Source organism: Chloroflexus aurantiacus J-10-fl (genome assembly GCF_000018865.1).
Lineage (GTDB): Bacteria > Chloroflexota > Chloroflexia > Chloroflexales > Chloroflexaceae > Chloroflexus > Chloroflexus aurantiacus.
In genome coordinates this window covers 4959326-5074668 of record NC_010175.1, presented here as the reverse complement: position 1 = coordinate 5074668, position 115343 = coordinate 4959326, and the positions used below count along the sequence as shown (strand labels likewise).

Annotated in this window: 77 protein-coding genes and 1 tRNA gene (1 of these 78 cut by a window edge); 19 read left to right on the top strand and 59 right to left on the bottom strand. The window is 57.9% G+C overall.

Translation table 11 applies throughout. The features are described 5' to 3' along the window. The 4 genes from CAUR_RS19950 to CAUR_RS19935 all read right to left on the bottom strand — a co-directional run. Nucleotides 1-1008: the 5' portion of a tyrosine-type recombinase/integrase gene (locus CAUR_RS19950; RefSeq protein ID WP_012259635.1), read on the bottom strand. The gene continues 144 nt to the left of window position 1, outside the view; only the first 1008 of its 1152 coding nucleotides appear in the window; the start codon lies at nt 1006-1008; its stop codon lies off the left edge, out of view. Between the two features lie 24 nt (nt 1009-1032). Beyond that, entirely contained in the window at nt 1033-1962 is a 930-nt protein-coding gene (locus CAUR_RS19945; RefSeq protein WP_012259634.1) for an undecaprenyl-diphosphate phosphatase, read from the bottom strand. Nucleotides 1963-2035: 73 nt separating this feature from the next. Further along, a complete protein-coding gene (locus CAUR_RS19940; RefSeq protein WP_012259633.1) occupies nt 2036-3367 on the bottom strand; it encodes an aspartate aminotransferase family protein in 1332 nt (443 codons plus the stop codon). A gap of 1 nt (nt 3368) precedes the next feature. After that, nucleotides 3369-4103, bottom strand: coding sequence for a metallophosphoesterase family protein (locus CAUR_RS19935; RefSeq protein ID WP_012259632.1), 735 nt, complete (start codon nt 4101-4103; stop codon nt 3369-3371). Between the two features lie 77 nt (nt 4104-4180). On the opposite strand from CAUR_RS19935, the gene CAUR_RS19930 reads away from it, so the two are divergent. Next, the gene (locus tag CAUR_RS19930) at nt 4181-5056 is read left to right on the top strand and encodes a hypothetical protein (RefSeq protein WP_012259631.1); all 876 of its coding nucleotides are present in this window, start codon (nt 4181-4183) and stop codon (nt 5054-5056) included. Nucleotides 5057-5284: 228 nt separating this feature from the next. On the opposite strand, the gene CAUR_RS19925 is transcribed toward CAUR_RS19930, so the two are convergent. Genes CAUR_RS19925 through CAUR_RS19910 form a run of 4 tightly spaced genes read right to left on the bottom strand, consistent with a single transcriptional unit; the run spans nt 5285 to nt 12651 of the window. Further along, nucleotides 5285-6457 carry a CpaE/TadZ family protein gene (locus tag CAUR_RS19925; protein ID WP_012259630.1) on the bottom strand — a complete coding sequence of 391 codons (1173 nt, stop codon included), beginning with the start codon at nt 6455-6457 and terminating at the stop codon, nt 5285-5287. Continuing rightward, the gene (locus tag CAUR_RS19920) at nt 6458-8626 is read right to left on the bottom strand and encodes a diguanylate cyclase (protein ID WP_012259629.1); all 2169 of its coding nucleotides are present in this window, start codon (nt 8624-8626) and stop codon (nt 6458-6460) included. Further along, entirely contained in the window at nt 8607-9005 is a 399-nt protein-coding gene (locus CAUR_RS19915) for a response regulator (protein WP_015909502.1), read from the bottom strand. Before CAUR_RS19915 ends, CAUR_RS19920 begins: the two co-directional genes overlap by 20 nt. Before the next feature lie 16 nt (nt 9006-9021). Further along, entirely contained in the window at nt 9022-12651 is a 3630-nt protein-coding gene (locus CAUR_RS19910) for a PAS domain S-box protein (RefSeq protein ID WP_012259627.1), read from the bottom strand. Between the two features lie 422 nt (nt 12652-13073). On the opposite strand from CAUR_RS19910, the gene CAUR_RS19905 reads away from it, so the two are divergent. The 3 genes from CAUR_RS19905 to CAUR_RS19895 all read left to right on the top strand — a co-directional run bounded on the left by CAUR_RS19905 (nt 13074) and on the right by CAUR_RS19895 (nt 16777). Next, nucleotides 13074-14708: a hypothetical protein gene (locus CAUR_RS19905; RefSeq protein WP_012259626.1), complete on the top strand. Its 1635-nt coding sequence runs from the start codon at nt 13074-13076 to the stop codon at nt 14706-14708. A 12-nt stretch (nt 14709-14720) separates the two neighbouring features. Beyond that, a complete protein-coding gene (locus tag CAUR_RS19900) occupies nt 14721-15143 on the top strand; it encodes a hypothetical protein (protein WP_012259625.1) in 423 nt (140 codons plus the stop codon). Nucleotides 15144-15211: 68 nt separating this feature from the next. After that, complete coding sequence (locus tag CAUR_RS19895) at nt 15212-16777, top strand: ATP-dependent acyl-CoA ligase (RefSeq protein ID WP_012259624.1); 1566 nt, start codon at nt 15212-15214, stop codon at nt 16775-16777. Between the two features lie 390 nt (nt 16778-17167). Here CAUR_RS19895 and CAUR_RS19890 read toward each other — a convergent pair whose 3' ends face one another. The 25 genes from CAUR_RS19890 to CAUR_RS19770 form a co-directional block, all read right to left on the bottom strand. Next, nucleotides 17168-18202 (bottom strand): Gfo/Idh/MocA family protein, encoded by a 1035-nt coding sequence (locus tag CAUR_RS19890; RefSeq protein WP_012259623.1) that lies wholly within the window; start codon nt 18200-18202, stop codon nt 17168-17170. A gap of 31 nt (nt 18203-18233) precedes the next feature. Beyond that, complete coding sequence (locus CAUR_RS19885; RefSeq protein ID WP_012259622.1) at nt 18234-19706, bottom strand: sugar transferase; 1473 nt, start codon at nt 19704-19706, stop codon at nt 18234-18236. A gap of 7 nt (nt 19707-19713) precedes the next feature. Next, nucleotides 19714-21057, bottom strand: a complete 1344-nt coding sequence (locus CAUR_RS19880) for an NAD(P)/FAD-dependent oxidoreductase (protein WP_012259621.1) — start codon at nt 21055-21057, stop codon at nt 19714-19716. Between the two features lie 33 nt (nt 21058-21090). Continuing rightward, nucleotides 21091-22188, bottom strand: coding sequence for a DegT/DnrJ/EryC1/StrS family aminotransferase (locus tag CAUR_RS19875; protein WP_012259620.1), 1098 nt, complete (start codon nt 22186-22188; stop codon nt 21091-21093). Then, the gene (locus CAUR_RS19870; RefSeq protein WP_012259619.1) at nt 22185-22793 is read right to left on the bottom strand and encodes an SIS domain-containing protein; all 609 of its coding nucleotides are present in this window, start codon (nt 22791-22793) and stop codon (nt 22185-22187) included. Before CAUR_RS19870 ends, CAUR_RS19875 begins: the two co-directional genes overlap by 4 nt. 28 nt (nt 22794-22821) lie before the next feature. Then, nucleotides 22822-23280: an EamA family transporter gene (locus tag CAUR_RS19865; RefSeq protein WP_012259618.1), complete on the bottom strand. Its 459-nt coding sequence runs from the start codon at nt 23278-23280 to the stop codon at nt 22822-22824. 27 nt (nt 23281-23307) lie between these two features. Then, the gene (locus CAUR_RS19860; protein WP_012259617.1) at nt 23308-24063 is read right to left on the bottom strand and encodes a glycosyltransferase family 2 protein; all 756 of its coding nucleotides are present in this window, start codon (nt 24061-24063) and stop codon (nt 23308-23310) included. A gap of 142 nt (nt 24064-24205) precedes the next feature. Continuing rightward, entirely contained in the window at nt 24206-25420 is a 1215-nt protein-coding gene (locus tag CAUR_RS19855; RefSeq protein ID WP_012259616.1) for a glycosyltransferase, read from the bottom strand. After that, nucleotides 25417-26652: a glycosyltransferase family 4 protein gene (locus CAUR_RS19850; RefSeq protein WP_012259615.1), complete on the bottom strand. Its 1236-nt coding sequence runs from the start codon at nt 26650-26652 to the stop codon at nt 25417-25419. The genes CAUR_RS19855 and CAUR_RS19850 overlap by 4 nt, the downstream gene beginning before the upstream one ends. Before the next feature lie 4 nt (nt 26653-26656). Continuing rightward, on the bottom strand, nt 26657-28153 hold the full coding sequence (locus CAUR_RS19845) for a hypothetical protein (protein ID WP_012259614.1): 1497 nt from the start codon (nt 28151-28153) through the stop codon (nt 26657-26659). A gap of 17 nt (nt 28154-28170) precedes the next feature. Further along, on the bottom strand, nt 28171-29694 hold the full coding sequence (locus CAUR_RS19840) for an ArnT family glycosyltransferase (RefSeq protein WP_012259613.1): 1524 nt from the start codon (nt 29692-29694) through the stop codon (nt 28171-28173). Nucleotides 29695-29784: 90 nt separating this feature from the next. Continuing rightward, on the bottom strand, nt 29785-31536 hold the full coding sequence (locus CAUR_RS19835; protein ID WP_012259612.1) for a B12-binding domain-containing radical SAM protein: 1752 nt from the start codon (nt 31534-31536) through the stop codon (nt 29785-29787). Next, nucleotides 31487-32017 carry a hypothetical protein gene (locus CAUR_RS19830; protein ID WP_012259611.1) on the bottom strand — a complete coding sequence of 177 codons (531 nt, stop codon included), beginning with the start codon at nt 32015-32017 and terminating at the stop codon, nt 31487-31489. Before CAUR_RS19830 ends, CAUR_RS19835 begins: the two co-directional genes overlap by 50 nt. A 13-nt stretch (nt 32018-32030) precedes the next feature. Next, the gene (locus CAUR_RS19825) at nt 32031-33266 is read right to left on the bottom strand and encodes a glycosyltransferase family 2 protein (protein WP_012259610.1); all 1236 of its coding nucleotides are present in this window, start codon (nt 33264-33266) and stop codon (nt 32031-32033) included. Between the two features lie 52 nt (nt 33267-33318). Beyond that, the gene (locus CAUR_RS19820) at nt 33319-34050 is read right to left on the bottom strand and encodes a DapH/DapD/GlmU-related protein (protein WP_012259609.1); all 732 of its coding nucleotides are present in this window, start codon (nt 34048-34050) and stop codon (nt 33319-33321) included. 96 nt (nt 34051-34146) lie between these two features. Continuing rightward, nucleotides 34147-35232: a non-hydrolyzing UDP-N-acetylglucosamine 2-epimerase gene (gene wecB / locus CAUR_RS19815; RefSeq protein ID WP_012259608.1), complete on the bottom strand. Its 1086-nt coding sequence runs from the start codon at nt 35230-35232 to the stop codon at nt 34147-34149. 3 nt (nt 35233-35235) lie between these two features. Then, nucleotides 35236-36231, bottom strand: a complete 996-nt coding sequence (locus CAUR_RS19810) for an acyltransferase (RefSeq protein ID WP_242604994.1) — start codon at nt 36229-36231, stop codon at nt 35236-35238. After that, on the bottom strand, nt 36228-37697 hold the full coding sequence (locus tag CAUR_RS19805; protein ID WP_012259606.1) for a polysaccharide deacetylase family protein: 1470 nt from the start codon (nt 37695-37697) through the stop codon (nt 36228-36230). The genes CAUR_RS19810 and CAUR_RS19805 overlap by 4 nt, the downstream gene beginning before the upstream one ends. 26 nt (nt 37698-37723) lie before the next feature. Further along, on the bottom strand, nt 37724-39070 hold the full coding sequence (locus tag CAUR_RS19800; RefSeq protein ID WP_012259605.1) for an ANL family adenylate-forming protein: 1347 nt from the start codon (nt 39068-39070) through the stop codon (nt 37724-37726). A gap of 25 nt (nt 39071-39095) precedes the next feature. Further along, complete coding sequence (locus CAUR_RS19795) at nt 39096-39800, bottom strand: SDR family NAD(P)-dependent oxidoreductase (RefSeq protein ID WP_015909498.1); 705 nt, start codon at nt 39798-39800, stop codon at nt 39096-39098. Then, nucleotides 39793-40116 carry a hypothetical protein gene (locus CAUR_RS19790; protein WP_012259603.1) on the bottom strand — a complete coding sequence of 108 codons (324 nt, stop codon included), beginning with the start codon at nt 40114-40116 and terminating at the stop codon, nt 39793-39795. The genes CAUR_RS19795 and CAUR_RS19790 overlap by 8 nt, the downstream gene beginning before the upstream one ends. An 11-nt stretch (nt 40117-40127) precedes the next feature. Beyond that, nucleotides 40128-41441 carry a LamG domain-containing protein gene (locus CAUR_RS19785; protein WP_012259602.1) on the bottom strand — a complete coding sequence of 438 codons (1314 nt, stop codon included), beginning with the start codon at nt 41439-41441 and terminating at the stop codon, nt 40128-40130. A 12-nt stretch (nt 41442-41453) separates the two neighbouring features. Further along, on the bottom strand, nt 41454-46151 hold the full coding sequence (locus tag CAUR_RS19780; protein ID WP_012259601.1) for a LamG-like jellyroll fold domain-containing protein: 4698 nt from the start codon (nt 46149-46151) through the stop codon (nt 41454-41456). Between the two features lie 392 nt (nt 46152-46543). Then, a complete protein-coding gene (locus CAUR_RS19775; protein ID WP_012259600.1) occupies nt 46544-51181 on the bottom strand; it encodes a glycoside hydrolase family protein in 4638 nt (1545 codons plus the stop codon). A 978-nt stretch (nt 51182-52159) separates the two neighbouring features. Then, the gene (locus CAUR_RS19770) at nt 52160-52981 is read right to left on the bottom strand and encodes an alpha/beta hydrolase (protein WP_012259599.1); all 822 of its coding nucleotides are present in this window, start codon (nt 52979-52981) and stop codon (nt 52160-52162) included. A 356-nt stretch (nt 52982-53337) separates the two neighbouring features. Here CAUR_RS19770 and CAUR_RS19765 point away from each other — a divergent pair, with 356 nt between their 5' ends. Next, nucleotides 53338-54837, top strand: a complete 1500-nt coding sequence (locus CAUR_RS19765; protein ID WP_012259598.1) for an ArnT family glycosyltransferase — start codon at nt 53338-53340, stop codon at nt 54835-54837. A 13-nt stretch (nt 54838-54850) separates the two neighbouring features. Here the strand turns inward: CAUR_RS19765 and CAUR_RS19760 are convergent, their stop codons facing one another. From CAUR_RS19760 to gmhB, 16 genes are all read right to left on the bottom strand, one after another. Next, nucleotides 54851-56518 (bottom strand): hypothetical protein, encoded by a 1668-nt coding sequence (locus tag CAUR_RS19760; RefSeq protein ID WP_012259597.1) that lies wholly within the window; start codon nt 56516-56518, stop codon nt 54851-54853. Between the two features lie 26 nt (nt 56519-56544). Continuing rightward, complete coding sequence (locus CAUR_RS19755; protein WP_012259596.1) at nt 56545-58200, bottom strand: sialidase family protein; 1656 nt, start codon at nt 58198-58200, stop codon at nt 56545-56547. Further along, a complete protein-coding gene (locus tag CAUR_RS19750) occupies nt 58197-59609 on the bottom strand; it encodes an O-antigen ligase family protein (protein ID WP_012259595.1) in 1413 nt (470 codons plus the stop codon). The genes CAUR_RS19755 and CAUR_RS19750 overlap by 4 nt, the downstream gene beginning before the upstream one ends. 9 nt (nt 59610-59618) lie before the next feature. Next, nucleotides 59619-60560, bottom strand: coding sequence for a glycosyltransferase family 2 protein (locus CAUR_RS19745; RefSeq protein WP_012259594.1), 942 nt, complete (start codon nt 60558-60560; stop codon nt 59619-59621). Beyond that, entirely contained in the window at nt 60541-61758 is a 1218-nt protein-coding gene (locus tag CAUR_RS19740) for a glycosyltransferase family 4 protein (RefSeq protein WP_012259593.1), read from the bottom strand. Before CAUR_RS19740 ends, CAUR_RS19745 begins: the two co-directional genes overlap by 20 nt. A gap of 19 nt (nt 61759-61777) precedes the next feature. Then, on the bottom strand, nt 61778-62947 hold the full coding sequence (locus tag CAUR_RS19735; RefSeq protein WP_012259592.1) for a glycosyltransferase family 4 protein: 1170 nt from the start codon (nt 62945-62947) through the stop codon (nt 61778-61780). 27 nt (nt 62948-62974) lie between these two features. Then, nucleotides 62975-63886, bottom strand: a complete 912-nt coding sequence (locus CAUR_RS19730; RefSeq protein WP_012259591.1) for a glycosyltransferase family 2 protein — start codon at nt 63884-63886, stop codon at nt 62975-62977. 11 nt (nt 63887-63897) lie between these two features. Then, nucleotides 63898-65208: a glycosyltransferase family 4 protein gene (locus CAUR_RS19725; protein WP_012259590.1), complete on the bottom strand. Its 1311-nt coding sequence runs from the start codon at nt 65206-65208 to the stop codon at nt 63898-63900. A gap of 14 nt (nt 65209-65222) precedes the next feature. Continuing rightward, entirely contained in the window at nt 65223-66668 is a 1446-nt protein-coding gene (locus tag CAUR_RS19720; protein WP_012259589.1) for a flippase, read from the bottom strand. Further along, on the bottom strand, nt 66665-67747 hold the full coding sequence (locus tag CAUR_RS19715) for a glycosyltransferase family 4 protein (protein WP_242604993.1): 1083 nt from the start codon (nt 67745-67747) through the stop codon (nt 66665-66667). Before CAUR_RS19715 ends, CAUR_RS19720 begins: the two co-directional genes overlap by 4 nt. A gap of 441 nt (nt 67748-68188) precedes the next feature. Further along, nucleotides 68189-69352 carry an acetyltransferase domain-containing protein gene (locus CAUR_RS19710; RefSeq protein WP_012259587.1) on the bottom strand — a complete coding sequence of 388 codons (1164 nt, stop codon included), beginning with the start codon at nt 69350-69352 and terminating at the stop codon, nt 68189-68191. Between the two features lie 31 nt (nt 69353-69383). Next, a complete protein-coding gene (locus CAUR_RS19705; RefSeq protein WP_012259586.1) occupies nt 69384-71861 on the bottom strand; it encodes a polyamine aminopropyltransferase in 2478 nt (825 codons plus the stop codon). Nucleotides 71862-71891: 30 nt separating this feature from the next. Next, nucleotides 71892-73841, bottom strand: coding sequence for a hypothetical protein (locus tag CAUR_RS19700; RefSeq protein WP_012259585.1), 1950 nt, complete (start codon nt 73839-73841; stop codon nt 71892-71894). Nucleotides 73842-73852: 11 nt separating this feature from the next. Beyond that, nucleotides 73853-75832 (bottom strand): LPS biosynthesis protein, encoded by a 1980-nt coding sequence (locus tag CAUR_RS19695; RefSeq protein ID WP_012259584.1) that lies wholly within the window; start codon nt 75830-75832, stop codon nt 73853-73855. Nucleotides 75833-75847: 15 nt separating this feature from the next. Next, the gene (locus CAUR_RS19690) at nt 75848-77419 is read right to left on the bottom strand and encodes an efflux RND transporter periplasmic adaptor subunit (protein WP_012259583.1); all 1572 of its coding nucleotides are present in this window, start codon (nt 77417-77419) and stop codon (nt 75848-75850) included. 13 nt (nt 77420-77432) lie between these two features. Continuing rightward, nucleotides 77433-78038 (bottom strand): D-glycero-beta-D-manno-heptose 1,7-bisphosphate 7-phosphatase, encoded by a 606-nt coding sequence (gmhB, locus tag CAUR_RS19685; protein WP_012259582.1) that lies wholly within the window; start codon nt 78036-78038, stop codon nt 77433-77435. A 194-nt stretch (nt 78039-78232) separates the two neighbouring features. Here gmhB and CAUR_RS19680 point away from each other — a divergent pair, with 194 nt between their 5' ends. Next, entirely contained in the window at nt 78233-79219 is a 987-nt protein-coding gene (locus tag CAUR_RS19680) for a GHMP family kinase ATP-binding protein (RefSeq protein WP_012259581.1), read from the top strand. A gap of 244 nt (nt 79220-79463) precedes the next feature. Next, nucleotides 79464-80897, top strand: a complete 1434-nt coding sequence (locus CAUR_RS19675) for a DNRLRE domain-containing protein (RefSeq protein WP_012259580.1) — start codon at nt 79464-79466, stop codon at nt 80895-80897. A gap of 1085 nt (nt 80898-81982) precedes the next feature. On the opposite strand, the gene CAUR_RS19670 is transcribed toward CAUR_RS19675, so the two are convergent. The 3 genes from CAUR_RS19670 to CAUR_RS19660 form a co-directional block, all read right to left on the bottom strand. Continuing rightward, nucleotides 81983-84397: a penicillin acylase family protein gene (locus tag CAUR_RS19670; protein WP_012259579.1), complete on the bottom strand. Its 2415-nt coding sequence runs from the start codon at nt 84395-84397 to the stop codon at nt 81983-81985. Nucleotides 84398-85073: 676 nt separating this feature from the next. Next, nucleotides 85074-87818: a heavy metal translocating P-type ATPase gene (locus CAUR_RS19665; RefSeq protein ID WP_012259578.1), complete on the bottom strand. Its 2745-nt coding sequence runs from the start codon at nt 87816-87818 to the stop codon at nt 85074-85076. Nucleotides 87819-87893: 75 nt separating this feature from the next. Then, on the bottom strand, nt 87894-88784 hold the full coding sequence (locus CAUR_RS19660; protein WP_015909491.1) for a dienelactone hydrolase family protein: 891 nt from the start codon (nt 88782-88784) through the stop codon (nt 87894-87896). 56 nt (nt 88785-88840) lie between these two features. Between CAUR_RS19660 and CAUR_RS19655 the strand changes: the two genes are divergently transcribed. Both CAUR_RS19655 and CAUR_RS19650 read left to right on the top strand, forming a co-directional pair. Continuing rightward, nucleotides 88841-88917, top strand: a tRNA-Arg gene (locus CAUR_RS19655). 2224 nt (nt 88918-91141) lie between these two features. Next, the gene (locus CAUR_RS19650) at nt 91142-92539 is read left to right on the top strand and encodes a transposase (RefSeq protein WP_242604992.1); all 1398 of its coding nucleotides are present in this window, start codon (nt 91142-91144) and stop codon (nt 92537-92539) included. A gap of 369 nt (nt 92540-92908) precedes the next feature. Here CAUR_RS19650 and CAUR_RS19645 read toward each other — a convergent pair whose 3' ends face one another. After that, entirely contained in the window at nt 92909-93793 is an 885-nt protein-coding gene (locus tag CAUR_RS19645; protein ID WP_012259575.1) for an anti-sigma factor domain-containing protein, read from the bottom strand. 12 nt (nt 93794-93805) lie between these two features. After that, entirely contained in the window at nt 93806-94405 is a 600-nt protein-coding gene (locus CAUR_RS19640) for an RNA polymerase sigma factor (protein WP_012259574.1), read from the bottom strand. Nucleotides 94406-94855: 450 nt separating this feature from the next. Here CAUR_RS19640 and CAUR_RS19635 point away from each other — a divergent pair, with 450 nt between their 5' ends. After that, on the top strand, nt 94856-95941 hold the full coding sequence (locus tag CAUR_RS19635) for a polyprenyl synthetase family protein (protein ID WP_012259573.1): 1086 nt from the start codon (nt 94856-94858) through the stop codon (nt 95939-95941). Between the two features lie 249 nt (nt 95942-96190). Here CAUR_RS19635 and CAUR_RS19630 read toward each other — a convergent pair whose 3' ends face one another. Together CAUR_RS19630 and CAUR_RS19625 are read right to left on the bottom strand one after the other, a co-directional pair. Further along, on the bottom strand, nt 96191-96739 hold the full coding sequence (locus tag CAUR_RS19630; protein WP_015909489.1) for an RNA 2'-phosphotransferase: 549 nt from the start codon (nt 96737-96739) through the stop codon (nt 96191-96193). A gap of 467 nt (nt 96740-97206) precedes the next feature. Further along, nucleotides 97207-97428, bottom strand: coding sequence for a YgaP family membrane protein (locus tag CAUR_RS19625; protein ID WP_015909488.1), 222 nt, complete (start codon nt 97426-97428; stop codon nt 97207-97209). 192 nt (nt 97429-97620) lie between these two features. Between CAUR_RS19625 and accB the strand changes: the two genes are divergently transcribed. The 8 genes from accB (at nt 97621) to tgt (ending at nt 105723) form a co-directional block, all read left to right on the top strand. Beyond that, nucleotides 97621-98145 carry an acetyl-CoA carboxylase biotin carboxyl carrier protein gene (accB, locus tag CAUR_RS19620; RefSeq protein ID WP_242604991.1) on the top strand — a complete coding sequence of 175 codons (525 nt, stop codon included), beginning with the start codon at nt 97621-97623 and terminating at the stop codon, nt 98143-98145. Then, nucleotides 98145-99338 carry an exodeoxyribonuclease VII large subunit gene (gene xseA / locus CAUR_RS19615; protein WP_012259569.1) on the top strand — a complete coding sequence of 398 codons (1194 nt, stop codon included), beginning with the start codon at nt 98145-98147 and terminating at the stop codon, nt 99336-99338. The genes accB and xseA overlap by 1 nt, the downstream gene beginning before the upstream one ends. Next, nucleotides 99331-99528, top strand: a complete 198-nt coding sequence (xseB, locus tag CAUR_RS19610) for an exodeoxyribonuclease VII small subunit (RefSeq protein ID WP_012259568.1) — start codon at nt 99331-99333, stop codon at nt 99526-99528. The genes xseA and xseB overlap by 8 nt, the downstream gene beginning before the upstream one ends. Before the next feature lie 17 nt (nt 99529-99545). After that, nucleotides 99546-101504, top strand: a complete 1959-nt coding sequence (locus tag CAUR_RS19605) for a hypothetical protein (RefSeq protein WP_012259567.1) — start codon at nt 99546-99548, stop codon at nt 101502-101504. Nucleotides 101505-101520: 16 nt separating this feature from the next. Next, nucleotides 101521-101901, top strand: a complete 381-nt coding sequence (locus CAUR_RS19600) for a RidA family protein (RefSeq protein ID WP_012259566.1) — start codon at nt 101521-101523, stop codon at nt 101899-101901. A 75-nt stretch (nt 101902-101976) separates the two neighbouring features. Beyond that, on the top strand, nt 101977-102762 hold the full coding sequence (locus CAUR_RS19595) for a ComEC/Rec2 family competence protein (protein ID WP_012259565.1): 786 nt from the start codon (nt 101977-101979) through the stop codon (nt 102760-102762). Then, a complete protein-coding gene (locus tag CAUR_RS19590) occupies nt 102759-104390 on the top strand; it encodes a flippase (protein ID WP_012259564.1) in 1632 nt (543 codons plus the stop codon). Before CAUR_RS19595 ends, CAUR_RS19590 begins: the two co-directional genes overlap by 4 nt. 115 nt (nt 104391-104505) lie before the next feature. Beyond that, nucleotides 104506-105723: a tRNA guanosine(34) transglycosylase Tgt gene (tgt, locus tag CAUR_RS19585; protein WP_012259563.1), complete on the top strand. Its 1218-nt coding sequence runs from the start codon at nt 104506-104508 to the stop codon at nt 105721-105723. Between the two features lie 460 nt (nt 105724-106183). On the opposite strand, the gene CAUR_RS19580 is transcribed toward tgt, so the two are convergent. Further along, the gene (locus tag CAUR_RS19580) at nt 106184-106831 is read right to left on the bottom strand and encodes a hypothetical protein (protein WP_012259562.1); all 648 of its coding nucleotides are present in this window, start codon (nt 106829-106831) and stop codon (nt 106184-106186) included. Between the two features lie 721 nt (nt 106832-107552). Next, nucleotides 107553-108167: a CvpA family protein gene (locus tag CAUR_RS19575; RefSeq protein WP_012259561.1), complete on the bottom strand. Its 615-nt coding sequence runs from the start codon at nt 108165-108167 to the stop codon at nt 107553-107555. Between the two features lie 1540 nt (nt 108168-109707). Here CAUR_RS19575 and gap point away from each other — a divergent pair. Next, a complete protein-coding gene (gene gap / locus CAUR_RS19570; protein WP_012259560.1) occupies nt 109708-110733 on the top strand; it encodes a type I glyceraldehyde-3-phosphate dehydrogenase in 1026 nt (341 codons plus the stop codon). 353 nt (nt 110734-111086) lie between these two features. Here the strand turns inward: gap and CAUR_RS19565 are convergent, their stop codons facing one another. After that, the gene (locus CAUR_RS19565; protein ID WP_012259559.1) at nt 111087-114752 is read right to left on the bottom strand and encodes an SCO7613 C-terminal domain-containing membrane protein; all 3666 of its coding nucleotides are present in this window, start codon (nt 114750-114752) and stop codon (nt 111087-111089) included. Nucleotides 114753-115343: the final 591 nt, after the last annotated feature.

The following is a 115343-nucleotide window of genomic DNA, read 5'->3' as shown; positions in this document are numbered from 1 at the left end:
TTCGTTCAGCAGGTGATACCCGACAAAATGGCGAAAGGTGTGGGGTGTAACTTGACGTAATAGTTCAGCTTCGTCAGCCTTTCCTTCCCAGACCAGGCGGTCGGCGAGAGCGTTGGCTGCCCCGGTGACGATTCGCCAGCCGCTGATACGCGACAGGCGTCCGCCACCCGTGCGGGGGTCGAAGGCGATGAAGAGCGGTTCACGGGCCGGCGGCCAGTTACGGGCGGACAGGTAGCGTTGTAGCGCCTGTTCGGCGTGGCGCCGGATGAAGAGGGTTCCCTCGCGGCGGCCTTTGCCGCGAACGATCACCCGCGGCAAGATGCGCCGGTCGCGGGCGACATCACCGACATCGAGACCCAATGCTTCCGAGATACGGGCACCACTCGAAAAGAGCAGGTGCAAGAGAGCCGCGTTGCGTAAGCGGGTCAGCATTTGGCGTTCACGCTCTTCGCCCTGCGGCTTATCGTAAAAGCGTACCAGTCGGCGCAGATCAGGTGGGGTTGGTGCGACCGGATCGGGCAGCCGGGGCAGTACTCGACTGACTTCGGGGCGGGCGGCGGCAACTCGAAACGAGATGGCACCCTGCGAGTCGGCAAGGGCCAGAAAGCCGAACAGCGGGCGCACGTAGGCGTGAACAGTTCGCTCAGAGAGTCGTTCGCGCCGATTGTCAGCCTGAGCCGCAGCCCGCTGTGAGAGGTCGTAGCTGCGTTTGCGCAGAGCACGAGCGTAGGCGACCAGATCGGCTACCTGCAAATCGCCCAGACACTCGCGTCCGTTCCGTTCGGCCCAGCGCACAAAGATGCGCAGCGCAGTTTCGTAACTGGCAATCGTTGGCCGGGCGTGGTGGCGTTGACGTTCACGAGTGCGCTCGTCGAGTTCGTCGTCATCGTCGTCATCGAGGCCGGCACTGGCCAGCCGTGCCAGCCAGATCGCTCCGGCCTCACGGATTGACGTGGTCGGGGTCAGTGGTTGATCGCTGAGGTTGAACGTCGCCTGCTCCTCATCCATCGGTCTATTCCTCATTGCAGTCGTCTACAGGATGCCCAGCGCTACTGCGCCGATAATCAGCACACCGGCAATGATGCGATAGTAGCCGAAGAGCGTGAAGTTGTGCGTTGCAATATAACGTAAGAGCCAGCCAATGCAGCCATAGCCGACGATCATCGCCACCGTTGCGCCGAGTAGCAGCCGGCCCCAATCGCCACTTTGAATCTGATCGAGGCTGCCGATCAAATCGACCAGTGTCGCCAGGCCGAGGGTTGGAATGGCCAGGTAAAACGAAAAAGCGGTGGCAGTCGCTCGATCAAAACCGGCCAGCAGACCACCGACAATTGAGGCGCCGGAGCGTGACACCCCCGGAATCAGGGCGAAGGTTTGGGCGATACCAACAATCAGTGCGCGGCGGTAGGAGACGTTGCTAAAATCGACGGTGGCAGTCGTTTGGGTTTGCCGCGTACCGTTCCATTCAATCCAGAGGAAGATAAAGCCGCCAATGATCAGGGTCGTTGCCATCAGCAGTGGCGACTCGAACAACACGGCTTTGATGAAGTCGCGGGCTAACAGCCCAACCGCGGCTGCCGGCACAAACGCAATGATGATACCCAACCAGAGTGTACGAGCCGTGGTAACGGTCAGCGTATCACCGCGCCCGATCACAGCGTTAGCCTGCGTAAGCAGATCACGCCAGTAGAAGATCAAGACCGAGCAGACTGTACCGAACTGGATGGCGATTTCAAATGTACCACCGATGCTGCCCTGGTAGTTGAGCAATTCGCTGATCAGCAGCAGATGGGCAGTTGATGAGATCGGCAGCCATTCGGTAATGCCCTGAACAATCCCCAACACAACAATTTGCCACCAGTCAGGATTAGCCGGTACGGTAATGAGCAGGGAGAAGGCCAGTAAGACACTGAAGCCGATGAATAGCCCTGAACGAGGTAGCGTGATCGATTGGACTCGCATTGCAGGTACAAACTCCTTACATGTTGCAGTAGGTGACGTTGCAGAGAGGTGTATCACCTGCTATTTCTGGATTTCAAGCGGGTTCGGCCATCACCAGTTCGATAGCAGCGGCAACCGCAGCCACCGTAGCCCGAATGTCCTCTTCGCTATGAACAGCCGACACAAAACCACTGCGCCCCCGCATCAAATCGACACCATTCAGGTGTAACGCCATCCGCAGCCGGCGCAGGATTTGCGGATCACCCCCGCGTTTAAGCGTGGCAAGTGGCAGATTGCGCGGAATCTCACCGGGGATCAGGTCGGTTGCCGGATCGACAAACAGGTGAAAGATCGATCCATCACCGAAGGCTGTCCAGCCACGCAAACGATACGAAGCAAACAGTTCGTTGAGCATTTGGATGAGCATTGTGCCACGTGCGGCGGCGATAGCACCAGGTTCGCCGGTAGCGACGGCACGTAGCATAGCAATGCCGGCAGCAGCAGAGAGAGGATTGGCGTTGAATGTTCCCTGTTGGCGGATGCGTCCACGGGGGCCATTCTCGTCATGGGCCAGCAGGTCGAGGAGGTCAGCCCGTCCGACTAGCGCCCCGCCGGGCAATCCACCGGCGACAATTTTGGCCAGACAGACCAGATCAGGGCGTACTCCGGCACGTGCGCAGGCACCACCGGGCGCAACCCGAAAGCCGGTAACGACTTCGTCGGCAATAAGGAGCACACCGTATTGCTGAGTAAGCTCACGTAAGCCGATCAGAAACGTATCCGGGAGCGGGATCGAACCGTAGGAAGCACCCGTAGGTTCGAGAATAACCGCGGCAATGTCGGTATGCGTAGCCAGCGTCGCAGCCACCTGATCAAGATCGGTCGGCAAGATCAGCAAACTTGAGAGGGTTGCCGGCAATACTCCGCGGTGGGGATCATCGGGATCGGCACCGGGTGCAAGCGCGTCGTGCCAGCCGTGAAAATGGCCCGCGAAGCGGATGATCGTCGTCTTGCCGGTAGCTGCGCGGGCAATGCGCAGAGCGAGGGTTGTTGCTTCACTTCCCGACGCGGTGAAGCGAATGCGCTCAGCCGCCGGAATGAGATCGGCGATCAGATCGGCCCATTCCAGTTCAAGGCGATGATTGGCGCCGAGATGGGTGGCGATGGGGGCTTGCTGCTGAATAGCGTTGACAATGGTTGGATGGCCGTGACCGAGCAGTAAGGCTCCGTGTCCGCACCAGTAATCGATCATCCGATTGTCATCAACATCCCACTTATACGGCCCGCTGGCTCGTTCCATGAAGAGAGGAAAGGGATCGGCGTAACGACCGTCGTGGGTTGCACCACCGGGGAAGCGGACACGTGCCTTCTCGGCGAGCGTCGCTGAACCGGCAAATCGCCGACGATATTGCTCTTCGAGTGTCATATCACATTCCTACACTCAGGCGATAGATAAGGGCGGGTGGTAACCCGTAATCGCGCATCTGTTGTTGAACTTGTTTAATATCGTAGGCAACCCGTTTGAAGGTAACAGTTTGACGGTCGGTATCGAGAATGACGTAGGCTGCTCGTGGATCGTGGTCACGCGGTTGCCCGACACTACCGGGATTGATGAAGTAGCGTGCATCAGCGGTGAGCGCCAGTTGACTATCTACTTCTGGCATAATCCGTTCACAATGGCTATCGTTACGTGGACAGCGGAAAGCAAACTGGACGTGGGAATGACCAATAAAGCAGACCGGTTCGCTAAACCATTCGAGATTCGCGATGGCTTGCGATGGCATCAACAGGTATTCCCAAATCGGTTCGCGTGGGCTGCCGTGGGCCAGGTAGTAGTGGTCATCGGCGCTACGGGCCGGCGGCAGCGGAAGCAGCCATTCGCGATTAGCCGCAGTGAGTTGGGAGCCATTCCAGAGGTTTGCCCGCCGGGCATCGGGGTTAAAATCGTTAAGACTAATCTTGCCCAGACAGGCCAGGTCGTGGTTGCCGGTGAGCGTTATCGCAGCGTGGTGCCGGATCAGCTCAACGCATTCATTAGGGGCCGGGCCATACCCTATCGTATCACCCAGGCACCACAGTGCGTCGAAGGAGCCGGCATCGGCCAGGACAGTCTCAAGAGCGACAATATTCGAGTGTACATCAGAAAGAATAACGATTCGCATATTACACAATATTTTGACGATGCTCGCAGCCAGATCGTATAATTGGCAGCGACCCGGTTTTGAGGAGCGTCGCCGCTATGCTTGAACCTTCAGGACACTGCCCATACCTCGGTTTGAAACAGAATCAGGCGATCCGCTTTGCGTCACCAACGCCAGAGCATCGCTGTTATGCTTCCGGTCAGGCACAAGAGATCCCTCGCGTTGAGCCAGATTATCAGGTTCGCTATTGTCTATCGACCGATCATGTACGCTGCCCATTATACATGGGGATGCCGTTACCTACAACGTCAGCCCCAGAAGTTGTACCGGCAGGGGTACCTTCGATCATGGTCAGTTCACCGCCATCGCCATCACCCGGTCTGCGGGCATGGCTCTCTGACCTGACCCCGCGTGATCGGCTGATCTATACGGTTTTGCTTTCAGTACTGGTGATAGCGCTGATCGGATATGCTCTGGGTGGGGTAGCGTTCGTTAGCGCCCTCTTTACTCCTGCAGCATCACCGTCGGAGGTCGTGCCCGCATCAGCAACACCGACAGCGCCGCTAATCTCACCGACAATTGCAGCCAGCGGCGATAGCACTGCTACCCCATCGCCAACCCTGACTGCTTCACCAACGTTGACACCATCACCGACGGCGACTCCCTATGAGCTGATACCGGTGACCAATACGCCAACGGTGCCGATCTTTATTCCGCTGCCACCGCCGCCACCGCCGCCAACTCCGACGGAAACACCGTTGCCAGAGGTGCCGGGTGAGCTACCAACTGAGGTGCCGCCAGAGACGCCGACCGAGGTGCCGCCAGCGTCCACTGAAACACCGCCGGAGACACCCACCGAGGTACCGCCGACGCCTACCGAGGCACCACCGGAGGTGCCGACCGAGATACCCACGCCTGAAGTTGTGATCGAGGCGTCACCGACGCCCGAACCACAACGCACGGCGACGCCGTAGGAGTGAATAGAAGCACACCGATAGGTACCGGTCTTGTGTCTGTCACCTGTTGATGCCAAAACCGGTAGGGGCTAGCTTTACACCTGCCCCTACCGGTTTTGAGGTTGATGAGGTGGGGTGAGAGTCTGCTATCGGTTTCGGTGCCGTATCAACGTCGCTTATGCACCTCATGATCATAGGTGCGCCAGTGTCAATCAGTGAGAGTCTGCTATCGGTTTCGGTGTGGTATCACCGGGTTACTGTATCTGTCTGCACGTTTTGATTAGTGTCAAGCTGTTTCATCATCTGATCGGCCAGATAGAGAATCTGTTGAACGAAGGGATGTTTGGGTTGTTCGAGAATTAGTGGTGTGCCACGATTAACCGCTGTGACGACTGGCTGACCGCCACTCATCACGTGATAGTTGATCTTACGGCGTAATACGCGCTCGATTTCATTAACACCAATGCCAACGCCGGAGTTAGATCGGTTCAGGACAATACTGATCGCCCGCGGATCGATGCCTAACTGGTTAGCCAGGCTCAGGAATAAACTGGTATTCTTCAGTGGGCCAATTTCCGGCGTAATGACCAGCAAGACGTGATCGGTGCGATCAAAGACGGATAGTGTGCGATCATCGTAGCTGGTCTGGCAATCAACCACCACGTAATCGGCATTCACAGCCAGTAAATCAAGAATGCGAGTCATATGTTCAGCGCTTACCAGCTCTGCCTCTTCAGGCCGTGGCGGAGCGAGTAAGGCTTGCAGTCCTGATGGATGGGAAAGCAGAACCTGTTTTACCATCTCCTGCTCGATCTCGTCGCCGCTGCGGACGATGTCGATGATGCTGCGCGTGGGTGCAATGTTGAGATGGACGGCAACATCACCGAAGGTGAGATCGGCGTCAACAATTACGACCCGTCGGCGTGAACGCAGGCGTAGCGCCAGCGCCACCGATACCGCAATCGTTGTTTTGCCGACACCACCCTTTGCCCCGAAGACGGTAATCACCTTTCCGCGTTGTACCGGTGTTGTCGGGGTCTCGATTGTCGTGCGCGCCAGGATGTTCTTAACCCGGTAGACCAGCTCTTGCGGTTCAAATGGTTTGGCCAGGTAATCGTTGGCACCGGCTTCAAAGCCGGCAATCTTGGCACTAATATCGCCTTGGGCGGTAAGCATCAGAATCGGGAGTGTTTTGGTTAGCGGATGCTGCCGCACACGCTTACACAGGGTGTAGCCATCAATGCCGGGTAACAACACATCGCAGATCAGGGCATCGGGTAGATTCTTGTAAATCTGCTGTAATGCCTCTTCACCACTGGCAGCACGCCGCACTTCGTAACCGGCACCACGCAGCACCAGTTCGAGCATCTCGGCAACGGTATCGTCATCATCAACGATCAGCAGTGTATGGGGTTTCATCTACGTGCTCCTCTCTGATGCACTCAGGCGATCGAGCAAGGCTGATAACGCGCCGGCAGCCAGTGGAATGAGGAGATAATCATCGACACCGAAAGCAACTGTAGCCGCGGCACGTGGTTCGGCGGTTGCCGGGGCGATGGTGACAATACGTCCCTTTGCAAAGTGTTCGCGCAACAGAATGATATTCGCAGTGCGTGCCCCTTCAATCTGCGTCATATCGACCAGAATGAGGTTGGGTGGGATTGGCGCTTCATACTGTAAGGCACGTTCAACATCATCGATCATATCGTACATCAAACCCTGGGCAGTCAGCGCCTGGCGCAGCATGCGACGTTGAATGCCATTAGCACTGATGATCAAAGCCCGCCAGGAGGGTGCCTCGGTGCGGATGGTTGCTTCGTCTTTTGCGGCTGGTAGCAGGAGCGGCGGTGTATCGCCAGCGGTTGTGTCAACAACGATGCGGTTGCGACCGGCGTGTTTGGCCTGGTAGAGGGCTGCATCGGCAGCCTGCATCACACCAAGCTGGCTACGGTGGTGTGGATAGCCGGCAATCCCCGCGCTGAAGGTAACCGTGAATTCGCCGGCAGGCCCATAGTGACGGAGTGCAGCAAAACTGGTGCGAATCGTGTCAATCAAGGTACGGGCTTCTACCAGTGAGGTATTTGGGAGGGCAACCAGAAACTCTTCGCCACCGTGGCGCCCGATAAGGTCACTTTTGCGCAGCCGCTGTTGCAGGAGGCGGGCAAAGCTGCGTAAGACCTGATCGCCGATCAGATGCCCATACGAGTCGTTAACGCGCTTGAAGTGATCGATATCAATAATGGCGATACTCAACGGTTGTTGCAGGCGCTCGGCACGGGCGAACTCGTGACTCAATTCCTCTTCAACCGCCTGATGATTCAGCAATCCGGTCAGACTATCACGAATGAGAAAGCGCTGGAGATAGCGTGCGCGCATCGCTCGTGCCGAGATTGCTGCTACCAGATCGGCAGGTGAGATTGGTTTGGCAAGAAAGTCGTCGGCCCCCAATGAGAGTACCGATTGTTGCTGTAACCGATTGGTCTCAGCCGAGAGAAAGACGATAGGCATGCCGACGTAGCGATCTTGCTGGCGAATGATGCTGGCCAGTTCTTTACCACTGCAAATCGGCATATACATATCGAGGACGATGAGATCGGGTTGAAATACCTGCAACTGGTTCAGGGTCTCGCGCGGATCGGTAATCGCCCGCGCATGGATGCCGGCTATTTCCAGGCTGTGCACACAGTTGTGCCCAAACTCCTGATCGTCATCCACAATCAATACGCGCAGGGGGGTATTTTCTTCGACACCGGTCAGCCGGTCGAGGGCATTGATCAACTGCCCGGCATCGACCGGTTTGGCGAAATAGGCATGACCGCCACTGCGTACTGCTGCCAGACGGGCAGTAAAGTCGTCGCGTTGCGAGATATAGATGACCGGTATTGGTTCGGTGCGTTCGCGTTGCAGGTTGGCAATGGTCTCGGTACCGGCCAGATCACCCTCTGGGAAGACGATGTCCATAATGATGGCTGCCGGATTGATAGCACGGATCAGGGTTGGCAGTCCTTCCAGATCGTTCACCAGATGGACATCATAGTTGAAGAGGCGCAACTGACCGACCAGTTTCGCAGCGAACTCGCGATCATCTTCGACCAAAACAATGGTTTGCGGACGACCGTTTGGCTCGCGTGGCGTTGCTGGGGGTTGCGGTTGCGGGATAGGCGGTGCAGGCTCCGTGTTTGCTGGGGGTACTGGTGGTGGCTCTGATGGCGCTGTTGATGGTGTGGGTTGATTCGTTTCCGGTACCGCTGTGGAAGTGCGGTATTCGCCTACCGCATGTTGTAGCAATGCAATCTGTTGGGCCAGATGTTGACGGGCAAGAGTGTCCAGGGACTGGTCGTGTTCAAGCCACTCTTTCAGCCTGAGATCGATGTCATGCGCTACAGCACCGAGGTTAGCGAATCCAAACATCGCTGCTGAACCGGCCAGTTTGTGCGCAAGCTGGCGTAGCTCTACGCCAGCCGTCTTATCCCAGTCGCTCTGGACAAGCTGGTTCCAGGCAGCATGAATAGCCGCCACACGTTCACCAATTTGCGCGGCATACCGTTTGCGCAGTGCTTCAAACTGTTCAGCGGGATCGGGTTTCATTAGCTTTCAACCAGATTGCTGCAACTTGTTCTGATAAGGTCATTGGATCAAAGGGTTTGGAGATAACATCAACTGCCCCTAGTGCCAGATACTGTTCGACTTCGTGGCGCTGGACGCGGGCCGTCATGAAGATAACCGGCGTGTTAGCCAGTGCAGGGCGTTTCCGTAGCTCTTTCAGCGTGGTTGGCCCGTCCATTCCCGGCATCATCACATCGAGCAAAATCAGATCGGGGGCAAACTGCTCGGCGGTGGCGAGTGCTTCTGCACCTGAACTACAGATTTGCACTGCATAGCCACCAACCGCCTCAAGCGCCAGTTGGGCTACCATCTGAATATCGGGATCATCCTCGATGAAGAGGATTTTCTGTAGTGATGTCACAACGTTAGCTCCTTTCCTAACGAGCTTCATTTGGGGTAACCGGTGACGAAATTGGCTGATCAAGCAAACGACTGACCGTTGTTAACAACTCGGTGTTGGTGGTGCGCGATTTAACCATCGTTACCCCCACTCGATTGACAATCTCCGGCTCCAGATCATGCACTGAGAAGAAAATAACCGGTACCGGTGGTTGCAGGCGCTCGATCAGCGGTAAGAGATCAACGCCATTGCCATCGGGCAGGTGTTGATCGAGAATGACCAGATCAAAGGCTTGTGCTTGCAGCAATGCCTGCGCTTCACTGATAGTAGTCGCCGCTTTCACATCGGCAATCTCAGCCAGGAGCAGGCTTACCACTGCTATAACATCGCTATCGTCCTCTACGTGGAGAATGAGCGGTCGCCCGGCACCGGTGCGGCGGGCGGCCCGCCGTAGGGCGGCGAGCAGGCGTTGCTGGTCGATAGGCTTTGGCAACCAGTCTACCACATCCAGGTCGTGACCGTTTGTCAATTGCTCTTCGCCGGCACGGGCCGACACAACCACAACCGGCAAGGTGCGGGTGTGGGGTTGTGTGCGTAATTCGCGCAGGAAGACGACCCCATCTTCGTGAGGCCACAGCAGATCGAAGGTGATGGCTCGATACTCACGCTGAGCCAGTAAGTCACGCGCTTCGGTCAGTGAATAGGCAATGTCGGTTGCGTAGCCTGCCTGTTGCAGCATCAACGAGAGTAAGGCGGCAATGTCGTGATCATCTTCGCAGATCAGAATTCGTGGCCTGTCGGATTGAGGTGGCAATGATACGGTGGTGTTTGTATTGGGGCGATACTCGGCCAGATCGACGTAGAAGGTTGTGCCTACCCCGCTGGCAGTGACAAAGCCGATCTGACCGCCATGCCGTTCAACAATCGCTCGACTGATGCTTAAGCCCAAACCGGTACCACCCTGTCGGCGAGTATTGGACGAATCGGCCTGGGCAAATTTTTGGAAGATGCGATCACGGAATTCAACCGGGATACCCGGCCCATGGTCGGTAACCGTGATGCGTATCCGTCCACGTGGTTCACGTCCGATGGCGACTTCGACTTTACCTCCCGGCGGAGAGAACTTGATCGCGTTCGAGATCAGGTTCGTAATGACCTGGGCTATGCGATCAGGATCGACATATACCTGAACGCCGGGTAAGGTCGCAGTAAGCTCAATAGCCACGTCATACTGTTGCCCGAAGCCACGGTTTGCCTCAATCGTCTGGCGTACCAGTTCGTCGAGGACGACCGGTTGGAATTTAAAGACCATCTTGCCCGACTCGATCTTCTCGATGTCGAGGATATCGTTAATGAGACGGATCAATCGTTCACTATTCTTCAGGGCAATGTCGATCATGGATGCTGCCCGTGGTGGTAATTCGCCGACTACCCCACCGGCCAGCAAACCGAGCGAGCCACGAATGGAGGTGAGCGGTGTGCGCAGCTCGTGCGACACAACGGCCACGAACTCGTTTTTCATTCGTTCGATGGCACGTCGTTCGGTTACATCGCGGAAAAACCAGACCCGTCCGTAGTATTCACCTTCGGCACTGATAACCGGGGCGCTATAGCGCTCGAACGTGCGACCATCTTTCAGCTCGATCTCGGCCTTGCCGCTCAGACTGGGGTTGGCATACAACTCTTCAATCTCATTCCGTACTCGTTCGGGATCGCAGACCTGGGCCAGCAACGATTCCATGCACGTACACATGACGTGATCGACTTCCCTGTCTGACAGATTCCACATTTCACGGAACCGCCGATTCGAGTAGAGGCAGCGACGTTCGGGCGAGACAACCAGCACGCCATCGGGAGAGGCTTCAGTCTGACACTCAAGCAGGGTCTTCTGGAAGCGCAATTCCTGTTCGGCCAGTCGGCGCGCAGTAATATCGTGGAAACTGGCAACAGCGGCGTAGACGTTGCCCTGTTCATCACAGAGTGGTTGGGAGTTAATCGAGAGCCAGGTCAGCTCGCCAGAGGGTTTACGAATGCCCATAATCACGTCATTAAGGGCCCGGCCAGTGGTTAGCGAGACCATAATCGGGTGCTCTTCACCCGGAAATGGGCTGCCGTCTTCGTGGATCGCCTGCCAGCGCGGATCGAAACTGGTGCGTCCGATCAATTGATCGCGACTCAGACCAAGAATACGTTCGGCGCTGGCGTTGCAGGTTTCAATCTCACCTGCACGATTCATCACCACGATTCCCTCGCTCATTGCCGTAATCACCGAGCGATAACGAGTCTCGCTGGCCCGCAACTGCTCTTCACTCTGCTTGCGAGCGGTGATGTCGAAGCGGACAGCAAGGTAGCGTTCGGGTTTGCCATCATCACCGATAAACGGTACGATGGTTGTATCCACCCAGAAAAGCCGACCATCTTTAGCACGGTTGCAAATCTCGTTCCGCCAGATGCGCCCGGCTTTAATGGTTTGCCACAGGTCGGCGAAAAACTCTGGTGGATGAATGCCGGATTTGAACATGCGATGGTCTTTACCGATCAATTCATCGGCGCGATAGCCGGTGATCGCGCAGAAACGTTCATTCACTTCCAGGATACGCCCTTCGGGGTCAGCAATTGAGAGAATAGTTGACTCGTCGAGGGCATTCATCACATCCCGGCTCTCTTTGAGCGCTGCCCGTAGCATGCGCTCCATCTCTTTTTGCTGCGTGATGTCTGACTCAATGGCGATAAAGCGGATCAAATTATGCTGATCGTCGTAGACAGGTGAAATATTGAGTGCCAGCCAGTATGGTCGTCCTTGTTTTGTGTAATTGACGATTTCGGCCTTTACCGACTCGCCATTATCGAGTGCCTGCCTGATCCGGGCTACAGTTGCCGGATCGGTCTCTGGTCCTTGCAAAAACTCGCCGGGCTTCCGACCGCGTACTTCGTCGAGCGTATAGCCGGAAATGCGGGTAAACCCTTCATTCACCCACTCGATCCGACCGTCGCGGTCGGTGATAATCACCGCGTTGTCGGTATGGCGGGCAACCAGCGAGAGCATGCGCAGTTGTTCGGCTTCGCGACGGGCGCGGCGCGTATATGGGCGCAGCACAAACAAACCACTGGCCATAACCAGCAGAAAAATCGTTGCCAAGATACTGAACTGCGAAAGCGCAATCTGATTGCGTAGCTCCTGGCTCTGGGATAGCAGCAGGTCGCCTGATGTGCGGAGATCACTCTGCAAGACAGCAACAATACTCTGGATTGCACGCAGATTGGGATTGTCGCGATTGAGTTGATCGGTAGGAGCTTCGACTAACCTGTTCACGTGTAACAGAAAGCGGTCGAGGTCAGTCGTCATTTGGGCAATTGAGGGTGCGGAAGTAGAGACCAGCATCCGTTGATGCGTTTGCTGGATTTCGGCGCTCAGGGTACGTAATTCAGCGCGTAATGATGCGGCTTGTGCGGCATTGGCAAACAGAGCCAGCTCATTGGCAAAGAGGGCTGCCTGCTGAATGCGGATTTGTTGCTGATACGTTGCTTCCAGCATGGTGTCATTTTGTGACAGACGTGACGTATTGGCTGTCAGCAACCAGTAGCCGCCAACAATCAGCATTCCTATCACCACAAAGCTCACAATGTAGGTTTGGGTCAGGCGCCGGGTTGGTGATGGATGGGCCATACGTTCACCCTTTCTGATTGGGTTGCCATGAGGTGTTGCGCGGTGGCATTGACGAACGCTTTTGCCGTCGCCGCACTTGCTATACATTATACGCTGCGACCCTTTCCAGACTATTGCCAGTTGTTAACGAAACGTACACGTCGGGTGTCGCCTGATACTTCGTTTCCACAGCGCTCCGAATCAACGGCGAACTAAAGTACAGGTGTCCGGTTCCAGGTTCTTGTTACGGCGGGTAGTTCAGATGTCTCCTTACCTGCGTACAGGCTCATACGGCGATACAACCAGTTGCATCAGCGAATGATTGAGGTTGGGGACATGTCTGGCAGGCGGTGGTACAATAGCGTTACACAACCATCATGTTGTCAACCCTTTACGTTACCGGCAACGGCCATTGTTTGTTGGCTATCGGTAAGGAATGAACAATGCTTGAACGCTGTATTACCGATGTAAAGCTCAGCAAGGAAGAGTACACGCAACTGGCTCCGGGGTTGCAGGCGCGGCTCTTTGATCTCGAACAAATGCTGCTGGAAGCGCGCATTCCGACCATCTTTGTATTTGAAGGCTGGGCCGGCACCGCCAAAGCCCGCACAATTGCAACCCTGACCCGGCGCCTTGATCCGCGTGGCTTTCGGGTGCATTCGATTACCCCACCGCGTACCTATGAGCAACAATATCCCTGGTTGTACCGTTTCTGGCTCAAGATACCCAGCTACGGTCAGATGAGCTTCTTTGATCGCTCGTGGTACCGTGAGTTGCTGGCGGCCTATACTACCGGTGGCAGCCGTGATGAATGGCGCACGCATTGCGAAGATGCCGTCATTTTCGAGCGGCAACTGGCCGATGATGGTGCGCTCATTCTCAAGTTCTGGTTACATATCACGAAAAAGCAGCAGGCACGGCGCTTTGCGAAATTACTGGCCGATCCGCTGAATGCCTGGCGGGTGACCGAGGAAGATCTCTGGCAGCACCGTCATTACAAAAAGGTCTATCTGGCCGTCGAAGAGATGCTCTCGCGCACCGACACCGCATTTGCACCCTGGCACATTATTCCGGCTGCCGACAAGCGTTACGCCCGGCTCACCGTCTTGCAAATTATTGTCGGGGCGCTGGAGAGTCGATTGGGAATTACCGCCAGTGATCGTGAGGCCAGTCTTGATGATAGTGGTCTGGCGTTGCGGCGCTACTATCTCGATTTGCGCACGCCGGTTGTCGCTACACCGCGTGCAGCACCGGTAGATGCAGGCAATTCCTCTACCATGACTCTGCAACAGGCTGAACCAATCACGACCCCGGTGGTCGTGACGCCGGTCGCGCCACTGTTACGGGCAGCCAGCCCCTTACAGCGCGTTGATTTGAGTTTGCGTCTTGATGATGATACCTACCACCGGGAATTGAAACGGTTGCAGGCCAGGATGTATCTGCTCGGCCTGCAGGTGTACCATCAGAAGCGACCGGTCGTGTTTGTGTTTGAAGGCTGGGATGCAGCGGGTAAGGGGGGCGCCATTCAGCGCCTGACGGCGGAGCTTGATCCGCGTGCCTATACCGTGCACGCGATTGCCGCCCCCGCCGGCGATGATAAAGCTCGCCACTACCTGTACCGCTTCTGGCGGCGGTTGCCGCCGCGTGGTCAGTTTGCGATCTTCGACCGCTCGTGGTACGGTCGCGTGTTAGTTGAACGGGTGGAAGGGTTTGCCCGCCCCGACGAATGGCGTCGTGCCTACGCCGAGATTAATCAGTTTGAACGCCAGTTGGTTGATTTTGGCGCGATTATTGCCAAATTCTGGCTGCACATCAGCCCCGAAGAGCAATTGCGCCGTTTTGAAGAACGGCAGCATGTGCCGTACAAAGCCTGGAAATTGACCGATGAAGACTGGCGCAATCGCGAAAAGTGGCCGGCATATCTTGAAGCAGCCGATGAGATGCTGCTTCGCACCAGTACGCCCTATGCGCCGTGGACGATTGTCGAGGCAGAAGATAAAAAGTATGCCCGGATTAAGATTTTGCGCACTGCGGTTGAGGTGTTGGAAGCGGAATTGGGGCCGGTGAAGTTGGATTAAGATGAGATCGTTATGAATGGTCGATGGTTACACTGGTTGATCTGGATCGCCAGCGCACTCCTGGTGGCAGGTGGGTTGGAGCTGGTACTTGGGGCTGGGGGTGGCGGGATTGGCGTTGCGCTCAGTGTTATTGGCGGTGGGCTGATCCAGTATTGGCGAGAACGTCCTGCCCTGTCGTGTGGGATACGTGGGCCACGTCTGCACCCCTTGCAAGTAAGTGCACTTGGGCTGATGGGGTTAGGTGTGCTGTGGTACCACGGGCAAGGTGGTGGTGCCATCGCGACGCTGAGTGCATTCTGGCCTGCGTTGGGAAGTAGCTGGATACCACTCGTGCTGGTGGTGGCGGGAGTAGGCTGGTTGGGTCTCCTCAGCATCCAGAGCAGTTGCCGCGATGAGCAGTTGCTGACGATGATGGGAGAGCACGACCGGCGCTGAATCGGGTGCACAGTGCTCTGGAAGCTGTTCGCCGGTGAACAGCGTGATTCATTGCAGTGACAAAGCCTATGAAGACGATCTGGCATCTTCTTGACACGCAAGCAGAGCAGTACCCTGATCGCGTGCTGCTCAGGTTTGCCGATCAGCAATGGCGGTATGCGGAGGCGGTGGCTCTGGCGCGGCGGGCTGCCGGCGTACTCTACGATCTCGGGGTACGTCCAGGGGATCGCGTTGGTTTGATGATCGGGAACAATCCCGATTATCTCTGGGCGTGGTTCGGCTGTGCCTGCCTTGGCGCGGTCACGGTACCGATCAATCTGCATCTGAAAGGTGACGTACTGCATTACATTCTCGATCATGCCGGGGCAACTGTTTTGCTCATCGAAGCGCATCTGTACGAGCGGATTGCGGCGTTGCGTGCCCAATTACCGACGTTGCGACATCTGGTAGTGCGAGGAAGTGATACGGCGCCGCCAGATGCCGTCCACTGGCACACCGCCCTCAGTGGGGCGCGACCGGTCGATCCCTCACCGGGGAGTGCGACCGACCTGCACAGTATTCTCTACACCTCTGGCACGACCGGCCCACCTAAAGGTGTGATGCTCAGTCACCACGCCTATCTCCACTCGGCGGCCCTCTTCGCTGACGTGATGATTGGCGCGACAGCCGATGATGTGTTTGGCACCAGCCTGCCGCTCTTTCATATCAATGCGCAGGCGCATACGGTATTACCGGCCATCTATCGCGGCACGACGATTGCCTTGATCGAGCAGTTTAGTGCCTCGCGCTACTGGCGCCAGCTCGCCGATCTTGGGGCCACTATCTGCAATTTGCTGGCAGCGATGATCCCGATACTGATGAAGCAGGCGCCTTCCGCCGATGATCGGGCGCATCGCGTGCGCATTGCAGCCTGTGCGGCGACGCCGCCTGATTTGTGGCGCGCCTTTGAAGAGCGGTTTGGGTTGACGATTATCGAAGGGTATGGTCTGACCGAGACCACCGGTTTTTGTGTGGCTAATCCACGCGATGCCGTGCGGGTTGGTACCTTTGGCAAGGCGATGCCGGGGTTCGAGCTGGCAGTTGTGGACGCCAGCGATCAGCCACTGCCGGCGGGCGTGCCCGGCGAGATAGTGATTCGTCCGCAGCGTGACCATCTGATGATGATGGGTTACTATCGCCAGCCAGAACAGACGGCGACGGCAATGCGTGGTGGGTGGTTTCACACCGGCGATCTGGGGCAGCTTGATGAAGCCGGCTATGCGATTTTTATTGATCGGCTCAAGCAATCGATTCGGCGACGTGGCGAGAACATCTCATCGTGGGAGGTTGAGCGGGCGGTCAATGCCCATCCTGCCGTGTTAGAGAGCGCAGCGGTTGGTGTGCCCAGCGAACTCGGTGAGGAAGAGGTGAAGGTGGTCGTAGTGTTGCGCCCCGGTGCGACTCTCGATCCGATTGATCTGATACGCTGGTGTGAAGAGCGGCTGGCTTACTTTGCCGTACCACGCTACGTTGAGTTTCGCCAGAGTTTGCCGAAGACGGCGACCGAGCGGGTCGAGAAGTATAAGCTCAAAGCCGAGGGTGTGGGAAACGCCTGGGATCGCGAGGCTGCCGGTTATCGGGTGAAGCGTTCGTGAGTGCAGGGGCTGGAGAGGGGAATGGATGGGGCTTGTGCAATGGTGGTGCTGCGGCCAGCAGGGTGCTGCGACACGACCCCACCCTTGCCCGCCTCCAGCGGGGGCGGGAACTATCAGTGCCGGCAGTGCCGGATGGCTCCCGCTATCGCACACTGGTGCTGCGTATACAGTGCAAACGCTGTTCTCCGTCTCCGCGCTCAGGTTGCCGCGTCCCGCGCCTAATCAGTGTGTGAGGTGGGTGCGGAAGCCTCGCTTCCGCACGCCAGACTGAAACCCGACCTGGAAACCGTATTCACTTCGTCTGCAATGACCTGCCAGCAGCTCGTGGTGATGCTTCAGTACGGACCCGGAATGAGGCACATCCTTGAGCAAGAGCTGGTATCACCTCTATTAGCCGCCAACGGCCAGTGCCCGTTCGATCAGGCGGGCGGCGGGTTGTTCGCGCAACCCGGTATCGACGATCTGATTGGCAATTTCAAGCGCAGCAACACCTGCTTCACCGCTGACCGGTGGTGCAGTCTCGTGGCGCACGGCTTCGCAGAAGCTGCGTAGTTCTTCGTAGAGTGGTTCTCGTCGTGGTACTTTCAACCGGATGCTACGCCCCTCGCTCACCCCAAGGAGCGCCAGCTCCGGCCAGGCTTTGCCCTGACACGAGTCGTTTTCGTAAAAGGTCAGGTCTTGGGTCAGGTAGTTCGCAACGAACATCCCTCGCTCACCGATAATGCTCAGCTCGCGGATCTTGGTTGGCGTCAGCCAGTTGATGTCGAGAATACCGATCATGCCATTTTCAAACCGGAGTAACGCCGAGAGCATGTCTTCGTGGCTCTGGTGGATGTGACGATGAAGTTCGACGTGCATACGCACAATCGGCGAGCCGATCAGATAATTGAGAATGTCAATCTCGTGGGTGGCCAGGTCGATGACGACACCGACATCGGCGATGCGACCCGGAAATGGCCCCACGCGCCGTGATGTGATCTGAAACAGGTTGCCCAATTCGTGGTTGTCGAGTTGTTCTTTCAGGGCAATGATGGCCGGATTGAAGCGTTCGATATGTCCGACCGTAAGAATGACACCGTGGCGACGGGCAGCTTCGATCAACAACCAGCCCTGCTCAACCGTTGCGGCAATCGGTTTTTCGACCAGAACGTGCACACCACGGGCAATCGCAGCGCTGGCAACGGCAAAGTGGTGTTTTGTCGGTACAACGACCGAAACCAGATCAAGCTCCTCGTTGGCGAGCATGGCATGATAATCAGTATAGATCCGGCAGCGGTAGATGTTTGCCAGGCTGCTGGCGGCTGCATAGTTGGTATCACAGACGGCAACCAGCTCGACATCTGGCATGGTGGCGTAGACGCGGGCGTGGTTGCGTCCCATGCTCCCGACACCGATAACAGCAGCGCGCAGTGTGTGTTGTTTCATGGTGCCCTCCCCCCTGGTGAACGAGGTAGTCTCAGTATGCGCCTTCGCCCTTCAACAGGGCCGGAATTGTACGATAGATGATCAGCAGGTCAAGCCAGATCGAGTAATTGCGGATGTAATGCATGTCAAGGCGCACCCGATCAGCGTAACCCAGGTTGCTACGTCCGCTAATCTGCCACAAGCCGGTGAGACCGGGGCGTACCATCAGCAGGTTGTGTTGCCAGCGCCCAAAATGGTGCATCTCGGCAGCGGTGATCATGCGTGGCCCAACCAGACTCATCTGGCCAAGCAGAACATTAATCAATTGAGGTAACTCGTCGATGCTGGTGCGGCGCAGAAATTTACCGACGCGGGTAATACGGGGATCGTCCTTGAGCTTGCCCTTCTGCGCCAGTTCTTCACGTTGGGCAGGGGTCAAGCGCCGGTCACCATCTTCGTACATTGTGCGAAACTTAAACGCATCGAACTGGCGATATCCAACACCCATAACGCGACGGCGGTGAAAGATTTTACCCGGACTATCAAGCCGAATCGCGATTGCGACGACCAGGAAGAGTGGTGCGAGCAGGATAAGGCCGATCAAGGCGCCAATGCGGTCAATCAGCAATTTGCCGATAGCGTGGATGCCGGTAATACGGGTTTTATTGAGGCTTAGCAAGGGAACTGCACCCTGCTCGTGTACCTGAACTCCAATTGTCAACAGATCGAATAGACCGGGTGCCAGGCGGACTTCGAGACGATTCAACAAATCCATTGCCCCATCGAGCACGATCAGTCGTTCGCGAATGAGATTGGTATCAGCAATAATAATCGTCTCGATGTTAAGATCATTTACTAACCGGATGAAGTCACCGGTAGTTCCCAGGACACGGCCTGTGCCGACCTCACTACCAACCGGTAGACGGTCGTCGATAAAACCGACAATATTGGCGCCGGCCCGGTGCTCGGCGGATAACTGTTCGGCAATTGCCCTTCCCTCATCGGTGGCGCCGATGATCAGTATGCGTTCGGTTAGATGTCCTTTTGCCCGTAAGTGGTAGACAACCCGGCGGAAGCTGAAGCGCCACGCAATTGTCAGCGTCACGGTAAGAATCCAGCTCATCACCAGCCAGCCACGGGCAATGACAATGTCGGGGATCAGAAAGGTTAAGATAACCACGAAGAGCATCCCTTTGCTGGTGGCGTTGAAGACTTGATTGTACTCGTGGGTGCCATTGAACAATGCCGTGCGCTGGTAGAGACCGTGCATAGCGAAGATGCCAATCCAGCACGGCACCAGCATCGCGATCAAGATGCTGTAAAACTCTGGCTGCATCGCACCTTCGACAAAGACCGGCAGGTTGGTAAAGAAGCGCACGATGTACGCGAGCACAAAGCTGGCCGTGACAACCAGCGCATCACCGAGGATCAGGGCACCGATGAGAGCTATTTTCTGATAATCGATTGCCCGGTGATCAGACCGGCCATAGGCTGTCGTCGTCAATTCAACGCTGGATATGCTCATAGGAACCTCAGATAAGTGATAACGCTGCTGACGATGGACGGGTGACAAGCGGCTGAATCTGAGTTGCCACTGAGCGGGCAAAGGCACAGACCGACTCGCCATTTGTAAGCTGTGGATAAATCTGACCAGTGTTGGCCAAAAAGAGACCGTCAATGTCGGTGGTGACGGGTGGAATCAGGTCGGTTGCACCAACGGGATGGATTGGCTCGACGTACCGTTCACGTCCAATGCGGATGGCGGCAATGTCCTCTTGCTGTAGGTCGGGAAACATTTGCTGCAAATAGCTGAGAAAGACCTGGCGTAATTCGTCATCGGGCATCCGGGCAAAGGGGCTTTCAGCCGAGACGTATTTGGGTAAATAGACCAGGTGGTATCCGCCAACATACTGCGGATCGATCAGGTTCGTGGTTTCGATCACGCCGGTAAACGGAATGCGTTCATCGGTGATGTTCAGCGTGTAGTAAGGTGTCAGCCGTCGACGCATCACCACCAGCATACACACAATACCCAGAAACCCATCGAGCTGCCCCCAGCGGGCTGCTACCGATGCTGCTGCGGGAGGCAACAGCCGCCGCGCAATCGGGGTTTGGGTGGTAATCACCACATTGTCCGCCGGGAGTTCGTGACCGTTGACCACCAGACCACTCACCCGTCCGTCAGTAACCTGCAACGTTTCGATGGTGGCATTCACCTCAATCTGACCACCACGTTGCCGGATCGCCGCGGCCAGGGCATCGATCAGCTCCTGGTAGCCATTGGGCAGGTAACACATGACCTCACGGCTACCGCCTTTGGTACGGGTATCGGTGGTGCGTACCAGGCGCGACCAGATGTAGGTGGCAGGGACGTGACTGAAATCGCCATCGAATTTGGCGCGCAGGAGTGGTGCCCAGACGTGGCGCACCGTGCGCTCGCCGCTGAGGCGAGTGAGCCACTCGGCCACCGGTATCTGTTCGAGGCTCCGCCAGTCTTTGATCCGACGACAGGCGAGAATGGTGTAGGCGAGGCGGAGGCGATCAATCAGGCGCAGTGGCGGAAAGCGGAGAAATTCGAGTGGGGTTGACATAGGGTAGATGCGGCCATCGTGGTAGAAGCCCATCTTTGTGATGGTGTAGCGCAGGCGGCTACGCAGCCCCAGTTCGTCAAACAGGCTCATGAGGGTGTGATCGCTGCTGAGGATAGCATGGTAATAGCGATCACACTCCATTCCATCGAGTTCGGGAAAGCGTGCGCGTCCCATCAGGCCACCGAGTGAGGCTGATCGCTCCCACACTCGTACCGGGATGTGCCGTTTAAGCAATTCGTAAGCCAGGCTGAGGCCGAGGATGCCTCCGCCGATAATATCTACCATTGTCCCCCCCTGTTACGTTGACCCTCCACGTTGTCAGGCAACCAATACCGGCTCGTGTACGGTTAAGGCATTAACCGCAGCAGCGATCTGCTGCAATTCCTCAAGGCTGAGCGCCGGATGCACCGGTAAGGCGATGATCTCACGGGCAATCCGGTCGGCGACCGGCGTTTCGGCTTCGATACCCAGCTTGCGGTACAGCGGTTGTTGCGGGATTGGTAGTGGGTAGAAGATGGCCGTACCGACACCGGCGGCGTTCAACTGTTTGATAGCCGCATCGCGGTTCCCGATCACGCGGATCGTGTACTGATGAAAGACATGACGTACATCCGGGCGTACATACGGCGTGATGACCGCCGGATGGCGAATGTGTTCGCTTAGAAATGCGGCATTTGCGATCCGCTGCGCCGTGAAACGCTCACACTTGGCCAGTTGGGCCCGACCAATTGCAGCTTGCAGATCGGTCATCCGGAAGTTGTAGCCGAGGATTTCGTGATAATAGCGCACCCGGCTGCCGTGGTTACGCAACAAGCGTAAACGGTCAGCGATAGCCGGATCGTTGGTGGTGATCATCCCGCCCTCACCACTGGTCACGTTTTTGGTGGCGTAGAGCGAAAAGCAGCCGACGCCGAAACTGCCCACCGGTTGGTCGCGGTAGGTCGCCCCTATTGCCTGAGCAGCATCTTCGATGATTGCCAGGTTATACCGGCGGGCAATTTCGATAATCGGTGCCATATCTGCCGGTTGACCGTAGAGATGAACCGGCATAATCGCCCGTGTTCGTGAGGTAATGGCGGCAGGGATCAGATCGGGATTCAGGTTGTACGTTCGTGGATCGATATCAACAAACACCGGTGTCGCCCCGGTCATTAAGATGCTGTTAGCCGTGGCGATGAAGCTGAAGGGCGTGGTGATCACCTCGTCCCCAGGGCCAATGTTATGGGCCAGCAGGGCAAGGTAGAGCGCGATGGTGCCGTTCATCACGGCCACAGCGTGGCGTGTCCCACACAGAGCGGCAAATTCCGCTTCAAAGCGTTCAACTTCTGGCCCCTGCGCAATCATGCCCGAACGTAACACAGCCAGCACCGCCTCTTCCTCTTCGGGGCCGATCAGTGGTCGGGAGATGGGGATCATTGCTGACCTCCTACCGCCTTTGCCTGCAAAATTACCGGTTGGAGCGAGGCTTCGATTTGCCGACCTAAATTGACCGCCAGAGCATGGCAGACAATGCTATGGATGTCTTCAATCAAAGGCATAAAGTTGTTTTTGACGTGCAGGCCAATTTTGGCAATCCGATACAGGCGGCCACCATCACGTCCGGTAATGCCGATGGTGACGGCACCAACGCGATTGCCCCATTCGATGGCCCGTACCACATTGGCCGAGTTGCCACTCCCGGAAATCGCAATGATGATGTCGCCATCGCGGTAGAGCGCCTGCAACTGCTCGACAAACACATCGGCATACTCTTGATCGTTTGACCAGGCAGTAATCAGTGGAACGTTGTCGGTGAGCGCAATAGCGCGCACCCGGCGAGCCTGGGGATTGATCGTCCATTTCGAGAGATCGCAGGCGAAGTGCGAGGCGGTTGCCGCACTACCCCCATTGCCACAGACAAAGATGGTTGCATCGCGCTGGTAGGCTTCCCAGATGGCGTCAGCTACTCGTTGGAGTTCCCAGAGTGGCAACTGCTCAAGCGTTTGGCATGTCTGGACAACATACGATGTCAGATTGTTCATGACCCCCTCCCAGTGGTTTCTGATGTATTTACGAGCGCGCAACCATTAACATGCCGGCACAAATCACAATCACACCGGCTGCGCGCAGTGGATTGACCTGTTCGTGCAAGACCAGCCATGCCAGCAGGAAGATGATGATATGGTTCAGGCTAACGAAGGGATACGCTACACTAAGATCAATCCGCGAGAGGGTGACCAGCCAGAAAAAGGTGCCGATACCGTACACCAGTAGACCGCCGATCACCATCGGTGAGGTGACAATGCGCCAGACAATCCCCGGTGCCGTCTCCAGGGTCAGCGCGAGTGGCCCCATGGCACCCATCCCCTGCTTCAACATCATCTGACCAATCACGCCCAGCGTCGTAGCAATCAAAATCAGCATAATGGTGCTCATCGCCAGTGAACCCTTTCGTGGCGTTGGCTGCTCGATCTCGGTGGAGACAGCCGGCGGTGTCTGCCTGATAACTTGCTCGTCAATCTGTTGCATTGATCCCCCCATAGACTGGCAGTCGGGCTATCGACTGCGCGAGATTGCTTTGGTCTGCGGTCGGGCAAAGAAGCGGCGCTGGAGAATGCTGCTCATATAGCGAATGTGGGTTTTCGTGATTTGCCAGACCCGCGCCTTTGATTGTCCATACTGGCGCACGCGCAGCGTGGTTGGATACTCGGCGACGCGGTAACCACTCAGCAGTGCTTCAACCAGCCACTCCGTCACCATCAGAAAGCCGTCGGCGTGGGTGGTAATGTGTTCGATCACGTGACGCCGGCAGGCACGGAAGAGCGCGGTGTAGGTGTGAATCCGTGCATCGACCAGGATGCGGTAGCAGAGTGAAGCCGATTTGCTAATGAAGACCCGGTAGGCCGGTACGTTTTCAATCCCACCGCCAGCGTGATAGGGTGAAGCGGTCACCAGATCAACGTCGGGGGTGAGCCGGTCGAGTAAGGCCGGTATTTCGCTGAAGGGATAGGTGCCATCACTATCACAGGTGACGATGATTTCACCGGTGGCGTTGGCAAAGCCGGTACGCAACGCTGCCCCCAGGCCACGGTTTGTCGGATGGTGAACGATGACGGTATCGGGCCAGGCACCAAATGTCTGTTCGAGGAGATCACCCGTTCCGTCGCGACTGCCATCATTGACCAGCACGAGCTGGGTTCGTCCGCGTTCGCGTAGCATATCCAGGGCCTGAATAAGCCGGTTATGCATTGCCGGCAAACCTTCAGCTTCGTTATAACAGGGAATCACAATTGAAAAATCGTAGTACGCCACGGTCTACTCCTGCAAAAAGAGCGATCAAGGTGAGGATTGCTGGCATGATTGCTCGGAAGCTGGCTGAAATACTGGATAAATTATCTAACCTCGATCTAACGTTCCTCTAAATATTTGCGGTTAGTAAATGAGGATTTATTCATCAATGCGTATACACCGGTGTCGTAACCGCACGGTAGACCGATTCCAGGCAAGTTACACTCTGTTGCCAGTGATGGTGGCGTTCGACATACATACGCCCGGCCTGCCCAAGCCTGTCCCGTCGTTCAGGATCGGCCAGCAAGTTCAAGATCGCCTGCGCAAACTCAGCGGCGTCATCGGCTACGATCAGATCGTGACCGGGTTGTACACTCAGGGCGACTGTTGCCTGACGGGCTGTGATCACCGGGGTCGCGGTTGCCATCGCTTCCAGCACTTTGTTTTGCACGCCAACACCGTAGCGAATAGGGGCGACCGCGATGGTGGCCTGGGTCAGGTAGGGGCGCAGATCAGGTACTGCACCGGTAACGGTAATACGCGGATCGTGGGCGTATGCCCGGATATGGGCGCCTGGTTCGGCACCGGCCAGAGTGACGGTTACTTCAGGGCGCACTGCCCATACCCGTGGCATAATTGCCTCGACCAGGTAGCGAGCCGCGGCCTCGTTGGCGTGGTAGCTCATTTTGCCGGTGAAGACCAGGCTGGCAGGGTGTCGCGGGCCGGTGTGTGGTTGAAAGTATTCCAGGTCAACACCGTTGGGAGCAACAACCAGCGGATTGTGGCCGGGGTGGCTCAGGGTTTGATTGAGGGTCATTAATGCCCAGCGGTCTTCGGGAGACGTGACCACAACGGCAGCAAAGCGATGGGGGTAGGTAGCTTCGTAGTGGCGAGTGCGGGCCAGATCGATCAGCGCGCGCAAGCGCCCGCTCAGGCTACTGCTCCGCCGAAATGTGCGCTCAAACAGGAGGCTGATGCTATCGACCGCGTCGAGAACGACTGGCAGTCCGCCACCACTCTGGTGTAGCGCTGCTAACCCAATTTCCGCGGCACGTAAATGCTCGATATGGATCACGTCATGATCGCCGCTTTGGATCTCTCGCGTTACTGCCGTAATCATCGCAGGAGTCAGGCAGTGGGCAGCCTGGAGCGGTAACCGGGTAGGAAGGGCACGAATATAGGCCAGCACATGATCACCGGTTCGTGTTGGTACGGCAACCACCCGTCGGCAGATGGTACGCAGTTCGGCCAAGGCCGCCTCATTGTCGGCGACACAAACCAGGGTGATGGTATGACCGCGCCGGGCCAGATGACGGATAAACTGATACGGTCGCACCCGGATCGGCGAGGGTGTGTATGGCGCTACAAACAGAATGTTCATCCGCGTTTCCCTTCTGCGAGTGGGTGAACCTTTTGTAAAGCTGTTTCGTACAGGCGATCAATCGCCGGACAAACGACGCGCCAGTCGTAGCGCTCTTCGGCCAGCCGTCGCCCCTGCACAGCCAGTCGTCTGCCCAATGCGGGATCGTTCAGCAGTCGGATCAAGGCGTCGGCAAATGAAGCCGGATCATCGCCAACCAGCAGGTGTTCACCGGGTGTGACGTCGATCCCTTCGTAGCCAATCGTGGTTGAGACAATGGGTAGGCCACGGGCCAGGGCTTCGAGGATTTTGACCCGCATCCCTCCGCCGGCATGCACCGGTACGATGAGGGCCGCTGTGCGTTCGAGGTACGGACGCGGATCGGCAACGTATCCCGGCACCTCAATGGCCGGATCGACCGTTAGGCGGCGAACGGTGGCCGGTGGGCGGGCACCGACCAGCGCTACTCTGGCGTGCGGAACCGCTTGTTTGACGCGCGGCCATACCTCGTGGGCAAACCAGAGGACGCCGTCAACGTTCGGCGGCCAGAACATGGTGGCCATGCTCAGGATCGTGTCGGGGTGAGGCTGGCGATGGACAATCGCTTCGCGCTGCGTGTCGATGGCGATGGGAATGATCGCGGTTGGTGGGAGTGTCACGCCGGCTTCGCTGGCAGCCAGCTTAAGAAATGTGTAATCCGGTTCGCTCACCGCCAGCATACCGTCGAAACGGGCGCACAATTGCGCTTCAGTGCGTCGCAAGCGGCGGGTTTCGATCTGCAAACCGATCCGCTGAATCAGGTGCGAGCGAGCCGCCATGCGGGCTACGATTGTCCAGACGGCATTGTGCTGGTCGATGATCCGTGCCCCAGCCGGCAGATCGACGGAAAAGGGTGCCATGTTGAGTTGATCGGCGTGGATAATATCAAAGTGCTCCCGTGCGGTCAGATTGGCGAGCAGGCGCTGTAGTTCTGGAGAGGCATCGCGACTCAGAATGAAGGACGTTCCGGTCAGCGCGCTTTTGAGCAGGAAACGGGCATCTTTCCAGCGGGAGCGCTGAAACGGAACGGTGTAGACCTCGCGGCAGATACGTCGTAACGACTCGGCGTGCGCCTTTTCCTGGGGGGTGCGTACCAGCGATACCAGCGTGACCTCGTGCTTCTCACAGAGGTATTGCAGCACGTTATAGGTTTTGATTTTTGGCCCGCTATCAGGCGGATAGGGAGCAATGAGTGTGAGCATCAAAATGCGCATGGAATCACCTCTGTGGGGGCGGCGCGATGGGCATAACCGAACGCATATCCGGTTTGGTGATCGCTGGCGAACGTTCAGCCGGTTCCAACGGGCGTAAGAGGAGTACCAGACCGGCGACGATGACAATCAGCAACGGTAGCAGGCTGATCGGCCCGTCCAGTTGCAAGACCATGCCGAGGTTGCGGGCAATGTCGCCGCGTGCCCAGGCCGGAATGACATACTCTGTCCAGGTGGCGCGAATAGCATCGCTGGGGAAGAGCTGGGTTGCCGTGGCTTCCGTCCAGACCAGACCGAACGAGATGGTGATTAACGTGAGGATAGCGGTGCGCCAGATCGGGTGAGACCACACAGCAGCGCAGAGCAGGATGGCCAGCAATGCCAGGAACGGGATCATCGGCACGATGTATCGTGGCCCGGCGGCAAAGCCTCCCCACCACATAATCGAGGAGCCGTAGAAGAGCAAGAAGCTCAGGGGCACCAGCAACACAACCCACCATTCGGCCCGGTGTTGTCGTTGGCGCCAGCCAATCCAGTAAGCGGGGATCGCCAGCAGCAACCATGGTGCCCGGAAGAAGAGACCACGAAAATCACCGAACGTTAGTCCCCAGATGGCATCCCACTGCGGGCCGACCAGGCTCATAAAACCGGTGTGGTGCTGCTCTTGCCAGAGTGCCGAGTGGGCATAGCCGATTGGCAGGGGGGTGCCAAAGGCTGCCAGATCGTAGATCACCAGCAACGTCAGTGGGATTGCACCACCTACCAGCAATGTCTGCAACCATCTCCATCCACGCCGATACAGTGTGTACAGGCCGATAATGGCCGCAGCCGGTGCTGCCGGGTATTCACTGATCACCACCCAGCCTAATGCCAGACCGACAACAGCGGCGCTGATGGCAGGCGGCCAGGTTGATGGTGGTGCCCAGGCCAGGGCAAAGGCGGTGAAGAGCAACACGGCAACCAGTTGATGGGAGTAGAAGTTGCCGGCGTAGGGCGCGGCGCTGGTCGCCAGACCATAAGCGAGGGTGCCGATACTGGCCGGGATTGGGGGTACGCCGAGTCGTTGCAGAATGAGCAAGAAGAGGCCACCGAACAGGGCTGCCGGCAAGGCAACGACAACCAGCGTCAAAAGATATTGCACCAGCGCAAACCGAATCTTGTCCGGTTGTAAGCCGCTGCCATCTGGATTGAGAGTCGCGGCGAAACGACCACTCAGCCGCTCGAATTGAGCCTGGACGAGTGGGGTGTTGAGGAGTGGCCGGAGGGCAGCGTAGACTGGTACGCCTAAAAATGACAATCCCGGTGGCTTGTCGGTATACGCATGACCCTCAAAGATGGCATAGTCGCCGGTGTTCTCGACATAGCGGTCGATGCGTGGCGTGCCATCATCAACCAGGGCCAGCACCAGATTCAACCGCGAGTTCTGGTTCCAGTCCGACCAGCGTGGCAGGATGTAGGCATAACTACAGAAGAGCAGGAACACGATGAGCCAGAAGCGCCGCATAAGGCTACCTTTTCTGCTTAGGGTGTATGCCGCTGCCATATCGTGTAGGGGCCGGCACTGTAAACCGGTGCGTAATCGCGTTGTAAACGTTCGTGGTCGTAGATGCCGGTATACGCACTGAATGGGCCGGTGAGCACGTATGGCGGGTTGGCGTCCAAACCATCGTAAGCAACCGGTGATCCGCCGAGCCAGGCGTGGCGAACAGCGCCATCAAGGAGTTCGGTCGGAACGTAGTGATAGGTGTGATCGGTGAAAATAGCCAGCTCTGGTTCCCACGTCTCGATGATGGCGTCGGTTGGGATAGCCTGATTGAGAAATGCAGCCATGCGTTGTGCAGAGTCATCAGGGCGAAGCACCACGCCGACCGTCAGGCTAAGTGAGAAGCCGGTGATTAGAGCCAGACCGGCACCAACTGCACCGGCCAGAACCGGTTGACGACGCTGCCAGAGCCAGGCAAGCAGATCGCCGATCATTCGGGCAACTGCCGGTGCGCCGAGGGCAACGGCGGGGAAGGCGTAGCGCGGCCAGCCGAGCGATACCAGATACCAGCCGATCCAGAGTATTGCCGGCACGGTGAGGGTCAGCTCGGCAAAGGCCATGGCATTGCGCTGCCGGCAGCGCCAGAGGCTGTACAGCAGGGCCGGAATGAGCAAGCCACCGTACACCTGTACCAGATAACGGATAGCGCGAAGACTGGCTTCGCCGTCGAAGACGAAGATCGCGCCACCGGCTGCCTGGCGGGTTTTCGCCAGATTGGCACTGAAATCAGCCGGGCCGAGAAATGCCAGCATGATCAGCAGCCAGCCGGCAAACATACTCCCGGCAATGAGTGGTGGGGCAAGTCGCAACCACCAGTCACCTACGCGCATGAAGCGCCAATCGAGAAGGACCAGAATGAGGAGGGAGGGCGCCACAATCAGGGCAAACTGATTCTTGGTAATCAGCGCCATCCCAAAGCCAATCCCGGCGAGGATGGCACTGCGCCGGCGGTGCGCTGGCTGTAGTATTGATTTGACATAAAACAACAACCCCATCCCAAGCCAGGCCAATCCAGGCACCTCACCCAATACCTGGCGGCCATATTCGATCATCCCTTCAAAGCCACGGGTGCGTGACGCGATGAGAAGCAGGACTGTCAACAGGGCCAGATAGCGTCCGTGCAGGTGTCGTGCCAGCAGGTAGAAGAGCCAGAGGGTGGCGAAGAGATAGGCCACGATGACGAGGCGTGCTGCCAGCAGATCAACCCCAACCAGGCGAAAGACGAGCGCTACCGGTAGCATCACCGTCGGCCCAACACCGATAGTTGGGCCGAAATAGCGAAAGCCCTCGCTGCTGATGTCGGCGTAGACACCGTAGCGGATAAGCGTTTCCGGGACGTGCAGATGCGATCCCTCGTCGAACCAGGTGCGCGGTGCATAGGGCAGATTCACCAGGGCGAGCAGCCCGATGATGACGACGAGGAGCAGTGTTGCTGCTCGTTCACCGAAACGCACCAGGTCTGACGTTGGTCGTAGAAGATCGGTCGTGAGCTGTTTGTGCATGGTTCCCTCGATGCCAACAACGACCCGGTGGCGCGGCGGGCATTCCCGCCGGCCACTGTCAGGTCAGGCATACAATACGGATCGTGGTGTCTACATACTGCTACCGCTCAGCCGGCGCAGTCCTTCATTCCGTAAGCTGCCGCCGATCCACTTGAGATGGTTCACGCCGATTTGCCAGAGCTGACCCCAGGTTTCAGGGTTAGCCGCACCCTTGAGGAAGGTCATGATTGGTCGTGGCCTTAGTGACCACTCGCGAGCTGCACGTTTGGCCCAGTACTCCAGATCAGCCGAGCTGAGGTGTGGGTAGTTGAGCACCGTGTGCGAATACATGTCGTAGTCTTCCCACTGGTTCATGCGAATCCAGCCATTGGCGACGGCTTCGTAGTAGAAGGGTGTGCCAGGGTAGGGGGTGGCAATATGGAACAGGGCAATATCGAGGGGAAGCCGTTTCGAGAGTGCAATGGTCTGTTGGATGGTTTCGACCGTTTCGCCCGGCAGACCGATGATGAAATAGCCCCAGTTCATGATACCGGCGCGATGGCTGGCGGCAATCGTCTCTTCGATCCGTTTGACGGTGGTACCCTTGCGGGCGCGCTTCAACACCTCTTCGCTCCCGCTCTCCAGCCCCCAGGCGATCATGAAGCAGCCGGCCTTACGCATCAGGCGCAGTTCATCTTCGTCCACAAAATCGACGCGACTGTTGCAGCTCCACCGCAGTTTTAAGCCCTCTTTGATAATCGTGTGGCAGAGATCGTAGACAAATTCCTTCTTGACCGTAAACAGGTCGGCCTCGAAGTGGATGTGATGCATGCCCATTTCTTTCAGCATCACCATCTCTTGCAGGACGTGGTGGGGGCTGCGATGGCGAACGCTCGACTGGTAGGTGACGTGCTTGATGCAGTAGCGGCAGCCAGCCGGGCAGCCGCGACTGGTCAGGACGAAGGTGTAGGGGCCACCCACGATTGGCACTTTGTAGCGTTGCCAGGGTAACTGATCGTGGAGGGGAATGGGTAGTGTGTCGAGGTCTTCAATGAACGGGCGGTCAGGGTTGATGCGGACTTCGCCGTGCTCGTCGCGGTAGCCAACACCGAGGGTTTCGCGCAGAGCTTTAGCAATAATTTTGGGATGCACGCCTAAGAAGCGGCCACGGGTTGTCAGATATGACGCATCGGGAAACGGTAGCTTGCGCCAGGGCGGCGTCAGGTCGGGGTTGCCGACGGGGACCGTATCAGCCGCACGCTCTTCTTCGACTACCCGGTCAATCGTGCGAATGACATCAACAATGGTCAGTTCCGGTTCACCGCGCACCACAATATCGAGCGTTGGGTAGGATTCGAGCGTTTCGCGAGTCATCGGCGTAACGTGCGTGCCGATGGCCATAGTGATTGTGCCCACCGCCTTGCCGATGAAGGTCGTGCGCATGTCGTTCGTCAGGGTTGGAGCCGTGGCGTGGATGATCATGTAGCGCGGCTTCTTTTCCCACATATACTTCTCGAACGACTTCCAGTCCATCATCAGGCCAATTGCATCGATCACTTCAACGCTATAGCCGGCCTCTTTGACCACGGCGGCAATTTGGGCCAATGCGGTTTGCGGCCAGATAATCCCGTCGCGCGTTCGCCGTCCAACGCGAGCAATGTCGCGCAAGAAGAGATCGCCGTCGGGCGATGGCGGATTGAGCACCAGCACATCGAGGCGAGGTGTCTTCTCGCGTGGCATTTCCACAAAGCGAATTTCGCCGGCCCGCTCGTTGGGGCGGGCGGGAGCAACCAGCTTGATGCCGGTTGGTTTGTCACCGGGTGCTTGCTTGCGCTGAACCGGAGTCATTTCCTGCTCGCTCATGTTCATCCCCTTCTAATCGTGCATCAGATGATGCTGTAGCGCCGCCTGTGCGATGGTCAATGCGGGCAGGAGTGAAGCGGCGGAATTGCTTGATAACCGTTGATCCGAATGATAATTGCAAACCATGCAGTACCATGGTCAGCGTCAATATGACGAAAGCAGTATTGAAGACCGACCCGACCAGCATGTGCAGCGGTCGATTCCAGCCGGCCAGCTCCAGCCCAAACAACATGTCAATCGCGTGATGGAACTCGCCGTCAACGTGCTTTTCGTATTCGTACCCTAACCCGAAGAGCAATGCGCTAAACAGCCAGACGGCATTGGCACGGTTTGGTTGCCGGTAGAGCCGAATACTCATAAACAGAGCGGCCACCAGGGCCACGATGATCGGCCAGTTGTGACTGATTAGAACAATCAGGTAGCCGATAACGTAGTGGCCTTGACCAAGATTCTGTTCGCTCCACTGGTAAAATGCTTCCACCGGTGTCCTCGTTTCAGGCGGTTTGTGGCGCAGTCTCGACTGGTGTTGTGAGTGGAACGTATGTCCAGTTCAGGTCAGCTTCCTGCTCGCTCTCGCGGCGGCTTAGTTCGGCGAGCACCCGCGCCAGCCCCCACGCACTGACCAACTGTACTCCCATCAGAACAAGCATGGCACTCACGACCGGCGCAAACCACGAATGAGGCAGGGCGGGATTGGTCAGATCGAAGGCAACAGCCGCGACGTAGGTCATGACACCCCCAATCATCGCCAGCAATCCCAGCCACCAGTAATGGCGTTCAATCCGTCGTCCGTTTCCGCGACGACCAAACAGACCCTGGCGGATGGCGCGTTTGTGGAACAGTGCAACCAGATAACTGAACGACGTGCCGGTGGTGTAGAGGGTCACACCGGCGACGGCCAGCACCAGGGCGCCGAAGAGTTGCGGGAACGACCAGCCAAGCAGCATGCCGAGCGCGATGCCAATGCTCTGCCCCAGAATGAGCAGGCCGGCCAGGAGGAGCAAGAGGAGTCCTAATCCGCCAAAGATACGAACCGGATTATAGGTCAGGGCCGTCCAGACAATCGATTTGGTAAAGCGGAGGCCATCGCGGATCACGTGGAGCTTGCTGCGCCCAGAGCGCTCTTTGTAGGGAATGGGAATCTCTACCATGCGCAGCCCTTCGTGAAGGGCACGGGTGCTCATTGCCGGCGTAAAATCGAGGGTGTTCGGTAATGGGTAGATGATCGGAAGAATTGAGCGCCGTAGGACGCGCTGGCCACTTGCGCTATCGCTAATGCGTACACCGGCGACCAGCGAGAGCATGGTGGCGAAGATGGTGTTACCGATCCGGCGTACCAGCGGCATCTCGCTATGGGCACCGGCCATACGACTCCCGATCACAATATCGGCGCCGGCCAGCACCTCCCGGCACATCGCCGGAAAGTATTCTGGCGGATAGGTGCTGTCGGCATCAAGGAAGCCGATCAGTTCGCCACGGGCCTGACTAAAACCGGTCTTCAACGCGCCGCCATAGCCACGATTCTGTTGCCGGATCAGGCGTACTTGATCACCAAATCCCTGCACGATAGCCGCGGTACGATCTTTCGAGCCATCATCAACAACGATGCACTCCAGATCATCTACGCCCACCTCTTTGAGCGCCGGTCGAATTGCCAGCACGCGCTCAACAATGGCCGCAATGCCATCCTCTTCGTTGTACGCCGGAATCACAACTGAAAGTGTCGCCATGCGTTCCCCTCCCCATGGTTGCTGACGTGCCAGATAAGGTGTCGCGTTTGTGTCAGTAGACCGGTACAGTCAGGCGTTCGTGTGGTAACGGATCGGCACGAAGATCGCGTACAACACGAGCTGGATTTCCGACAGCGACGCAGTAATCGGGAATATCTTTCGTCACCACAGCACCGGCACCCACGACGACGTTGCGCCCGATCCGCACGCCGTCGAGAATAATCGCGCCACTGCCAATCCAGGAACCATCACCGATGGTGATGCCCTGCGCCGTGATACCTTGCGCACTGATCGGGCGGGTTGTGTCGTGAAAGACGTGATTGACGGCCAACACCTGTACCAGCGTGCCCAGATAGACATCGTCGCCAATCGTGATACCGCCTTGTCCGCGCAAGATGCAGCTTTCGCCAATGAGCGAGCGTTGCCCGATAGTGATATGGCTGTGGGGGAGATTGCGAAAATTGTAGACGTGAAGGATTGCGTTCTTCATCACCATACTTTCGGCGCCGATGCTAATGCCGCCGGGACAGGCATGCAGGTAGACACCGTGATCGAGGTAGACGCCACGCCCCAGGCGCACATTGTCGGCAAAGCGGATACGTACACCGTCTTCGATGGCGACGATACCCTCTATCTGCATCAATGCCCGATAGGCCAGTGCCCGTAAGCCGATGCCGACCAGACCAGGTACCCAGCCGCATACGCTTTGCAGCACCTGTTCGGCCAGGTATCGTGGTAATGAGCTTGCCTGTCGGCTCAGATAGAGTCGCAATCGATCCGTCATATGACCCCTGAACGCTTCTGCTGCTGGACGCTTGTAGGATAGTTACCAGGTCTGAATATTGACTAACTATTGATAGGTGTATATGTGACAAAATAATTATGTATTGACGGCAGCTTCCATAATTGCCACCGCGCGTTCGGCGGCACCACTGACAATTGGTGAGCGGGCATTGCGGAGACGGCTTAAACCGGTTGGACTGAGCCACGTTGCAGCACCGGCGAGAATGTCTTCGTAAGAGTTCCCGATCAATACCGCAACACCGGCATCGACCAGGTAGCGCCATTCGGTTTCATTACGTACCAGCAGAATGGGCGTACCCAACACGGCGGCCTCTTCTTGCAGGCCACCAGAGTCGGTGAGCAGAGCCTGGGCCGACTGCACCAGGCAGAGGGTGTCGAGGTAGCCGAGCGGGCGGATCGCCAGGATGTGTGGCGAAAGTTGTAATCCCTGGCGCTCAAGCGCAGCCGCAGTGCGTGGATGTACCGGGAAGACGATTCGGTAGCTCTCGGCCAGTTCGTTTAGCGCCCGCACAATGCCCGGTAGGGTCGTCGGTTCCGTGTTTTCGGCGCGGTGTAGCGTCAGCGCCAGATAGCTCCCCGGTGTCAGTTCCAGTTGTTGCAGGATGGTACTGGTGGCGGCACGCTCGCGATGGCGCAAGGCAGCGTCGATGGCGGTAGAACCGATCACGTGAATCCGTTCGTCTGGCAGCCCCTCTGCGCGCAGGTTGGCCGCGGCAATTTCATCGGCGGCTAGCAGTATTTCGGCAATATGATCGACAATAATGCGGTTGAGTTCTTCGGGCATAGCGCGGTTGAACGACCGCCCACCCGCTTCCAGATGCACTACCGGAAAGCCGAGTTTGGCGGCGCAGAGCGCACCGGCCATTGTGGTGTTGGTGTCACCCTGCACCAGCACGAGATCGGGGCGCTCTTGCAGCAAGATTGGCTCAAGCCGGGCCAGAATGCGGGCCGTCTGCTCGCCGTGCTGCGCCGAACCTACGCCGAGGGTGTAGCGGGGCGATGGCAGACTCAGTTCCTCAAAAAAGATAGCGTCAACCTCATACGAATAGTGCTGACCAGAATGCACCAGGATATGATCAAAGCGTTCTTCGAGCAGTGGAATCACCGGTGAGAGTTTAATAATCTCTGGTCGGGTGCCGAGGACGGTGAGGACGCGCGCCATAAGTTACCTCTCTTCATATTCGAGTTGAATACCGTAGTAGCGCTGTAAAAATGTGCACAGTGCATCAAGAATGACTGCGCGCGCAGGGCTGCGCCGATAGGTGATCAGGTTGAGCCAGAGCTGCGTCGGTGCCGGTTGCCAGTCGGGCCGACAGATAAGCCAGACGGTCGGTTGGTCAGGGGCAGCGACTGGTGTTTCACCGTGGGCCGGTACCAGCACTATCCGATAGGTGTGCCGCCCAACCTGAACCAGCGGGTGGGGCGTATCGCTCAGTAACCTTAGTTCGCCGTGATTCGTGGCAATTGCCAGAAAATGACGTAGCATCTGGCCGGCGATTGCATCAAGCCGTCGCGGGGTGATCGTGCGCTGCATACGGTTCATCGTGTTGACCACCTGGGCCGGATGTCCTTCGACGATTGCATTCGCCGGAATGTCACCACTGACCACCGAGCGCGAGTTCACAAAACTGTTATCGCCGATAGTCGTGCCGGGGTGGAGAAAGACGCCGGCAGCACACCAGACCCGATTGCCGATCACCACCGGTGCGAAGCGTACCCAATAGCCCTCGGTGTAGGGCAGAAATGAACCGTGGGTGTACACCATGCAACGGGCGCCGAGCGCACTCCAGTCGCCGATCCGCACCTCTTCCTCGGTGTTGATGAGCGATTGCGGGCCGATGTAGCTGTGATGACCGATCCGCAAACCGGCAGCACCGTACACCAGGATGAAGCTGCTGATGATGCTGTAACGACCAATGCTGAGGTCACCGCCACAGTTGATGATGGTCAAGGCACGGATCGCGCTGTGATCGCCGATGCTGATGTGGCGCCCCATCACGGTACTGAACCAGCCAATCGAGACGCCTCGGCCAATCTGAGCACCGCAACAGATGCGTAAGATAGCCGGTTTACAGGCTGGTGGCACGATGAAGAGCAGGATAAAGATGGCGGTACGGAAGAGATTCATGTTCGCTGCCCAGGTATTACCGGATTTCTTCACATCTGTTCATCTTCGCCGAGGCCATGGCTGTTTTCCGCGATACTGCTGGCCCGCGCCGACCAGTGTCTGGCGATGGCTGCCGGGGTTGCGAACCAGACCCGGCCACGTGCTGCCAGGTCTTCCCACAGGGAACGGTAGATCGCTGCCCATCCCGGAAAGAGCGTGTCGTCATAGACATAATCATGCACATCGACCAGTAGTAAACCACCCTGGCGAGAGACGGTCTCACGCAGATCGCCAAGCAGGGTATCACGTTCACCGGGGTTAAACTGCTTCTGCCCAAACAGGTGATCGTCCATCCAGCCGGTTGGCAGTTGCAAGGTGCGAATTGCCCGGCGCAACCTGCGGTGCCAGGGGAAGAAGGGCCAGGTACTACTCCGACGCCAGCCCAGATACCGGTTGTGGGTCAGGGATGCATCGTAGTGAAACCCAACCTGCTCGTGGATGAGCAGCGTTTGTTCGGGCTGTTGCGGATGGAGGTGCCAGTAGTGATGGCGATTCCCTTCAATCGGTTGGCCGCTGGCGACCGCCAGCCGTTCGCGTTCGGCAGCGAAGATGCGACGGTCGGTGTAGGCCAGGTAGCTGGCGTGCAGACCGATCTCCCAGCCGGCAGCACTCAATTCGCGGAAGAGCGCACGGAAGTGCGGCGCCTGCACATCGTAGAAGGGATCGGGACGTCCGGTTGCATATTCCAGCAACGACCCTTTGCGGGCAACGAAGTAAAACGCTGAGCGAGCACCGATCTGCTCTTCAAGAGCGATCCACGAGTGGAAGTGCCAGTGGTGGCGACGACCGGTGATCACATCACGGGCTGCCCGCAGTCCGCGCATCCCCTGTCGCCGCACAATCCGCAGCGGCTCCAGCCAGCGCACAACTTCTGGATAATCGACATCGTGACCACAGGTGGCGGCCAGGACTGCACCGTTGGGCCAGCGCGGGATGCCGGGGGGCAAACCGCACTGTTGCAGTATCTCGGCCAGCCAGCAGCCAATTGCCGATGCCATCCCACGCCGGAGTAGTCCCTGCGTCAGCATCGGTGAGCCGGTGAGATCGCGATAGCCGTGTTTGAGCGTCGGGTACTGCTCCTCTTCATAGCCGCTGAGGAGCCAGAAGGCGGCGAAGATCGGGTCGTGACCAATGTGCAGGCTGCCATGCACCACGACCGGTTGGACGTGCTCGTGGTCGCCTTCCAGCAGCGGCAGGGTATAGCCGCGCTGGATAGTGTGACCTCGTAAACGGGCCAGGGCAGGGTTTGCCCAACGTTCGGCACAGGCGTGGATAACAATCTGTGCTGGTGGCGCCTGAGCCGGATCGGTGGTATAGGCAATGGTGACCGGTGCAGCCTGCCACTGCTCTTCGTACCAGCTATAGCCCATACCGGTCAGCAATGTGCGCCAGGTATAGGTAATCTCAGCGCGCCGGGCCGCCAGTGCCGGATCGATAGCAATGCGAACTGTCGGTATCATAGGCTTCGTTTTTCGCTGCAAAGCTGCTACGACGATTTACGCATCTTCTTGAACCGGGCGCTGTGTTGTTCGCTGTCGGTAATGATAATCTTGACCGGTATCTTGTAAGGTGCCAGGCGGTCACGACAGAATGCACGTACCCGCCGCTTAAACTCATTCGGGTCTTCAGGCTCGAACAGATTGAAGCGTGCAGTCACAATATGGCCGGTGATGGGATTAGGCTCACCAACCACCGCAACATCTTTGACGTTCGGCATCTGGAGTAACACGCTCTCCACCTCTGCCGGGTAGACCTTCTGCCCACCGACGTTGATGATGTCGCTCCGTCGCCCCAAAATGCGAATATACTCTCCGTCAACCTCAACCACATCCTGCGTATTCATCCACCCCTCTTCGTCGAAGGGGCTGGGTGCATTGAGATACCCCAGCATCGCCGATTTAGCCCGTACCCACAACACCCCATCGACGATCTTCGTCTCGAACCCTTCGCCGCCGACTTTGACCCATAGTGAATTGGAGTCGCGGGACTTGGAACGCAGGATGCCCAGTTCAGAGAGGCCATACGTCTGCAAGAGCTGCACGTTGGGGAAGAGCGCGTGAATCCGGTGTAAGGTACTTTCCGGCATCACCTCTGTGCCGTAAGTAATCAGCTCAAGTGACGAGAGATCATAGCGCCGGTAGGCTTCAGAGATCAACAGGAGATTCAGAAACGTCGGCGACGTGGGCAACGTCTGCACCCGGTGGGTTTCAATAGCCCGACAGACTACGTCGGGATCGCGTGACGGTACCGATACCACAGTGCCGCCATTTGCCAGGGTGTAGAAGAGGGTATTGATACCGCCGATATGATCGAGCAGCAGGAAGGTGAGTGTCACCCGTCGGTGGCGGGGAACTTTGAACTTTTCGAGCAGCGGAATAAAATCGTGTAAGGCAGCTTTGCTCTTCCCGGTAGAACCCGACGAGAAGAGGACTAATCCCGGATGCTGACGGTCGATCAACTGACGGGTCAGCGGATTGGTTACCTGCACCGGTCGGCGCTCGATATGCCAGCGGTCATCGTCGGTGAAACTGACAACGACCTGCACTTCGGCGATCCCCAGAAACTCTTCACGCTGCGCTGCAACACTGTGCGTCAACGGAACAACAATCGTATTGCGTTCGATCAGGGTCAGGAGCAGGCTAACGGCATTGGGTGAATAATCTCCTTCAATCGTTACGACCTCGCCGGGACCGACGTCGTGCTGGTTGAGAGCGGTGTGCCAGGCTTGTATGCGCGTTAACAAGTCCTGGTATGGATACGGATGGTCATGCCAGACGATAGCCGGGTGGCTTGCCCATTGCTCCATCCGTTCGCGTAGCCATGCAATGCTCATAGCGGCCTCCATGCGGTGATCGATGCTACCCACCACCACCAAGGTAAAGTACCTGCCCGGTGACATAATCACTGGCCGGGTTGACGAAGAAATCAATCACATGCGCAACATCGCGAAAGGTGCCAAACCGCCGAATCGCGAGTGCATCGATGATGTGCTGGAGCTTTTCCTGCGGAACGCCCCGGATAAGATCGGTCTCGATTGGCGTCGGGCCAATCGCGTTCACGGTAATCCCGAAGGGTGCAAATTCACGGGCGAGGATACGGGTCATGGTCTCGACCGCGCTCTTGGATGCGGCGTACAGCGCTTCACCCTCAAGCCGTAACGGCACAGCAATGGTACTGAAATTAACGATGCGGCCATAGTTGCGCCGACGCATCAGTTTGGCTGCTTCCCGACAGACCAGAAAACTGCCCAGGACGTTAATGTTGAGAATGCGACCGGCCGTTTCGCTCGGTGTAAGGAGCGCGTGATTCATCGCCGCAATGCCGGCGTTGTTGATAGCAATATCGAGGCGACCATGCCGGCGTTGGATCGAACTGATCATCGCCTTGACCTGTCCCTCGTTGGCGACATCAACCTGGTGGTGGGTGTAGCCGGGTAGTTCCCAGTCGACAGGATTGCGGGCGCAACCTTCGACCAGTGCTCCCCGTGCCAGAAAGTGTTCGACCAGGAAGCGACCAATGCCCCGGCTGCTCCCGGTAATAAGCACGACTTCGCGCTCAGTCACGGCCCGTCTCCTCATCGATCAACTGCATCAGGTAATCGACCAGGGCACCGATGCTGCGAAATGGACTGTTTCGTTGCGACATCGCTCGATCATCGGCCAGGGTCAGGGTGATACCGAAGGTTTCTTCAAGCCGTTGTTCAAGATCAACCACCATTGTCACCAGGGCCAGCGAGTCGAGCAGTGCCCCTTTGCCAAACAGCAAGGTGCTCTCATCGATGCGATCTGGCGCTGGACGGCCACTCTGATCGAGAATGTCGCGCAAACTTTCAATCACAAGATGGCTGAGGTCGGTGCGAGTAATGGGCAGACTTGTCATACGTTGATCTCCTATCTTTGTGCAGACGATGTGACGTGCGAACGAGTAATCAATGGAATATACGCCCGAACCCGTGGCGTCGGCGTTGTAGGAGCACTGTTAACCGACGGGGTCGTCGATGGCGTTGGAAGAGCAGTGCGCGTGCCGGTTGGCGTAGCGGTGCGCGTGCCGGTCGGTGTGGTGGTGCGCGTGCCGGTTGGCGTAGCGGTGCGCGTGCCGGTCGGTGTGGTGGTGCGCGTGCCGGTTGGCGTAGCGGTGCGCGTGCCGGTTGGCGTAGCGGTGCGCGTGCTGGTTGGTGTGGTGGTGCGCGTGCCGGTTGGCGTAGCGGTGCTGGTTGATGTAGCGGTAGCTGTGCTACCCGGTGTCGAACTCGCCGTCATAGCCGGTGTTATGCTTGCTGTTGCAGTTGAGGTAGGACTTGATCCACCACTAAACGGCGTATCAGTTGACCAGTGTTGAGCTGCGCCACCAGGACGCGGCTTGAGTTCGCCGCTGCTTATCCCGCCAGGGGCACTGTCACCAATGAACGTCCCTGCCCCCTCGTCGAACCGATAGAGCGCAATCGTATCAGGGTCAAGCGGATGGGGGGTTGATGGTCGCGTGAAATTGTCGGTGTAACGCACACTCTGCGACACGCGCAGATCATCAATCCAGCCGGTGTAGTAACGACTACCGGGAACATCGTGTTTCTCGGCTCCCAATACCAGGTACGGATCACTGGTGGGATAGGCAGTGATACGATTGAGGCGGTAGTCAATCCGCCCACTGGCACCGCTCAGGGTGCCATCAAGCTGACCATCAACGAAGAGACGGATATGTCCGCTCGCCGAGCGGGTGATCGCGATATGGTGCCAGACGCCGTCGGTCACCACCGTACTGCCGATGAGCAACCGGTCGTCGGTGCCAACACTCACGCCGACGACCAACCGCTGATTGCAGATGGCCACCCCGTAATCACCATAATCACCGGCACCGAACACATCACGGTCAAGAATGATATTGCCAGTGTACCAGCCTCCCGGACAGGCCGGGGCATTGTTCTCGGCTGCGGTTGCCTTCATCCAGAACTCAATGGTAAAGGTGTCGCCAACGTTGATCGGATAGGAAGCGGTGATGCGTCCATTTGTATCGATAGGGCCTAATGGTATTTTCACCCGGTCAAGGTCGTTGGTACCGCTGCCGTAAAACCGCAAGGAATAGCCACCCTGGGCCTGGGTCGGGGATGACGCGCGGAATGTACTGAATGCGATGAACGTGACGAGCAAGCCCGATAGGGTGAGCTTTGCTACCGTCTGATACCATTGCTGGCTAGTGCAGCACTCCATACATCGTCTCCGTTACGAAGTCGGCGCATCTGATGTCACCCAGAGCGGATCGGCTGCATCAGGGGTGGCCGTGGTGCCCAGGGTCAGGGTGAGATTCGCACCGGTACGGTCGGTGGTGGTCTGCCCGCTGCCTTCGTTGAAGCTGAACAGCGCAGACGTGGCGGAGTCAACCGCGAAGGCTGCGGTGGGCGGGGTGAAGGCCGCGGTGTAGCGAATGGTCGTCGAGATGCGGAGTTCATCAATCTGACCGACGATGAAGCCGTAGCCGGGCACGCCGCCGAGCACGAGGTCAGGACCGGCGGTAATCGCGCCGACCGTGCCGGCGGTACCGGGGGTACCGTTGACGAACAGGCGGGCGGTGCCGGTTGTGGCGTCGTAGGTCAGGGCAAGATGGTGCCAGGTGTTGGCGGCAAGGGTGGTGGGATGACTGACCGAGACCCACTGGCCGTTGGTGCGCAGTACCCACCAGACCACGCGATTGTTGGTGAGTTCGAGTGACCAGCCGGTATTGCCGGCTGCATCACTGGCGGCGATTACCGCTGTCTGACCGGTGGCGCCAGGGCGGAACCAGAGTTCGAGAGTATGCGAGGCATTCATCCCCGTCACCGCCGGGCCACGCACGCTATCGCTGCTGACAAAACTGAGCGCGAAGTTGCTACCGGGCACAGCGGTCGCGGTTGCCGTTGGGGTCGGGCTAGGCGGTACCGTTGCTGTCGGAGTGGCAGTTGCGGTCGCAGTTGGCGATGGGCCGGCAGTGGCGGTCGCGGTTGGGGTGGCCGTGGGTGTGGGGCTACTACCCGGTGCCCCACCGGTTGGCGCATCTGATGTCACCCAGAGCGGATCGGCTGCATCAGGGGTGGCTGTGGTGCCCAGGGTCAGGGTGAGATTCGCACCGGTGCGGTCGGTGGTGGTCTGCCCGCTGCCTTCGTTGAAGCTGAACAGCGCGGTTGTGGCGGAGTCCACCGCAAAGGCTGCGGTGGGCGGGGTGAAGGCCGCGGTGTAGCGAATGGTTGTCGAGATGCGGAGTTCATCAATCTGACCGACGATGAAGCCGTAGCCGGGCACGCCGCCGAGCACGAGGTCAGGACCGGCGGTAATCGCGCCGACCGTGCCGGCGGTACCGGGGGTACCGTTGACGAACAGGCGGGCGGTGCCGGTTGTGGCGTCGTAGGTCAGGGCAAGATGGTGCCAGGTGTTGGCGGCAAGGGTGGTGGGATGACTGACCGAGACCCACTGGCCGTTGGTGCGCAGTACCCACCAGACCACGCGATTGTTGGTGAGTTCGAGTGACCAGCCGGTATTGCCGGCTGCATCACTGGCGGCGATTACCGCTGTCTGACCGGTGGCGTCAGGGCGGAACCAGAGTTCGAGAGTATGCGAGGCATTCATCCCCGTCACCGCCGGGCCACGCACGCTATCGCTGCTGACAAAACTGAGCGCGAAGTTGCTACCGGGCACAGCGGTCGCGGTTGCCGTTGGGGTCGGGCTAGGCGGTACCGTTGCTGTCGGAGTGGCAGTTGCGGTCGCAGTTGGCGATGGGCCGGCAGTGGCGGTCGCGGTTGAGGTATTGGAAACAGGCAATGCAATGGTCGCATACCCGATCACTTCGCGGGCATTGAACACCTGCACCAACGCAGTGATGTCGGTGGTCAGCCCACTGAGGGTGAAGGTGAGGCTCTTGGTTCCAGCCGGAGCTCCAGCGGGTAGGCGAAGCAGCAGGGCGCCACGGGCGACGCCGGCGGCTACCGCATCGGTGACGGCTGCCGGATCGGCTACCAGGGTTGCCCCGCTACCAAAACCACTGATAGCATCCACGGTTACCGCGCTCATCGGCACTTCTGGCGGTAATGTAATCAGCACACTACCACCTGCCGGAATCGGGTCGGTGGTGAAGGTCAGGGTGTAGGTAGTGCCGGTCTGGGTCACACTCACGCTCACGGGGGTGCCCGGGGTCATCGTTGCCAGGGCAAACCGGCGGGCATTGGGCCGGGTGCTGGTCGTGTAGTAGAGCCGGTAGGACGCACCCTCTTTCAGGGCACGCACGGCCCAGACCTCGTCAGGTGTACCGAGGTTGATGGTATCCATTGCTCCCGTCCAGACCGGAGTGTTGGGGGTGGCACGAAGCCAGGTCCGGCCATCCGTCGAGACGAGGTAGCCGGTGGTGTAGCCGGCAGTGTAGCCGTTGGCTTCAAACCACATCCGGTAGATGGCACCGTCTTTGATGACCATCGGCACACCAACGTTGTTGTTATCAAAATCGCCAAAGGGGCCGGGTTGGACGACCGAGCCGTCGCTGTACAGAGGTAGACGGGTCCAGGTAATACCATCAGGAGAGACGGCATAGCCGATGCGGAAGGTGTAGCTGGGGCTGGTGGAGACGCCTTCAAACCACATTCGGTGGCAGACCCCGCTGGTGCGGCCACCTTCACACGGCGCTATCGGCGAGGCGTTGTCTACCAGCACAACCGGTGCGACCACATAACTGGCGTCGAATTGACCGGCTTGCCCCGATGCCCGGATCATCGCTCCTCCAGCAAGTGGGCCGGGTACACGTGTCCAGTTGATACCATCAATAGACTCGGCCATTCCCAAACCATCGATGACACCGGGAACGGCGAATCCGCTATAGTACATCCGAAATCCACTGCCGTATCGGATAACATGCAGTGTCGAGACGCCAAAGTTGTCGAAGGTTCCTGGTACGCCTGAACCCTCGAAGACAGCCCCGCCGGTCAGCGGCCCGGGCACTCGCGTCCAGGTGATGCCGTCGGGTGATACCGCGTATCCAATCCGCCGATTGGCATCCAGGGGGTTATCAACCCCAACATACCACATCCGATAGCAGACACCACTGGTACGGCCATCTTCGCACGGGCGCAAGGTGGACGCCTCGTCACGCACCACGCTGGGCGGGAAGATTTCTTCGCTGTCGAAGCTGGTGCCCCCGCCGCCACAGCCACTATCTACATCGCCAAAGATCGCACCATCGGTACACGGCCCATTGACCATTGTCCACGGTTGATTATTTCCACCTGCAGAAGGTGTTGGTGTTGGTGAACTGGTGTTGGTTGGTGACGGTGTTGGGGAAGCGATAGGGGATGATGTAGATGTAGGGGTTGGTGGTACGGGTGTAGGAGTTGCAGTTGGAGGAATACCACTGCCGTCAATCGTGACACTGGTATATTCAAGCACTTCGCGGCTGTCGAAGGTCTGTACCAGCACGGGGGTGTCGTCGGCGGGAGGTGTGCCGAGCGTGAAGCTGATACTCTTCGGCCCCGGTGCCGCGTCGGCGGTCAATCGCACCAGCAAGGCGCCGCGCGCCTCACCCCCGGCTTCGGCATCGGTCAGCACCCCCTCCTCCACCGTCAACGTGGCACCACTGCCAAAGCCACTCACCCCCACCGGCGTGATGGTGGTGAGCGCTACACTGGCCGGCAGGCTCACCAGCACATACCCATTGGCCGGGATCGTCGCCGCAGTGGTAAAGGTCACCGTGTAGACCGTGCCCACCCCGCTCAGCCCAACTGCACTCAACGGGGTGCCCGGCGTGACCTGGGCTAACCCCACCCGACGCGAGTTTTCCCGGGTGGTGTGGTTGTACCACATCCGGTAGCTCAGCCCTTCTTTGAGCACAAATGGACTCCAGACATTATCCGGGACGAGGGTACCGGGGTCATCACTCCCCCGCCAGACCGGGTCGTTGGGCACGGGGCGCACCCAGGTCAGACCGTCGAGCGAGACCACGTGGCCAATCCGATGCACCCCACTCCCGTCCTGCGCGTTGTACCACATCCGGTAGAGCAGGCCGTCCTTGACAATGGTGGCGACAGCGGCGTTGCGTTCGTCGAAGGTGCCGGTCGGCCCCTCACCGATCACACTACCGTTGGTGCCGGGGCCGGGGACGCGGGTCCAGGTGAGACCATCGGGCGAAAGGGCATAGCCGATGAAGAAGCGGTTGTTGCTATCAATCCCCTGGTACCACATCCGATAGCACAGTCCGGTGGTGCGTCCGCCTTCGCAGGGAGCGGTGGGGGTGGCGGTATCGCGCAGGACGCGGGGGGCGGCGATGATGGTCTGGTCAAAGGTACCGGCGATGCCAGAGGGACGGAGGACGGCGCCACCGGGGAGGGGGCCGGGGATGCGGGTCCAGGTGACGCCGTCGGGGGAGGAGGCGAGGCCGATGGCAAAGGTGGTGCCATCACCGCCGGTATACCACATCAGGTAGCCGGTTGGGGTACGGATCACTGATGGGAAGGAGACATTGGCGCTATCGAAAGTGCCGGTGGGGCCAGGGCCAAGCACACTGCCATTGGGGCCGGGACCAACCACACGGGTCCAGGTGATGCCGTCGGGGGAGAGAGCAAGACCGATGCGACGGACACCGACGTTATCAAAGCCGGAGTACCACATCCGATAACAGAGGCCGGTGGTGCGTCCGGCTTCGCAGGGGGTGGCAGGCGAGGCGGCATCACGGATGAGGGTATGGCCGTAGATTTGGGTGGTATCGAAGGTGGTGCCGGTACCGCCACAAGCATCGCCGGCCAGACCGAAGACCGCCCCTTCGAGGGCTGGTGGACACGTCCCTGGTTGATGTACCCACGTCTGCCGGTTGGGTATGGTGGCACTGGCTTGAGGAACATTCACGAAGATACTCAAAATAATGCTCACCACGAAGAGTCCCGCCAGGGCTATGTGTCGGTATCTGCTCACAACGCTCTCCTTGTTACCTCGTTCAACAGTAGTGAACCGGGGTTGGGGAGATGGTGAGAAACCCGGCACAGTGCTAGCCTATCAGGATTCACTGAATAAGCGCTAAATCGGAGCTGACTTTATGGTGAACAAAGTGTCATAATTGAACTGTTCCTGTTTTTGAGATAGGAGATAGGAAATAGGAGATAGGAGATAGGAGATAGGAGATAGGAGATAGGAAGTAGGAAGTAGGAAGTAGGAAGTAGGAAGTAGGAAGTAGGAAGTAGGAAATAGTTCACGGACGTATAGAGGGGCGAGGATCGTTACTCGCCCCTCTATCAATTGCGCGTTGTCGTTGCCGCGGTCGTCCAGACGTATAGAGGGGCGAGGATCGTTACTCGCCCCTCTTGCTTTTAGATCGGACAAACCGGTGCGGGACAGATGCTGGTGGGGATGGGTGCTGAATTCAAGCGCTCATCAATGACTAGGTAGCGACTGTAGCTACTAAACATCAATGGTATGTAGTAGCGGTACGTTGACGGTGCCGGAACTACTGTCGCATTCGCCGTGGGCGTGCTGGTTGGTGTATTCGTCGCCGTGGGCGTGCTGGTTGGTGTATTCGTCGCCGTCGGCGTGCTGGTAGCCGTGGGCGTGTTGGTGGCCGTGGGCGTGTTGGTCGGCGTGTTGGTAGCCGTGGGCGTGTTGGTCGGCGTGTTGGTAGCCGTGGGCGTGTTGGTAGCCGTGGGCGTGTTGGTAGCCGTGGGCGTGTTGGTCGGCGTGTTGGTCGGCGTGTTGGTTGGCGTGTTGGTGGCCGTGGGCGTGTTGGTCGGCGTGTTGGTCGGCGTGTTGGTCGCCGTGGGCGTGTTGGTCGGCGTGTTGGTCGCCGTGGGCGTGTTGGTCGGCGTGTTGGTAGCCGTGGGTGTGTTGGTCGGCGTGTTGGTCGCCGTGGGTGTGTTGGTCGGCGTGTTGGTCGCCGTGGGCGTGTTGGTCGGCGTGTTGGTCGCCGTGGGTGTGTTGGTCGGTGTATCAGTCGCCGTGGGTGTGTTGGTCGGCGTGTTGGTCGCCGTGGGTGTGTTGGTCGGCGTGTTGGTCGCCGTGGGTGTGTTGGTTGGCGTGTTGGTCGCCGTGGGCGTGTTGGTTGGCGTGTTGGTCGCCGTGGGCGTGTTGGTCGGCGTGTTGGTGGCGGTGGGTGTGTCAGTCGCCGTGGGCGTGCTGGTTGGGGTATTCGTCGCCGTGGGCGTGTTGGTCGGCGTGTTGGTAGCCGTGGGTGTGTTGGTCGGCGTGTTGGTAGCCGTGGGTGTGTTGGTCGGCGTGTTGGTAGCCGTGGGTGTGTTGGTCGGCGTGGGTGTGTTGGTCGGCGTGTTGGTCGCCGTGGGCGTGTTGGTCGGCGTGTTGGTAGCCGTGGGCGTGTTGGTCGGCGTGTTGGTCGCCGTGGGTGTGTTGGTCGGCGTGTTGGTCGCCGTGGGTGTGTTGGTTGGCGTGTTGGTCGCCGTGGGCGTGTTGGTTGGCGTGTTGGTCGCCGTGGGCGTGTTGGTCGGCGTGTTGGTCGCCGTGGGCGTGTTGGTCGGCGTGTTGGTAGCCGTGGGTGTGTTGGTCGGCGTGTTGGTCGCCGTGGGCGTGTTGGTTGGCGTGTTGGTAGCCGTGGGTGTGTTGGTCGGCGTGTTGGTCGCCGTGGGCGTGTTGGTGGCGGTGGGCGTGTTGGTTGGCGTGTTGGTAGCCGTGGGTGTGTTGGTCGGTGTTGGGCTTGGCGGTATGAGTGGCAACACTACTTCGTCAAACCCGATCACTTCGCGGGCATTGAACACCTGCACCAACGCAGTGATGTCGGTGGTCAGCCCACTGAGGGTGAAGGTGAGGCTCTTGGTTCCAGCCGGAGCACCGGCGGGCAGGCGGAGTACAAGCGCTCCACGGGCGACGCCGGCAGCTACCGCATCGGTGACGGCTGCCGGATCGGCTACCAGGGTTGCCCCGCTACCAAAACCACTGATGGCATCCACGGTTACCGCGCTCATCGGCACTTCTGGCGGTAACGTAATCAGCACACTACCACCTGCCGGAATCGGGTCGGTGGTGAAGGTCAGGGTGTAGGTGGTGCCGGTCTGGGTCACACTCACGCTCACGGGGGTGCCCGGGGTCATCGTCGCCAGAGCAAACCGGCGGGCATTGGGCCGGGTGCTGGTCGTGTAGTAGAGCCGGTAGGACGCACCCTCTTTCAGGGCGCGCACGGCCCAAACTTCGTCAGGTGTACCGAGGTTGATGGTATCCATTGCTCCTGTCCAGACCGGGGTGTTGGGCGTGGCACGGAGCCAGGTACGGCCATCCGTCGAAACGAGGTAGCCGGTGGAGTAGCCGGCAGTGTAGCCGTTGGCTTCAAACCACATCCGGTAGATGGCACCATCTTTGATGACCATCGGCACACCGACGTTGTTGTCATCAAAATCGCCAAAGGGGCCGGGTTGGACAACCGAGCCGTCGCTGTAGAGGGGCAGACGGGTCCAGGTAATACCATCAGGAGAGACGGCATAGCCGATGCGGAAGGTGTAGCTGGGGCTGGTGGAGACGCCTTCAAACCACATTCGGTGGCAGACCCCGCTGGTGCGGCCACCTTCACACGGCGCTATCGGCGAGGCGTTGTCGACCAGCACAACCGGTGCGATCACGTAGCTACTATCAAACTGGCCACTTATTCCTGATGGAGCGATCACTGCGCCATTGGGGAATGGCCCATTCACTCGTGTCCAGTTGATACCATCGTTTGACTCGGCCAGGCCAATACTGTCGATGATGCCGCGCTCAGAGAAGCCGGTATAGTACATGCGAAAACCTGTCCCATACCGGATCACATACATTGTCGAGACGCCAAAGTTATCAAAGTTTCCTGACACGCCTGAACCCTCGAAGACAGCCCCGCCGGTTAGCGGACCGGGCACTCTCGTCCAGGTGATGCCGTCGGGTGATACCGCGTACCCAATCCGCCGATTGGCATCCAGGGGGTTATCAACTCCAACGTACCACATCCGATAGCAGACACCACTGGTACGGCCACCTTCACACGGGCGCAGGGTGGACGCCTCGTCACGCACCACGCTGGGCGGGAAGATTTCTTCAGTGTCGAAGCTAGTGCCCCCACCGCCACAACCACTATCGACATCGCCAAAGATCGCACCATCGGTACACGGCCCATTGACCATTGTCCACGGTTGAGTGTTTGGCGCCGGATCGGGCGGCGGTGTGGGCGTTGGTGAAGGTCCAGGTGTGTTAGTTGGTGTGCTGGTCGGTGTATTGGTGGCCGTGGGCGTATTGGTCGGCGTGTTGGTGGCCGTAGGTGTGTTGGTCGGTGTGTTGGTGGCTGTAGGTGTATTGGTCGGTGTATTGGTGGCCGTGGGCGTATTGGTCGGCGTGTTGGTGGCCGTGGGTGTGTTGGTCGGCGTGTTTGTCGGCAGAGGTGTATTCGTCGGAGTTGGTGCAACACCGCCCGCGCCAATCGTGACACTGGCATATTCAAGCACTTCGCGGCTGTCGAAGGTCTGTACCAGCACGGGGGTGTCATCGGCGGGTGGTGTGCTGAGCGCGAAGCTGATGCTCTTGGGACCGGGTGCCGCGTCGGCAGTCAATCGCACCAGTAAGGCGCCACGCGCCTCACCCCCGGCTTCGGCATCGGTCAACACCCCCTCCTCCACCGTCAACGTGGCACCACTGCCAAAGCCACTCACCCCCACCGGCGTGATGGTGGTGAGCGCTACACTGGCCGGCAGGCTCACCAGCACATACCCATTGGCCGGGATCGTCGCCGCAGTGGTAAAGGTCACCGTGTAGACCGTGCCCACCCCGCTCAGCCCAACTGCACTCAACGGGGTGCCCGGCGTGACCTGGGCTAACCCCACCCGACGCGAGTTTTCCCGGGTGGTGTGGTTGTACCACATCCGGTAGCTCAGCCCTTCTTTGAGCACAAATGGACTCCAGACATTATCCGGGACGAGGGTACCGGGGTCATCACTCCCCCGCCAGACCGGGTCGTTGGGCACGGGGCGCACCCAGGTCAGACCGTCGAGCGAGACCACGTGGCCAATCCGATGCACCCCACTCCCGTCCTGCGCGTTGTACCACATCCGGTAGAGCAGGCCGTCCTTGACAATGGTGGCGACAGCGGCGTTGCGTTCGTCAAAGGTGCCGGTCGGCCCTTCACCGATCACACTACCGTTGGTGCCGGGGCCGGGGACGCGGGTCCAGGTGAGACCATCGGGCGAGAGGGCATAGCCGATGAAGAAGCGGTTGTTGCTATCAATCCCCTGGTACCACATCCGATAGCACAGTCCGGTGGTACGTCCGCCTTCGCAGGGAGCGGTGGGGGTGGCGGTATCGCGCAGGACGCGGGGGGCGGCGATGATGGTCTGGTCAAAGGTACCGGCGATGCCGGAGGGGCGGAGGACGGCGCCACCGGGGAGGGGGCCGGGGATGCGGGTCCAGGTGACGCCGTCGGGAGAGGAGGCGAGGCCGATGGCAAAGGTGGTGCCATCACCGCCGGTATACCACATCAGGTAGCCGGTTGGGGTACGGATCACTGATGGGAAGGAGACATTGGCGCTATCGAAAGTGCCGGTGGGGCCAGGGCCAAGCACACTGCCGTTAGGGCCGGGACCAACCACACGGGTCCAGGTGATGCCGTCGGGGGAGAGGGCAAGACCGATGCGGCGGACACCGACGTTATCAAAGCCGGAGTACCACATCCGATAACAGAGGCCGGTGGTGCGTCCGGCTTCACAGGGGGCGGCAGGCGAGGCGGCATCACGGATGAGGGTATGGCCGTAGATTTGGGTGGTATCGAAGGTGGTGCCGGTACCGCCACAAGCATCGCCGGCCAGACCGAAGACCGCCCCTTCGAGGGCCGGTGGACACGTCCCTGGTTGATGCACCCACGTCTGCCGGTTGGGTATGGTGGCCGAAACTGGGGTCACCGGCAACAGACTGCCGATAATGAGCAGTAACAGTAACGTGATTGTCAATGCGCTGGCCAAGCGAAGCCAGATTGCTGATATGTGTGATGGCTTCACGCCTCCCCTCCCCCTATTCGCGATAGCATGAGTGTAAGAACAAAACTTAAACAATGTTTGAATGTTGTGGGAGGGTTAATGAATATTATGTCACTTACCGGGTAGCTGGGAGGGACTGAAGAGAGGGCTAAACCGTATTGGATGAGAGTTGACAATCTCTGAAGGGTATCTGTGAACAGAGTGGAAATTATTTCTCACTTCTGTGGAGAAATCACGCCATGGCCTGGAACTCGTTCACACTCAGCAAGAGGCGATTATGTAGCGCCAAACCGCAGTCCTGGTGGTTTGGCGTGAATGTCGTGGCGTCCCCTGCGGGGCTGTCCTGACAGCTTTTCATTACCCACATGTCACGCTGCGTTAGTCCGGGCTGCAAGCGCTCCCCGTAGCGCAGGTAGCGTGGCGCAGGCTTCCAGCCTGCGTGCAGGCATCCCCACCATCGCCGGCAGGTGCTGGCCGTGGCCGCTGGTGCGCAGGCACGAACCTATTGCAACAACACGTCTACGCGCAGGTATCGCATGCAAGCCTGACCGACTCGATGATCGGCACGAGCACGTTCAGCACTCCCGTGACCATGATGGGGAACGGTATACCACGCGCCGGATCGTGAGCGTAGCTGGTGCGGCAGCCATGCTGCTGCACTCCAAACCACGCGACACGCGCATAACGAGCGGGTACAGCAATCCTTCCAGCACGCGCCGGCACGGCTGGAGCGGCGCTCTGCCACCGGGCCAGTCGCTCAAACCAGCACCCCTAGCGATCATCCCCGCTGATACGCACGTGGTTGACACCAGTTATGGGTAATACATAGGTCCTGACAGCGGGGGGCTTGCATACTGATGCATCATAGCCCCTGAGTGGCTTGCAGGTGGTTAGAGAGGGCTGTAGTCCGCATAAAGCAGGGCTTCCTGACGGCGGGGAAAGGTGTTGTCTGCTGTCCACCTAACACGACTGTCTGTTTTCCATTACCCGGCTGTCGTGTCATCCTGCATCACCACACTGCTGCTCATCCATCCAATCCAGCAGACTCGCCATCGCTCCCCGGTGATAGCGATGTACCCAATCAGGATTGCTCCAATCAATCGGGCCATCACGAATATCGAACAGAGTATGTTCTGCGCCTTCCGCGATGTAAAGGCTGGCCCCATACGGCCAATGCGCATTGTGGGCAGCAACTGCGTCAGGCCCAATCCGTTGGAGTTCTGGTTCACTATCCGCAACGATCACATGCACAGGGGCGGAAATTGCAATTATCTCATCCGGGCCGAGCAAATTCGAGAGCAGTGCCACGCCACAGGGCGGTGAAGCGGCAACGTATGCGTCGAATAGATCTGCGACATAGCGCGTTCCAATGCTCTGAGCAATGATGAAGACACGACCCGGATCGATGCCGGGTTGGTGAACTGCGGTGCGATACGCTGCCAGCGCGTCTTGGGCTTCACAACAGCCATACGTGCCTTCACTGGCACCTGTCCCCCGTTTGTCAAACCGAAAGACGGCGTAACCACGGGCGACCAGCAGTTCAGCCAGGTACCCGTAGGCATCACGGTCAACCGGCCCTGAGTGATGAATGATCACGGCCAGCGCTGGTTGGGAGCGATTGCGTGGGAGCGTTAATTCGCCGGCCAGCTCAATCCCATCGTTGGCCTTGAAGCGAACCTCGTATCGGACGGCACTGATCGGATCGAGGTTCGGTGTCGGTCGAGCCTCTGGTTGGCTGGCCGACGTGCAACCGGTGAGGGCCAGGATCAGGATGAGATATGTCGTTAGCATAGGGTACGACGGACCGGATGGTTTTAACATTCTTATCTCCATTATGTGATGAGATCAATTGGGATTGTTTGAAGTAAAACAAAACATTTGCCAGTAAAAATGGTGATTTTTGTATAAATGCTTGAATCCATATTTTTAAGTTTTGTGTTTTATGACAATAATATATTAAAAATCCTATTGATCAAGTGGGAGTTTTGCGTATATTTTCATGATAACAAATTATTATTCATGATTAATCGTTATTGGAGTTACAAAAATTATTTACTCGTTTTTAACAAGTTTCACATCAGGAGACGATTCTGCCGATTCCCTCGCAATCATGCTGACTTTCTCATACGTGCCTCCACTGGCGAATGTTGAACCTCTGAAGTTCATGAGGAGCGCATATGAGGTGGTTCATCAATGCCCAAAAGATGGTGGTTTTTCTCCTGTTGCTTGGGTCTGGATTTTTAGCCGTCTATAACTTAGATGGTTATCCTGATTTCATGGCATTAGACGAAGGTTTTCGGCTCTATTTTGCGAGAAATGTGACTGAACATGGAAAATGGGCTATTCTGACCCAAGATGGGTATCAGGAATATTGGCGTGATTCAACAGGTTTGCTTGTTCTCGGTTCTGTTATTGCTGCATTTAAGCTGTTTGGCCCCTCGTTATGGCTCGCTCGTTTGCTGGTTAGTGTGTTTTTGATCGCTGGTGTCGTTACTGTTTACCTTGTCGTTCATAACTGGTATGGTCAGCAGGCTGCCATACTCGCTGTTGCGTTATTTCTGTTCTTCGGTCCGCCATGGCTTAATAGTGTGACAATGGGGCGCTGTGTATACGGCGAAGTTCCCGCGTTGGTTCTCTTCATTACAGGATGCTGGCTATGGTCACGTGCCGTAATTCAACCATCACGTTTTTTGCCGGCGGCCAGTCTGACATTTGCGCTCGCCGTGCTGGCTAAGGACCTCTTCGCACCGGTCATTATTGCCGCAATTGTCATCACATCTGTCTATCAGCGTTGGCGTGGGGTGATCGTCCCTCGCTTATGTGTCATATTGCCAATGGTGGCATGCCTGGTTGCATTCACTGGTTGGTCGTTGTTTCAATACATTATGAGCCTATTGAGTGGCTTTGGTCATCAACATAACCTTGTGCATTTGTCGTTGAGCCGGGTTATGATTGTTTCTCCACTGCTTTGGTTTCAAAATGCGAAATTTCTTTATGATAATGGGGTGCTATTTGTTATTCCATCTGTGTTGTATGTGTTATTTATTCGCAAGACTAACATTGATTCAGGTTTTCTGGTTTTGTCTTTCTTCCTGGTAGTCTGGTCAATCTGGTATATCGGTTTCTCAATTGGCTGGCCACGCTATGCGTATCCGATTTGGGCTGTTGGCGGTATCATGCTGGCAATACTGTTAGATGATATTCGGGTTATGATGCACCGGTATATCACGGAGGAGCCAAAGCGTTTATTAGCACAATTGGCCTACCCGATATTTATAGGTTTGTCTTGTGTCATTATTGTCCTGTGGCCAGCCCAGAATACTGTTCGTCGTCTTTTTGCAGAAGCGAATGATGATGCGCAAATGATGGCAATGTATATCGACAGGTATATACCTGCTGATGCTCGTATTGTATCTGGGCAATGGGACATATGGTTCTATAGTTCAAGAACCTATATTCCTATTCCCGCCGAATATTATGAATCAAAGATCGCTAAGCAGGTCGGTAAACATGTTGCTATATCGCATTTTACCGATATGAATGATCTGCGAGCTGAATACATCATTGATGGTCACGAAAATCAGGTTGTTGAAATGGTGCCATTTTCTTCACTCCAGGATGATTATGAATTGGTGTATCAGAATGCCTCATACCGGTTGTATCGATTGAAGCCTTGATGGCGTTGTTTTATCACCTCCCCTTGACTCGATAAATCGATACCGTTGCATTCTCGTACACCGGCTCTAACGTATCAGCGCTTTGCCTGGTCAGCTCAGATCGATTACCGTCACGGTCACGCATCACCACGTATGAGACCTGGAACTCATCGAGCAGTTGCCGACGCTGCGTCGCCGATGTCGCCGGATCGAGCACAATGCGGGAATTGTCGCGCTTGGTGTAGAAATCGAGCGTTCCGGCCCAGTGGGCAATGTACGCACGGGCATCACTCCAGACCGGTACAAACTGGCCGAATTCAATATCGGCCAACACGACATCGTTGCCGGTCGTCCGCTGTTGGAGCCATTGTAAGGCCGCAATTTCATCGTTCGTCAGGTAGTGTGGCTGTTCATAACGGGCCAGATAGACAAAGCGCCAGCCCTGGATGTAGACGCTGGTGATGATGCTAAGGCCAAACACGGTAATCAGGCCAATGGTGAGTGCCCACTTCCCACGCTGGCGAAGCAAAGGTATCAGATGCTCGTCAATGTATTTCGCTGCCAGGAGCATCATCGGAATTTGCAGGCCGAGCAGCATGTGAATCTGAAATTTGAGCGGGAGATACATCAGCCCGAAGTGAACTACAAACCATGAAACCAGAAATATTTCCCGGTCGTCACGACTGAAGAACATCCGCTTGCGCAAGCCGGCAAACGCCAACAGGAGTGGTACACCCAGTAAGATGATGAGCAGTAATGGGTTTGGGGTGAAGACGCCGGCATTGTCAAATTGTTCGAGCTTACGCCCCCACGTGGGTTCGTTCGCCACCAGATAGGCCAGGTAGAGTGCCCCAGGCGCCGAAAAGATTGCCAGGATAACCCCTTGTTTGAAGAGGGCAACCGGAAACCGTCGGTCACGCCACCAGATGAGTAGCCCAAACAGTCCTAATGCGCTGTAGACGATCAGGAGATCGTAGGCGTGCTGAAGTGCCAGTACCGCACCAACGATGCCGGCAGCGACCGCATAGCGTGATTGCTTCGTTCGCCATGCCAGCAGCATCAGGCTGAAGATGGCGATGATCAGGGCCAGGGCCATTGTAAAGTGCGGAAACGCCTGCATGATCATGAGCGTGTTTGGTTCGACGGTGTAGATGCTGATCGGGAAGGGCGCTTCGGGTAAGCCTGCCGCATACTTGACAATGATCCAGATGACTCCCAGGCCACCGCTCGTGCAGATCAGCCAGAACGCAATCTGACGTTGCCGGGGTTGGTCGTTGATCAACGGCAGGAAGATCAGCAGACTGGCGAGGAGCGAGAAGATTGCCACTAGGCGCAGAATCGTGTAGGCGGTGATGTACGATACGCCGGTGATGACGCTGAAGCGTGCCGTTGTCCACCAGAGCAGGTTGAAGAAGGCCGGTTCGTTGGCTTCCGGTGTCAGACGGTTGGCCGCCAGGTCGCTATGCGTGAAGCTGCGTAGCCACGCGAAATACTGGTTGTGATCCGGGACGCCATCAATAACACCCATGAATTGCCGATCAGGTGGGGCGGTGACAAACGCAAAGACGATTGGCGCCCAAATCACCAGCATCAAACCGAGGATGACAACACCGTAAAATCGCCATTCAGCAGTGTTGAGGTTCACTCGTTGAGCTGCACGCTGCTCGATGGCGTTCAGTTCGGTCGTTTGCGTTATTGCCATATCATGCTCCTGCCTGCTGGTTGAGGTTAGTGTCGGCGATTGCGAATAAAGATGATCAATCCGCCAATTGCACCGAGAATGCTGATTGTAAAGGCCAACGCGATACCGATGACCGCCAATCCCCCGCGCTCCCAGTTCATCGGTTCTTGCAACGGCGGGGCATTCCGAATCGTCTCTGGCAGAACGATGGGTGTTGGCGTTGGTTCAACGACAACACCTGCCGCAGCCGTGGGTGTCGGCGGTAGTGGCGTCGGCGTGAAGAGCGGTAATCCTGGACGTGGCGGCAGATTCAGGCGAGCGCTGCTGTACCAGATTTGATGGATCGGTCGATCTTCGGGCCGATCACCTTCAAACAGCCGTGAACGGGTGAACCAGACGGCATGAAGCTGGTTGCCTTCGTAGATCGCCAACCGTGGCAGTTCGGGGTAGAGATCGTTCTGCATAATGATGCGCGGTGGCAGCCAGCGCGTGCCGTCGAAGGTCATATGGATCAAGGCCGGTGGCCTGTCACCGGTTTCCGTGCCCGCCGTAAATCCCACCATCAAGAGATGGACATTACCGGCACCGTCATTTGCCAGACTGTAGTAGTCGAGGTTGTTGTCACCGATATTGCGGGCACGTACATACGGCAGCTCAACCGGAGGTGTCCAGGTGTCACCACCATCGAGTGACCGCTGAAAGTAGAGCCGGTCGTTGCGCACACCGCGAAAGACGACAAACGGATTTCCCGCGGCATCAACGGTCAGTGCCGTCTGCTGTACCGCTTCCAACGGTGGCCCTGGCAGATCATTGGTCGACTGCTGTCGGTTGCCCGGTTGTTGCCGCAACAGTTGGACAACAGTTGTCGGTAAGCGAAATTTGACCGGCGTCGTCCACGTCTCACCGCCATCGTCTGAACGCCGGTAGACACCGTAGTGCGGCTGACCCTGGCCGGCGTACCAGTCGGCACCTTCATCCCAGACGATATGAATGCGATTGAGCGTGTCAACCCGTACCTGGGGCCGGTTCTCCCCCAAATCGCTCTGCGAAAGGTTGACAATTGCCGACCACGTGGCGCCATTGTCGGTTGAACGGCGGTAGAAGATTTCGCCACATTGAAAGCATTGCGGGTTGGTGTTTTCGGCTACCACATCACTCCAGAAGGCGTGCAGTACACCCTTTTGATCGGCAGCCAGGGCAACGTAGTAGCCACTATCGCTGACCAGCCGCCCTTCATCCCAGGTTTGCGGCTGAATAGCCGTATCCCACGGTGCCGAGCTGTACCTGATACTCGTCCCGGCCCGGTAGAGCAGATGGAGCCGCCCATCACGCCCTAGCACGATGCTTGCCCGCACAGTGTAGCCACCCACACCGGGAGCCAGCAGCTCGCGTACCGGTTCCCAACTGCCATCGGCGTTGCGCCGGCGATACATCAACAGATCGATGGTTCCACCTTCCCGTTGGTCGACAATGAGACCTCCGTACCAGACCACATGCACACTACCGTCTGGGCCGAGGGTCATATCTGGTAGCCACGACCAGCCGTATCGCCGCTCAAGCCGCTCTGGTGGCACCTGGCCGTACTGCAATGGCGAGAGTTCGACTGGCGCTGTCCAAAATCCCTGACTGCGTGCGGTTTGCTCACCAGCAATACCGATCAGAAGCACAAACACCATGATGGTGAGGGCAAAGCGCGTCTTCATGTCTCTGCCCTCCGCTCTATCAGTTGGCGCACGCTGATCAGCAGGCCAACGAACACCCAACTGTACATCGTGTATTTGAAGCCGGGTACCCCCTGATTGTAGAGAAACGGTAATATCCAGTCACCGAGCATCATCGAGAACTGTGCGGCAGCCCAGCCTGCGGTCGCGATGATCGCCGTCGTTCGCAAGATGCCCTGCGGGGCAAGCTGGATCGTTTTCCAGCCGTAATAGAGGCTCACGATGGCAAACCAAATCCAGATACCGAAGCCAACCACGCCGAATTGAGCCAGAATATCAAAGTAGTTATTGTGCGTTGAACGTGCATCGTAGCGGAAGTAGGTCATGTTGTAGGGCGCATAGCCGGCCACGCCGGTACCAAACAGCCAGTGGTTTTGCACAACCCATAAATTACGTGCCCAGATTTCTAATCGTCCCAGGCCACCCTCTTCGATATTGTCATGAATGACGCTATCGATGTAACTTCGGCCAGGCCCGAAGGCCAGATTTAACCCGACCAGCAGGATCAAGATGAAGAAGAGTCGTCTTGAGATGAGGAAGGCCATAAGAATCAGAGCGACGAAGGTCGGTAGCCAGCCTGAAATCCAGAGCGAATTACGAACGGCGACCAGCCAGATGTGCAGGATGAGCAAAGCGCCCCCGGCCAGTCGCCATCCCCAGGGTACCTGTGGTTGCAGAAAGATGATACCTGCCAGGGTAACGCCAAACCACAAACCCCATAGCCCGGCATCGGTGAGGATCACGTGATTGATGTTCAGCACCTGAGCGATGGTCATCAATCCGCCGCAGACCACAAACATGCCCAGGTAGGCTTTAATTTGCCACTCGTGCTGAATGAACCGTCCGACCAGGAAAGGAATGCACATCAATCCCAGCAACGAGAGCAATGAGGCAATTTGGGCAAAGCGGAAATTGCCCATAATCCACCAGTCCAGGATCGGATCGGCCCAAAGTGCTCCCCACGGTATCGAAAAGATACAGATCGCCATCATCGCCAGCAGTGGCTTATTCAATGGCGAGGGCACCAGTTGCCACGTGCGACGGGTGATCATGCTGACAATCCAGATTCCACTGAGGGCCAGGGTAAGCAGCATGCTAATCGGTAATTCGCTCCCGTTGCCTGCCGGCAGGCTGAGCGGACGCATTGCCAGCCCGGTGAGGGGGAGGATCAGCACAAACCACTCAAACCGGTAGAGTAAGAGGGTTAACCCGATCAACCCTAATGGAAGCGCTAGCAGTGCAAAGCCGATCAGTTGGCGATTGGTGCCAAACATGAAACCAACCGCCAGACTGTAGACGATCAGGACACCAATCACCCCTCCCAGCACCAACGGACGGGGGAGCCGTTCAATCCAGGGTGGTGTATCTATATGACGCAGGAGCGAATTCATTACCGTTACCTAAAACCGTTCCGGTAGCACCGGTTGTTGCACACGCCGACCGATTGCCGCCCAGAGCAGACCACCATCGCGCACAAAATGTTTCCCAACCGTGTGGCGGCCTCCGCTACAGGCAATCAGCAGACTGCCAATCGTAGCTTTCAAGAAAAAGATCATCTGTAATCCGTGCCCCAACAGGCGGGCAGTCCCCTGTCCATAATGCTTGGCGAAGAAGCGCAATTTGCTGAAGTAGAGTTCGGCCTTCATGCGCGTTGCCGCCTGTTTACTGCTCTGACCGCCGAAGTGAACAATATCGGCAGTGGGAAGGTAGCAGATCGGCCAGCCGGCCCGCTTAATTCGATAGCACCAGTCTACCTCTTCCGTATACATAAAATACGACTCGTCGAGCAAGCCAACCTGTTTCAACACCTCACGCCGTAAAACCATCGCCGCACCGTCAAGCCAGTCGGTCTCGTAAGCCGGCGAGCCATCGACCGTTGGATACCGCCGCCGCCAGCGGATTTTCTTGCCGGTCAGCTCGGTGAGCAGGTTGGGGAAGAGGGCCCACGAAGGTTGCAGCGTACCGTCGGCGTTGAGCAGCCGTGGCCCAACGACGCCAACCTGCGGGTGGGTGTCGAGAAAATGCACCAGACGTTGAATTGAGCCGGGTCGAGCAATCGTATCACTGTTGAGCAACATCACATAGCGGCCACTGCTGGCCCGGATTGCCTGATTGTTAGCCGTCGCAAAGCCGCGATTGTCAGGGTTGGCGATGATGAATACGTCTGGAAAATGCCGGGCTACTGCCGCCACACTGCCATCGCGTGAGCCATTATCAACCACCCAAATCTCTGCCTCAATCCCACATGTTGCTGCCGGGAGGGAAGCCAGACAGTCAAGCAACAGTTGGCGTGTGTTCCAATTGACAATAATGATACTGACATCAGGTACGGGCCAGGTCATAGGAAACAGTCCTTCGTTGAGCAACCTCGCGCAAAAGATCATCTAAGCGGGGAACGATCACTCGCCAATCGTAACGTGCCGCCACTTCTCGTCGCCCGGCTTCACCCAGTCGGCGGGCCAGGGGTGGGTCGCTGAGCAGTCGACTGGTGGCACGAGCAAAGTCCATCGGCGTGTCGGCCAGCAAGATATGCTTACCATCAATGAGTGCCAGCCCTTCGGCCCCTTTGGTTGTACTCACGACCGGTACACCTAACGCCAGCGCTTCCAGAATCTTGAGCCGGGTGCCACCCCCTTCCCGGATCGGGCTGACCTCAACCGCATGGCGGGCTATGAGTGCTCGAATGTCGTTGACGTAGCCGGTAAATTCCACGCCATTGACCCTGGGTAAATGCGCTTGTTGGTCAGCGGTGATCTTTCCGGTGACGCGGAACTTAGCCTGTGGATGGCGGGCACGAATCAGGGGCCAGATTTTTGCGAGAAAGTAATAGACTGCGTCAAAGTTAGCGCTGTACGAGAGGGCGCCGGGGTAGATGAGCGTATCGGCTTCCGGCTGATAAGGGTATGCGGCACAGGCCCGACTATCGACGCCGTTGGGGATAACCGATAGCAGTGGCGTATGCGGGCCGGTGATCTGGTACAGCAAGCTGGCTTCTTTCTCAGAGACTGTAGTAACAGCGGCAAAGCTGGGAATGATCGTCGCAATATAGCGCCGATGCTGGATCGCCGTCAACAGACTGCGGAGTCGACGCAGACCGTAATGATTGCGATGGTCTTCCAGAATTGCTGCCAGTTCCAGCTCTTCGAGTACCAGTGGCACATTCTGAATCAGGCAGGCGTAGGGTGCGACATCGATCTGCATCGCCAGAATCACATCAGGCTGCCAGCGAGCCACGCTTGCCAACACCGCATCGGCAAATGGTTGACTCCAACGTACCCGCACCGAAGCCGGTTTATTGCTGGTCAGGCTGCCTAACCTGTCCCGCAGGGTAAGCAGCCGATCAGGGCGCTCAAAGACCTGCCACGAGCGGCAAAGACGACTGATTTCCTGGGATTGTACTGCCGTTGCCGGCCCCTGACTGAAGGCAATCAGGTGCAGGTGATGGTGTTCGGCCAGGCCGCGTAGAATGGCCATTGCCCGCAATCGTGAACCGTTATCATCCGGTTCAGGCCACCAGGTTGAGAGAACGAGGATGCGCATAGGCCCTGCCACCTTCCAATCAAACAGGCGATGTAATCACACGCGGTTGTGGTCGTGCAACCGCTGCGTAGTACGCGGCCAGTGTCTGCTCTGCCGTCTTCTGCCAGGAGAAGCGCTTCACGCGCTGCCAGCCGGCCTGGCGCAGGCGCTCTGCCACTGCCGGATTGCCAAGCACGGCCAGCAGATGGCGAGCCAGGATCTGTTCGTCTTCCGCATCTCCGATCAGCCCGGCATCACCGACGACTTCCGGGATTGCTCCCCGGTCTGACGCGATGATCGGTGCCCCACAAATCATCGCTTCCAGCAGGGGAATCCCAAACCCTTCAAACCATGATGGAAAGACAAACGCTGCGGCCATACTGTAGAGCGCGATCAAGTCGTTGCGCGATGGCCGCAACAGCAGACGCGCATACCCGGCGTCGACGGCCTTCTGCACTGCCGGCCATGGCTCGCGGCGGGCAAAAAAGACGATCTCGTAGCGCTGTTGCAACTCTTTGGGCAAGATCTGCCAGGCCCGCACAATCACTGCCGGGTTCTTTAGCCCATCGGCCAGAATGAACGGACGGCGCAGATCGTAACGCTGACGAACGCTGGCCAGGGTCTGTGGATCATCGATCCTGACCACATCGGGCGGTGCGCCGTGTGGTATAACGACAATCGCATTACTGTCGTAACGACAGTAGCGCAGAATATCGCGTTTTGCATGCTGCGAGACGGTGAGAAGACGTTGTGATCGACCGACTGCTCGCCGACTCATCAGGTGCAGGTAACTCATCATCGCTATCGAGCGCAGGTCTTTGTTGTGGCCGGCGATAATCTTATGCCACGGCATCACGTTAATCGCGTCGTGGAGCGTAATGACCGTTGCTGCTTTCCTCGGCCCAAAGCCATAATTTGCCGGAAAGTGGGCAACGTCGATCTGATCGGCAGCCATCGCCCGCCGGAGCCCCACAAGGTCATTGGCAATACTCGAAAGCGGATTGCGGTAGGGTAATCTACGCAGCACGACATTAGCCGGAAGGTGCTCTAGCTCAAACGGTGCCTTGGTGTCGGCGTAGAGAAAAAACTGCTCGTTGCTCCCGACTGCAAACAGAGCCGGCAGCAGGTGGCGGAGGTAGGTGTGAATACCACCGACCAGGCCGTGCGAGAGGTAGCGTACATCAATACCGATTCGGAGCGAGCGTTGCATCAGTCTATCCCCCTTGCCCTGTACCGGCTACCCTTCCAACACCGGCGCCGGCCCAAACCGTCCACGCCAGAAATCGATCCAGGCCAGCCGCATGCCAATCCGACCTTTGCGTGTCCGCCATTTCGGGCGCAGACAGAGACTGAGGTAGGTGCGTAAGTCTTGCACGATCAACGCATCAATCCAGGTGCGCCAGCCAGCTTTGGTTGCCCGCAGGAACAGTAAGCGATTGCGTGTCATGTAATACGCCAGGTATTCGCGATCAAAGCGCGCATTGAGCGGTATCTTATGCCAGACCTTTGCTGCCGGCGTAAAATAGCAGACATAACCGGCGCGACTGGCCCGCACACACCATTCGGTCTCTTCAAAGTACATGAAGAAGCGTTCATCGAGCAGGCCAATGCGCGGCAACGCTGCGACCCTGATGAGCATGGCGCAACCGGTGACAAAATCAACGATGCGAGCCGGATATTGCCCGCAATCCTCTTCTTCACCCCGCATCCGGCAAATTCCCCGTTGCCAGTCGATGCTGCCACCCGCCGACCAGATGCGGTTGGGGGCAGCGTGGTAGTAGATGATTGGCCCCACTGCGGCAATCCGTTGATCGGTTTCTGCCGCCTCTACCAGACGATCAAGGAGATCGGGCGCAACTTCGGTGTCGTTGTTGAGTAAGAGGGCGTAGTCGTAGCCGTGCGTCTGAGCGTAGCGTAACCCAACATTGTTGCCGGCGGCAAAGCCGAGATTGGCCTTATTTTCGATGACAATCGTGTTCGGAAACGCTGCCCGTACCTGCGCCGGTGTGCCGTCGGTAGATGCGTTGTCAACGACGACCACGTCGTAACATGCGCCTGGATACACCATCTGGGCCAGCGATTGCAGGCAGGCAAGTGTATCGGCAATACCGTTGTAGGTCAGGACGATAACGGCTACCCGTGGTTTCATGCACCAATCCCTCACACTGTGGTACGTCGTTTGCTGAGTGTCGTATAGTGCTGCAACATCTCCTTTAACTCATCTGCAAATGTTCGTGGTGGTTGGATACCGTCACGCAACCGTTCCAGCAGTCCCGGTTCGGTACGCAAACGCTGCAACTGGCGTGCCAGATCGCGATCATCGTTTGGTGTGAACAGCAATCCATCCACCTCGTCTTGCACCAGCTCGACCATCCCGCCCAGCCGTGAGCAAATCACCGGTCGCCCGGCTGCGTGTGCTTCCAGAATTGTAAGCGGGCTATTCTCGTACCAGATGGATGGAACCACGATCACATCAACCCTGCTCAGCACGTCTGCCAACTGATCGTGTCGAAACTTGCCGGCGATCTGAATGCCCGGATCGTCGCCTATCAGGCGCCGCAGGTGATTCGTGTAGGCCGGATTCTGGTCAGGATTACCAAAAATGATGAGTTCAGCGGGACGATTGCTGCGGGGCAGGCTCTTAAAGGCAGTAATCAGCAGATGAACCCCTTTGTGGGGGACGATCTGTCCGATGTAGCCGATCCGCAAGCGCTGACCAGACCGGACTGGCTGAACCCGGCGTAAATGTTCTTGGGTGATGCCTATACGAACCACCTGCACATGAGGCACCCATTCCCGAAACAGACCGGCTAGAAAATGTGAGGGTGAGATGACCAGATCGGCCTGCGCCAGCGCTGCCCGTAAGGTGTCGCGGCGAACCTGCTGTGCGGCGCGTCCACGGTCACCGGTGAGCGTGATCCATGCTTTACCGGCCAGTCCCGCGCTCAATTGTTCTGGAAGCCGATAGCGCCGTTGGTCAAGCTGCAAACACCAGGCACATTCGGCTGGATCGAGCGGTGGTTGTTTACACAACGTACCATCCCCGCGCAGCAGGGTAATCCGCGGACAGAGAAACCAGTAATCGTGCAGTGTAACGACAGCAGGAATATCCTGCGCGTGTGCGGCGTTGATGGCGCCAACCCCGATCAGATATCCACTCTGCAAGTGAACAATATCAGGCTGAAAGACCTGGATTCGCTGCTCAAGCCAGGCTGTAATAGCCGGGTTTGCATAGCTCCAGTTGGCCGGTGCATCGCGCAAACCAAGGTGAAGCCGCCAGACCGGAATATTGTGGTAGTAGTCGCGTTCAGCCCGCACGCCAAACGGCTGCTCCGTATCGAGCGTCTCGACACACACCACTTCACACTCATCGCCACGCCGTAACAGCTCGTGTGCCAGCCTCATCGTATACAGCTCGGCACCGGCACTGTAGCGCGGTGGAAAGTGATGTACTGCCAGCAGTATGCGCATCGTCTCTTCCTCTCTTAACGGCGTGCAGCGAACAGGTTACGCACAAATGTTGTTTCTTCCGTACCAATCACTCGTAATCCAACCAGCAGTGCTCCGTAGATGAGTCCGCCGCCGCCGATCACCAGCAACACCGGCCATTCACGCGCCAGATAGACCATGCCGGCCATAAGTGCCACGGCAATCGCTGCCCGGTACACCACTTGCCAGCGCATCAGACGCAGTTGATCGCGCAGCAGCCAGACATATTGCACTGCCAGCACGGCCTCGGTCACTACCGTGATGATGGCTGCGGCCGGTGCTCCGTAACGCGAGGTAAAGATCAGGTTTGCAATCACATTGATACCACTGCTGATCATGATCGAGCGCGCCACCAGTGCCTCGCGGTCGGCAATCACCACGACATAACCGAGAAATTCGGTCAAAAACATGAGTGGTAGTGTCCAGATGAGCACCGCCAGCAGTGGCGCAGTAGCGGCGTAGTCCTCGCCAAACAGGAAGAGGGTGATCGGGCGGGCTAAAATAAATCCTCCCGCCGTGATGGGCAGGGCCACGATACACAGGTAGCTTAAAATTCGTTCATAAATCCGTGGCAGGTTGGTTGGATCAGTTTTGGCCTGGCGTGCCAGCGAAGGGTACAGGGCGGTGTTCAGGACGTTTGAGAGCGTAACCAGGGCAAAGATCAGGTTGTACGCTGCATTGTAATAGCCGGTCTCGCTATCACCGAAGCTAACGTTGAGCACAACTGTATCGAACCGGTACGACAGCCCTAGCGTCAACCCAATCACACCAAACGGAAAGGCGGCACGTAAGAGACGCAACCAGCGTTCGCGCTGCCAGCGCCCCGGCGTTACCCCTAACCGCCACAGGGCACGGACAACCAGGGCAGTCATCACCGCGACACCGATCATGGTTGCGAAAATGAGGCCGTAGTACCCCAGCCCCAACCAGAGCGCCAGTCCACCGAGTGTCACGAAGATCAACTGATTCACCACCTGCATCCCGGCGGTGAGATCGAGACGTTCGTGACCGGCCAGCACTGCCTCACTGCTCCCGTGAACAGCATAGATGAGCAGGGTCAGCCCGTTCAGCGCAATCGCTCCGATCATCAAGAGGGGTCGGCCGGTTGCAATTGCGGCGCTCACGACGAGCATGCCGGCAATCAGGGCCAGGATCAGCCGCAACCCCAACACATCGGCATAGAGATCGCGAATCTTATCCAGATGATCCGGTTCGCTCCGCAGACGGGCAATTTCACGCACGGTGTATGGCGCCAGCCCCAGATCGGCGATGAAGAGAAAGATGCTCCCAAAGCCGATCACCGCAGCGTACTGGCCAAAGTCGCTTGCACCCAACTGGCGGACAATAAAGATTGAAAAACAAAACGAGAGGACTTTGATCGCCAGTTGGGCGATCATTCCGGCTACTGAGTTGCGCAGAATCGTGCCTGCAAGCTGGTTCATACAGCGCTACCAGTCATAGTGGATGTGGATCGCCGAGCCGGCCAATCCATCATCTTGTGCGTCAGCTCTACCACGCGATCAAGCCACTGTTCAATCGTAAAACGCTCTTCCATCAACTGCCGCCCGGCCTGCCCCATCCGCTCTGCCCGGTCGGGATTTTCCCAAAGGGTAGCAATTGCATCTGCCATCCCATCAGCATCGCCCGGCTCTACCAGTAACGCCGTTCTTCCTTCGTCCACATACTCGGCCAGCCCTGGTCGGCGAGTTGCAATCACCGGTCGTCCCATTGCCTGGGCTGCCTGTACCGATGTGCAACCGGCACTCCACTGGGTGCTGGCTTTAATCGGGACAACGACGATGCGGCTTTGTTGATAACAGGTTCGTAGTTGCACCGGTGGCACGAAGGGCTGGAGGCTGATGTTAGCCGGTAATACTTCACGTTCGTGACCGCTGCGACCGCTGATCCAGCTACTGCCAACCCGTAAATGGCAGGGAATATGCGGCAGCCGACGCATTGCCCGGATCAGGGTGGGGTAGTCGCGGTGCGATAGACCCAGGCTCTGCACGACGCTGGCTTGCTGTCTACCCGGTTGCGGTTGGTAGAATGCAGTGTCAACTGGTGTATGCAGGGCAACCACCCGTTCTGCCGGTAATCCAAGAGCCTGCCGCATGCCTTTCGCCTCAGCCTCACTAATCGCTGCCACGATGTCCCACCGATGTTGAAGATGGAGTGTTCGTATCAGTTGCAGTTTGCGTGCCGACATGCCGTGATGAAAGATCACGAGATGGCGAACTGTCTGCGGGAGCATTAAAGCCAGTGGTATCCCAACCCGCTCCGAAAGGCTGATCACGGCCTGATACCTCGCCGAGCGCACTATCTGATTCACCTGTGATGCCAAACGCAGATCGAAGCGTGTTATCCCCTCTAATCGCTCCAGCATGCGGTTTGGCCGCACGATGCCGTAGTCAACGTGGCGATTGTCGAAGCGCTCTGCCAGCTCCAGATAATCAACCCGCTGATGAAAGCCTTGCTTCACCGCTGCTACCAGTCCTGGCACCGGCGCATTTGTCGCTACCACAAGTATCCTTGTTACTGGTTCATGCATATTCCTACCTTACCACGTATGGCTGACAGTCCGCTAAATAAACTGTAGAGCGAATATGACGCCATCGTCATTCAGGCTTCAGGTGGTTTGGCTGAGGTGCTGGTTGAACGTGCGGATGTTGATATGGAGATCGACTGGACAATGCGCAAAGGATTGAACGTTTTATCTCCTGCATTGAACTCGCCGAAGCTGGTACTCATTCCTGAAAAGGGGATCATTGTCGAAGTCAGGTTCACTGGCGGGGCTATCCTTGTACGCGCAAATGCATGCCGCGTCAGGTTCTGCCCGGCTAATAAGCCCTGTCAGTTCTTTTTCTCACCTCCAGCCAACCCGTTCTCGGTGAGTCTATCCGAACCATCTTACAGTCAGGCAGGCGAAGGCAACATCTTCGCCTGCCCAATATGCGACCAGTCTCTACAGGTACCCCAGCACCTGCGGGTATCGCTTGCGCTGCCGGCGATACCAGTAGCCGAGCGGGATCAAGAGCACGAGACCCATCAACCAGGCACTGTAGCCCCAAATGATGCGCGGCCCGCTTAGTGGGAGCTGGCTCATCACCAGGGCAATCAGGTGGTAAATGACAATGTGCATCACGTAAAAGAAGAGCGAGACCTGACCAACCATCGGCAGCCAGCGGAAGAGTCCGTTTGTGAAGAGGTCTGGTTTGGCGTAGGCCGCGGCCAGGATGAGAGCTGCAATGCCGAGGTTGAAGGCAAAGTAACTCAGGCTGGGTGGGGCTTTGCTCATAACCAGCCAGTGCGCTGGTGTGTTGCCGACCGCCCTGAACGCGCCCAGATCGCCGAACCCTCCGATCAGGCGCAAGATTAGCCAGCCGATGAGGAGTCCGGTCCCGATCTGGAACCAGCGGCGCGATGACAGGTGTGCTGTTTGCCCTTGCTGGTGTCCCATTGCGTAACCAAGCCAGAGCAGTGGCCCCCATCCCAGGACAGCAAAACCGACAGCCGGTTGAGTGTCGTAGCTGTAGGTGAGCCAGAAGGCCTGCCAGAACGATTGCGGCTCATTCCTGACCAGTTCCGGGGCGATAGCGCCGATCCATGCTTGATGAATGATGAGGGTGATGATGGCAACGAACCCGATCTGACGCGGGGAAAGTAGATGGCGCAGTCCGGCCAGCAGGATCATTGCGGTGGCGATGCTGGTCAGGACGTGGACGTAGGGCGTTGCACCGCGCCAAAACCAGGCACAGATGGTGAGATCGAGCACCAGAATAATCAGGGCGCGGATAAGGATAAATCGCGTGGTTGCCGAAGCTGGCCTGCCACGTCGGCTTTGCCCTGCGGCATACAGGGCCAGGCTATACCCACCCAGGAAGAAGAAGATCGGTGACGCCAGGTTGGTGAGTAGTCCACTGAGCCAGTAGGCTGCACTTTGCAAGACCACCGGCTGTCCGCCATACGACTCGGCCTGAAGCCCTGCGCCAACGAAGAAGGCACTGTGGTCAAGCGCCATCAGAATCAACGCAATGCCGCGTAATGCGTCAATCGCGACAATCCGCCTGCTGGCCTGCTGCTCAACAACAATAGGTCGGGTTTCGGCAGCGATCCGTGCGGTTTGCATGCGCTCTCTCCTTACCGTTCAGAAAACGGCATTATGGCGTCGGCTGAACAGATGGGTTGGTCTGCGTACCTGCAATCTCGGCGACACTATCGCGAATGGCTACCCGCCAGAGCGCACCACTCACCAATCCTGCCACACCATAGCCGGCTGCCCCCCACAGCATTGCCGTTGTAAAGCTACTGCTCATGCTGATCACAATCACCAGAATAGACCCCAATACCGAAAAGACGCCATTCATACCCCACGCCCAGACCACCAGTCCCGGTGCGCGTGCGCTCAGTTGACGTAAACCGGCAGGGAAGGGGATACCCATCAGGGTAGCGAGCGGGGCAATGATGATCATACTCACCACAATTCGAGCCAGATCGGGCCAGTGCATCCAGGCCGCAAACAATACCGGTAATGTGACAATGTAGATGACGGTTGTGATCGCGATCCCGATCAAGACTAGCCGCAAGGCGTTACTACTGCGAATGTGTTTACTGCCGAACAGGCTACCAATTGCAGCAAAGAGCAGCATGCTGGCAATCGTCGTTGTGGTAGCGTGGATCGGATAGCCAATGAAGAGCGTGAAGCGCTGAATCAGCACGATCTGGATAAACATATACGCCGCACCCAGCAGGCTGAAATAGGCCAGGGTGGGCAAGGCACCGGGCAGGCGGAGACCATCACGCTGGTAGCGCACCAGTGGCGTGACGATGAACGCAATCGCCGCCCCAATTGCAAACGTAGCCATCGTCAATAAAATCAGATTGCCGATGGGAAAGCGATTGAGGCGCCCCTCATAACTGCTGTTGAAGTGCAGATTGTCCCAGCGGAAGTAGTTGTAGAAGAAGGGATTGTCGTCGGTGACCGGGAAAATCTGGAAGGGGTATGCTCGTTCAAAAGCGCGTGGATCGGGGGCGTGCAGGTATTCAGCGAACGGTGTGTTCAGGCGCACAAAGGGATCGTGCAGCATGGTGAAGTTGTTTGCCGCCCCCCATGCCCGCAGGCGCTCGATCTGTTCCGGCTGGAATGGTGATCGGCTCACCAGCAGCGTAGCATTTACCCCCTGCTCGTTCGCGATGATTGCAATATGGACGGCTGGATCGCTCACCCCCATGCGCCGCAACGCTTCGGCTGCCAGCCCGGTCAGGCGCAGCATTTCACGGGGCGGACTGTTTACATCACGTGTCCATGAAAAAATGCCGGTGGGGGTCAGCGCATTGAGCGCCTGTTCCAGCGCATCGACGGTGTAGAGGTACGACTCGGCCAATACGTAGGCACCGCCCGACAACGCGGCCAGGTTGTCGAGGCCAATACCCTGAATAATGTCGTACTGTTCGGTCGTCCGGCTGAGAAAGCTGCGCCCCTCGGCGACGATCAGTTCAGTTGAAGGGTGCTCGGCTAATCTGCCCGTGTAATCGGCGTATCTCCCTTTTAAGAGGTTAACGATGGTTGGATTGAGTTCAATGGCTGTGATTCGCTCTGCTCCGTACAGCCGGGCCAGCAGAATGTCAAGCCCACCACCAACCCCGATCAAGAGTGTACTCGGATGCTCATTGCCCAGATGGTAGGCCGCACTGATTACCGCATGGTCGAGGAAGCGAAACCGTTCAAGATCGGCGTCACTGCCATCGAACCGGTACATCCCGGTCATCGAGGTACCATCAATCGTGACCAGCTTCAGCGGCAGCTCTGGGCGCTGTTCAAGTGGATAGCGTGAGCTGACTGCCCCCACGATCATTGGTTCGGTGACCACAATCTCCGGCATCACATCAACTCTTCCTACCGCATCCCAATGCGTAAATTCCGGGCCGGTTCCCTGCGCCTGCATAGCCCAACCCAGCTCTTTTGAACCGGGTACGGCCAGGGTTGGCGGTCGCACAATCAGCGCAACCAGCAAGAGACTCTCGACCCCGATCAGTGCTACCGGCAACCAGCGTTGCCGTCCTTGTGCCTCGTATCCCAGCAGGATGGCCGAGAATGCACCGATCACCGCAATCAGCGCAATGACTGCCGGGCCGCCAATGAGCTGAATAACCTGCAGAACCGTAATCGTGGCGATACCAGCTCCTGCCATGTCGGCAAAGTAGAGGCGGTGCGAACTACTGGCCCACCGACCGAAGATCGCCGCGATCACCAGTCCACCACTAAAGAAGGTGCTGAACAGACAGATGAAATAGATACCAAGACCGACAATAGCCCATCCAAGCTGGGCAGCGCGTAAGGGATCGATGGCGATGGTGCTGATCGCGATCAGGTTGCTCAGGCTGGTGAGACTGAAGATGAGCGCAAGTTTGCCCAACCGACGCTGAAGCTTGTCTGGCCCCCATCGGCGCACGGCGAGAAATGTACCGGCTGCTCCCCCGCCAAGCAGGGCGATACCGATGACCATGTAGGTAAAGTGGTGCCAGATCATGAGTGAGAAGATACGGGTGAAGGTGATCTGCAGGGCAAGAATGCTACCGCTGAGGAGGGTTAGACCGAGATACTTTCCAGTCGAGTGAAGTGATGGGATAAACTTCATGCCGTGCTCGCTTTCTGGATGGGTTGCTGATCAGGTGTAGGTGGCCTGTACCTGGTGTTGGCCGCTCGTGAGCCTGATCACCCGGTAGGTTTTACCGGCGATCTGGCGTTGCAAGTGCGGCATCCTGTCAGTACCGATGGTGACGGCGGCCAGCCGTGCTGTGCGATGCGTTTCCGGGATGCAAAGGGTGAGGTCGAATCTCGTTGACGGGATGGTGATGGTGCCACTGAGTCGCTGGTTGTCCCAGTTTAGCTCCTGCAGGTCACTCGCCCTGCGGGCATCAATAAATCGCAGCCACTGCTCAGCCGCCATGATCGGCAAACCAACCTGAGTGGCATAGGCGAGTGTTTGATCAAACCAGCGTGCGACTTCACCGGCAATCGGGCCACCGATCAGGAAGGGGTCAACGTGGCACTGTAATCCCAATGCTGCCGGGTAACGATCAACACTCGCTGCAATCTGGGCAATGCTTTGCGCGGCTGCCTGTTCACCGCTGAAACCAACCTCGTAGCCGGTTTGAAACACCGGCATCAGGTGTTCGTCAACCAGGTGGGTCGCCTGCTGATACACATCGATTACCGTTCCATCCCGGTCAACGAAGCGCAGTGGCAACCCGCTCCCGTTCAGATAGCCCATTGTCCATGTGCCATCAGTTTTGCGCACAACCGGGCCGCTATGGTAGTGATCGAGGTTCATGCGAATACCATAAGCCGCCTGGACGATGGCATTGTCAACCCAACCCTGCCAGAGGATGCGATGCGTGCGTACCGTTGGCGGCAGTGGCCCATAGCCGAGCTTGATGAATTCACTCCAGTGTCGGTAATAGCCGGCTTCCAGCCCCTCTTCGACGTAGGGATGCATGCCGAATTCGTGACCACGATCACGCCACGCCTGCACATGGTGTGGGCCCGGCAACGGATCATCACCGCCGAGGGTCGAGCCGATTACCGGTGCCCGGCTCAGCATCCAACGCAATTTACGGCTCAAGCGCCCGGACGCATCTGTTGGTGGTGGGGTGTAGTAGATCGAAGCTGTGCCGTTATGACGCTCAACAATGCCCAGCCACTGTTCAATGTGGCTGACCCGACTGCCATGCGCATCGCCGGTGGCAATGATTGCACCGGGAGCGTTGTCGGGCAGGTACCACAGACGAGGTAGCGGTAATGGACTTACCTCTTCAATCATGCGACTGAGCAGGCGCTGATGTTCGTCGGCCTGGGGAATAGCGATTCGTTCCAGATCAATCCAATCGACGAAGAGATCGCTTGCCCGCAACCCTTCCATCAGATCGCGTTCCTGGTTCGTCCAGGCCGGGTTGCCCTGTCGGATCAGGGCAATCGTCAGCGCCAGATCAAACGTCCACAATGCCGCACGTCCGGCTCCGAACTGGTGAATCGTTACCAGCGGATCACCATTGCTGCCGGTGGCAATAATCTCCGCCCCCTGCACCGTCACCCGCTCGTACACAGTATGAAGTTGCAGCGGGCCACTGATGCCGGTTGCAGGAATGGGAAAGAGTGAATCATCACGCTGAGATGATCCCAGATACCTGACACCGAATATCTCGGCCAGCGCAGGATCAGGGCGAATGCCGATCAAGCCGCCCCCGGCGTGCACAAAGTGCTGCAACCACGCCACCTGTCCGGCGGACAACGGTACCGAACCGATGATGATCACTGCACCAGTACGAACCTGATCTATCTGATCATCAAAGCTGATCCGACGCAGACCAATAAACCCCTCTGCCCGGAGTATTTCGCCGAGGTACGCGGTAAAATCGGGCCGCGGTGCCGGATCGGCTACCAGGAGTAGCGGGGCAAAGCCATCGGTAACTGGCGGTAAACTCACGCTTGCGCCCGCTGCGGGTGGCGGCAATGGCCAGTGTTCCGCACCGTAGGCCACCAGTCCACCCAGTCCGGTGGCAGCCAGCAGGCCGGAGAGAAATGCTCGACGGGTTATCGGTCGCTGCAAGTAGTGCATAAGCGTCTGTCTTATCCCCGGCGACGCCGACCGGCAGGCGGACGACGCCGTGTTGGTCGTTTCGCCGCTGGCGGTGGCAGCGATGACTGCCGTTCTTCAGGTACGTTGAGAGGTGCCTCGCCGACAGCCCGTTCATACAGCTCTTCAGGTACGTTGAGAGGTGCCTCGCCAACCGCCCGTTCATACAGCTCTTCTGCTGCTTCATACGCTGTATCGGTTTCAATTGCCGGTACCACAATCACCCGTCGATCCTCGTGAGGTGGTGGCGTGATGATGACCTGTGGTGCTGTGGCAGGTGTTGGCGGTGGTGTCTGATTGGTGTCAACTGCACGGGTAGTATGTGCATGAGTGGTGTTCTCAGCTTGCTGTGTTGTGTTTGTCCGCTCACCCTTACCGGGATTGAGTAATCGCAGCGGAATGTCGCCTAACAGGTGGCGCAGGCTGGGTAACGGTAGGCGGGGCTGTTCTTTTCGACCGGGGAGCACATACTCTTCGGTCAACATTACTGCACCCAACACACTATCAGTGCGTTTAAGGGTGAGTCGTTTCAGGCTCTGCTGGATGTCGCGACTGCTATCTTCAACCGGTTTCAAGGCCAGGATAACTCCATCCATCATTGGCGCCAGCAGGGCAGCTTCCACGCCGCTCAGGGTTGACGGGCCATCGAAGATCAGAATATCGGCGGCCCGTTGCAGGCCGTCAACCAGCGCGGGCCAGGGCTGCGAGGGTGGCAACGGACGCCCCTGGTCATCGGTATTGCGGGCCAGCAGCAGCACATTCTTGATCGGCGTCACCCGCAGACTCGACCAGACCTGGGCTTCGCCGTCAATAGAGATGGGTTGCAGCACCGCATTTGGATCGGCAAAGAACTCGCTGAGGATAGCCCGCTCGGTTTCGGCATCAACCAGCAGCACGCGATAGCCGGATAGCGTGTAGCAATGCGCCAGATCGACGGCTAACGCACTTCGCTCATTTGAAGGTCGTGGCCCACTCACCATCAGAATCCGCGCATTGCGCGGCAACCCGGCGAGGACAATCTGGGTGTGCGCCTCTTTCACCGCATTAAAGCGTATTCTGGCTTCTTCATCGCTGAGGCTGATCGAGGGGTGTTTACCCGGTACCACACCGAGAAAATTCAGGCCAAACCGACTACGCAGATCGTTGTGATTCCGCCAGCGTGTATCGATCATCTCCAGCACAAACGAGGCCATCATCCCCAGGATTAACCCAACCAGTCCCGCGATAGCTACCGTCAGATTCCGCTTATTTGGTAATGGAGCCGTGGGTACCTTGGCCGACTCGAAAATCGACAGACTATTCACCAGACTGGTATTCTGGAGGCGCAGTAACTGCGCATAGGCGTTCTGGGCAGTATCACGGGCCAGTTCCAGTTCCTGCAGCCGATTGCGCGCCTCGCGCAAATCGGTGGCGCTAGTCGCCTGCGCCAGCATCTCGCGGGTTTGGGCAATCTGGCGATCAAGCTGATCAATTTCGGCCTGTGAGCGTGTAATCTGTTCATTGAGCAAATTACGTTGCGCAGCAACGTTTTCCGGTGAATTTGGGCTAAAGCGTACCAGCTCATGCGCTATCGCATCAGCAATCGCCGCGGCCCGCTGCGGGTTTGTGTCGGTAATGGTAATGTCAAGCAGGCTTGCCTGTCGATTGACACTGGTGGCGAGCATATAGGTGCTGATCACCTGCCAGGGAAACGGTAAACCCAGTTTCTCAACGACAGGAGCCAGAATGACCTCGCGGCGCGCCATTTCAGCGTAAAAACCTGCGACGGTGGCACTCAAGCCGAATGTCTGCGGATCGGGCGTGGCGGCAAGTGTATCACCCACCTGCAACGTTGTGCGACTCACATAGTAATCAGGCTGCCGCAAGGCAAAAACAAAGGCGGCACCGGCAGCAATCACCGCTGCCAGGAGGGCCACCCACCACCATCGTAGTATAATCCGCACATACGACCAGATGTCGCTCCAGGTGAGCATCACATCGGCTCCTTCTTAACTGGTAGCGGGCAAGATGACCAGATCACCCACTTCCAGTCCACTTATGATTTCAGCTTTGCCATCAACAATCAGACCGATTTCAACATCAACCCGCTGCGGCCCTTGTTCAGTAGGCACCAGAACGTGGGTGCCACCATCGCGACGGATTGCCTCTATCGGGAGCCAGCGCACATTTTCGCGTCGGCCAAAATCAATCGTTACCAGAGCCGGATCGCCGACGGCTAGCGCAAGATCGCCGGCGTTGTAGGCAACGTGTAGCTCTGGTGCCTGTAGGGGGTTGGTCAGCATCGTGCTTTTCCGAATCACCCCATTAAAGGTACGGCCAGGGTAGCGCACGAAGCTGATCGTGACCGGGGTACCATCTGAAATCCGCTCAAGATCGGTGCTACTCACTGCACTGATGGTGATCTGTAATCCCGAATTATCCATCAATCGGATGACCGGCATTTCAGCCTGCACCGGAAAACCGACCAGGGCGTCAATGGCGGTGATTGACCCGTCGAAGGGGGCATAAATACGGCGCGCTTCGATCTGACGCTCGATCTCTTTGATCATGAGTTCTGAAGCAGCCAGGCTCTTCACCAGCAACGGATCGGGGGTCGCACGTTGGCGTGCGGCATCGAGCTGAATCTGCGCCTGTTCTACTGCCCGGCGAGCCGCCGTGATTTCAAACTGATCCGCACCGTTGAGGAGCCGATCCAGGCGGGCGCGGGCCAGCGCTACATCCGCTTCTGCTGCCTGCACCGCCGCGATCTCATTGCCACGAGCCGTGTCGAGTTCGATCTGGGCCAGCGCTACTGCACTTTCAGCCGCCTGAAGCTCAACCGTCAAACGATCAACTAATGCCCGTACCTCCGGCGTGTCTTCGACCTCCAGACGGGCGCGAGCCTGACCATAGGCAGCCTGCACCCGTTGCAACTCGGCAACCCGGTCGGCCAGTGCCCGTTCGGCGCGCGTCTTGACGGCAGAGGCATCATTGCGTGTCCGTGCCAGTGCTGCCTCTGCCCGTTGCAGAGCCGCACGTGCTTCCGCGATCTCGGTTGCCGAGGCTGGAGTTGTCAGTTCAGCAAGGCGATCCTGTGCTGTTTCCAGTGCGACTTCGGCGGCCCGCACCTCGATCTGGGCACGGGCTACCGCCTGATCAATTGCCCGTCGATCTTGTTCGGCGTTAATCTGCGCCTGACGCAACCGGTCTTCGAGCGTACCCAGATCGATCTCGGCCAGGAGCTGCCCGGTTGTGACCTGCGCACCTACTTCAATGTACAGATTGCGGAGAATGCCACTCTCGCGGAACGCTAGGTCGCGTTCCAGGATGGGCGTAACCTGACCACTGAACTCGCGCCGGTCCTCGAACGTTCCCAGGGCGACTGCAACAGTCCGCTGCACCGGTTCAGTTGCCGTGGCGGTTGGTTCCACTACCACAACCGTTGGTTCCGGTGTTGGTGGTGGCGTCCATGGTTCGGGTGTAGGGGCGCCAACCAGGCTGCTGATGCTGCACCCACTCAACCCGACCAGGAGAGTGATCATCAGGATATGCCGAACAACACGCTGTAGACGGTCTTCCATAGCATTCCCTGTACTACTGTGGTACGGTGGTCAGTACACCGGTTAGTGGTTGCGTGGTCACCGATACCGGCCTGAGTTCCTCTTGCAGCAACCATCGCGTTGCCGCCAGCAGATCGTCGGCGATGTGGGTTGGTTGATAGCGCCGTAATTCCGGTTTCTGCAATTCTGCACTGCCTCTCCCACTCTTGACCAGAATCGTCTGGCATCCCATCCGCTGACCGGCAGCAATATCGGTGAGCGCATCGCCAATCAGGAATGTCGCTCGACAATCAATCTGGTGCCGGGCTGCCAGCTCCTGGATCATACCGGGTTGCGGCTTCCGGCACCCGCAACGCTCTTCCGGGGTGTGAGGACAGTATCGGATATCGTCAATAGTTGCCCCGTGATAACGGGCAATCGCGCGCAAGTGGGCATGAATTTCTTCCAGCGCCTCTACCGTCATCAACCCACGCCCAACCGCTGCCTGGTTGGTGATAACAAAGATGCGAAACCCGGCACTGGTTAGCAGACGCAACGCGGTCAGCGCACCCGGTAGGAACTGAAACTCGGCCAGATTTTTGACGTGATCAGGGCGGTTGTGATTAATAACCCCGTCACGGTCGAGAAAGACAGCGCGCATAAGACCCCTCCCCTGGCGCTGCATGCAAGACGATTCCACGTGGTGAAGACGGTAGGCTGCGGCGACAGTGTTACAGTACACGCTCTTGCTGACGATCTGCTAACAGAGGTAGGAGCTATTTATGACAATCCTGTCATGTTCATTTGGTAGTCTATGCTCATCGAAATGTCGCCTTGTTGCTCTGGAGGGTATCAATGATCATCTCACGTACCCCGTTGCGGGTCAGCTTTGTCGGTGGTGGCAGCGATTTGCCGGCGTTTTATCGCCATGAACCGGGTGCGGTGGTCAGCACCGCCATCAACAAGTACATCTACATCACCGTCAACGAGAAGTTTGATCACCAGATTCGCGCCAGTTATTCGATCACCGAAATTGTTGAGCGGGTTGATGATCTCAAACATCAGCTCATTCGCGAAGCGCTGCGCCTGGTGGGTCGTATGCACGCGATTGAAATCACGTCCATTTCGGACATTCCCTCGCAGGGTACCGGTCTTGGCTCATCGAGTACCTACACCGTTGGCCTGCTCAATGCCCTCTACGCCTTTATAGGCCGCTTTGCCGGTGCCGAGCGTCTGGCCCGCGAGGCATGCTTCATCGAGATTGATCGGTGTGGTTCACCCATCGGAAAGCAGGATCAGTACATAGCCGCGTATGGTGGCTTTCAATTCATTCAATTTAATCCTGATGAGACGGTCTTTGTCGATCCGATCATCTGTCGTGCCGACACCAAACAGCTTCTCCAGCAGCGCTTGCTGATGATGTACACCGGTGCCACACGCAGCGCCAGCGATGTACTGCGCGAACAGAGTGCCAACACCGAGCGCGATGAGACTCGTCGGCAACATGTGCGCCGGATGGTTGCCCTCGCCCACGACCTGCGGGTAGCGCTCCACAATGATGATCTCGATGCTTTCGGTGAGATTCTCCACGAGGGTTGGATGCGCAAACGCGAGCTGGCCAGCGGGATTTCCAGCTCACAAATCGATCTGTGGTACGAACGGGCCAGGGCCGCTGGGGCCATCGGCGGTAAGATTCTAGGCGCCGGTGGAGGCGGCTTTCTGCTGCTCTACGCGCCTGAAGAGCGCCACGAGACGATTAAGGCTGCCCTGCCAGAATTGCGCCACGTGCCGATCCGGTTCGAGCCACAAGGGAGCAAGATTATTTATGTTGAAGAGCGTTGATGATGCGTTTCCGGTTTGCCTTGCGCCTGGGCAAAGGCCGGTATCATTGACGCCCCTGGTACAATCAGAGAGGAAATACGCAGGCTGATGTCTTCATTAAGGCTCAGCAGATGATTTGGTGAGGGGAGGGGGCGGAGAACAAGGCTATTCGACGGTGTACGTCGCAGCAATTGCCGGTGAATGTTCGCAGACGTTCACAACCTGAAGCTTTCTTCACCGGCTGTTCGCGAAAGGAGAACCGCTCTTGAGCCACTTCCACCGGAAGCGATTGCTAATCATTGCTACGTTTGCCTTCATCCTTTCGTCTACCATAGCACTGGCGAACAATCCACCCTACCGGCAGTGGGTACCAGTGATTTTTGGGCCATCACCTGAACCACAATACCTTATCAATGCCCCCTACTTTCCGGTATCCAGCGTCACCGGCGAGCGCTTTGAGCAGATGGCAATCTTCTGGTTTGGGCAGCTCAGCCGCAGTACAAACTATACCGATGTTCGAGTCGGTTACAACGACAACGCCCTTTTCCTCTACCTGGCCAGTTTTGATCGTCAACTCTGGTACGATACCACCCCATCAGCAACCGATCTCACCTCCTGGGATGCGGCCACACTGCTGATTGATACTGCCAACGGTACCCAGCTCAGTGCAGCCAGTTTCCGGTTTGTAGCCCAATTGCGCAACGGCGATACCCCCGATCCCGCGTACCAATTGAGCCAGCGTGGCACCGGTGGAAGCTGGACAACCACCGCCGTCGCTTTCTCGTCGATTCCCGGCTGGCGCGGTGATCGCCTGAATGACAATAATGATAGCGAAGATCGGGGTTGGGCGATGACATTCCAGATTCCATTCACCAGCCTTGGCCTCAGTGGGCGACCACCTGACGGCACGCGCTGGCGGATGGCCCTGATCCTGCACGACCGCGATGATGCTACCGGCAGCTCGATACCCAATCAGGTATGGCCGCCGGCGCTGAATGCCAGCCAGCCGTCAACCTGGGGTGGGATCAGGTTTGGGTTACCGGTCTACACCCCACCATCTGTCAGTGCCACCCAGACATTTCAAATCCGCCACGGCCTGAATGGGGTTACCGTCGTTGATGCCGGGATTGGCGGTGTCAATCCCTACATGTGTGATGATAGCGGCAATTACTGGGATGCCTGGCCCAACCGACCCCGGCCAGCCGATCAGGCCGACATCAGCATCCAGAACCAGGCCGATATTGCCGACTGGCCGTGCTTCGCGAAGTACTACATCACCTTCCCCCTCACGTCGCTACCACCAGGTCGCACGGTGATTTCAGCCACATTGGTATTGAGTCAGATGGGCAATGCTGAACCTGCCCAGGCGCAGCGTTCCCTCATCCAGGCCCTGCTGGTCGGCGAGGATTGGAGTCCGGCAACCCTCACCTGGAACAACGCCCCACTGGTGCGCGAAAACATCGGCTCCGGCTGGGTCGATCCAATCCCTGGCTTCCCCGGCGACTGGACAAGACTGCCGAAACGAACCATTGATGTAACACGCGGGGTGGTTCAGGCGTATACCAGCGGCCAACCCTTGCGGCTGGCGCTCTACTCCGCCGACAGTGCCTACCACAGCGGGAAATACTTCGTCTCCAACGGCACCGGCGACTGGAACGCTGCCAACCGCCCAACGCTGATTGTCGTCCTATCGCAGTAATTCCCGGTTGTGTCTATATGCACCACCGAGACACAGAGGATACAGAGGGGTTTACGTATTCTCTGTGCACGCTGTGCCTCGGTGGTTTGCCTCTATCCACCACCGAGACACGGAGGACACTGAGGGACGGATATCATATCAAGTCTGCTTTACCTGAAGTCATTGCTCGTGAGCGAATGATCACGCCGGTGATGACGGATCCAGCGTGGATACAGTTTTCGGGCCAGATTGACCCGTGGCGCATCGTTTGGTGTGCGGCAGCACGGCTGCCGCATCCACCGCACGCCCCGGTAGGCGCAAGTCACAGCGCCTACCGGGGCCGGTACGTGACCCTGGTCAAGGGAATGGATGCGTGCCGGTTGGTGGCCTGCTCTGCACACGACGTGATCTCACCCACCAGCGTAGATACCGCTTCCCTACCTGGAACGCCCGTGACGCATCGTTTGGCGTGCGGCAGCCATGCTGCCGCATCCACCGCACGCCCCGGTAGGCGCAAGTCACAGCGCCTACCGGTGCCGGTACGTGACCCTGGTCAAGGGAATGGATGCGTGCCGGTTGGTGGCCTGCTCTGCACACGACGTGATCTCACCCACCAGCGTAGATGCCGCTTCCCTACCTGGAACGCCCGTGACGCATCGTTTGGCGTGCGGCAGCCTGCTGCCGCATCCACCGCACGCACTGGCAGGGCGCTGGTCGTAGCGCATACCGGTGCCGGTACGTGACCCTGGTTAAGGGAATGGATGCGTGCCGGTTGGTGGCCTGCTCTGCACACGCCGTGATCTCACTCACCATCGAAGATACCGCTTCCCTACCTGGATCGCCCGTGGCGCATCGTTTGGCGTGCGGCAGCCATGCTACCGCGTCTACCGCACGCACCGGCAGGGCGCAAGTCGCAGCGCGTACCCGTGCCGGTACGTGACCCTGGTAGGCAGGCCGGTAGCCTCTCCCACCATCGAGCACGCTATGACCTGTACCCCTCTCAGTGTCCTCTGTGCCTCTGCGGTGCAAATAAAACCATCGAGACACAGAGAGTTTTACGTATTCTCTGTGCCTCTGTAGTGCAAGACCGGCTTCGCAGGGTATCGTTACCGATCCGGTTGCAACACCAATCGCTCGCCGTCAATCGTGCCGCTGAAGCGCATTGGTATGTCGCCAGTCTGTTGCCACAGCGCCAGATAATCGCTGTAACGATTACTCAGCACGTTACCGGACTGGCCGGTTGTGTGGATGAAGCGCGACTCCGCCAGATCGGCGAAATCGATAATCTGGCGGTACGATGGTGCATTGTATTGCAAGTATCCTTCGTTCAGCCGCATGGGCGCAAAATTGACGGTGAAACTATCACCGCCGGTAGGTACCCGCCGCTCGAAGATGCCGCGCAGCGCTCCGACCTGACTGAACGGGTTGTGGGGGAAGACAGCCTGATGAACTCGATCCCAGCGCCAGCGAGTTGGATCTTCTTCACCCTGTGCCGTCGCCATCGCCGCTAACCCTTTGCTGAACGCAGTGGCAAGGATTGTGGCGCAATCCTCGGTTGTCGCGATGGTATTGACGTTATCGCACCACTCTTGCCGGCCTTCCAGCAATACCCGACGCAGCGCCATGGCTGCAAAATCGCGCCGATGGCGATACGTCTCGCTGAAGAACTCGCCCAGTTCGTCGGCAAAGACCGCTTCGAGCAGGGCATGGTAATACCCCTGAAATACTGCTGCCGCCGCACTGTCACCGGCCATCGTGCCATCCCAACTGCGTAACAACTCCAGGGCCGCAGCTTCACGCGGCCCGTTCGGGGTCACCTCGCGTAGTATCGGCAACAATTCACGCGCATGCAGCGATACCACATCGCCGAGCATCGTGCGCATATCGGCAACCGTCAGCGCCGATTTCTGCTCGATCAACTCGATGATCCGCCGGGCACGGTACGGCGCTGCCCACGATGTCCCCAGCAGATAGGGATAGTCGTCACCCACCACCTGGTTGTTGGCAGTCACAATGTAATCCTGCGGTGGATTGTAAATGTGCGGCAGTTCAGCAAATGGGACGTAGCCGATCCACTCGTACTCATCCGTCCAACCCGGTACTGGCACGCTACCATCACCGTTCCGCCGGATCGGAACCAGCCCCGGCGCGTAAAAACCAATATTCCCCTCAACATCGGCGTACACAAAGCTCTGCATCGGCGCCTTGTAGTCGCTGAGGGCCGCCACAAACTCTTGCCAGTTGCGGGCACGGTTGAGATTGATAAATCCGCGTAAGGTTGTATCTTCAGGGTCGAGGGCCGTCCAGCGAAAGGCCAGCGGCTCGTCTACATCTTCCAGCACATCACTGATCACCGGGCCATGGCGGGTAATCCGCACCGTGAGTGTCACCGGCTCAGAGTCTTTAACAGTGATGACTTCGCTGATCAGCGTGACCGGTTCACGCCTGCCGTTGTACTCGGCGTAATTTCGAGCGTCAATCCGCTCGATGTACAAATCCTGCACGTCCGGGCCGGTGTTCGTCACCCCCCATGCAATCCGTCCGTTATGCCCGATCACCACTACCGGCAGACCGGGAAAGGTCGCGCCGATGACGTTGATGGTTGACCCCTGGATGTGGGCCAGGTACCAGATCGAGGGTATGCGGTTGGCGAGATGCGGATCATTCACCAGTAATGGTTTGCCGCTGGCCGTTCGGCTCCCGCCGATGACCCAGTTATTGGAACCGGCCAACTGGTCGCCGATGCGATTGAGAAACTGAAGCTCCTGAGCGAGATCAAGCATGCGACGGGTTGTTTCCGGCTTAAGAGGCGTGTGAGGTGTATCGGCAGCCGTCGCTGGTGAGACAACCCCGGCGGCGGGCATAATGAGCGGGCCATCAGCGGTATATGGCGGCATCAGAAAAGCGGCATCTTCAGGCCCGATCTTTGCGATCAGCGTTGCCCGCATCAATTCATTGCTCCAGTTGCCACCGAGGTCCCAGGCCATCATCTTGGCCCATACCAGCGAATCGATAGGCTGCCACGGCTCAGGTTGCACGCCCAGGATCAAAAATTCCGGCGGCAAGACCGGATTCGTAGCCAGGAACGCATTAACCCCGGCGGCATACGCCTCTAACCACGCCAGCGTCTCGCTGTCGAGACGTTCGAGCGCACTCCGGGCGGCGCGGGCGACGCCGAGGGTGCGCAGAAACTTATCGGTTTGCAGGGTGGTTGCGCCGAAGATTTCCGACAGACGGGCATGCCCGATGCGCCGTTGTACCTCCATCTGCCAGAGCCGTTCCTGCGCATGCACGAATCCCAGCCCAAAGACGGCATCGGCATCGGTTGTGCCGGTAATGTGGGCAACGCCATCGCGATCCCGCACAATCGTGACCGGCCCACTGATCCCGCGTACTCGTATGTCACCACTGATTTGCGGGAGCGAGCGGCTTAGCCAGAGATAACCACCGCTCCCACCAAGCACCACGACAACCAGTACCAGTAGCGCTATCCAGCCGATGAAGCGTCGTTGCAACCGCATTGTTGCCTCTCTGTATGTTCGCGATCTCTGAATGTGGTGCGTATTGTAGCACACCTGTTATATTGAGGTGCAGATGGTAGATGATGGTGGTGACCTGAGCGCGGATCAGGCCCATACACCGCCTGTAGGGGCGGGTTTTGAACCCGCCCCTATAGAAACCCGCCCCTATAGAAACCCGCCCCTATAGAAACCCGCCCCTATAGAAACCCGCCCCTATAGAAACCCGCCCCTATAGAAACCCGCCCCTATAGAAACCCGCCCCTATAGAAACCCGCCCCTATAGAAACCCGCCCCTATAGAAACCCGCCCCTATAGAAACCCGCCCCTATAGAAACCCGCCCCTATAGAAACCCGCCCCTATAGAAACCCGCCCCTATAGAAACCCGCCCCTATAGAAACCCGCCCCTATAGAAACCCGCCCCTATAGAAACCCGCCCCTATAGAAATCCGCCCCTACAGAACCCGCCCCTACAGAACCCGCCCCGATGGTAATCCTGGCGAGGACGAGGCGTACCGCTAACATATCGATAGGGGCGCACGACCGTGCGCCCCTACTATGACCCGGTGCAACAGGCAAACACTCGCGTGGTGCAGATGTCGCGTTCTGCAGGTGTACCGTGCCTGCCACACGCTATTCAAGTTAGCGTTCTCACTGTGGCATGGGCCATCACACCCGCTAGCGGAAGATCAACAACCGCAATCCATTCAACACCACAATAATCGTACTTCCCTCGTGACCAACCACACCCAACGGCAGTGGCACCCCCACAGTCAATGTCGTCAGCACCAGCACCACGACCACCGCCAGCGCAAATACGATATTCTGCCAGACAACACGCTGCGTCTGGCGGCTTAACCGCAGAGCGTAGACGATAGCACTCAGATCGTCGCTCATCAAGACCAGATCAGCAGTTTCGAGTGCCGCATCGGTACCGGCCGCTCCCATGGCGATGCCTACCGTTGCTGCTGCCAGCGCCGGTGCATCATTCACGCCATCGCCGACCATCGCCACCCCACCGTAGCGCTGTCGGAGCTGCTCGACACGCTGCAATTTGTCAGCCGGCAATAGCCCGGCGTACACCTCATCAATCCCCAAGCGCTGGGCCATTGCTTCAGCCACCTGCGGGTTGTCACCGGTCAGCATCACGATCCGCTCAATACCGACTGCGCGCAAAGCGGCAATCTGCCGGGCTGCGTCAGGCCGTTCGCGATCCATCACCGCTACCAGCCCCAACCACTGCTGATCGCGCCATACAAACAGGACACTCCCCCGCCCCTGTTTCATCAGATCATCAGCCTGCGCCAGCAAGTTCGCGGGTACCTCAATCCCGGCTTCGCGGAAGAGCCGTGGCGAACCAACCAGCGTCTCTCCCCCATCCCAGAGCGCACGCACACCCATCCCGGTCACTGCGACAAACTGCTCTGGAGGAACAATCGCAATCCCACGCTCTTCAGCCGCCTGCAAAATGGCCCGCGCAATCGGATGCTCTGACGGCTGTTCGGCACGGGCGACAATCGTGAGCAGTTCATGTTCGCTCAAGCCGTTCATCGGCACGAGATCGGTCAGCACCGGCTTGCCAAAGGTCAGCGTGCCGGTCTTGTCAAAGGCAATCACCCGTACCCGACTCAACTCTTCGAGATGCACGCCACCCTTGAAGAGGACGCCCCGCCGGGCACCGGCCGCAATCGCGCTCAACAATGCCGCCGGCACACTGATCACCAGGGCACATGGCGACGCGACGGTTAACAGCACCATTCCGCGATAGAATATGTCGGTGAACGACGCGCCGCTGAACAGTGGCATCAGCAGAATGAACAGCGCAACCGCCCCAATCACCCCAATCGCGTAGCGCTGCTCGAAGCGTTCCAGGAAGCTCTGCGAGCGTGCCTTGCGCGACTGCGCCTCGCTCACCATAGCGATAATCCGGGCCAGCGTGCTCTCACTGGCCGGTTTTGTCACCCGCACCTCAAGCGCACCGGTCTGATTGAGCGTACCGGCCAACACCGTCATGCCCGGCCCCTTGTGTACCGGCATCGACTCACCGGTGAGCGCCGACTCATCGAACGTACCCGCACCACGCTCGATCACCCCGTCGAGCGGCACCCGGTCACCGGGGCGCAGCAGCATCACATCGCCAACCTGCACCTCTTCGATGGCAACATCGTACTCGCGGTCGTGCCGACGGATACTGACCCGGTCGGGCCGGAGCTGCATCAGCGCCGTAATCGCCTGCTCGGTGCGCCGCATAGCATACACCTGCAACACATTGCTCAGCGAAAAGAGAAAAAGGAGAATGGCGCCCTCACTGAATTCGCCGAGGTAAGCCGCCCCCAATGCAGCCAGCACCATCAGCAGATCAACTTCAATTTTCCATTCTTTGAGCGCCTCAATAATGGCGCGCACCGCGTAAAAGCCGCCGAAAAAGTAGGTGGCAACATGAACCGCCAGAATGAGGCCAGCCGGTGCCTGCGCACCCTCCAGCCAGATACCGGCAACAATCCCAACCAGCGTCAACACCACAAATGCCGGTTCCAGGGTTTCATCCTGGAAGAATTGGGTAAACAGCCGTCGAGGAGTAACCCGCGAAGTCGTAATCATTTGTATAGCTCCTCTCCACTGGCGGGCCGGGCATTGATTACGAGTGCAAAACCTGGCGATCTTCTGGATCGAGGCGCGGGCCAGCAAATCTTCGCCAAGACGGGCAAAAATACGTTGGGCGAACAGCTCCATCCAGATAAACTGGCGCGCAATCAAGACCATATTGCGGTTAGTCGTCACCGTGGCGGTCGTGGCAAGATGACCGGAAGCGATCAAGAATTCACGCTCATCGGCGACCACGATCAGCGTCTCAACCATCCCGTGCAGCTCGGTCTCTCGCTTCGGGTGGCGCACAACCTGCCCAAACGAAAAGGGCGCTTCACCGGTCAGAATCACTCCCAACGCCACCCCACGCTCGTGGGCAGCGGCCAATGCCGGATACAGCGCTTCCACATCGGCATCGGTCAGTACCAGCATCAACTCGTGCTGAGCGCTCTCGATCAGATCACGCGCTGCGGCCAGCGCTTCACGCCGACCACTGAAGTTCCAGAGCCGATCACTCTCTTCGTGGTGAAACAGTGGCATCAATTGCGTGCGCAGTGCTTCAGCCCGTTCACGCGCCTCGCGCTCGTAGCGGTCGAGCAGGATTGCCGGTGAAATCGGACGGTAGAGCGTTGCCTTTTCTTCAACCGATTTGAGCACAGCACCACGTCCTTCCAACCGCCCTAACGCCTCATAGACCATTGACCGTGGAATACCCGCCAGTTTACTGATCTGATAACCAGTCGCCGGATACTCGGTCAACAATGCCAGGTACACCCGTGCCTCGTACTCAGTAAGCCCCAGCGCCGTCAGTTGTTCCAGTAGATTTGTGTTCTCCATAGTTGTTCATTTCCGAACTACTAACATTGTACTGCTCGCCGCGCGATTCGTCAAGAGAGTCTTTGCAAATGCCGGTCACCATCCACACACAAAACGACGATGGATGTCACCGAAGAAGGTTATCCGCTGCGTTGCAAGTGTACCAGATGGTGCCGGAAGACTTGTTGGTGGGCGATTGAGCAGCGCTTCAGCCAGAAACGAGCGCAGCACCTGCCACGCCTCACCTGCTGCGCCCCCCGTAGTAATCGACTCGATACCACCCACAAACGCATGCGGCTGATCGGGAAAGATCACAAAGCGGGTGGACACACCGGCAGCGCGTAGATTTTCTTCAAGCTGTGCCACTTCACTGAGCGGAATAGAAGCATCGGCGCCACCAAAAATACCGAGGACTGGGCCTTGGATCTGACGCAGTGCTACCGGTTCGACATCTGCCATCCCATAAAAGACGCCCGTAGCTGCAATCGCCGGGTTGTGCAATGTGTAGAGCAGTGAAGTCCGGCCCCCATAACAAAACCCGATCACGGCAATCCGGTCGGCGATCACATCAGGCCGTGCGCTCAACCAGGCAAACACTGCATCAAGATCGGCCATCACCTGTTCTGGTGGTGTGGTTGTCACCTGGTAAATTGCGCGCGGAATCCAGGTGGTACTGGCACCACGGAATGTATCAGGTGCAACGACCAGATAGCCGTCGGCAGCCAATGCCGTTGCCTTCTCGATAATATCCGGGCGTAGTCCCCACCACTCGTGGATCATAATCACCGCCGGATGGGGGCCGGGTGTCGATGGTTCGGCCACAAAAGCCCGAATCGGACCGTCAGGACCAGGGATGATGGTATTCGTCAGCGCCTCTACCCGTCCACCCCCAATCAACGCATCCACCGGAATACTCACGATCAACGCCAGCAGCCCGATCCCCAGCACAGCACCGATCCAACCGACAACTCGCTTTAATCGTTGCACACCTGCCTCCTCGCATTGACAGTTCATTGCTGATCATGTATACTCTACACCGAAACGACTCCGTAGCTCAACTGGATAGAGCGTCAGCCTCCGGAGCTGAAGGTTGGTGGTTCGAGCCCACTCGGAGTCGCCATTCAGCAACCCACTTCGCCAGAGGTGGGTTTTTTGATGTCATATTTTGCCCGGCAGCAATGCTGGAGTTGTTAGCGGTTCATCGAGAACTTATCTCATAAAAGCTGTACGGTCGTGTTACCCGACTATCGCTCAGGCGTATGAACGCTTACCAATCGCCAACGCCAGCATATCCTGCTCCCAGGCTGCCGGTATGACAGCGAGGAGGGCTATCGCCCATCTCTAGCGCCATCACTTTTTGGATTGGTTGCCTTGCCCGCGCGGCATGCGCGTGTGGCGCGGTGTGGAGTGCGGCAGCCATGCTGCCGCAGCAGCCGTGCTCACGATCCGGCACGTGGTACGCCGTTGACCCTGCTGGTTACGGGGATGCTAGAACTTATCTCATAAAAGCTGTGCGGTCGTGTTACCCGACTATCGCACAGGTGCATGAACGCTTACCAATCGCCAACGCCGGCATATCCTGCTCCCAGGCTGCCGGTATGACAGCGAGGAGGGCTACTGCCCATCTCTAGCGCCATCACTTTTTGGATTGGTTGCCTTGTCCGCGCGGCATGCGCGTGTGGCGCGGTGTGGAGTGCGGCAGCCATGCTGCCGCAGCAGCCGTGCTCACGATCCGGCACGTGGTACGCCGTTGACCCTGCTGGTTACGGGGATGCTAGAACTTATCTCATAAAAGCTGTGCGGTCGTGTTACCCGACTATCGCACAGGCGCATGAACGCTTACCAATCGCCAACGCCGGCATATCCTGCTCCCAGGCTGCCGGTATGACAGCGAGGAGAGCTACTGCTCATCTCTAGCGCCATCACTTTTTGGATTGGTTGCCTTGCCCGCGCGGCATGCGCGTGTGGCGCGGTGTGGAGTGCGGCAGCCATGCTGCCGCAGCAGCCGTGCTCACGATCCGGCACGTGGTACGCCGTTGACCCTGCTGGTTACGGGGATGCTAGAACTTATCTCATAAAAGCTGTGCGGTCGTGTTACCCGACTATCGCACAGGTGCATGAACGCTTACCAATCGCCAACGCCGGCATATCCTGCTCCCAGGCTGCCGGTATGACAGCGAGGAGGGCTACTGCCCATCTCTAGCGCCATCACTTTTTGGATTGGTTGCCTTGCCCGCGCGGCATGCGCGTGTGGCGCGGTGTGGAGTGCGGCAGCCATGCTGCCGCAGCAGCCGTGCTCACGATCCGGCACGTGGTACGCCGTTGACCCTGCTGGTTACGGGGATGCTAGAACTTATCTCATAAAAGCTGTGCGGTCGTGTTACCCGACTATCGCACAGGTGCATGAACGCTTACCAATCGCCAACGCCGGCATATCCTGCTCCCAGGCTGCCGGTATGACAGCGAGGAGGGCTACTGCCCATCTCTAGCGCCATCACTTTTTGGATTGGTTGCCTTGTCCGCGCGGCATGCGCGTGTGGCGCGGTGTGGAGTGCGGCAGCCATGCTGCCGCAGCAGCCGTGCTCACGATCCGGCACGTGGTACGCCGTTGACCCTGCTGACCACGGGGATGCTAGAACTTATCTCATAAAAGCTGTGCGGTCGTGTTACCCGACTATCGCACAGGCGCATGAACGCTTACCAATCGCCAACGCCGGCATATCCTGCTCCCAGGCTGTCGGTATGACAGCGAGGAGAGCTACTGCTCATCTCTAGCGCCATCACTTTTTGGATTGGTTGCCTTGCCCGCGCGGCATGCGCGTGTGGCGCGGTGTGGAGTGCGGCAGCCATGCTGCCGCAGCAGCCGTGCTCACGATCCGGCACGTGGTACGCCGTTGACCCTGCTGACCACGGGGATGCTGTGGATGCTCGTCACATTCATAGAGTCTGTCGGGAATGAATGAGCTAACTTCATAGACCTTATTGCACAAAAGCTGTGCCGTTGTGCTACCAGACGGTTGCCGAGGCGCATGAACATTTGCCAATCGCCAACGACAGCTCATCCCGCTCACGGCACGCCGGTATGGCGGCGAGCAGCGCCGGTGACCATCTCCGATGCAAATCACCCGCCGGATCGGTTGCTTTACCCGCTTGTCATGCGCGTGCCGTAGCGTTTGGAGTGCGGCAGCCATGCTGCCGCACTGGACTTTGGCCCTTTCTGGGAGGGACGTGCCATGCGGGTACCAGCATGGTATATGGTATCCTATACGGTTATGACCACGACGAGCAGCCAGGAGGCACCCATGCCCAGGAAGCAGGCCCCTCCCCCTCAGGCCCCTGTCTCGATGTTACTCGCCACCCTGATGCAGATTATCACGGCCCACCGCCCGGCGTTTCGTCAGGAGCGGACCTTCCGGCGGGCCGTGGCGCTGCTGGTTGGCGAGCTGTTTGCGTTTGCCAGACACACCGTCACCCAGGTGCTGCTGGCACTCGGCATGCACGACACGGACGGGACGGCGTTCTACCGCCTGTTCAGTCGGTCACGGTTTGACGAAGCGACCCTGACCGCGTGTCTCTGCCGCGAGACACTGAAGCGGTGTTCCAAGCACGATCCGTATGTGATCGGGATCGATAGCACGCAGATTCCACGGAGCAGCCTGACCCTTCCCGGCACAAGTTGGTTGCACGCACTCCGCACGGCCGTGGTCACGCGCGGTATCCATCGTGCCCAACGGTTTGTCCACTGCGCCTGGCTGCCACCACGGGTGAAGGGGTTTACCCGGGCGATCCCCCTGCGCTTCCTGCCGGCGTTTCCGCCCAAGGCCGCGCCGGCAGACGTGCCATCGGCGAACGAATGGGAGGGTGGATTGGCGTGCATCAGGTGGGTGCGGCAGCAGCTCACGGCGGCCGGCCGCGCTGCGCAGTGGGTGGTGGTGCTGGCTGATGGCGCGTGTGCCACCGTGGGGATGTGGCGCGGGGTGCCGGCGCAGGTGGCACTGATCGTGCGCACGGCCCGCAATCGCTGTCGGTCGCTGCTGCCGCCGCCGCCGACGGGCCGCGGTCGGCCGCGGCGATACGGGAAGCGTGCTCCGCAGCCCGCGAGCTGGCTCACCAAGCAGGAGCTGTTCCGGCGGAAACGGGTGCTGGTGCGGGGGCGACGGATTGCGATGCGCTATCAGGTCCACGGGCCATACCTGTGCGACGGGGTGCCTGACCACGCGGTCGTCCTGATCGTGGTTGGTGGTGCGACCTGGCAGCGAGGGAAGCGCCGTCCGCGCCTGGGACGGCGTGAGCCGGCCTGCTCGCTGGTCACGGCGGTGCAAACGGACACGGACTGGGTGGTACCCCTGTCCGTCGGGCAGATCCTGGCCTGGGTCTGGCAACGCTGGGAACGGGAGGTCGCTCATCGCGAGCTGAACGCCGGCGTTGGGGTCGGTCAGAACCAGTGCTGGAACAAGCGGTCAGCGGTGGTCAGTGGGCCGTGGCGTGGCTGGGTCTACGCAGTGCTGGTGCTGGCCGGCTACCGTGCGTGGGGATGGATCCGTGGTCCCACCCGACCAGAACGCTGGTGGCGGGGCGCACAGCGGTGGCGGTTCACCACGTTGTGGCGCAGCGACCGGGCCGCCCTGTGGGGCACGGCGGCATGTCGGTCGCTTTGGACGACGTCCACGGACGATTGGCTGAACAAAGAGCACACGATCATCGCCCTGACCAACGCCGCACGCGCGGCGGCCAGGGCGTAGGGGGGTCTAGCGGCCTTCTACCCCCCAAATGACCCATCCATCAGCACGCAACCGAGAGTCACCAGCATCTGCTCCCGACTCTCGTCATCCCTCCTGCGTCCACGAAACAGCCAAACTCCAGTGCGGCAGCCATGCTGCCGCAGCAGCCGTACTCACGATCCGGCACGTGGTACGCCGTTGACCCTGCTGGTTACGGGGATGCTGTGGATGCTCGCCACATTCATAGAGTCTGTCGGGAGTGAATGAGCTAACTTTTAGTAGATGTTTTTTGAAAACATCACATCCTGGTTATAAACCAAAACGCGAGCCTGATGCTCGCGTTCCCAGAGGATGAACGTGTTTATCTGAAAGCGCCCGTTCCTGCCACCATCACAACGTCCCGGTGAGAATAACCTCGACATCACCCGGTGCAGTACCGGTAGCAGGCTCTACCGTCAACATCACTTCGGTGTAAGCATTCACCTCGCGCGGTGCCGTAACCATCAACGTCGCCAGACCGGTGGCATCGACTTGAAACGAGCCGGCAGCAATGCGTTGTGTGCCATCACTGAGCCAGAAGCGGTAGACCCGATCTGGTTCGAGCGCCGGCAATCCGCTGAACACAACCACCGCCTGCGTTTCACCTGGATACATGTACATCTCACCGCGAGCCGTAACGTCGGCCCGTGTTGGCAGCAGCTCACGGGTCGCCACCCCAGGTGCGCTCACGAACGAAACCAATAAGCGCTCCTGGGCAACCTGATCGTTCAAACGTGCCAACTGCTGCTCGTAAGTTGCCAGTTGTGCCGTCATTTGAGATTGTCGTTCTTCGCTGGCATTCACCGCTGCCTGGAGGTTATTCACCGCAGCCAGTAGTTGCTGATTTGTCTCGTTTAAGGCTATCACCTGTTGTTGTAATGACAACGTCAGACTGCCCAGCAACGTAATCACCAGGGTTAGACCAACCAGTATCAGTGGTGTTACCCAGCCGGTGCTAATGCGGCGCGAAGACCGTGTCTGTCGCGGCGGCGCCTGTGCAGCCTGGTCGGCGGCGATACGCTCCATCAGGCGGGTGCGGACATGGTCCGGTGGCGTAACCGGTGGTGCTGCATAAGGCAACAAAGCAACTACCTCGCGCAACTGCTCGAATTCAGATCGGGCAGCGGGTGAGCTGGCCAGCACCTGCTCGAACGCTGCCAGATCGGTGGGATCGAGGCTGCCGAGCGCGGCTGCGGCGAGGAGAGATTGTTCATGTTCGCGGTCAGAGTCGTGCATGCAGCTACTCTTCTAGTGGTCGTTTGCATCGATGCCGTAGTGAAGCAAGGTCTGTTTCAACTTCTGTAAACCTAAACGAATTCTCGTCTTAATTGTGCCAAGCGGACTCTGTAAATACTCGGCGATTTCTCGCTGCGATAAGCCACCAAAATAGGCCAGCTCAATAACTTCACGCTGGTCGGTCGGTAAATCGGCCAGAGCGCTGGTGATCAGCCGCCGACGTTCGGTTTCAATGGTTGATTGCTCAACGTTCTGTTGCTGGTCAGTAAGCGTTGTCAAAATATCTTCATTGTTACTGGCAGCCACCGGTCGGGCCTGACGTCGACGCAATTCATCAATGCACAGGTTACGGGCAATACCGAACATCCACGGCAAAAACGCACTGTTGCGTTGAAAGGTGGCCGCTCGTTTCCAGACACGCCAGAACGTCTCCTGTACAACCTCTTCAGCCGCTTCAGCGGTGGCCAGCATTCTCAGGGCCAGACCATACACTGCCCGCGAATGGCGGTCGTACAGGTGAGCGAGCGCTGTACTATCACCGGCAGCAACCAGCTCCATCAGAGATTCATCACTTAATCGTGACAGATGCGCTGCATCAATCGGTTGGGCCACAGCCAACCTCACATGAAATATACGCACACCACGTCAATTTGGATGCCTATCAATGCGGTGATGTGCGAAGATTACCGATTCTTATTATACACTGATCCCTTGTCCGCTCGTGAGCGTTGACGCAATGAGGGTATACCTCGTCTGCATAGCTGTAGTAGTTGTTAGTAGTTCCTGCCTTTATTCGCCGCTGATCGCTTGCTTTTGCTTCGTAGCATTCTGTTTTAAACGCGACAACCTGGGCAATGCCCCCGAAGGAACGAAACTTATGGTACAGTTATATTGACAACGTCTCGCTTGACAGCCGCGATGAATATGATATAGTTCAGATTGTGGTGAATATCACAAGGTGAGAATATCTCACCATGTATCTGGCGTTAGTCACCACAATCGCCGGATCGTCGTCGCCTCCGGCGCCAGACCGGCTCGGCGATCCTAGGAAGGAACAGCCGCATGGCCGGCTACCAGTTACCATTCAATCCGTCAGGTTCATTCACGGTACCAGAGGCTCGTACATCGCTGCCATCGAGTCATCGCCTTGTTGGTGAACTGCCACCCCAGACTGCTGGTGGGCTAGCCGGTATCTTCCACCGGGCCGACATTCTGGCCGATCTCGGTGCTATCGAGCAACGTCTGCTGGAATGTACGCAGTCCCGTGTTGCGGTTATCAGTGCCGCCGGTATGCATACGGTGCGCTCCGGTGGTAAGCGACTGCGTGCTGCCCTGGCTGTGCTGGCCGCACGCCTCGGGCACTATCAGCTTGAACGGGTGATCCATCCGGCAGCGGCGGCTGAACTGATTCACGCTGCCTCACTTGTGCATGACGATCTGGTTGACCAGGCTAATCGTCGGCGTGGGCAGATCACGGTGCATGCGCGTTGGGACAACGACGTGGCACTGATGGTAGGCGATTACTTTTTTGCTCTTGCCGCCGCCGAGATGGCCCGTAGCCCTGATCCACGGATTATTACCTTCTATGCCGAGGCTGTCCAGACGATCTGTGAGGGTGAACTCAGTCCGGTCACGGTTGCCGAGCCTTTTGATAAAGCCTTGCGCCAGTATCTCTACAAAACCGGGGCCAAGACGGCAGTGCTCTTCGAGGCCGCCTGCAAGGCCGGTATGGTTGCCGGTGGCGGCAGCGATGAAGAGATTGCTGCGCTGGGGAGCTACGGGTACGATCTGGGTATGGCCTTCCAGATCATCGATGATGTCCTCGATTTTATCGGTGATGAGCGCACCCTTGGGAAGCCTGCCGGGAACGATTTACGTCAGGGTACGATTACGTTGCCGCTTATCTATGCCACTGCTGCATCACCGAGTCAGGTCTTACGCGATGTGCTTTTGCACACTCCACCATCCGATACGTTGGTGGCCGAGGTGATCCGTGAAGTGATCAATGCTGGTGGGGTGGCTGCGGCCCAGACCGAGGCGGCTCGCTATATCGACCAGGCGGTAAGTCACCTTGAGCGGTTCCCATCCAGCCCGGCTCGCCAGGCGTTGATCGACATTGCCCACTTTGTGCTTGAGCGCTCGGTGTAGTACACGGGGACAGTGTTCACCACAGAGGCACGGAGTACACAGAGGGTGATGGTGTTGCTACGGGAGAAAAATGATCCTCTCTGGGCAAGAGGTGGTCATCGTCAATGATCGTGGGGCAGGCTGGAAGCCTGCCCACATGCTTCTCTTCAACTCCTGTTATGTAACGGTGGTACAGGCGATTGACGAGGCGGAACGAAAGCCCGTTCCACAGGTCGTGTGTCGCTGCCGGTACAGATGATACCCCGTCCATCATGCCGGAAACTCAATAAACCTTGCCGGCACCTGCTTCGTCAGCCATACCCCATTTGCCGATACGTAAAACACATAACCGGCAGCCGTCATCGCTGCGGCATGCACCGTCAACACAACTGGTCGACCGTGGCGTTGCCCGACGGTAAGCGCTGTTGTTTCGTCTTGGGAAAGATGTACATACTGCCGCTTGCCGGGGAGTAACCCATCACGCTTGATCGATTCCACGAAGCGCTCCGCCGTACCGTGGTAGAGCACAGGCGGCGGTTGTGCCGGTGTCAGTTGTAGATCAACCGGTAGCGAATGGCCTTGATTTGCCCGAATCCGCCGACCGTCGGCACTGAAGGCAAAGCGCTGTTTGTCGTTTTCGGCAACTACCTGTTCAAGCTGCGCCCGACTCAACGGCAAGCCGTGGCGATTGGCGCACCGGATCAGTTCATCAACCTCTGCCCAGCCGTGTTGATCGAGGCTTAAGCCGATCTGTTCAGGACGGTGGCGCAGCACCAGGCTGAGAAACTTACTGATGCGGATGAGTTCGCGCTGTTTCATCTGTCGGTTAGAAGGTAGAATGATACGCTTTGAGCATTGATCTGCCTGACTCTGCCTGCTATGTCTCGTCATTTGCAGTGCAGTACACCGTTGAAGGGTCGCCTGCAAGCGAACGGAGGATGGAAACTGCGATCCAGTCGGCTTTCCCCAGCATACCAAAACATACGAAGTGTTGGCAAATCATCGGTAGGGGCGGCGCAGGCATCAGGTCAAATCTGGTAGTGTAGCTTTGGTCGTGTGACACTAATGCATAGAGCGCACTGCTGATATTCGCAAATGGCACACGATGGTGCGCACCAACGAACGTAGGGGCAAATGCGTATTTGCCCCTACTCCTCATCGTCGGCAGCAATACCGCCTGTATACGCTCAAGAACGGCTGTTGGTGATTTCTGCAACCTTGTAGAGAGTGTGATATAATTCACATAGCCGATGCCGTCATGAAGTCCATTACCGTACACGTACCGATCAGGCGCGCTTCTTTACCTGTTCTCGCTTGTAGGTGTTGATGCCAAACAGCGAGTACAGTGGGCAAACTGCGAATGCAGCGGTAGCAAACATAATCAACGCCAGGAAACCACAAATGACCTGGAGCCAGAATATTTGACCAAACAGTGAAATGAGACCAAAAACCATGGTCAATACCAGACGAATATCGCGATCAAGTGTGCCCATGTTGCGAGAAAACATAGCTTTGTCCTTTCTCTACACCATATCTCGTGCCTAGCATAACAATCTCTGTGAGTGTTGTCGGTAAAGATATTGCTACTCGCTGTGACGATAACTTATCGGTATTGAGAGGCGTATTCTGGTATGTAGCGTAGCGTAGCGCCTCTTGTGATACAATAGGGTAGTTTCGCCAGAATGATGCTGTGGGGAGCTATGAAGGACGAAACAACAGAATTGCCAGCCGATCAGCCCGATCCTTTCGGTCTTGCTGCCGTTCGCGTGCTCTTGCAAATGCTCGAACAGAGCGATGTCTACGAAATTACAATTGAAAATGGTAATGCGAAGCTGCACGTCAAGCGTGGTCAGCCCGGCGGTGTGATCTATTCGGCACCACTGCCAACAGCACCGGTTCCCAGTCCATCGCTACCGGCTACACCGGTCACTCCATTTGTTCAGCCGCCACCTGCACCGGAAGGGCCGCCGGTCGAGATGCCGGCAGGTCATACGATTACTGCACCAATGGTCGGTACGTTCTACGCTGCTCCTTCGCCGAGAGATCGACCTTTTGTCCAGGAAGGCGATGAAGTTCGGGTTGGTGATACGGTTGGTATCGTTGAAGCAATGAAGATGATGAATGAGATCGAGAGCGATGTGGCCGGTCGGGTTGCCCGCATTCTGGTCAAGAATGGTCAGCCGGTCGAGTATGGGCAACCACTGATGGTGATCGAACCACTCTAATGCGTGCATTTACGGTATCCGATCTCAATAGTGCACTGCGTGCTCATCTGGAAGACGAAGGCTTGTTCTTCGACATCTGGCTGCTGGCGGAAGTGGTAGAGTTTCGACGCTACCCTTCCGGCCATTGCTATTTTACGCTGAAAGATGAGCAGGCGAGTATTCGGGCTGTCCTCTGGCGCTCGAAAGCTGAACAAATCGCCTTGTTGCCGGCTAATGGTGACGCTGTCCTGGCGCACGGACGGGTCGGTTTCTATGAGGCACGCGGTGAGTTGCAGTTTGTCGTTGATCAGATTGTGCCAGCCGGTGTTGGGTTGCTCAATGCCCAACTGGAACATCTGCGCGCTCGTCTCGAAGCAGAAGGACTCTTCGACGAACGCCGTAAGCGACTGTTGCCGGTTCTGCCTCGTCGTATCGGCATTGTCACATCGCCACAGGCGGCTGCTTTGCAAGATATGCTCACTATTCTGCGCCGTCGCTATCCATTAGCTGAAGTCATCCTCTCGCCGTGTCTGGTGCAGGGTGAGTTAGCGCCGGCCAGTATTGTCGCCGCGTTGCGGCGTGCTTACGCCGAACCGCTCGATGTGATCATTCTGGCCCGTGGCGGTGGCGCCAGCGACGATCTGGCTGCGTTTAATGATGAACAGGTTGTACGCACAGTGGCTGCCAGCCCGGTGCCGATTATTACCGGTGTTGGTCACGAGACCGATACGACACTGGTTGATGCAGTGGCCGATGTCCGTGCACCGACCCCCTCAGCCGCTGCCGAGCTGGTCGCGCCGCCGCTCGCCGATCTGCGGCAGCGGGTTATCGATCTGCGTGAACGGGCAGAAGTGGCGCTTTTGACCGGCATCGATGCCCAACGCAGTGAAGTAGCCCGGCAGCGGCTACTGTTGCAGCGTCATCATCCCCGTCGCCGGCTCGATGCAGCCCGCCAGACGATTGATGATCTGATGCTGCGGCTGGATCGCGCCTTTTCCCGCTGGCTTCAACTTGAGCGCACACGCCTGCATGGTCTCCATTCCCGTCTGAACACGCTTAGCCCGCAGGCAACTCTTGCCCGTGGGTATGCGATTGCCCAGCACGCCGATGGGCGAGTCATTACCGATTCATCTCAGGTACAGACCGGTGAGCGCATCGCGCTGACGCTGCGCGCCGGGATTGTACACGCAACTGTGGAGTCGACGAATGAGTGAGCCGAATCCAGTTGAGCAGTACGAGCGATTACTGGCCGAGTTGCAACAGATTGTCGAACGCCTTGAACGCGGCGAATTGTCACTGGCTGAAGCGTTGCACCTGTACGAACGAGGTGCTGAATTGGCCGCTACCTGTCAGCAATTGCTCGATATGGCGGAATTACGGGTTCGCCAGATTGCGGATGTCTGACGAAAGGCGGATCGCTTATGAGCGTCATGGTTGCCGAAAAGGTGTACGATTACCCGTGGCGTCGTCGTATAGGACTGGTAACGCTGGGGAATCTGCTTGTGCTGCTCAGTGTGTTCAGTGCGCTGTACCAACTGGCACGCGGCTTGCTGGCAGCCAATGAAGGTCTGGTTGTCTGGTTGCGCCGTACCTCCTGGCTCCGCCCGCTGCTTGATGCGCTCTCGCCATTGCCTCAAGACCTCAACCTCTGGATGGGTGAGGCACTGGGTGTGCTGCTGTGGTCGTTGGTCGGCTTGCTGATTGCGTTAGTCTTGCTCAATGCCTTTCCCGCCGTTCGGGTGAGTAGTCGTGGTCTGCTGGTCGCGTTTTCCGGTAGCTGGCTGCCGGTTGCCTGGGAAGACCTGCAACACATTCACGTGACCGGTGATGCCTCTGGGCAACGCTTTATCCTGCTGGTTATTCCGGCGAAGCGGGCCAAGCGGCTGACCGGCTGGCACCGTGTGTATGGTCTGCTGTACGGCACGACCTTGCGACCGGCCTTCTTCATCTCGTCTGATATTGATGGGTTCGATCAGTTGTTGAACACCATCTTGCAAGAGAACGCACGGGTTATTCGTGGTATCGAGGGCGGTCAACCGGTGGTGGTTGATGAGCGACGGCGTTCACCGTTGTTAGGTCTGCTGCTCCGGGGTGAGTCGACTGCCGAGGCAGCTCCAGTAGCGGTGAATCTGCCGCCGACCAACCAGCCTGATGTGGTGGCGACAATGCCGCGCTTTTCGTTGGTGCAAATCGTTACCTTTGGCTCAGCAACGGTTATTCTGCTGCTGGCATTGCTCCACTACCGCAGCTACTGGGATCGGGCTTTGAGTCTGCTCTTTCCGACCTACCGTAGTAACCCCGCTGCGTTGTGGGTCAGTCGCGATCCGGTCTATAAGGCGATTTTCGAGGCGTATCAAGGGGTGGGCGTATCATTGTTTGGTATTGCCGGACGTGCCGATCTACCGGCACCATTCTGGCTCATCATTGCTGCCCATATCATGCTTGCCCTGGCTGTCATTGCCGGGATTGCTATCGTTGCCGCAGTACCGGTGGTTGCCGTGGCCGGCCAGCAGAGCCTGACCATGCGCTACAGTCGGAGATTACAGGGACGGCGCCTCAGTATCGTCATCCCCTGGACACAGATACAGGCGTGCAAGGTGATCGATCTGGGTTTTGGCAAGCAGATCGCGTTTGTCCAATCCTCACGCCTGCCCTGGTTTTGTCGTTTGTGTGGCCTCATCGTCAGCGGCAGGTGGCAGCCGGGAGTTATTCTGGTCGGAACGATGACCAACTGGGCCGATCTGATCGTTCGTTGTGCCGAGCGGTTGAATCATCTGCCACCGATTAAAGAGATACCCCGCTTTCAACCGACAGCGTTTGCGCCAAACCTGCAACTGATCGGACAGCCGGTTGCCACTATCAAAGCCATGGCCGTAGAACTCGCGGCTGGTGAGCGTTCGATCAGTTCGCTGCTCTGGGCCGCCGCCCGCTCAATGCTGCTGGTGTCGTTGCCGGTTGGTTTGATGTTTTCGCTCCCGGCGTTGATCGACGGGGATCGCTGGCCAGATATGGGGATGATCCTCGGCGGTCTCGCTTTCTGGCTGGCCGGTTTGCTGGAGTGGCCGCTGATTGTGCTAATCTCGTTCCTGATCCACGGCAATTTCACCAACGAAGAGGATCAGGCGCGCATTTTTGCCTTCTATCCGCTTGTGCAGATGCCGCGCCTCTTGCCGATGCTGCTGGCGCTGGTATGTCTGCTGATCAACCTGCCCTGGTTAGCTGCTCTCTTCTGGTTTGGCGCGCTGGCTATTGCCTATTGGGTCACGGCAGCGCTGTGGGTTGAAGTCTACGAATGGGATGGTTCACAGGTGATCCTCGGTGGTCTACTCCCTGTGATCTGGAATATCTTTGTGATGCTTGGGTTCTGGCTCTTACGTTAAGCGAGGTATGACACCAATGGAACGCACACCCATTAGTACCGACGCTGCTCCGGCAGCAATTGGGCCGTATTCACAGGCCATTCGGGCCGGTAATCTGATCTTTGTGTCCGGGCAGTTGCCGATCAATCCGGCTACCGGTGAACTGATCACCGACGACATTGGGGCAATGACCCGGCAGATTTTTGCGAATATCGCTGCGATCCTCCAGGCCGCCGGTAGCTCGCTCGATCGCATTGTGAAGACCACCGTCTTCCTTGCCGATCTGAACGATTTTGCCGCGATGAATGCGTCCTACGCCGAACATTTCGGTGATGCACCACCGGCCCGTTCGACGGTACAGGTGGCGCGTTTGCCTCGCGATGCCCGGATCGAGATCGAAGTTATTGCATTAGCCTGAAATCCACTGCAACGTTTGCCGCTGTTGTCCGGTTTACTATACAGAGCACACACGTATAGTGAACCAGAGAATAATATGCAACAGCGGCTGTGGTGGTTTACCGGTCTGATCGGAATCATCGGGGTGCTGGCCTGGCACCAGCGTCCTGACGGGAATTTGCACGTGATCTTGCTGCCAACCGCCGGCGATGCAATCCTCATTCAATCGCCCGGCGGTTCGTTTACGCTCATTGATGGTGGCCGTGACCCAATAGGGTTGGCGGTTGAGCTGGGGAAATATCTCCCCTTCTGGCAGCGTCGACTTGCGGCTGTGGTGTTAACCCGGATCGACGATCAGCGTGTGCCTGGGCAGTTAGGCGCATTACGTCGCTATCAACCGACGCTGGCGCTGGCACCGGCAGACGTTGGCGGTGAATGGCGTGCGGTATTGCACGATCTGGCAGTCCCCATTCGCCATTTACAGCCCGGCCAACAGCTTGATCTCGGTGGTACCCGGCTGCGGGTACTGGCCGTCCACGAGGGGGAAGAGGGTGGGGCTGTGCTTGCTCTTGAGTATCGTGCGATCCGTGTTCTCATCCATACCGGTGGTAGCAGTGGTGATGCGGCCCTCGCTACCCTGGCCGGTCAACCAATCGATCTGTTGATTTATCCCTGGCAGCGCCCTATCGACAACCCGCTGCTTGATCAACTCCGTGTGCAGGCGGTAGCCTTCAGTACCGGTTTTCAAGCCGCTGAACCGGCGCTCCACACGCTGTACGAACGCCGACAACTGGCACCGCAGGTATACCATCCCAAACTCGATGGCGCAATCCGCCTGATCAGTGATGGTCGTGCAATCAAGATCACAACACAATTGCCATGAATATTGATCGTTTGACTCTGGTCTTGTTACTTATCGGTGCCGGCCTGCTCATCCTCGGTGCAGGTGCCATACTCTGGCGGCGTTTGTATCGCGACGACCCGGCCAACACTGCGCGCCGTATCTTCAAAAACAGCGCCATCACCTTTGGCTTACGGCTGTTTGTGCGCGGCCTGGATACCGTTATCCTGCTCCTCCTGGTCGGTTCACTCGATCCGGCTGCCCTGGGCGCATACAACACCGCTGCCCTGCTGGTCGCCCAGTACCTGGCAACATTTACCGAATTCGGACTGGGTGTCCTGCTCATCCGCGAAGTCGCCCGCCATCCGAACGCCGCCCAACGCCTGTTCGGGGTTACGCTCGGCTTGCGCCTCATCCTGATCGGCGTGGCTGCCGTGCCGGTCGCCTGGCTGGTCATCACTGCCTATCACGCTATCGGTACACTTGGCCTCAGCGAACCTCTCACCAACGAGGGGCAGCAGGCGATCTGGATTCTACTCTTGACCCTGGTACCGGGCGCCTACAGCGGCGCGGTCACCGCTCTCTACAATGCCGCCGAACGCATGGAGGTACCGGCAGTCATTGAGGTGTTTACCGCGCTCCTCAGCTTTCTGGCCCGAATTGGTGTCCTCGTGCTGGGCTGGGGAGTGATTGGGTTGGCCTGGGCCGCAGTGTTCGTCAGCTCGATCACCGCGCTCATCTTTCTGGCCTTGCAGGTACGCACCTTTTTCACCCCAACCCTGAGCTTCGATGGCACAGCGCTCCGCCAGCTCGTGCCGCAAGCCCTGCCGCTGATGCTCAATAATCTGCTGAGCGTTATCTTCTTTCGCTTTGATCTCTTCATCGTGCGGGCGTTTGGCGGCAGTAATGCCGATCTTCTGGTGCAGCAATACGTTCTGCCGTATCAGTTACTCAACATCGCCCTGGTCTTACCGCCTGCGGTCACCTTTGCCGTTTTCCCGCTGCTAGCGCGTCGGGCCGGTGGTGCACGGAGCGAACTGGCGTCCGCCCAACAGCGCACCCTCCATCTCCTCTTACTCATCGCGTTTCCGCTGGCGATGCTCATGACCGTCCTGGCCGACGATCTGGTCTGGCTCTTCGCCCGCCGTCGTTTCGCCGAATACCTGCCCTCGGTGACGGTTCTGGCAGTGCTGGCCTGGTTCCTCCCCCTTTCGTTTGTCAACGGGTTGTTACAGTACGTCTTGATCGCGATTGAGCGCCAGACGGCAATCACCCGTGCCTTTGTAATCGGTGCGGCCTTCAACCTGACCGCTAACCTGATCGCGATCCCACTCGCGATTCGGTGGGGCCGCCCGCAAGACGCTCTGCTGGCAGCGGCGGTGATCACCATCTTGTCGGAAGTAGTGTTGTACATGGTCTTTCATCCGGTGTTACGCCGTGAGGGTCTGGCACCGGCGATACACCGGCTCATGTGGCGCCCGGCCCTCGCCAGTCTGCTGATGGCAGTCGCGATGGCGCCGGCAATCCTCTGGTTACCGGGCTGGCTGGGCAGCGTCGGTGCCATCCTGATCGGCCCGGTTGTCTACGTTGCCGGCCTGTGGATGCTGGGGGCCATCGGTGCCGAAGAACTGGCATTGGCGCGGCGAATTGCCGGTCGGACAGCACCCTGACGAAGTGATAGGTGGGGACAATAGCACTTATTGTTGATCAGCGATGGTAGTCGGGTATAATACCGACCTGTGTTGATAACAACCTGATAGTCGTATCAGCTACGAAATAAACTGTATGGCACCATTTACCATCACCGCTCGTGATCCAGAGAGCCGCGCTCGCGCCGGTCTTCTCCAAACTGCCCATGGCACGGTCGCCACACCGGTCTTCATGCCGGTCGGCACGCGGGCAACCGTCAAATCCCTCACCCCCCACGAACTCCGTGACCATGGCGCATCGATCATTCTGGGCAACACCTACCACCTCTACCTCCAGCCCGGCCACGAATTGATCGCCCGTCACGGTGGCCTGCACAGCTTCATGGGCTGGAACGGCCCGATTCTGACCGACAGTGGCGGCTTTCAGGTCTTCTCACTCGTCTACGGCGGGATTGCCGATGAAGTGAAAGGTCGTCGTCCTGCCCATCCCACGCGCCTCAACGACATGGTTACCGTCACCGAAGAGGCGGTCATCTTCAAGTCATACCTTGACGGTTCACGCCACGTCTTCACCCCCGAACGCAGCATCGAAGTACAGCACCACCTCGGCGCCGACATCATCGTCTGCTTCGACGAACTGCCACCATTTCGCGCCGGCTACGACTATACCGCTCAAAGCATGGCCCGCACCCACCGCTGGGCCGAGCGCTGCCTGATCGCGCACCAACGCCGGGATCGGTCGGCCTTACCCAACCCCGATCAACTACTCTTCGGAATCGTCCACGGCGGCATCTTCCCCGATCTACGCCGGGCCAGCGCCTGCTACATCAGCGACATGGCCTTCGACGGCCTCTGCATCGGCGGCTCGCTCGGTGCCAACAAAACCCAGATGTACGAAGTGGTTGATATGACCGTGCCCTACCTGCCCGACGGCATGGCCCGCCACCTGCTCGGCGTCGGCGACGTTGACGACCTGCTCGAAGGGGTGGCGCGTGGGATCGACATGTTCGACTGCGTCAGCCCAACCCGGCTTGGCCGCCACGGGGCAGCCCTGATCCGCAACCGCGAGCGCAACTGGCGGCTCAACGTCACCAACGCCGCCCTCCGCGACGACCGGCAGCCACTGCAAGAGGGCTGCCCCTGCTACACCTGCCGCCACTTCTCACGCGCCTACATCCATCACCTCTACCGCTCAAAAGAGCTACTCGGCATCAGACTGGTGAGCCTGCACAACGTCGCATTCTTGCTCAACCTGATGGCCGACATCCGCAGCGCCCTGGCTGCCGGACGCTTCGGCGAACTCTACACCGAATGGTTGGGCAAACCGCTACCGGTTTTACCGTCGCCCGAATAGCCTCTCCTCATCCCCAGTACGACCGGATCATGATGGGTGGAATGGGCATCGCCATCAGACACGATACACTCGGCGATGCCCAAGCCACCCCACCTCTGCCTGCCCGCCCTCGCGATACGGAGAGGCTATCAACCGCAAACGCACCGGTTATCGATAAAACCACTCCCAGCAAATCAGGTTTATCACGGCACACTGTCTAACGTCACCTGAAGGCCGCCACACGATCACCACACTGCGGTGCGCAAGCACTGGTATTACTGGTGAGCTGGGAGCGCGCGCCTGCGGCGCGCTCGTCACTGACACCAGCAATCCCCGCGAGCCAGGAGCGCACGCCTGCGGTGCGCTCATCTCCTCACCAGTGGTTACCTCCTTCAGCGGGGGCGGGTGAGGGTAGGGGCGTGTCGCATCTCAATGCTGGATATAACACTAACATGCCTCGTACACAGATGGATCGAAGGTGTTACGGCCGTTGCACAACCGGCACAAACACCCGATCACACGCCACAAGCAGGCCATTACGCACGGCTGCGAGATACACCGCATCTGACAACGTAAGCGTATCGGTCATGCGTTGGTGATACGTCGTCACAAGCAACGACTCTGCCTGCCAGATGTGCTGGATAGTGCCTGCGGGATCGTCCATCGCTCGTGTAAAAGCGTCATAACAGCGAAATGTGACCAACGGTAAGGTGTCTCGCCTATCAGTAAAGGCAGCTTGAGCAGCCGGCTCGTCGGTAAAGCGCTCAAGTGTAGCTCCTATCGTCTCACCGGCGCCGCCGGTACACTGAAATTGATAGGTCGAGTCGTTGATCGTATCAACTTGTTGGTAGCACCCGATCTCATACGCTGCCTGTTGCAATACAACAACTTCCTGATGCGTTGGTGGAACAGTTGCCGACAACGGTTGTGAACTATCGAATGCCCAGTATGCCGGGCCGGGATACCCTAGATGCACCTCAAAACTCGCCGTAGCCCGTAATGCCACTTCACCGACCCCGATTGCTTGCAACTGAAACGAAGCCGTATCGCTTTCTCCACTTGCTAAAGCCCGATAGTGTGTGATCGAGAGCGGTGAGATCGGCGCCAGGATCGATGACGGTTCAAGCAAAAGCTGGTAGGTTGGCTGCCCAATCTACCCACAACCAGCATTGGTCAAGGTAACAGTAATCTGAACCATACTGCCGACTACTGGCGTAACCTGATTTGTCGTCAGATCAAGATTACTTGTATGCGTGGTGCAGTTGAGGGTAGACGGTGGTGCGTATATGCCGGCTCTCTGGGCAATGAGAACACGAACACCGGATATCGTAACAACGATCACGAAAGTAAGAATGAGGATAAACGCGAATACTGTTTGTTGCTGCATCGTGGCCTTCTTTCATTGCAGAATTTCGCGTTGTATGCAGAATAGCCGTACAGTATATTGTAATACATCTGAGACACCTGTTCAGGCAATCATCTGAAGATGCGGAGTCGGCGTACTCTAAACCATTGTATAAATGTACCGATCACGGTGGGCACGAAGCCTGACTTCCACTTATCAGAGGGGTGCAGCACGTAATATCAAATCTGGCAGGATAGAGGTCATGACACACCAGCCAATCATTACCCTGATCCTGCACCTGAACGATCCATGTTCGCTGGTGGTACACCTAAACGATGTACATTGATGCATGCAATACGTTCTCCTCTCTTTCTCCATTGACGTGGAACACTATCGGGCTAAAAACTGAAAAGGAAGCATAATTGATACACTCCTCTGCTCCCCGATTGATAAGGCTCGGTTCTGACAGTATGTGCTGGTTAACGTTTCAGTTCAGGCATCTGCATCAGCGACGCCGGTGACCAAGCGCCTGATCGATCCGCTCCAATACCCGCAGAGTTGCTTCCTGCGGTGGTAATCTATCGGCATCTAATTCGCGTTCGGTATGAATCGCATGCAGAAAGCGTAGCAACAAGATCAACAGACCGATCAGTGTCAGAGCCAGCATACCCCAGGGGAGCAGGTTGATCACCAGTGGCACAACAGTCGTTGTTGTCAACCATGCCGTAGTAGCCGGATCAGGCCAGGCGGCACCGGCATAGCGGGCAAGGTATGTGATGACCAGGGCTGCATTCACCAGACCAATCGCTGCACCGATTAGTCGATGCGACCACTCGGCAGCATTTTCCAGGCCAAGCTCAAAAATCGTGTCAACCCCGTAGCCAACCACTATCGCGATCAGCAGGAGACCGCTCAGAGCCAGAAAGAGAGGCAAGCCGGAAGCCAGGTCTATCGGCGTTAGCAGATGCACAACCCCATCACGCCAGAGGTCGACCAGCACGGTACCGATAAGCGTGCCGAGTAACACAAACCCACTCGGCCATGCCCCCCGCCGAAATCCTGCTATGACAAACAGAAGTAGAATTACTATCGCCCCCCCATCGATGAACAGACTCCTCATACCGTCACTCCTTTGCTAACGTCATGTGTATACTACATATTGTAGCAATTCAGATGCAAAATGCCAAAACCTTGTCATTGAATGATGGCTCAGTCGCTGCACCAGAATGAACGAAGGACTGATCAAATTCTGGTGGCAGCACACAGCGCCTGATCAGATCAGAAGCACGTCTTTCGTCCGCTTGACATAGCGACCGCAAGCTGGTGCAGGTGAGACAGATAGGTTATCCTTGGGAGCGTGAGCCTCCGGCTTGCACAGCAGCCTGCCATTGATTTCCACCTGACCCACACCATCGGCACAATTCCCACTCCCGCCTGGTCATGGTGTGATTACCTCCTCCTGGCCCGTTGGCAGCGAACAGCTCCGGCTGTGCTATCACGCGCTAGATGAGTTGCCTTACCCGCGCATCATGCGCGTGTCGCGACGTTTGGCGTGCGACAGCCATGCTCGCGATCCGGCGCGTGGCATGCCGTGAACCCTCCTGGTCACGGGGATGCATTACCCACATGTCACACAGTAGCCGGTGTGATGCATCGGTCGTGTCACGTGCCACCAGAGATGTCCTGGCCGTGCGCCCCTACCACTGCCGGTGCGGGATGCTGCCGCCATCCACAGGACGACAATCCTAGCCGGCTGGCACCCGGTAATGTCTGATCAGGGTGCAGCAGCGCCCACGACGGGGATGCGCACCCAGCGGGAAAACGTCCGGCCCTGTTCGGCTCGGCCCGACGCCACTGTCCGTCACTGCGGTCACCATCCAGGTTCCGTTGGTGCGCTCTAGTGTGATGGGCGAATGAACTGGACACCTCCGGCATCACGACTGCGCTGGTGCCGTGCGGTGATACGCCCGGAGGGGCACGGCATGCCGTGCCCCGACGCGCTCGTCCGGCATCATGACCGCGCTGGTGCCGTGCGGTGATGACCAGAGGAGCACAGGCTACAATACGCCCTGATGAGCAACACAGATGGCAACGATACCGTTATAGGTCACTCACGTTGCCACCGATACGGTGAGCAGGCCAGAGGTGCTGACGGTCAGGATGCACAGCACGAGGTTACCTTTACCACCGGATGGTGTAATCGCATGCACAATGTGGGGGGCAGCCAGTTCTCACAGACGTGCTATCTCACGACTCACCGTAGCAATCAGGGCTATCCCCATCCTCTGTGTCTTCCGTGTCTCTGTGGTGACAAAGGGAGCAACGTGAGGTATGGGTAATGCATAGTGGTCACGGGGATGCTGGATGTGCTCGTTACAATCAGAGTCGGTCAGGAATGAATGAGATACCTTCTCGTAGACGTTTTTTGAAACAGGTTCTGGCATCGCGAGTAATGTCTTGCCCGAAGCGAACATACTCGTATCTGCCGTCCAATCGTTTCAATGTGAACAATTCTCTACCTGGTGGGCAAGAAATCTGTATGCGAGCAGACGTGCAAAGATGCTATAATGACCGCGTCAGTCAATGGCAACAGGTCATGCCATTGCGGCTCACGGCCCGCTGGCCTGAGCACCTTTGTTTGAGCATTTAAGGAGGCTTACATGGTTCGCGTCGCTATCAACGGTTTCGGCCGGATCGGACGCCAGAGCTTCAAGGCAATGCTGGAGTATTACCCCGAAGAGTTCGAGATCGTCGCTATCAACGACCTGACCGACGCGCAAACGCTGGCCCATCTTCTGCGCTACGATTCGACCTATGGTGCCTTCGATGGCGAAGTAACGGTGACCGAGAAGGCGATTGTGGTAGAGCAGGACGATATTCGCTACGAGTTGTTGACGCTGGCCGAGCGCGACCCGGCAGCATTGCCCTGGAAGGAGCTGGGGGTTGACATCGTGATCGAGTCGACCGGCCGTTTCACCGATGCGGAAAAGGCCAAGGCTCACCTCGCGGCGGGTGCGAAGAAAGTGATCATTACGGCACCGGCGAAAGGTGAGGACATCACCATCTGTCTGGGTGTGAACGACGCGAAATACGATCACGAGAAGCATCACATCATCTCGAATGCATCCTGCACAACCAACTGTCTGGCACCGGTAGCGAAGGTGCTCAATGATCGCTTCGGGATCGAGCGTGGTCTGATGACGACCATCCACTCGTACACGATGGATCAAAACTTGCAGGATAACGTACACAAGGATTTGCGCCGGGCGCGGGCTGCGGCTATCAACATGGTGCCAACGACCACTGGTGCCGCGAAGGCGGTGGCGCTGGTTATTCCCGAATTGAAAGGCAAGTTCCACGGTTATGCCGTGCGCGTGCCGACGCCGACGGTGTCGATGGTTGACTTCTCGGTGCTGCTGAGCACCAAGACCTCGGTCGAGGAGATTAACCAGGCCTTCATCGAAGCCAGCGAGAGCGAAGAGCTTGAGGGCATTCTCGGCGTGAGCCACGATCCGCTGGTTAGCACCGACTTCATCGGTACCACCTACAGCAGTGTAGTCGATTTACCGCTCACAATGAGCATGGGCGACGATTTCTTCAAGATCGTGGCCTGGTACGACAACGAGTGGGGCTATTCGGTGCGGGTCGCCGATCTGACCGCACTGGTGGCAGACCGCTTCGAGTAGAGTGTTCACGCGGTGACACAACACGGCAGGGACTGCTCAATTGCCAGTCCCTGCCGTTTATGTTAGTTCAAATCTGAAGAATACAATGCGCGTCACGCGATTCAAGGCATACCCGTTCGCCGCATCCCTTGCATGGCAATGAGTAGGGGCGGGTTCTAAACCCGCCTCTACAGAACCCGCCTCTACAGAACCCGCCCCAACCGAACCCGCCTCTACAGAACCCGCCCCCACGCCCCCTACCTGCCTATCCATATCATGCAGGTGACAACCACAGTGCGGAGGAGATGGATCGTCACGATTCACCGCATATCCGGTAACGGGCTGTCAGGCACCGTGGCACTCAAGATTTGATACTATTGCCACTGTTGCAGGCGCACAACCAGATCGCGGCCAAAACGACGCAGTTGATCTTGCTGCCGCTCAAGAATCACGTAGGCCAGCAGCATCAACACCCCTAGCGCACCTAACAAGAGCCACTGGTTGAGCATCCTCGCTGCATTGGCGGCCATCCAGAGCACACCAATCACAAAACCGGCTACACCGCCAATAAATGGCGCCCGCAAACGGGCAAGGGTGCCGTAGGTTGCGACCAGCAGCGACTCCAGACCAAACAACATAATGTAGCCAATATTGCTCACCGATCCGGCAGCCTGGATAAAGGTTGCGCCGAGCAGCAAACAGACGGCTGCACTGTCTACCAGTCGTGCCACCTGAATCTGGCGTTGAAATCGCCGAATACCGGCTGCCAGCCCGAAGAGGTAGACCCCCACCGGCACAACGTACAGTTGCAGCTCACGCAATTCCCACACCAGAAACTGACCGAGGCTGGCCGCAACAAACAGGGCGCCGGCCAGGTAAGCGTACAAACTGTTCCGTTCCCGCAGCGTAGCCGTCACAAGCAAAACACCACCGTTCACCAGTGCCACAACACTGGCCCGCAGATCGACCAGGGCCAGCAACCCAACCAATCCAGCCGCAGCCAGCGGAATCCAGAGCGATGGTTGTTGCCAGATGGCCGTACTGGCTAACCGTGGTGCTAACCAGCCCACCAGCAGTAATGGAACAAGCAGAAGCACAAACCAGGCTGCCTGCCACGCGAGGGTGAGCGGTGTTAGCGATAGTGCAGTGAGGAGACTCCCCACCAGTGCTATCAGATTGAGACCAGCAACAAGGCGGCTCTGCTCAAGCCAGGCGACGATGCCGATAGTTATCGCGACCAGCAGCAGCGGCAGACTAAGCTGACCAATGACACCATCGAACAGAAATGCCAGTGCCACTAGCATGACCGTGCTACTGATGACATAACTATCGGCAGTGATGTGGTTGACCGGGGCATCTGAGAATTGGCGGCGAACAGCCGCGCTACTCAGCATGATAATGCTCGCCGTAACTAGCAGACTCCAACCGGTTACCGTGCTGTTTTCGGCGCTCAACCAGTGAATAGTGCTGCCCAGGGCAATCAAAAGCTGAATCTGCGTCAGACTCGTTAATCGCCAGCGCCGATATATAAATGCGCCGATTGCAATCATCACGGCTGAACCGGCAGCCGTCAGGGCCAGATTCGGCAACAGTGAGGCAGGTAGGGGCAGGAAGATAAAGGCGTTCAGCTCGAAGATTGCCGGTAGTGGTGCCAGTAATGCGACGCCAAGCGCAGATTGGGCATACGGTCGATCAAACGGCGACCAGCCACGCAGTACGAGTGTGATCAGGCCATAACCGACGGCAAGGGCGAGTAATAGCACCGACAGCGTGTGCCAGCTCCCGTTCCAGGTGATCAGATTGCTGGCTATCGCCATTGCCCACGCGCCGGCTAGAAGCAACGCGATGGGATAGCCGAAGCGCCAGTTACGATATATCACACTCAGGACGGCAATAGTTGCGCTCCCGATCAGGGCGGCATACACTGCGGCGTGGGTTGGGCTGAGAAATGCACTCAGAAAGAGGATTGAACCAATACTCCCCAGCACTCCTGCCCAGATCAGCGCTGATGGCGCCCAATAATTGTAGCGAACAGCGTATTTGTTGAGAATACTTCCACCGATACTCAGACCACCTGCGAACAATACACTCGCCAACAGATAGTGATCGGTATTCGCCAGCCATCCAACGCGATCCAGGATCACGCCACTCAATACCAGCCCGGTGGTAACCGTCATAAACGCCCAGACATGTTCACGGTTGATGATAGCCCGCCAGCCGTAGAGGGCGGTCGCGACTGCGAGCGTGGGCAGACGCAGATCGGCATTAAACCAGCTACTCCATCCGGCACCGACTGCCACCAGGAATGCGCCGCCATAGCACCAGATCGGCGGTGCATACGAGAGGAAACCTCTGATGGGAATGGCACTGACGATAAAAGCCACTGCACCGACAACCATGACAATCAGCGCCCGCAGCTCCCAGGTTTCGACAAACGCACCAGGCCAGATTGCCAGCAAACCGAGCTGTACCGCCAGTAAACTACCACCCACCTCGTTGCGCCAGGGTTGAAGGAGCGTCAGGCGGCGAACCTCTAGTAGACCGATGATCAGAAGCGTAGCGGCAATCAGGATTGGATAGCTGCGCCGAATCGCAATCCAGTCGGTCGCACTCACAGCGGCGACAATGGCCAGAAAAAGGATCAGGGCCAGAAATGGTCTGGAGTATGCCGGATCGCGCCGCTCAGCAATTACTGCCAGCAGCGGATAGATCAGCGTTAAACCGGCGAAGCTCAGATTGATCCACATCAGTGCATCGTCGGCGTGAACCACACCCACCATTGCCGCCATGGGGATCAGGATTGCCGTTGCCCACAGCCAGAGCGGCTGCCTGTCGAGCCACGCCAACGCTACCGCGAAAGCAGCACTGAGCAGCGTCACGATGATGGTTGTAGTCGCCTCAGCCGGGATTGGATTGACCAGGAAGATACCCATGCTAGTCGCAAGGGCCAATGGTGGTACAGCGATTTTGATGATCCGCGGTCCCAGCGCCAGCCTTGAGCGGTGATGATCATCGAGAAGTCTGGTGGTAACGAGCGCAATTCCTGACAACACAAAAGACCAGACCGGTTGCCAGCTTGCCGGTACCGACCACCACCAGAAGCTACTGATCAACACTGCACAGGCAGCAGTACTGGCCGCCAGACTGTAGAAGAGTCGCTGGCTGCGCCATGCGCCAATCGTATACACAAGGAAACTCAGCGTACTTGTGACCAGGAGCGCGAGAGAACCCTCAAGATTGAATAAACCGGGTCGCGTAAACGAAAACACCACTACCGGCACCATCAGCATCGCTACCGATTGCAAATTGCGACCTGCCGTGGTCAGGGTTGTCTTTTGCTGCATCCAATGGCCTGCCCCCCACAAACCACCGGTGAACGCGCTCAAAAATGCGACCTGAACGATGGCAGGGAAGCGGTTCCAGTTGAAGATCACCAGCACCAGGCTGGAGATCATCACCAGGAAGGTACCGATGATCAACAGCGTGCGGCGGGCACCCATCGAGAGCAAGGCAGCCAGAAGTGGCGGCACGGCTTGGGCATCGTCCGGTTGGCGTTCTGAGGCAACCGGCGCCGCCGACGAGGTTGCGGGAAGACTTGACGAAGCAGCCTGCCCTTCATGCAATGGTTGGGCTTGTGTGCCGGGAGTGAGTGGCGTTACTGCGGCGGGGCTTACCACCCCATACTCATAAGCGAGAGGCGGTTGCGTCGGCGTAACCGGTGGTGCTGCGCTGCCCGGTTGCGAGGCAACAGCCTGGGGCGCTGTCGGTACCGGGGCCAGCGCAGGCACACCTGGCGATGGTGCTGGCCGGACTTCTGGTATGGCTACTGCGGTGTCACCAGGTTGCGAGCGTAACAAGGCAAGCAGGTGTTCAGCAGTTGCGCGATCAATCTGGTGCGATTGCTCCCAGAAGCGAACCAGGTCGGCGAACTGACGACGCGGATCGCCACGACGAGCTGTTGCCCGTCCGATCACAAAACCAATCACCCCGACAAAGAAGATAATCGGAATCAGACAAACCAAGATGACAAGAGCTTCCATAGACAAGGCTACTCCGACGCTATCCCGAACAATGGTATTTTGGCTAATCATAGCAGCTTCTGATTAACAATTCGGTAAAAAATATGCGCCATTTTTTTCATTTCCGGCAGCGACGAATGATGGCCGTGCCAGCGGGAGTCAGCCGATTCCCGCCCCCAGCGGGGGCGGGGTAGGGAGGGGGCGTGTCGGTATGGACTGGGCGCGCACGCCTCCGGCGCGCCGGTCTCGCATCCCCTGCACCAACCCACGCCAGCGGGTGCCATTCGGCCATACTGGTTCCCGCCCCCAGCGGGTGCGGAGTAGGGTGGGGGCGTGTCGGTATGGACTGGGCGCGCGCGCCTCCGGCGCGCCGGTCTCGCCTCCCCTGTATCAACCCGCGCCAGCAGGATCAATCCGGCGTCGCTGGTTCCCGCCCCCAGAGGGCTATGCATTACCCACATGTCACGCTGCGTTAGGCCGGGCTGCACGCGCTCCCCGTGGCGGCTCCCCGTGGTGCAGGCTTCCAGCCTGCGTGCAAGCATCCTCGCCACCGCCGGCAGGTGTTGCCGTGGCCGTTGGTGTGCAGGCTTCTCGCCTGCGCCACGCCCGCGA

What these genes read in the sequence shown, in the direction of transcription:
- CAUR_RS19710 (WP_012259587.1), bottom strand. Translation starts at nt 69,352, where the DNA reads ATGCAAACCGCACGGATCGCTGCCGAAACCCGACCTATTGTTGTTGAG.
- CAUR_RS19590 (WP_012259564.1), top strand. Translation starts at nt 102,759, where the DNA reads ATGAATATTGATCGTTTGACTCTGGTCTTGTTACTTATCGGTGCCGGC.
- CAUR_RS19910 (WP_012259627.1), bottom strand. Translation starts at nt 12,651, where the DNA reads ATGGCCCATCCATCACCAACCCGGCGCCTGACCCAAACCTACATTGTG.
- CAUR_RS19650 (WP_242604992.1), top strand. Translation starts at nt 91,142, where the DNA reads ATGTTACTCGCCACCCTGATGCAGATTATCACGGCCCACCGCCCGGCG.
- CAUR_RS19845 (WP_012259614.1), bottom strand. Translation starts at nt 28,153, where the DNA reads ATGCGGCGCTTCTGGCTCATCGTGTTCCTGCTCTTCTGTAGTTATGCC.
- CAUR_RS19890 (WP_012259623.1), bottom strand. Translation starts at nt 18,202, where the DNA reads ATGAAACAACACACACTGCGCGCTGCTGTTATCGGTGTCGGGAGCATG.
- xseB (WP_012259568.1), top strand. Translation starts at nt 99,331, where the DNA reads ATGAGTGAGCCGAATCCAGTTGAGCAGTACGAGCGATTACTGGCCGAG.
- CAUR_RS19800 (WP_012259605.1), bottom strand. Translation starts at nt 39,070, where the DNA reads ATGAGCATTGCATGGCTACGCGAACGGATGGAGCAATGGGCAAGCCAC.
- CAUR_RS19760 (WP_012259597.1), bottom strand. Translation starts at nt 56,518, where the DNA reads ATGGCAATAACGCAAACGACCGAACTGAACGCCATCGAGCAGCGTGCA.
- CAUR_RS19605 (WP_012259567.1), top strand. Translation starts at nt 99,546, where the DNA reads ATGAGCGTCATGGTTGCCGAAAAGGTGTACGATTACCCGTGGCGTCGT.
- CAUR_RS19770 (WP_012259599.1), bottom strand. Translation starts at nt 52,981, where the DNA reads ATGTTAAAACCATCCGGTCCGTCGTACCCTATGCTAACGACATATCTC.
- CAUR_RS19680 (WP_012259581.1), top strand. Translation starts at nt 78,233, where the DNA reads ATGATCATCTCACGTACCCCGTTGCGGGTCAGCTTTGTCGGTGGTGGC.
- CAUR_RS19740 (WP_012259593.1), bottom strand. Translation starts at nt 61,758, where the DNA reads ATGCGCATCCTCGTTCTCTCAACCTGGTGGCCTGAACCGGATGATAAC.
- CAUR_RS19670 (WP_012259579.1), bottom strand. Translation starts at nt 84,397, where the DNA reads ATGCGGTTGCAACGACGCTTCATCGGCTGGATAGCGCTACTGGTACTG.
- CAUR_RS19695 (WP_012259584.1), bottom strand. Translation starts at nt 75,832, where the DNA reads ATGCTCACCTGGAGCGACATCTGGTCGTATGTGCGGATTATACTACGA.
- CAUR_RS19835 (WP_012259612.1), bottom strand. Translation starts at nt 31,536, where the DNA reads ATGAGCGAGCAGGAAATGACTCCGGTTCAGCGCAAGCAAGCACCCGGT.
- gmhB (WP_012259582.1), bottom strand. Translation starts at nt 78,038, where the DNA reads ATGCGCGCTGTCTTTCTCGACCGTGACGGGGTTATTAATCACAACCGC.
- CAUR_RS19840 (WP_012259613.1), bottom strand. Translation starts at nt 29,694, where the DNA reads ATGCACAAACAGCTCACGACCGATCTTCTACGACCAACGTCAGACCTG.
- CAUR_RS19895 (WP_012259624.1), top strand. Translation starts at nt 15,212, where the DNA reads ATGAAGACGATCTGGCATCTTCTTGACACGCAAGCAGAGCAGTACCCT.
- CAUR_RS19945 (WP_012259634.1), bottom strand. Translation starts at nt 1,962, where the DNA reads ATGCGAGTCCAATCGATCACGCTACCTCGTTCAGGGCTATTCATCGGC.
- CAUR_RS19850 (WP_012259615.1), bottom strand. Translation starts at nt 26,652, where the DNA reads ATGCGCATTTTGATGCTCACACTCATTGCTCCCTATCCGCCTGATAGC.
- CAUR_RS19645 (WP_012259575.1), bottom strand. Translation starts at nt 93,793, where the DNA reads ATGCACGACTCTGACCGCGAACATGAACAATCTCTCCTCGCCGCAGCC.
- tgt (WP_012259563.1), top strand. Translation starts at nt 104,506, where the DNA reads ATGGCACCATTTACCATCACCGCTCGTGATCCAGAGAGCCGCGCTCGC.
- CAUR_RS19765 (WP_012259598.1), top strand. Translation starts at nt 53,338, where the DNA reads ATGAGGTGGTTCATCAATGCCCAAAAGATGGTGGTTTTTCTCCTGTTG.
- CAUR_RS19785 (WP_012259602.1), bottom strand. Translation starts at nt 41,441, where the DNA reads ATGGAGTGCTGCACTAGCCAGCAATGGTATCAGACGGTAGCAAAGCTC.
- CAUR_RS19825 (WP_012259610.1), bottom strand. Translation starts at nt 33,266, where the DNA reads ATGGCGACACTTTCAGTTGTGATTCCGGCGTACAACGAAGAGGATGGC.
- CAUR_RS19725 (WP_012259590.1), bottom strand. Translation starts at nt 65,208, where the DNA reads ATGCGCATACTGCTGGCAGTACATCACTTTCCACCGCGCTACAGTGCC.
- CAUR_RS19805 (WP_012259606.1), bottom strand. Translation starts at nt 37,697, where the DNA reads ATGATACCGACAGTTCGCATTGCTATCGATCCGGCACTGGCGGCCCGG.
- CAUR_RS19755 (WP_012259596.1), bottom strand. Translation starts at nt 58,200, where the DNA reads ATGAAGACGCGCTTTGCCCTCACCATCATGGTGTTTGTGCTTCTGATC.
- CAUR_RS19855 (WP_012259616.1), bottom strand. Translation starts at nt 25,420, where the DNA reads ATGAACATTCTGTTTGTAGCGCCATACACACCCTCGCCGATCCGGGTG.
- CAUR_RS19705 (WP_012259586.1), bottom strand. Translation starts at nt 71,861, where the DNA reads ATGAAGTTTATCCCATCACTTCACTCGACTGGAAAGTATCTCGGTCTA.
- CAUR_RS19935 (WP_012259632.1), bottom strand. Translation starts at nt 4,103, where the DNA reads ATGCGAATCGTTATTCTTTCTGATGTACACTCGAATATTGTCGCTCTT.
- CAUR_RS19745 (WP_012259594.1), bottom strand. Translation starts at nt 60,560, where the DNA reads ATGACCTGGCCCGTACCTGATGTCAGTATCATTATTGTCAATTGGAAC.
- CAUR_RS19880 (WP_012259621.1), bottom strand. Translation starts at nt 21,057, where the DNA reads ATGGTAGATATTATCGGCGGAGGCATCCTCGGCCTCAGCCTGGCTTAC.
- CAUR_RS19735 (WP_012259592.1), bottom strand. Translation starts at nt 62,947, where the DNA reads ATGCAACGCTCGCTCCGAATCGGTATTGATGTACGCTACCTCTCGCAC.
- CAUR_RS19630 (WP_015909489.1), bottom strand. Translation starts at nt 96,739, where the DNA reads ATGAAACAGCGCGAACTCATCCGCATCAGTAAGTTTCTCAGCCTGGTG.
- CAUR_RS19820 (WP_012259609.1), bottom strand. Translation starts at nt 34,050, where the DNA reads ATGACGGATCGATTGCGACTCTATCTGAGCCGACAGGCAAGCTCATTA.
- CAUR_RS19625 (WP_015909488.1), bottom strand. Translation starts at nt 97,428, where the DNA reads ATGTTTTCTCGCAACATGGGCACACTTGATCGCGATATTCGTCTGGTA.
- CAUR_RS19940 (WP_012259633.1), bottom strand. Translation starts at nt 3,367, where the DNA reads ATGACACTCGAAGAGCAATATCGTCGGCGATTTGCCGGTTCAGCGACG.
- wecB (WP_012259608.1), bottom strand. Translation starts at nt 35,232, where the DNA reads ATGGCGCGCGTCCTCACCGTCCTCGGCACCCGACCAGAGATTATTAAA.
- CAUR_RS19750 (WP_012259595.1), bottom strand. Translation starts at nt 59,609, where the DNA reads ATGAATTCGCTCCTGCGTCATATAGATACACCACCCTGGATTGAACGG.
- CAUR_RS19600 (WP_012259566.1), top strand. Translation starts at nt 101,521, where the DNA reads ATGGAACGCACACCCATTAGTACCGACGCTGCTCCGGCAGCAATTGGG.
- accB (WP_242604991.1), top strand. Translation starts at nt 97,621, where the DNA reads ATGAAGGACGAAACAACAGAATTGCCAGCCGATCAGCCCGATCCTTTC.
- CAUR_RS19865 (WP_012259618.1), bottom strand. Translation starts at nt 23,280, where the DNA reads ATGCAACAGATTGACGAGCAAGTTATCAGGCAGACACCGCCGGCTGTC.
- CAUR_RS19930 (WP_012259631.1), top strand. Translation starts at nt 4,181, where the DNA reads ATGCTTGAACCTTCAGGACACTGCCCATACCTCGGTTTGAAACAGAAT.
- CAUR_RS19575 (WP_012259561.1), bottom strand. Translation starts at nt 108,167, where the DNA reads ATGAGGAGTCTGTTCATCGATGGGGGGGCGATAGTAATTCTACTTCTG.
- CAUR_RS19635 (WP_012259573.1), top strand. Translation starts at nt 94,856, where the DNA reads ATGGCCGGCTACCAGTTACCATTCAATCCGTCAGGTTCATTCACGGTA.
- CAUR_RS19690 (WP_012259583.1), bottom strand. Translation starts at nt 77,419, where the DNA reads ATGGAAGACCGTCTACAGCGTGTTGTTCGGCATATCCTGATGATCACT.
- gap (WP_012259560.1), top strand. Translation starts at nt 109,708, where the DNA reads ATGGTTCGCGTCGCTATCAACGGTTTCGGCCGGATCGGACGCCAGAGC.
- CAUR_RS19565 (WP_012259559.1), bottom strand. Translation starts at nt 114,752, where the DNA reads ATGGAAGCTCTTGTCATCTTGGTTTGTCTGATTCCGATTATCTTCTTT.
- xseA (WP_012259569.1), top strand. Translation starts at nt 98,145, where the DNA reads ATGCGTGCATTTACGGTATCCGATCTCAATAGTGCACTGCGTGCTCAT.
- CAUR_RS19905 (WP_012259626.1), top strand. Translation starts at nt 13,074, where the DNA reads ATGCTTGAACGCTGTATTACCGATGTAAAGCTCAGCAAGGAAGAGTAC.
- CAUR_RS19920 (WP_012259629.1), bottom strand. Translation starts at nt 8,626, where the DNA reads ATGAAACCCGATCCCGCTGAACAGTTTGAAGCACTGCGCAAACGGTAT.
- CAUR_RS19870 (WP_012259619.1), bottom strand. Translation starts at nt 22,793, where the DNA reads ATGAACAATCTGACATCGTATGTTGTCCAGACATGCCAAACGCTTGAG.
- CAUR_RS19925 (WP_012259630.1), bottom strand. Translation starts at nt 6,457, where the DNA reads ATGAAACCCCATACACTGCTGATCGTTGATGATGACGATACCGTTGCC.
- CAUR_RS19700 (WP_012259585.1), bottom strand. Translation starts at nt 73,841, where the DNA reads ATGCACTACTTGCAGCGACCGATAACCCGTCGAGCATTTCTCTCCGGC.
- CAUR_RS19720 (WP_012259589.1), bottom strand. Translation starts at nt 66,668, where the DNA reads ATGAACCAGCTTGCAGGCACGATTCTGCGCAACTCAGTAGCCGGAATG.
- CAUR_RS19900 (WP_012259625.1), top strand. Translation starts at nt 14,721, where the DNA reads ATGAATGGTCGATGGTTACACTGGTTGATCTGGATCGCCAGCGCACTC.
- CAUR_RS19595 (WP_012259565.1), top strand. Translation starts at nt 101,977, where the DNA reads ATGCAACAGCGGCTGTGGTGGTTTACCGGTCTGATCGGAATCATCGGG.
- CAUR_RS19790 (WP_012259603.1), bottom strand. Translation starts at nt 40,116, where the DNA reads ATGACAAGTCTGCCCATTACTCGCACCGACCTCAGCCATCTTGTGATT.
- CAUR_RS19730 (WP_012259591.1), bottom strand. Translation starts at nt 63,886, where the DNA reads ATGAAACCACGGGTAGCCGTTATCGTCCTGACCTACAACGGTATTGCC.
- CAUR_RS19665 (WP_012259578.1), bottom strand. Translation starts at nt 87,818, where the DNA reads ATGGAGAACACAAATCTACTGGAACAACTGACGGCGCTGGGGCTTACT.
- CAUR_RS19885 (WP_012259622.1), bottom strand. Translation starts at nt 19,706, where the DNA reads ATGAGCATATCCAGCGTTGAATTGACGACGACAGCCTATGGCCGGTCT.
- CAUR_RS19875 (WP_012259620.1), bottom strand. Translation starts at nt 22,188, where the DNA reads ATGATCCCCATCTCCCGACCACTGATCGGCCCCGAAGAGGAAGAGGCG.